Here is a 113,128-nt window from a genome sequence, read left to right on the forward strand (position 1 = left end):
GTGTGGGAAAAGGCGTAGCCGCCGTTGAGGGGATAGGTCTGCCCCGTCACCCAGCCGGCCTGCGGACCGGTCAGGAAGGCCACCAGGGCGGCGGCCTCGCTCGGCCTGCCGGTGCGGCGCACGACGTACCGGCCGAGGGCCCGGGCGCGTTCGGGATCGTCGGCCGGAGCGTCCTCGGGCCCGATCGTCCCGAGGGACACGCAGTTGACGGTGACACCGTGGCGGCCGACCTCGCGGGCGACCGCCCGGCTGAACCCCGCGGCGCCCGCCTTGGCCGCCGAGTAGGCCGCCAGGGTCGGCTCTCCCACCCGCCCGGCATCGGAGATCAGGGTCACGACACGGCCCCATGACGCGTCGATCATGCCGGGCAGGAACGCCCGCACGGCATGCATCACCCCGTACAGGTTCACCCGCAGGAAGCCCTCCCAATCGGCCGGCGCCGTCTCGACGAACGGCGTGAGGTCGTCCCTCGTCATGCCCGACGTCCGGCCGGCGTTGCCGGCGTTGTTGACCAGGATGCCGACCGGGCCGGACGTCTCCGCCGCATGCCGGACCGCCGCCCAGTCCGTGACGTCGAACGCCGCCGCGGTCGCCGTGCCGCCGTCGCCCGCGATCTCGGCGGCCACCCGTTCGGCCCGCTCGGGGGAGAGGTCGTTGACGACGACGTGGGCGCCCCGGCGGGCGAGCTCCGATGCGATGGCCCGGCCCACGCCCTGGCCCGCGCCGGTCACCAACGCGCGCCGGTCGGCATGCGTGCGTTCTCTCGTCATCCGGCCCTCCTGGGGATCGCTGACATGCGCCGGCCGCCGGTCGATCAGGGGACCTCGATGACGACGGCGCCGCCCTGGCCGCCGCCGGCGCACATGGTCGCCAGGCCGAATCCGCCGCCGCGCCGGCGCAGCTCGTGGACGAGCGTGGTCACCATGCGCGCGCCCGTCGCGGCGATCGGGTGGCCGAGGCTGCAGCCGCTGCCGTGGACGTTGACCCGCTCCTCGTCGAGGCCGAGCACCTCGCAGGCCGCCACCGGGACGGACGCGAACGCCTCGTTGATCTCCCACAGGTCGATCTCGGAGGCCCGCAGCCCGGCCCGTTCGAGGACCTTGGTCGCGGCGTCGATCGCGCCGACGCCGGTGTACGCGGGCTGGACCCCGACCGCCGTCCAGGCGCGGACGACCGCGAGCTCCGGCAGGCCCTCCGCGCGCGCGAGGTCGTCGGCGACGATCGCCAGAGCGGCCGCGCCGTCGTTCATCCCGCTGGCGCTCCCCGCGGTGATCGAGAAGCCGTCGATCTCCGGGTGCAGCGGCGCGAGCGACGCGAGCTTCTCGGCCGAGGTGGTGGAGCGGGGGTGCTCGTCCGCCGCGAACTCCACCACGGAGCCGTCCCGGCGGGTCACCTTGATGGGGACGATCTCGTCGGCGAACGCGCCCGACCCGGTGGCGGCGACGGCCCGGCGATGCGAGCGCAGCGCCCAGGCGTCCATCTGCTCGCGGGTGAGCCCGTACCGCTGGGCGACGTTCCAGCCGACGCTCAGCGACACGTCGTCCGTGGCCTCGTCGGTGTGCGGGAACGTCGGGGCGATGCGCTGCTCGGAGCCGTCGCTCCCCGGGATCCGCCAGGTCAGGGACGGGCCGGTGGAGCTCGATTGGACACCGCCGGCCACGACGGCGCGGTCCATGCCCGCCCGGATGCTCGCCGCCGCCAGGCCGATCGCGGCGAGGCCGCTGGCGCAGTGCCGCTGCACCGCGACGCCGGGCACATGGGTCATTCCCGCGGCGACCGCGGCGTAGCGGGCCAGGTCGCCGCCGCCGTACATCACCTCGCCGAAGGCGACGTCGTCGAACCGGCCCGGCGCGAGCCCGGACCGGCGCACGGCCTCCCGCAGGACATGGGTCGCCAGGTCCTCCGCGGGCGTCTCCGAGAGGGTCCCCTTGAAGGCGGTGCCGATGGGCGTCCGCACGGCACTGACGATCACGGCTTCGGGCACGGGACCACCTCACTGTCACGTTCGGTCCCGGCGGCGAAGGGCACCGCCGGAGCGATGATGGGTCCAATCTAATTCTAAAGACCTAAACATGTCGAACTTTAATATCAAAGTGCCGCGCCACGCGATCCGGCGGCCCGGTCTGCCGTACGGTGAGTGGGCCCGGCCCCCGCCCGGGGACACGCCTTCGAGAGAGCGGGAGACGAGAGTGCCCAGGCAAGCGGAGGGCAGGAGCCCGGCCGGCCGGCCGGGCGCCCGGCCGGCGACCAGCGTCGACGTCGCCAAGCTCGCCGGAGTCTCCCGGGCGACGGTGAGCCACGTGCTGAACGGCCAGGTCGAGCGGTTCAACACCGACACCGTCGAGCGCGTCCGCCGCGCCGCCGCCGCGCTCGGCTACGTCCGGTCCGCGGCGGGGCGGGCCCTGGCGCTGGGCCGGAGCGACTTCATCGTCGTGGTCGTCCCGAACGTGACCTTCATCCGCCTCCAGGACGTCGTCGAGACGCTCTCCGTCGACATCGAGAAGCTCGGCTTCACCGCGGTCGTCCACTTCAGCGTGCCCCGGCCGGAGGGGACGGGGACCGACCGGCTGCGGCACCTGCTCGAGACCCTCCGGCCCGCGGGGGTGCTCAACCTCGGCGGGCTCACCCGGGCGGACCTGGAGTTCGCCCGGCAGGCGGGCTGCCCGGTGCTCCCGCCGGAGACGCCGCCCTTCGACGTGAACAAGTGGCTCGGCTTCCTCCAGGCCGACCATCTCCGCTCTCGCGGATACACGCAGATCGCCTACGCCTTCCTGGCGGACGAACGCGATGACTCGTACGCGCGTGCGCGCGCGGCGAGCGTCGCCGAGTTCTGCGCGGCCGAAGGCATGGCTCCCTCCGTCGACCTCCACGTGCCCATCGAGCCCGAGGGGGCGCAGCGAGCGCTGAAGGCCCTCCTCGAGGTGCGCCGGCCGCCGTTCGGGGTCGCCTGCTACAACGACAAGGTGGCGCTCGCCCTGCTGTTCGCCGCCCGCCGGCTCGGGCTCGCGGTACCGGGCGACGTGGGGGTGATCGGCCTGGAGGGCGCCGACGTCGGGCAGGTGGTGTCGCCCCGGCTGACGACGGTCCGGAGCGACGTCCCCGCCGCGATGCGGCCCTTCCGGTACGCGCTCGCACAGGCCTACGGAGGACCGGCATCGCCGGAGGACGGGCCGGTGCTCGAGAAGGAGGCGTTCGCGGTGCTGCTCGGAGAGACGACCTAGCGCCGGCCCGGCAGCGCCGGATCACTGGGCGTCACCGACCGCGGGAACTGTTGACGCGCGTCAACGCGGCTTCTTAGTCTGAGCACGCCGACCAATGCCCTCGGGGACATCCGGCCCCGGGGGAGGGCGCTGCGAGGAGGTTGGCCGATGGGGCCGAGCGGGCGTGTCGATGTGGTGGTGATCGGGTCCGGCATGAGCGGACTCGCCTCCGCGGTCGTGTCGGCGAAGGCCGGGGCCCGCGTCCTGCTCCTCGACCAGGACGTTCCCGTCAGACGCAGGCTGATCTCCTCCCGCGCCGACCGTTCGCGCGAGGCGCTGCGGGCCGGTCTCTGGCGGGCCGTGCACGCGGCCGGGGTCCAGGTGCAGGTGCACTGCCGCGCCCACGAACTCGTGATGGACGGCGGGAAGGTGAGCGGGGTCGGGTACGCGATGCTGCCGTCCCGGGGCGCCGCCTCCACGGGCTACCGCCTGCTGCGGAGGATGAACGCCCGGGTGCCGGAGCGCTTCGGGTCCGTCCTCGACAGGGCCGCCGACTCGGTATGGCGGTCGGCGTTCGACGTCGGCGAGGTCGGCTGCCTCCGGGTCGTCCTCGCCATGGACCCGCGCCACTGGGAGTTCGTCGGTCCCGCGGCGTGGGCGGCGGCGCGCGGCCTCGACGCCGGGGCGCCGGCCCAGCCCGAGAACCTTCGCCGGCTGCGCGCGATCGGGCCGGCGGACGGCGGCGGCCGGCGCACTCCCGAACTGGCCGTCCGCGAATGGTGCGCGTCCCGTGACGCGGCGGCCTCCGCCTCGCTGCTGGAGGAGCTGTCCGTCGACAAGACGACCGGAGCCGTCGTGGTGAGCGAGGGGTGGCGCGTCCGGGGCCTCTACACGGCCGCGCACGTCGACGACGCCGAGGTGATCCACAGCTTCGCGCCCGCCGCGCTGGCGGGGGACGGCGCCGCCCTCCGGCGGGCGGCCTGAGCGCCGGTCCCGGTCACCGGCCGCGGTACCGCGGCGCCCTTTTCTCCTGGAAGGCGGCGATGCCCTCGTGCAGGTCCGAGGTCGTGAGGGTGATCGGCTGGGCGAGCGCCTCCCACTGCAGGGACGCCTCCAGGCCGACCGCCGACCGCTCCAGGCCGTTCTTGGTCAGCCGGGTGGCGATCGGGGCCGCTTCGGCGATGCGCGCGGCGACCGCGAGCGAGTGCTCCAGCCCGTCGTCGGCGACGTCGTTCACGAGCCCCCAGTCCAGCGCCTGGTCCGGGGGGACCTCGCGCCCGGTGTAGAGCATGTCGCGGGCGCGGGTGATCCCGATCGCCTCGGGCAGCAGCCAGGTCGCCGCCATCCCGCCGTGGGTCCCGCGGAAGACGAACGGGGTGCTGAACCGCGCGTCCGGCCCGGCGAACCGCAGGTCGCAGGCCAGGGCCAGGCAGACGCCCGCGCCCACGGCCGGCCCGTTGACGGCGGCGACGACGGGGAACGGGAGGTCGCGCGGCCGCAGCCAGCTCCGGTAGAAGGGCAGCATGCGCTCGCGCAGCCGGTCGATGGTGACGTCCTCGGCCTCGTCCCGGGTGAGCCAGGACAGGTCGGCGCCGGAGGAGAAGCAACCGCCCTGCCCCGTCACGACGAGGACGCGGGTCTCCCGGTCGGCGGCGACCGCGTCGATGGCCCGGTCCCAGTCCCGGGTCATCTCCTCGGTCATCGCGTTGCGCACGCCCGGCCGGTTGAGCGTGATCATGCGCACGCCCGGTCCCGGCTCGGTGAGCAGTACCGCGTCGCTGGAGTCGGCCGCCACCCGTCGATCCCTTCTGCCGCCAGAGCGGACACGTTACCGGAGGCCCGGCCGGACGCAGGTGAGGTCCTACCAGGTGATGAGGGGGGCGCCGGCGTCCGCCTCCGCCGCGGCGGCCGGCTCCTCCCGGTCGGCGGCGGCGCGGCCGCCCGGGGCGCCGGCGGGGCCGGCGGGGGGCGAGCCGGGTGCCAGCGGCCATAGCTGCTCGATCACCTCGCGCAGGATGTCCCGGCGCAGCGAGTAGAAGTAGTTGCGGCCCCGCTTGTGCACCTCGATCAGCCCGGCCTGGGTGAGGATCTTGGTGTGGTAGGAGATCGTGGGCTTGGAGACGGGGAGGGTGTCCTCCAGGACGCTGCAGGGGAACTCCTCCTCCTGCGCCACCTGCTGGATGATGCTCCACCGGATTGGATCGGCCAGCGCTTTGAAGATCTCCGTCGGGGCGATCGGCTCGCGAGGCATCACACCTTCTCCTTGCTCTGCACGGTTCTAGCATTCGCCAACCATGAATGTAGTCGACGGCGACGGTGCTGCCGCGCACGTGCCGGGGCCGCGGCACTATTATTCGATAGATTGACAACCTTTTCAATGTCGTGTTCAGTGAGGTCGTGTCCCGAGCGGCGGTCCACCCGCGCCCCGTCGTGATCCCCGGGGCGCGGGAGGCGTGCGCCGCCGGTCGCCCTGAGGACGATGTGAGAGGGAGTCTCGATGGAACTGGCGCTCTCGCCCGATCAGAAGCTCTTCCGGACCTCGGCCAGAGGGCTCCTGGAGGAGGAGCACTCCCTGGACCGCGTCCGGGAGATGAAGGACGGCGAGCCCCGCTGGAGCCGGGCATGGTGGCGCAGGGGAGCGGAACTCGGCTGGGCGGCGGCGCTGGTCCCCGAGGAGCTCGGGGGCGGCAGCGTGTCCGGCGAGGGAGTGCGCGACCTGGCCCTCCTGGCGGAGGAACTGGGCGCCGACGTCGCCCCCGGGCCGCTCATCCCGGTCAACGTCGTGCTCGCCGGTCTGGTCGAGGCGCACGGGCAGGGGCCCGATCACACCGCCGAGATCGAGGCGCTGGCGGCGGGGGAGAGCATCGCGACCTGGGCGGTCTACGGGCCCGGCCGGGAATGGTCGCCGTCGGAACCGGACGTCACCGCGACGCCCGTGGACGGCGGCTTCGTCCTCGAAGGGGCCAAGGACCGGGTCCAGGACGCCGAACAGGCCGACCTTCTGCTTGTCACCGCCGCGACTCCGGACGGCGTCGCGCAGTTCCTCGTCCCCGCCGAGACCGACGGCGTGTCGATCGCTCCGCAGTGGACGGTCGACCTGTCCCGATCGTTCGGCGAAGTCCGGTTCGACGGCGTGCGCGTCGGCGCCGGCGCCCTGGTCGGCGAGCCGGGGGCCGAGCGGGTCGTCGAGCGGCAGCTCCAGATCGCCGTGGTGATCCAGTGCGCGGAGGTCACCGCCGTTCTGGACCGGGCGTTCGGCATGACCGTGCGGTGGGCCTTCGACCGGCACTCGTTCGGCCGTCCGCTGGCGTCCTACCAGGCGCTCAAGCACCGGTTCGCCGACATGCGCACCTGGCTGGAGGCGTGTCACGCCACGACGCAGGCCGCGGCCGCCGCCGTCCAGGCGGGCGGGCCCGATGCGGCCCGGTCGGTCAGCGTGGCCAAGTCCTTCGTGGGGCAACGATCGCTGCCGATGCTCCAGGAGTGCGTGCAGTTGCACGGCGGACTCGGGGTGACCTGGGAGCACGACCTGCACCTGTTCCTGCGGCGGGCGGTCCTCGACCGGGCCCTGCACGGGACCCCTCGGGACCACCGCCTCCGCCTCGCCGACCTCGCCTCCCTGTGACGCGCCGAAGGGCCGAACCATGACGATCGAGAGCATCGAGTCCTTCCGCGGCCGGGCCCGTACGTGGCTGGCCGGGAACATGCCGCGGACGGCCGGCCGGGAGCCGGCGCCCATCGTCGAGGACGACAGCCACGAATGGCAGTGGGCCCGCGAACTGCAGCAGAAGCTGTACGCCGGCGGCTTCGCGGGCATCTGCTTCCCGAAGGAGTACGGCGGCCTCGGGCTGACGCCGGCGCACCAGCAGGCCTTCAACGAGGAGAGCGAAGGCTACGAGATGCCGTTGCTGCTGAACTCGCCGACGTTCAGCATCTGCGCACCGACGCTCCTGGACATGGGCACCGAGGAGCAGAAGCGGGAGCGGATCGGCGCGGCCATCCGGGGCGAGGAGATCATGTGCCAGTTCCTCTCCGAGCCCAGCGGCGGATCCGACCTGGCCGGGGTGCGCACCCGCCCCGACCGGGACGGCGACCACTTCGTCCTCAACGGCGCGAAGATCTGGAGTACCTCCGCGTACGCGGCCGACTGGGGGCTGTGCCTCGCGCGCACCGACTGGGACGTGCCGAAGCACCACGGGCTGACGATGTTCCTCGTCTCCACAAGGGCCCCGGGCGTCACGATCAACCGCATCCGCATGGTCAACGGCAACCGCGAGTTCTGCGAGGAGTTCTTCGACGACGTGCGGCTTCCGGCATCGGCCGTCGTCGGTGAGGTCGGCGACGGCTGGAGGGTCGCATCCCAGCAGCTCTACCACGAGCGCACCGCCATGGGAGGCGGCTCGCCCTACATGTCCGGCAAGGGGCAGCCGGCGACCATGCCCGGGGCGACCCCGGTCGAGGTCGCGACGGCGCTGGGCCGGACGGGCGATCCGCGGGTTCGCGAGCTGCTCGGCGAGTACCTCGCGCTGAACGAGGTGGCGGAGCAGACGTCCGCCCGTGTGACGCGGGCGATCGAGGCGGGGGACCTCCCGCCCACGGCCGCCTCGATGCTGCGGTTGCTCACCGCCGAGGCGTCCCATCTGAGGCATGACCTCGCCGTCGAGGTCGCGGGGGCGAACGTCGCGACCGGCATCGGCGGCGACGAGGGCATCCAGGGGCGGGCGGCCATCGGGTTCCTCATGCGCCAGGCCGCCAGCCTCGGCGGCGGCAGCGACGAGATGTCCCGCAACATCGTCAGCGAGCGGGTGCTTGGCATGCCGCGCGAGCCCGCCCCGGACCGGGGCGTCCCCTTCAAGCAGGTCAGGAACGGGCGGTGACGCGCATGCGACGGCAGGGGGTGCCGCTTCGATGAACCTCGCGGTGGTCTTGGAGATGGTGGCCGACGGAATGGCCGGCCGCGTCCTGCTCGGGGACCGCACCGCCGGCCTGACCGGCGCGGGCCTGCGGGAGCGGGCGGCGGCCGGTGCCGCCCGGATCCGCGAGGAGGGAGCGGGGCCGCTGGTGTATCTCGGACCGAACGGTCCCGGGTTCCCGGTGGCGTTGTTCGCCGCGGCCCTCGCGGGAGTCCCGGCCCTGCCGGTCAACTACCGGCTCGGTGCCGAGCAGCTGGCCGAGGTGATGGCCCGGCACGCCGACCCGCTCGTGGTGACCGACACCCCCGAACGGGTCCCCGGCGCGCGGACCATCGGGCTGGACGAGTTCATGGCCTTGCCACCCGCCCCCGCCGCGGAGACGGAGCCGGACGCGGACGCGGTGGCGGTGCTCCTGATGACCAGCGGCACCACCGCCGCGCCCAAGAGCGCCGTGCTGCGCCACCGCCACCTGGCGGCGTACCTGTTCGGATCGGTCGAGTTCGGGTCGGTGCCCGACACCGACGCGGCCCTGGTCAGCGTGCCCCCGTACCACATCGCCGCGGTCGCCAACGCGCTGTCGAACCTCTACAGCGGCCGCCGCATCGTCTACCTCGACCGGTTCACGCCGGGCGAATGGCTCGACGTCGTCGAGGACCAGCGGATCACCCACGCCATGGTCGTGCCCACCATGCTCGCCCGCATCGTCACCGAACTCCGCGCCCGCGGAACCGAGGGGCCCGCCTGCCTGAAGTCGCTGTCCTACGGCGGCGCCAAGATCGCTCCGCAGGTCGTCCAGGAGGCGCTGAAGGCCTTCCCGGGCACCGGGTTCGTCAACGCCTACGGGCTGACCGAGACGGCGTCGTCGATCGCCGTGCTCACCCCCGACGACCACCGGGCCGCGGCCGGCGGCTCCGATCCCGGGGTCCGGGCCCGGCTGGGGTCGGTGGGACGGGCGCTGCCGTCGGTGGAGATCCGTGTCGAGGACGACGATGGACGGCCGTGCGCCGCGCACGTCGTCGGGAACATCGTGGTGCGCGGTCCCCAGGTCGCCGGCGAGTACCTGGAGGCCGGCAGCCGCGTCCGCGGCGACGGCTGGTTCCCCACCCGCGACCGCGGCCACCTCGACCGCGACGGCTACCTCTTCGTCCAGGGCCGCGCCGACGACACCATCATCCGCGGCGGCGAGAACATCGCCCCCGCCGAGATCGAGGAGGTCCTCGGCGCGCATCCCGCCGTCGCCGAGTGCGTCGTCGCCGGTGTGCCGGACCTGGAGTGGGGCCAGCGGATCGGCGCGTTCGTCGTGCGCCGCCCGGGAACCGAGGCCGGTCCGGACGAGCTGCGGGCCTGGGTCCGCGAGCGGCTCCGCGGGTCCAGGACGCCCGACCAGGTGGAGTTCGTCGACGAGTTCCCGACGACCGCGACCGGCAAGGTGCTGCGCCGCGAGCTCGTCGCACGTGTCACGAAGCCCGGTTCCGCCGCGGTCTGAGGCGTTCGGGCGGCCGTTCCGACATCTCGTTCAAGAAGGCGTCACAAGGAGAGAGCATGGAACTCGAAGGTGCATCGGCGCTGGTCGTGGGAGGCGCCGGTGGTTTCGGCTCCGCCACCGTGCGGCGGCTGGCGGCCGCGGGCGTCAAGGTCGTGATCGCGGACCTGGCGGAGGACAAGGGCAAGGCGCTCGAATCCGAGCTCGGCGCCGGCCGGGTGCGCTTCTTGGCCACCGACGTCACCAGCGAGGACTCCATGGCCGAGGCGGTCGCCGCCGCCCGCGACCTGGGCGTGCTGCGCGTCGGAGTGGCGGTCCACGGTGGGCCCGCCGCGGCGCGCCGGATCGTCGACCGCAAAGGCGAGTTCTATCCGCTGGAGACGTTCCGCCGCACCACGGACGTCTTCCTGGGCGGCACGTACAACGTGCTCAGCCAGACGGCGGCCGCGATGACCCGGAACGAGCCTCTGGACTCCGGCCAGCGCGGGGTCGTCGTCATGACGTCGTCGATCGCCGGGTACGAGGGGCAGGTCGGCCAGACCGACTACGCCGCGGCGAAGGGCGGCGTCATCAGCCTGACCCTCACCGCCGCCCGCGACCTGGCGCCGACCGGTGTGCGGGTGGTGTCCATCGCGCCCGGCACCTTCTACACGCCCGCCTACGGCGTGACCGAGGAGGTGGCGCAGGAGCAGTGGGGCAAGGGCGTGCCGAACCCCAAGCGGATGGGCCACGCCGACGAGTACGCGCGGCTGGCGATGCACATCGTCGACAACGACTACCTCAACGGAGAGGTCATCCGCATCGACGGCGCGCTGCGCTTCAACGTCTGAGCCGAGGCTCCGGCGGCGCTTGTCGGATGTCAGTTTGATAGTTATAGTTTTGTCGAAACAAAGGGTGTGTCCGGCGTCACATCCCCCGCGGGCCGGACGCGGCTCCGCCGCCCTCCGCCCGTCGGCGCCGGCCCCCGTCGGCCCAGCGACAGGAAACCGAGGTCTCGTCCCGTGGTGAAACCGATGGAGGGCATCCGGGTCCTCGAAGTCGCCCAGTTCACCTTCGTGCCGTCCGCCGGAGCCGTCCTCGCGGACTGGGGCGCCGACGTCATCAAGGTCGAGCACGCCGAGAAGGGCGACGCCCAGCGCGGCATCGTCAAGGTCTTCAGCCAGGGCGTGGGCTCCGACGGCTCGTCCTTCGCGCCGATGATGGACGGCCCCAACCGCGGCAAGCGCAGCGTCGGCCTGGCCCTGGAGAAGCCCGAGGCCAAGCCCGTCCTGGAGGCGCTGATCAGGACCAGCGACGTCTTCCTGACCAACTTCCTGCCGAGGGCCAGGGCCAAGCTCGGCATCGACGCCGACGCCGTCCGCGAGATCAACCCGGACATCGTCTACGCGGTCGGCTCGGGGTTCGGGCACAGCGGCCCGGACGCCGACAAGGGCGGATACGACTCCACGGCCTTCTGGGCGCGGGCCGGCACCGCCGACTCCGCCACCGCGCCCGGCGCCGAGTACCTCGTCAACCAGCCGGGCGGCGCGTTCGGCGACAACATCGGCGGGATGACCATCGCCGGCGGGATCGCGGCGGCGCTGTTCGCCCGGGCCCGGACCGGCGCCGCGCCGACCGTGGACATCTCCCTCCTCGGCGTCGGCGCGTGGGCGAACCAGATGAGCGTGAACCTGGCGGTGGCGAGCGGCGGCCCCCTGCCCAAGGTCGACCCGGTGGCCTCGCGCGCCAGCAACCCGCTGACCGCCGTGTACCGGACGGCCGACGACCGGTGGATCTCGGTGTCCATGCTCCAGCCGGGCCGGTACTTCCCGGAGTTCGCCGAGCGGATCGGCCGTCCGGAACTCGCCGCGGACGAACGGTTCGACTCGGCCGAGAAGCTGATGGCCAACGCGGCCGAGGCGGCGGAGATCATCGCGGCGGCGATCGAGAGCCGCACCAAGGACGAGTGGGTCGCGGCCTTCGACGGCATGGCGGGCCAGTGGGCGGTCGTCCAGAACACCTTCGAGGTCGGCCACGACCCCGCTCTCCGGGCGGTCGGGCAGATCGCCGACGTGGTCGACGCCGAAGGGCTGCCCCGGCAGCTCGTCGGGAGCCCCGTCCAGTTCGACCGGGAGGCCCCGGAGCTCACGCGCGGCCCGCTGTTCGCCGAGCACACCGACGAGGTCCTGCGGGAGCTCGGGCTGAGCGACGAGGAGCTGCTGAACCTCAAGATCGCGGGAGCGGTGACATGACGTCCGGCCGGGGGCCGCGGGTCGGTTTCATCGGCCTCGGCAGCCAGGGCGGCCCCATGGCCCGCCGGATCGCCGGGGCCGGGTTCCCGGTCACGCTGTGGGCCCGCCGGGCCGAGACCCTCGCGCCCTTCGCCGGCACCGGCGCCCGGACCGCCGCCTCTCCCGCGGACCTGGCGGCCGCCAGCGACCTCGCCTGCGTGTGCGTGGTGGACGACGCTGGCGTGGAGCAGGTCGTCGCGGGCCCCGGGGGCCTGCTGGAGGGAATGCGCTCCGGTGGGACGATCGCGGTGCACAGCACCGTCCACCCGGACACGTGCCGGCGGCTCGCCGAGACGGCCGCGGCCCGAGGCGTCGCGCTGGTGGACGCGCCGGTCAGCGGGGGAGGGCCCGCGGCCGAAGCGGGCCGCCTGCTGGTGATGGTCGGAGGCGACGACGCCGCGGCGGAACGCTGCCGGCCGGTCTTCCAGACCTACGGGGACCCGGTCGTCCACCTCGGCCCGGTCGGCTCCGGGCAGCGCGCCAAACTCGTCAACAACCTGCTGCTGGCCGCCAACCTCGCGGTCGCCGAAAGCGCGTTCGCCCTGGCCCGGCGCATCGACGTGGATCCCGTCCGGCTCTCCACCGTGCTGGCGAACGGCTCCGGCGCGAGCTTCGGCGCGGGCCTGCTGCCGGGGGCCGGGTTCTCGCTGGCGGCGCTGGGCGAGCACGCCGGGCCGCTCCTGCAGAAGGACGCGCGGATCGTCGCGGAGCTGGCCGCGGCCGCCGGGACCGACGCGGCGACGGTCTTCGACGCGGCCGACGCGGCGCTGGAATCGATGGGGCGCGCACGGTGAGCGCCCCGCACGGCCCCGAGAACGATCCCCTGGACGCCTCGGCCGCCCCCCTCCACCCCACCTCGAACGGAACGGAAGCCGCGCGGTGAACGCACTCGGCGGGCGCATGCTCGTGAACGGCGAACTGGTGACGGCCGTGGACGGCCGCACCTTCGACAACCTCAACCCGGCCACCGAGGCCGTCATCGGCTCGGTCCCCGAGGCCGGCGCCACCGGCGTCGAAGGCGCGATCGGCGCGGCGCGGCGGGCCTTCGACGGCACCGACTGGTCGACGAACACCGGCCTGCGGCGCCGCTGCCTCGTGCAGCTGCGCGACGCGCTGCGGGCGAACGTCGAGGACCTCCGCTCCCTCCTCGTGGCGGAGGGCGGCATGCCGGTGAGCCAGACCTCCGGGATCGCGCTCGAGGAGGCGATTGGCTACATCGACCACTACATCGGGCTCCTGGACACCTACGAGTGGGAGCGGTCGATCCCCACCAAGACCGTCTTCGGGATGCCGGCGGACCGGATCGTCCGGCGGGAGGCGGCCGGCGTGGTCGCGGCGATCACGCCGTGGAACTATCCCGTCTACCTGAGCCTCTGCAAGGTGAGCGCCGCGCTCGCCGCGGGCTGCACGGTCGTCCTCAAACCGGCGCCCGACACGCCCGCGAGTGTGCTCGCCATCGGGGAGATCGCCGCCGAGCACACTGACATCCCGCCCGGCGTCCTCAACGTGGTGACCACCAATGACAACGACGTCGCGCAGCTGTTGGCGTCGCACCCGGACGTCGACGCCGTCACGCTGACCGGATCCACCGCCACCGGGCGCAAGGTCATGGCCGCGGCAGCCGGCACCGTCAAGCGGGTGACCCTCGAACTCGGCGGCAAGTGCGCCGCCGTGTTCCTCGACGACGCGCCCCTGGAACTGATCGTCCCGGCGATGGCGGGCGCGGTGTGCACCCACGCCGGGCAGGGCTGCACGCAGATGACCCGGCTGCTGGTCCCGCGCGCCGGGCTGGACGCCGCGGTCGACCTCGCCCGGACGGCCATGGAGCAGGTGAAGTGGGGCGACCCGACCGATCCGGAGAACATCATGGGCCCCGTCGTCAACGCCGCACAGCGCGACAGGATCCTCGGCTACTACGAGTCCGCCGCCCGCGACGGCCGCGTCGTCCTCGGCGGCAAGCCCACCGACCGCTTCGACCGCGGCTACTTCGTCGAACCCACGCTCATCACCGACGTGGCGCCCGAGGCTCCCGTCGCGCAGGAGGAGATCTTCGGGCCGGCGCTGGTGATCCTGCCCTACGACGGCGAGGACGACGCCGTCCGCATCGCCGACGGCACGATCTTCGGCCTGTCGACCGCCGTCTTCGGGGCCCCGGACCGGGCGATGGCGCTGGCCCGGCGCTTCCGCACCGGGACGGTCAGCGTGAACGGCGCCCAGTGGTTCGACGTCGAGTCGCCGTTCGGCGGCTACAAGCAGAGCGGGCTCGGACGCGAGTGGGGCACCGCGGGCCTGGAGGACTTCCTCGAGGTCAAGACCATCGCCTTCCCCGCCTCGGGCTGAGCGCCCCCGGCCCGCCGGCGACGCCGGGGGCACGTGCGCATCGCCCCCCGCCCACCACCCCAGGAAGGAAGTCGCGAAATGGGACGAGTCGAGGGCAAGGTCGCCTTCATCACCGGAGCCGGCCGCGGGCAGGGCCGCAGCCACGCGGTCCGGCTGGCCGAGGAGGGCGCCGACATCATCGCGGTCGATCTCTGCCGCGACATCGCGAGCAACACCTACCCGCTCAGCAGCGCCGACGACCTGAAGGAGACGGTCCGGCTGGTCGAGGCCGCCGGACGCAGGATCGTCGCGGCGCAGGCGGACGTCCGCGACCGGGTGCGGCTGGCCGAGGTCGTGGGGCAGGGGGTCGGGGAGCTCGGCCGGCTCGACGTGGTGGTCGCCCAGGCGGGCATCATGCCGCTCTTCGGCGACCCGCCGCTGGAGGCGTGGACGGACGTGGTCGACACCAACCTCGTCGGCGTCATCAACGCGATCCATGTGGCGATCCCGCACCTGGCCGACGGCGCCTCGATCATCGCGACCGGATCGGCCGCGGCGTTCATGGTCGGGCAGCAGGTCGCCGAGCCGGGCAAGGACCCCGGCGGCGCCGGCTACCAGTACTCCAAGTTCGCGGTGGCGCAGTTCGTCCACGAACTGGCGCGCAACCTGGCGCCGAGGATGATCCGCGTCAACGGCGTGCACCCCACCAACTGCGACACCGGCATGCTGAACAGCGACCCGATGTACCGGGTCTTCCGCCCCGACCTGGAGAACCCGACCCGCGAGGACGCGCTGCTGGCGTTCCCGGCGCAGCAGGCGATGCCGATCCCCTACATCGATCCGCTCGACGTCAGCAACGCGGTCCTCTTCCTGGCCTCCGACGAGTCGCGCTACGTCACCGGTCTCCAGCTGCGCGTCGACGCCGGCTCCTACCTGAAGTTCCACGACTTCCACGCCTGACCGAACCCACATCCGACCAGGGAGTTCACCGTGAAGGTACGAGTCGACCCTGAGGTCTGCCAGGGACACACGCTGTGCGCGATGAACGCGCCCGACCTGTTCACCCTCCGGGATGAGGACGGCCACGCGTACGCCGTCGGCGAGGAGGTGCCCGCCGGCAAGGAGGACCTGGCCCGGGACGCCGCCCGCACCTGCCCCGAACAGGCGATCGTCCTGTCCTGACCCGCCTCGACCAGTTGAGGGACCATGAGCAACGACGATCCTCGAGAGACCGAACGCGCCAAGCACACCATCAGCCTGGACCGGCACTCCCCGCGGTACCGCCTCGAGTTCGAGCGCCTCGCGACGGAGTTCCACGCCAAATGCCCCGTCGCCTGGAACGACACCCACGGCGGCTACTGGTTCGCCAACGGCAACAAGGAGCTGTTCGACCTCGCGCGGCGCGCCGACCTGCTGTCCAACGAGAACGACGTCGACGGCACGGGCCGCGGCTACCAGGGGATCAGCATCCCGGGCTCCCTCGATCCGGCGACCCGCACCCGGGGCGGATTCCTGGAGATGGACCCGCCCGACCAGCGCTACTACCGCCAGGCGCTGAACCCCTACCTGTCGCCCGCCGCGATCGAGCGGTGGAAGCCGGTGATCGAGGAGCTGACCCGCGCCTGCCTCGACGAGAGGATCGAGACGGGCCGGATCGACTTCGTCGACGACCTGGCCAACATCGTGCCCGCGGTGTTCACGCTGGCGATGCTCGGCATGCCCCTGAAGGACTGGGACGTCTACTGCGAGCCCGCCCACGCCGCGGTCTACACCCCGCCGGGCTCGCCGGACCACCCCCGCGTGCTCCAGCTCCAGATGCGCATGAGCATGCACATGGCGGAGGTCATGCGGCGGATCCGGGAGGAGCCCCGGCCCGGACTGATCAACGAGCTGGTCACGATGAAGGTGGGGGACCGCGCACCGGACGACGCCGAGATCGTCGGCGTCATCATGCTCATCATCGGCGGCGGGTTCGACACCACCACCGCGCTGACCGCCCACTCCCTGGAGTGGCTGTCGGAGCATCCCGGCGAGCGGGAACGGCTGAGCCGCGAACGGGACGCGCTCCTGGACAGCGCCACCGAGGAGTTCCTGCGGTTCTACACCCCCGCCCAGGGCGACGGGCGCACCGTCACCCAGGACTGCGAGGTCAACGGGACCGAGTTCAGGGAGGGTGAGCGGCTCTGGCTCTCCTGGGCGATGGCCAACCGGGACGCGAAGGTCTTCGAGGACCCGCACACCGTCCGCCTCGACCGGAAGGGGAACCGGCACAGCAGCTTCGGGCTGGGCATCCACCGGTGCATCGGGTCCAACGTGGCGCGCGCGGTGTTCAAGTCCATGCTCACCGCGGTGCTGGACCGGATGCCGGACTTCGTGTGCGACCCCGGCGGCGCCGTCCACTACGACACGACGGGTGTCATCAACGGCATGAAGCACCTCCCGGCGACCTTCACGCCGGGCGAGCGGCTGGGCCCCGGCCTGGCCGAGACGATCGAGCGGATGCAGCGGATCTGCGACGAGCAGCGTCTCGCCGAACCGGTCACCGTCCGCAAGGCGCGGGCGAAGCTGCGGGACTGACCCGGAGCGACCTGAAGGGAGCGTGCGGTGAGGTATTCGGTGGCCGGGGTGCGGAGGGGCGGTCGATGAGCGCGGGAGGACGTCCGCTCCCTCTGGTGACGCCATGGAACGCGTTCTTCTGGACCTCCGGCGCCGACGGTCTCCTGCGGATCCAGGAGTGCGGGTCGTGCTCGGGGCTCGTCCACCCGCCGAAGCCGGTTTGCCCGTACTGCTCGGGCTCCGAGCTGGGGGTCCGGGCGGTGTCGGGCTTCGGCACGCTGTTCGGGTTCACCGTCAGCCACCGGTTCCGCCTCCCGGGCCTGCCCTCCCCGTACATCGTCGCCCAGGTCGCGCTCGACGAGGACCCGCGGGTCCGGCTCACCACCCGGCTGGTGGCCTGCGAGGCGGACGATCCGCGGCTCGGGATGCGGATGGAGGTGACCTTCGAGCAGGTCGAGGACGTCTGGCTGCCCCTCTTCCGGCCGGCGGCGGAGCAGCCGGAGCGACCGGCCCCGCCGCCGCCCGAGGAGACGCCGCCCGAACGCGTGCGCGCCCTCGTCCGCCCCATGCGGGACGTGCGCAAGTTCGAGGACGACGCCGTCCTGTCCGGCATCGGCAGGTCGGAGATCGGCCGCCGGCTGATGCGCGACCCGCTCGCCCTCACCGTCGACGCCTGCCGCGCGGCGGTGGCGGACGCGGGCCTGACGATGGACGACGTCGACGGCCTGTCGACCTACCCCGGCGGAGGGCTGGAGCACGGCATCGGGGAGGGCGGCGTCACGGCGCTCGAAGCGGCGTTGCGCGTGCGCCCGACCTGGTTCAACGGCGGCGGGGAGACGTTCGGTCCCGGCGGCTCGGTGATCGCCGCCATGCTCGCGGTCTCCTCCGGCCTCGCCCGCCACGTCCTGTGCTTCCGCACGGTCTGGGAGGCGACCCATGCCCGGTTGCTGCAGGAGGGACGGCTCGGTATGCCGTCCGGCCGCGTCCCGGGCGACATGGGGTGGGGCATGCCGTTCGGCGCGACCTCGGCCGCGCACGTCCTGGCGCAGACGGCCGGCCGCTACTTCCACCGCTACGGCGCGACCCGGGAGACGCTCGGGTGGATCGCGCTCAACCAGCGCGCCAACGCCGCGCTCGATCCGACCGCCGTCTACCGCGACCCGCTCACGATGGACGACTACCTGAACGCGCGGACGATCACCACGCCGTTCGGCCTGTACGACTGCGACGTCCCCTGCGACGGGGCGGTCGCCGTCGTCGTCTCCGCGGCCGACACGGCCGGCGACCTGCGCGCCCGTCCGGTGCGCGTGGAGGCGGTCGGCACCCAGATCGTCGAGCGGATGGAGTGGGACCAGAGCACGGCGACGCACGAACCGCAGGTCCTGGGGCCGGCGGCGCACCTGTGGACGCGCACCTCGCTGCGGCCGGACGACGTGGACGTGGCCGAGCTGTACGACGGCTTCACGTTCAACTGCCTGTCCTGGATCGAGGCCCTGGGCTTCTGCGGGATCGGGGAGGCCAAGGACTTCCTGGACGGCGGCAAGAACATCGCCCGTGACGGCGTCCTGCCCCTCAACACCCACGGTGGCCAGCTGTCGCACGGCCGGACCCACGGCATGGGGCTGGTGCACGAGGCCGTCACCCAACTGCGCGGCGAAGCGGGACAACGACAGATCGACGGCGCGCGGGTCGCGGTGGTGAGCAGCGGAGGACTCACGCCCAGCGGGGTCATGCTGCTGCGCGCCGACGGCTGAGAAATCGGAGATGGGAGCACACGATGAAGTTGCGAGTGGGACAGACCCTGAAGAGCGTCGTGGACGCGACCTCGGTGGTCGTGATCAAGAGCCCCGGGGGTGACGCCGCCGTGACCTGCGGCGGCCATGAGATGACGGAGCAGCCCGGTGAACCGGTGCCGGCCGCCGACGGGGACGACGGGCCGGGGCTGACGCTGGGCAAGCGCTACACCGTGGAGGGGCTGGAGATCGAGCTGCTGTGCTCCCATGGCGGCCGGCACGCGGTCGCCGTCGACGGTGTGGCGGTCGAGCAGAAGTCGGCCAAGCCCCTCCCCGCGTCGGACTGATGGCGGCCGGGGAACGGGCGGCGTTGCCCGGGCACGTGGTGGTCGTGGGCGCCGGCGTCGGCGGGCTGCGCACGGTCGAGGCGCTGCGTTCGGGCGGGTACGCGGGGCGGCTCACGCTGATCGGCGCCGAGCAGCACCCGCCCTACGACCGGCCGCCGCTGTCGAAGCAGATCCTCGAGGGACGGTGGGAGCCCGAGCGGGCGATCCTTCGCGACCGCGCCGGCCTGGCGGACCTGGACGTCGCGGTACGGCTGGGCACGCGCGCCGTGGCGCTGCGCGGGACGACGGTCGACCTGGACGACGGCGACGGCGTCACCGGCGACGCCGTGGTCGTCGCGACGGGACTCGTCCCGCGCAGGATGCCGCACCAGCCGGACGGCGTGGCGTCCCTGCGGACCCTCGACGACGTCCTCGCCCTGCGCAAGGCGTTCGAGTCCGCCGAGTCGCTGATCATCGTGGGCGGGGGCTTCATTGGGGCGGAGGTCGCCTGCGCCGCCCGCCGCAGGGGCATCGCCGTCACCGTGCTCGAAGCGCTGGGGGCGCCCTGCGAGCGGGTCCTCGGACGCGAGGTCGGCGGGCTCGCGGCCCGGCTCTTCCAGGAGGCGGGGATCGACCTGCGCCTCGGGGCGCGGATCCTGCGGATGCCCGACGGGCGCACGATCGAGTTCGCGGACGGGACGCGGCTGTCGGCCGACGTGGTCCTGGCGAGCGTCGGCGGGATCCCGGACCTCACCTGGCTCGGCGGCGCGGGGCTGCGCATCCGGGACGGGCTCGCCTGCGACGCCCGCGGCCGCGCCATCGGCATGAGCGGCGTCTGGGCCGTGGGGGACGCGGCCGCCTGGTGGGACCCGGTCACCGGCGAGCACCACCGCGCGGAGCACTGGAGCACCGTCACCGACCACGCCAAGCGGGTCGCCCGCGACATCCTCGGAGCCGAGCCGCCGGCTCCCTCCCCGCCCTACGTCTGGTCCGACCAGTTCGATCTCAAGCTCCAGGTCGCCGGCCGGACGGGGAACGCCGACGAGGTGGTCGCCCTGCACGGTTCGGGGCTGGAGGGCGGCGCGGTCAAGGGCACGGTCGCCGGGTACTTCACCGGTGACGTGCTGAGCGGCGTCGTCGCGTTCGGCGCCCCCGCGCCGTTCATGCGATACCGGGCCCTCGTCGCGTCCGGCGCCGGCCGCTCGACGGTCCTCGAGGAGGTCCGGCGATGACGGGCCGTGCCCGGGCGGGCATCTACCTGCCGCAGGCGCGAATGGACCTGGCGACCATCGAAGCGCGCGCACGGGCGGCGGAGGAGGCCGGATTCCACTCCGCCTGGTTCATGGACCACCTGTCGCCCCCGGCCGCCCGCGGCCTGCCCATGCTCGACGCCTGGACGGTCGCCACGGCGATCGCGGTGCGGACCGAGCGGCTGCACGTGGGGCACCTCGTGCTCTGCACGGAGTTCCGCCACCCCGCGATGCTCGCGAAGATGGCCGCGAGCCTCGACGTCGTCTCCGGGGGACGGTTCGAACTCGGGCTGGGCTGGGGATCGGTCGCCCGGGAGCTCACCGACTACGGCTTCACCGATGCGGGCCCCGCGGTGCGCGCCGAACGGCTCGGCGAGACCATCGACATCCTCCGCGCGCTGTGGACGGGGGAGCCGGTCGACTTCGACGGGAAGCACTGGACGCTCCGGGACGCGATCTGCCGTCCGCGCCCCGTCTCCGGCCGGGTGCCCGTGCACATCGGCGGCGCGGGCCGCAAGCTCACGCTGCCGCTGGTCGCCCGCTCGGCCGACTGGTGGAACTGCCCGTCGAGCGCCGCGGACCGGATCGCCGAACTGCGTCCGTCGATCGGCTCGGCGCGCGTCTCGGTGCAGCATCCGATCGGGCTCGCCCCGTCCACGGCCGCCCGGGACGAGGTCGTGGAACTCGCGCGGCGGCGTTTCGGCGCGTGGGGCGGGCTGGTCGCCGGGACGCCGGACGAGGTCGCCGCGGCACTGCGCTCCGAGCGCGAGGCGGGGGCGGAGCTGTTCGTCTGCCAGTTCCACGACTTCGGGCGCCCCGAGTCGTCGCGGCTCTTCGCCGAAGAGGTCCTGCCGGCGCTCGACTGACCCCGCTCGGGGTGCCGGCGAGGCGCGGAACGCCGGCACCCCGAGCGCACGGCCCCGGTGTCACAACCGGGACTCGACCGGCGCCGAAGCCGCGCGCCCGCCGACCGAGAGGGCACGGATCATGGCGTCCTGGGTGAACGAAGCGATGAGGCGCCCGTCCTCGGTGAGCACCTGGCCGCGCACGTGGCTCATGCCCGCGCCCGCATAGGTGCTCTCGTGGTGGTAGCGGATCCAGCCGTCCCAGCCGAGGGGCTCGTGGAACGTCACCCCGATGCCCATGGGGGCGGTCGAGAGGCTGTGGTGCGCCTGGGACGTGCCGACCCCGGTGTGCGGGCGCATCGAGGTGGAGATGGACAGCGGCCCGGTGAACTGGGTCAGCAGCGCGCGGCGGAGGTCGTCGCGCTCGGGCACGGTGTCGTAGCGCAGCCAGGCGTCCACGACGGGCGGCCCGACCTCCTCGGGATCGTTGAGATCGCGGACGCCCTCGAGGCGGACCTCCCTGCCCTGCATCGGCATCCGGGCGGGGTTCGCCGTGCCGGGGCCTCCGACCTGCTCGCCCGTCCACTGGTCGTGCCTGATGACGTCCGGCTGCGGCCGGTCCAGCAGCAGGGTGACGGTCGAGCGGATCCGGTCGTTCTGCGCGACGGCGACGGTGGCGCTGGCGAAGGAGCGGCCGGCCTGGACCGGCGTGACGGTGAAGTCGAGGGGGAGCGCCGGATCGGCCACGGAGACGAACAGGCCGTGCGCGGTGCGGACGGTCCGGCCGGGCAGGGCCTTGCTCACGGCCACGACGGCCTGGGCGAGCATCTGGCTGCCCTCGACCACCTGGCGCCCCTCGTCGAAGCTGTTTCCCCGGAACCGGCGCGGTCCGTCGGGACCGTCGTCGACCGCCTCCACGTCGAAGATGCCGATCATCTGCTGCAGTGTCGCCTCGGTCATGCCCGCACTCCTTCGCCCGCGCCCGGCACGGGCCGTCCACGGCCCCCGGTTGCGATCCGGATCACTGAATCCATAGTATTGCAAATATCAAACTATGTGGGCCGGGTGAAGGAGGACCTCGACGGCCACGAGCGGTCCTGTGAGCATGCAAGGAGACACCTGAGTGAACCCCAGCCTCGCCCCGGCGGACGAGACCCCGCGGCACCTCCTCACCGAACTCGGCTTCTCGACCAGGCAGGTCGGCGAGGAACTGCACGGCGCCGCTTCGCTCACCCCGGAGATGCACGTGCCGGGGGCCGCCCGCCTGCGGACGTCCATTCTCGCGACCTGGGCGGACATGCTGGCCGGCCTGCTCGCGACCCGGGTCATCGCCCCCCGCGTTCCGGTGACGCTCGAACTCGACGTGCACCTGTACCGGCCGGCCCCCGCGGCCGGAGACCTCCTGGGAATCGCCAGGACGGTCAAGGCCGGCCGCTCGACCTTCGTCGCGGACGTCGAGTTCACCGTGGACGGCGAGCCGCTGGCCATCGCGAACGGCCTGTTCATGACGGCACCGGACCCCGGCCTGCGGCTGCCGCCCACGCACAGCCTCGACATGCCCGCGACGGGCGCCGAGCTGACCGTGCCGTTCGCCGAGCGCGCCCGCTGTGAACGCCGCGGCGCGGGAACGGCCGTCCTGCCCCGGAGCGAGGACGGCCTGAACGCCGCCGGCTCCGTCAACGGCGGGCTCATCGCGCTGGCCGCCGAAGAGGCGGTGCTGTCGCTGGCACCCGGTGACACGCTCCGTTCGCTCAGCCTGATCTACCTCCAGGCCGCGCGGGTCGGGCCCGTGGTCGCGACCGCGCGCCTGCGCGGCGGGCTCGCCCGGGCGGAGCTGCGCGACTCCGGCAACGGCGGCCGCCTCACCGGCGTGGTGACCGCCGGCACCTTCCATGACTGACCGGGACGCCCCGGACGCTCCGGCCGCCGGACCCGCTCGCTCAGCCGGCCGGCGCGGCGCCGCCCGCCGCGTCGGGACGGATGCCGACCGCGTTGATCCAGATGCGGGTGAGCTGGTCGGTCGCGGTGGCGAGGTCGAAGCCGAAGGCGTTGTCGGTGTTGAAGAGGTAGTCGGCGAAGGAGGCGACCATGCCGCCGAGCGCCTGCGCGGCGTAGACGGCGTCGACCCCGGGGTCGGCGATCCCGGCCTCCTGCAGCTGGCGGATGCGGCGCTCGATGGCCCGGGCGAAGGCCTCCTGGCGCTGGAGACGGGTCGCGCGGACCTCGGCGTCGATGGTCGACACCTGCTGGATCACCCGCATGAGCTTGGCGTTCGCGCGGTAGGCGGCCAGATAGTGCTCGTTCGCCGCGCGGATGCGCTCGATCGGGTCCGCGTCGTCCGGGGCCGGGCCGAGCGTGAGCAGGTCGACCTCGACCGAGTCGGCGACCTCCTTGAAGATCTCCTCCTTCGACACGAAATAGGTGTAGAAGGAGCCGTGGGAGACCCCCGCGGCATCGCAGATGTCGGCGATGCGCGCGTGGAGGAAGCCGTCGCGCTCGAAGATCTCCTTGGCGGACTCGAGCAGCTGCGCCCGCGTCTGGCGCCCGCGGACGGTGCGCCCGGTGCCGCGGCGCTTCTCCCGTCCCTCGCCGCCGCGCCGTCCCTGGCTGGCATTGGACATCGCGGCACGGCGGTTACTGGTCGCGGTCATTCGTGAACCTTTCCGGTGGCAGGTGACGTGGTGGGCTCCCGAGCGCGCCTCGTTCCCCGGTCGCCGGTGCGGCCTCCGAGGGCTCACAATAACCGAACTCGATGTCGAGGTTGATCGCGCCCGGGGCGTCAGCCCGGGCCCGGCCCTCTCCCGTCCTGCGTCAACCGGTCACCGCCGCGAAGGCGTCGTGATCGGCGGCCGCGGTGCCGAGCCGGTGCTGCAGGACCCGGGTGATGGCCGGGGCGACCTTCTGCGTGATGCCCCACAGGAAGAAGCCGTAGACGATGCCGCGGCGGACGCCGAGCCGTGCCTCGTCCCAGGCCGGTGCCTCGACTCCGCCGGCGCGCAGGCCGTCCAGGTAGTGGCGCAGCAGGTCGTCCTCCGTCCGCCGGCGGTCCTCGACCGTCAGCGCGGAGGCGATGTGGTACCCCACGTCCAGGTACCAGGGGCCGCGCTGCACCAGCTGCCAGTCCACGAACGACGGCCGCCCGTCACTGTCGAGAAGGAGGTTGCCGACGTGGGAGTCGCCGTGGACGACCGACCACGGCGCCGCGGCCGATGACAGGGAGACGAGCGCCCGGTACGCGTCGACCAGCAGCTCCGGGTCGCGGACCTCCGCCGGTACGCCCGCCCCGATGTCGCTTTCGAAGTTGGCCCGGATCTCCTTGACACCGCGCTGCGCGAGGCAGGCCTCCAGGCGAGGCGCCAGCCAGTCCGCGGCGCGGAGCGCCGGGTCGCCCCACGTCGAGGCGTGGAGCTTGGCGAGCTCGCCGAGGCTCTCGGCGGCCAGCGCGGGCGTGTACTCGCTCGTGCCGTCGAGGAAGGTGGCGCCGCGCGCGACGGCGTCCTCGGTGATGACCACGCCGTGCCGGGTCCCGGGATCGATGGCCGCGTACACGCTGCGCAGCGTGCGGACGCCCGTCGGCCCCGCGAGGTCGCGGTAGAAGGCGACCTCGAACGTTCCCGTCTCGCGGGCCGGCCAGCCGGCCTCCGAGAAGTACCCCTTGGCGCACAGGTCCGGCGACAGGCCGCCGGGCACGCCGCCCTCGCACTCGATGTGGAAGCGGGCGTTGGTCGAGATCCGGCTGACGACGGGGCCGGGCGTCACCTTGGTGACGCGAATGCCCGGGTGACGGGCACCGAGCGCCCGGGTGAGCCATTCCGGGGACAGGACGTCGTCGAGGTCGGCGGGGGCCGGCTGCTGGGGGTGGTTCAGCGTCTGCATGTGCGCTCCTCGCGCGTTGCCACGCACCGGGGTGGGGCGGACCGGGTGGCCGCCCACCGGGACGGACGGGGACGTCGGCAATATCGACGTCGACTTCGAGGTTACTGTAGCGTACCGTTCCCGGCCGGCATACGGCCGGATCCGGATCCTCTCCCGGACGTTACCTCAATGTCGACATCGACATCGAGGTTTGTTATCGTCCGGGCACCAGGCCCCGCCAGAGAGGTGGCTGACATGCCGTCACGGGAGCTGCCGTATCCGCTGTTCGACGCGGACAACCACATGTACGAGACCGAGGAGGCGTTCACCCGGCACCTGCCCGAGGAGTACCGGGGCGCCATCGAATACGTGCAGGTCCGGGGGCGGACGAAGATCGCGGTCCGGGGCCGGGTCTCCGACTACATCCCGAACCCGACGTTCGAGGTCGTGGCCCGGCCGGGCGCGCAGGAGGAGTACTTCCGGCACGGCAACCCGGAAGGCAAGTCGTACCGGGAGATCGTCGGCGAGCCGATGCGGTCGGTCGCGGCGTTCCGCGAGCCGAATGAGCGGCTGAAGCTGATGGACGAGCAGGGGATCCAGCGGACGCTGATGTTCCCGACGCTGGCGAGCCTGCTCGAGGAGCGGATGCGCGACGACCCCGAGCTCACCCACGTGGTCGTCCACGCGCTCAATCAGTGGATGGACGAGGTCTGGTCGTTCAACTACAAGGACCGCATCTTCGCCACCCCGGTGATCACTCTCCCGATCGTGGAGAAGGCCGTCGAGGAACTGGAATGGGTTCTTGAGCGCGGTGCGCGCGCCGTGCTGGTACGCCCGGCCCCGGTGTGGGGTTTCCGAGGTCCCCGGTCGTTCGCGCTGGAGGAGTTCGACCCGTTCTGGAAGCTGGTGCAGGCCAGCGGCGTGCTGGTGGCCTTCCACTCGTCCGACAGCGGTTACGAGCGCTACTCGAGCGACTGGGAGGGCGCGCAGCGGGAGTACCTGCCGTTCAAGCCGCAGCCGTTCCGCCAGATCGGGCAGTGGCGGGCGATCGAGGACGCCGTCGCGTCGCTGATCTGCCACGGCTGCCTGTCCCGCTTCCCCGAGTTGAAGCTCGCGACGGTCGAGACCGGTTCGTCGTGGGTGAGGCCGCTGCTGGAGAAGCTGGCCGACGCCTACAAGAAGATGCCGCAGGGCTTCCAGGAGGACCCGGTGGAGCAGATGCGCCGCCTCATCCACGTCAGTCCCTTCATCGAGGACGACATGTCCGCCCTGGCCGACCTGCTCGGCATCGACCGGGTGCTGTTCGGCTCGGACTACCCCCACCCCGAGGGCAAGGCCGACCCGATCACCTACGTCGACGACCTGGGCGCTTTCGGCGAGGACGACAAGGCCAAGGTCATGGGCGGCAACCTGTCGCGGCTCATCCCGGTCTGACCGCGCGGAGGCGAGGGGAGTGAGCGTGGGCTGGTTCGAGGAACGAGGCGGGCTCGGCGGCACCGTCGCGCTGATCACCGGCGGGGCGGGCGGGCTGGGGGAGGGCATCGTCGCGGACCTGGCCGCCAACGGCGTCCGCACGGTCGTGATCGACATCGACGGTGACGCCGTGGAGGGCCTGCGGACGGCGTTCGCCGAGCGGGGACAGGAGGCGATCGTCCACCACGGCGACGCGCGTGACACCGACGCCCTGGCAGCGCTGTTCACCGCCGTGGACCAGCGGTGGGGCCGGCTCGACACGCTCGTCAACGTGGTCGGGGGCACGTTCCGGGCGCCCTTCACGGAGACGACCCCCAAGGGCTGGAACGCGATCATCCGGACCAACCTTCTGCACGTCCTGGACGCCTGCTCGATGGCCGTTCCGCGGATGCGGGCCGGCGGCCGGGGCGGGAGCATCATCAACGTCACGACCATCGAGGCGCACCGGGCCGCGCCCGGCTACGCCGTCTACACCGCCGCCAAGGCCGCGGTGGAGCAGTTCGCCCGCACACTCGCCGTCGAGGTCGCGCCGGACGGCATACGGGTGAACAACATCGCGCCCGACTACGCGCCCACACCCAACCTCCTGAAGGCCGGCGGCGGCGAGACGGCATTCGGGCCGGTCGGGACGCCTATCGCCATTCCCATGGGCCGGACCGGTCAGATCAGCGACATCTCGGGCTGCGCGGTGTTCCTCGCCTCCGGCCTGTCGTCCTACGTCACCGGGACCACGCTCCATCCCGACGGCGGCACGTTCGCGTCGTCCGGCTGGTTCAACTGGCCGGGCACGGGATGGGCCAACCACGCCCCGGCGGATGTGCTGGAGCGGCTTTGAACGTCGGCGCCGGCCAGGAGGCTTCGCGGCACGTCCTCAGGGAACTGCGAGACCACGGCAACGGAGACCGCCTCGTCGCTCTGGCGACGACCAGGACCTTCGGCACATGAGGAACGCGACCGCGCCGAGCACGGGCTCGCCCGGCGTGAAGGTCGGGTTCGTCGTCGGCGGTGACCCCGGACGGGCGGCCCGGCTCGAACAGCAGCCGATCGACTCGCTCTGGACCGGCGGCCACATCGCCTCGCGCAATCCCTCGACCGAAGCGATGATGGCGCTGGCGCGGCTGTCCGCGGCGACCGAGCGGGTGCGACTCGGCACCGCGGTCCTGCTGCTGCCGCTCTACCAGCCGGCGATCATCGCGAAGCAGGTCGCGGACCTCGACCGGGCCACCGGAGGCCGGCTGGTCCTCGGGGTCGGCGCCGGAGGCGAGTACCCGCAGGAGTTCCGCGCCTGCCGGGTTCCGCTGCACGAGCGCGGCCGGCGGCTGGACGAGGCCGTCCCGCTGCTGCGGCGGCTGTGGACGGCAGAGGAGATCACGCACGGCGGTCCCCTCTATCCGATGGAGAACGTGCGGATCCACCCCGCGCCCGCGCAGCCGAGCGGACCGCCCATCGTCATCGGGGGACGCAAGAGGCCGGCGATGCGCCGGGCGGCGCTGATCGGCGACGGGTGGATGCCCTACCTGTATTCACCCGACCGCTATGCCGCGTCGGTGGGGACGATCCGGGCGTTCGCCGCCGAAGCCGGACGCGAGATCGGTGGCTTCGAGTGGTACGCGTTCGTCTTCGTCAACGTCGGCAGGGACGGCGCCGCCGCCCGCCGCGCGGCGGCTCGCGCCCTCGGCGGAACCTATGACCGGGACCTCGGCGCCATGATCGACCGTGTCGCCGCGGCGGGTACGCCGGCGGAGGTGACCCGCAGGTTGCGGGACTTCGCGGCCGCCGGCGTGCGGCACCTCGTCCTCATGCCCGCGGCGGACCCCGGCGGCGCCGACACCATCGTCCGCAGCCTGATCGAGGACGTCCTGCCCGCCGTGCGCGCCGAACCCGTCTCAGGCGGATAGGGCCGGGCAGGGCCCCGGCCACGCGCCGCCTCCGTTCCGTCGGACGTCCGCCGTGTCAGGCGCCGTTGCCATTGCCGGCGGCCTTGCTGGCGCGCCGGGCCGCATCGGCCACCTGCCGCCCGAGGGCGTTCACCTCCCGGCCGGCGAGCCCGTGCTGCGGCCCGAGCAGCATGAGGGAGGCCGCGGCGCGGCCGGTCGCGTCGAAGACGGGCGCGGAGATCTGCGACAGCCGCACGGCCGCGGCGTCGTCGATCTCGTCGGCGAAGTACTCGGTGTGCTGCATGAGGCCGACCAGTTCGTCCCGCTGGCGCAGGGCGTCCTCGGCGTCCGGCGTGGTGAGCAGGGTTTCGAAGTCGGGCCCGTGGTCCCCGGTGCGGTCGCCGATCAGGGAGATGACATGTCCGCGGCGGCGGATGGTGTCGAGGGCCTTGCGCCACTGGTCGCGCTGGGCGTCCTCGAGGTTCTCGTCGGCACGCCCGAGCCACGCCCGCGCCTCGGCGTCGTCCCACGCCACGAAGACGGCGCCGAAGGGAGGGACGAGCGGCATGGACTGCCCCCGGCGAGGCCGGGTTCCGAGCGGCGGGCCCCAGTCGAACACGGCCATCACGCGGGTCTCGTCCGCCACGGGTGCGGAGACCGCGACACAGGCGTTCAGCCTCCGCGCGAGTTCCTCCGCCTCGACGCTCGCCGCGCTGAGGACCGGGTTCGCCTCCCGCGCCGCGTCGCCGAGCGCGACGCAGAACCCTCCCAGCTGGTAGCGGAGTTCGGGCTCGCGGCGGACGACCAGGCCCTGCTCGGCGAGAGCCTGCAGGACGGAATCGCAGGTGGCGCGCGGGATGCCCGCGATGCGGGCGAGTTCGGAGACCGAGTACGCCTCGGACGGCCGCCGGGCCATGTGCCAGAGGAGCTGGCCGGCCCTGAGGACGGCTGGAGACGGATTGACCGGCATTTTTCTCTTTCCGACGTCGACGTCCTCTAGCGAAGCGAGGAGGCGATTGCTATCATTTAATCATTGGTGCTCAAATACTAGCACACCCACCCCACTTCCCCCCCGAAATTCTGGACCACCCGCAAACGGACCGCGGGGGTCGCGCCGCCGGAGCAGCCGCGCATGGAGGCCGAGCGATCCGCCTCGCCGGTGAGCCGGCAAGACCCCGCGCGGCCGCCGATCAGCGGGCCCACGCCATTTCCCATGCTCCGAATCGCCTGAGTGGCCATTGCCGATTCCGGCTCCGGCCGGAAGGTACGGCCCGCCCGGCTCGCCGCCCTGCCGCACGCAACGGAAAGGAAGGTCTCTGGTGGACGAAGGAGCGTTCGAAGGCCTGCGCGTCGTCGAATTGGCGCAGTGGGTGTTCGTTCCCGTCGCAGGCGCGCTGCTGGCCGACTGGGGAGCGGACGTCATCCGGATCGAGCGCATCGAGGGCGACCCCTACCGGGGTCTCGCCACTCAGGGCATCGGAACCGACAGCGGCGGGGTCAACCTCTCGATGGCGCTGGCCAACCGCGGCAAGCGGTCGGTCGCGCTCGATCTGCGGCGGGAGGAAGGACGGGCCGTCCTCGACCGGCTTCTGGAGACGGCGGACGTGTTCCTCACCAATTTCCGGCCGGGAGCGCTGACCCGGCTCGGACTCGACGCCGAGACGCTGACCGAGCGCTTCCCCCGGCTCGTCTACGCCCGCGGCAACGGGTACGGGTCGCGGGGCCCCGACGCCGACCTCCCCGGATACGACTCGTCGGCGTTCTGGGCGCGCGGCGGCATGGCCCACGTCCTGACACCTCCCGACCGCGAGGACCCCATCGGCCAGCGCGGAGCGATGGGCGACCGCAACGGCGCCATGGCGCTGGCGTTCGGCATCTCCGCGGCGCTTCTCCGCCGCGAGCGGATCGGCAAGGGGTCGGTGGTGGACGTCTCGCTGCTGGCGACGGCGATGTGGACGCTGTCGTCCGACCTGCTGTCCGCGCTGCAGGGCCAACGGCCGCGCGCCGCCGCGGGGAAGGAGGCCTCACCCAACCCCCTGGTCGGCACCTACAAGACGAAGGACGGGCGGCACATCCAGCTCGTCTTCCTCCAGGGGGACCGCTACTGGGCCGAGTTCTGCCGGCTGGTCGGCCGCGAGGAACTGATCGACGATCCGCGCTTCGCCGATCTCGCCGCCCGGAGGGAGAACCGGAAGGCATGCGTCGCGGAACTGGAGGCGGAGTTCGGCAGGCGGACCTTCGCGGAGTGGAAGGACCTGCTCGCCGGGATCGACGCGCCCTGGGCTCCCGTCCAGGCCGTGGAGGAGCTGCTCGACGACCCGCAGGTGCTGGCGAACGGCTACCTCGGCCAGGTGGCCGATGGCGAGGTGACGTACTCGCTGCCGACCGTCCCCGTGCAGTTCGACGAGCGGCCGCCCGACCTGCGCCGCGCGCCCGAGCACGGCGAGCACACCGAGACGGTGCTCCTGGAGCTGGGACGGACGTGGGAGGACATCGCCGCGCTGAAGGACGCCGGAGCCATCCCGTGACGACGACGCACCAGGCCACGGGACGTCCGCTCCCGGTACCGGACGAAAGCTCCGCCCCCTTTTGGGCGGCGGCGGCGCGCCACGTCCTCGCCCTCGCCCGCTGTTCCCGATGCGGGTCGCTGACGATCCCGCCCGGCCAGACCTGCCCCCATTGCGGCAGCACCGACCCGGCGTTCGCGTTCGTTCCGGTCAGCGGTCGCGGCGCGGTCAGGTCGTGGACCGTCGTCCGCCAGTCCTTCCTGCCCGGCTTCGAAGCGGACCTTCCGTTCATGCTGGTCGACGTCGAGCTGGCCGAACAGCCGGGGCTGCGGATGATCGGCAGGCTCCTCGACGGCCCGGAGGCGCCCGTGCGGGTCGGGGCTCCCGTGGAAGTTGCCTTCGAGGACGTCGCTCCCGGAGTCGCCGTGCCCGCCTTCCGGCTCGGCGCCGCGCGCGACGCGGAGGCGGACGAATGAGCGGAAGGTTCGCGGCGAGCAACAAGGTCGCCCTCGTCGGCTACGCCCAGAGCCCGGTGCAGAGACATGCCGAGCGGCCGTTGGGCGCCCTGGCCGTCGACACGGCCCGTCAGGCGATCGCCGACGCCGGGCTGGACCTGAAGGACGTGGACGGCATCGTGGCCGCATCGCTGTTCCCCACGGCGGGCTCGCATGCCGTGCAGGACGGGGTCAGCACGGTGACGGCCGGCTGGATGGCCGAACATCTGGGTGCCGACCCGCGCTATGTCGCCGGCTTCCAAGGGATCGGCCAGGTCTCGGGTGCGATGGCCCTGGCGGTCAACACCGTGGCGAGCGGTGCCGCCGATCACGTGCTCTTCTACCGGGCGCTGCACAACCCCCGGGGCAGCTACCACGGCAACTCCACGCAGAGCATCGAAGGGCCGCAGCAGTGGACCGCTCCGGCGGGCTACTTCGGGCCGCTGGCGATGATCGCACTGCCGTACAACGAGTACCTCCAGCGCTACGGGGCCACCCGGGAGTCGATGGCGGCCGTGCTGGTGGAGGCGCGCAAGAACGGGTCCCGGATCCCGTGGTCGTACTGGCATGGAAAGCCGCTGACCGCCGAGGAGTACCTGGCGGCCCCCACCCTCGTCGACCCGGTCTGCCGTTACGACTGCGACATACCCGTCGACGGCGTCGCGGCCTTCGTGCTCACCTCCGCCGAGCGTGCCCGCGATCTGCCGCACAAGCCGGTGTACGTCAGCGGCTACGCGCACAGCGCCCCGCCCGCGCGACGCCTGCCGCTGCACTGGCCGCTCGACGACATCATCGACGGCGGCGCCGAGACCGCCCGCCGGCTGTGGGAGCACGCCGGAGTGGGCCCGGACGACGTGGACCTGCCGCAGCTCTACGACGGCTTCTCGCCGTTCGTCTGGTTCTGGCTGGAGGTCCTCGGGTTCTGCCCGGCGGGGGAGGCCCACCGGTTCGTCCAGGACGGACGGATCGACAGCGACAGCCCGGACGGCCTGCCCGTCCTCTCGGGCGGCGGGGCGCTCGGCAACGGCCGGATGCACGGCATCCCGCAGATGCTCGAGTGCTACCTCCAGCTCGCCGGCCGCGCCGGCGAGCGGCAGCGGCCGAAGGCGACCGTCGGCGTCGCCTGCCAGTCCTCGCCGCACTATGGCGGCGCCGTCGTCTACAGCGCCGAACCGTTCTGACCGTCAGTGGAGAGAGAGGACCAGTCCGTGGCAGCCATTCCTCATTGGTGCTCGTACGTGGCCGGCAAATGGGTCGACGGCGACGACACCTTCACCGTGGAGAACCCGGCGGACGAGTCGCCCGTGGGGGACGTGTCCGCCCTGCCCGCCGACGAGGTCGAGCGGGCGATCACCGAGGCGCGCCGCAGCTTCGACAGCGGGGTCTGGGCGGACATGCCGGCCTGGGAGCGGGCCGACATGCTGCACACGTTCCTCGACCACATCGAGGACACCCGGGAGGCGCTCGTCTCCACGATCGTCGCCGAGGCGGGGCAGCCGGTCTTCTTCGCGGAGGGGACGCAGCTCGGCGCCTCCCTGATGCTCGCGCGGAACACGATCGACCTCTACCTGTCGATGCGGCACGAGGAGTCCAACCCCGTGCCCGTCGACGAACTCGTCCGGAGCGGGGCGACGCTGAGCATCCGCCGCCACGAGCCGGTCGGCGTGGTGGCGGCGATCACGCCGTACAACGCGGCCCTCATCATGGGCGTGCAGAAGATCATTCCGGCGCTGATGGCGGGCAACTCGGTGGTGCTGCGGCCCAGCCCGCTGACGCCGATCTCCTCGCTGATGTTCGGCGCCGCCGCCGAGGTGGCCGGGCTGCCGCAGGGCGTGCTGAGCGTGGTGGTGGAGCCGGGCGCCGCCGGCGCGGAGCTGCTCACCGGCCATCCCGCCGTGGACATGGTGTCCTTCACCGGCTCCACCGCGGTCGGGCGCAGCATCCTCGCCCAGGCCGCGCCGACCGTGAAGCGGGTGGCCCTGGAGCTCGGCGGGAAGTCGGCGCAGATCTACCTGCCCGACGCCGTCGAGCGGGCCGCCGCGGGCGCCATGGCGGTCGTGGCGGCGACGGCGGGCCAGGCGTGCGTCGCCGCGACGCGCATGCTCGTGCCGCAGGACCGCAAGCAGGAGGTCGTCGAGGCGGTGTCGCGGGCCTACGCGGAGATCAAGGTGGGGCCTCCCACCGACCGCACCGCTCTCATGGGGCCGGTCATCAGCGCCGCGCAACGCGAACGCTGCGAGCGGTACGTCGCCCTGGCAGAGGAGAACGGCGGCCGGGTGGCCTTCGGAGGCAAGCGCCCTACGGGCCTCGACCGCGGCTACTTCTTCGAGCCGACGGTCCTCGACCTGCCCGACAACGCCAACCCGGCCGCACGAGAGGAGATCTTCGGGCCGGTCATCGGCGTCATCGGGTACCGCGACGTCGACGACGCCGTGCGCATGGCCAACGACAGCGACTACGGCCTGTCCGGCCAGGTCTACGGCGCCGACGTGGCCGCGGCGACGGCCGTGGCCCGCCGCCTGCGGACCGGAGCCGTCAACGTCAACGCTTCCGTCTTCAGCGCCTACGCGCCGAGCGGCGGCTACAAGCAGAGCGGCCTCGGCCGCGAGCGCGGGCCCGACGGCATCCGCGCCTTCCAGGAAGTGAAGCACCTGGCCATCGGCGGCCTTCGCTGAGACCGCCGCGAACGCGCATCCGCAACACCCCGACGACCTCGCAGGAAGTGCCGCGGACCCGGCCGGGTTCGCTGACGAGAAAGGGACGGAAATGGCCTCTGACCTCAACCTGGACTGGCTGATCTCGGTCGACGACCACGTGCTGGAGCCGCCCCACGTGTGGGTCGACCGCGTCGCGAGCAAGGACCGCGACCGCGCTCCGCACATGGAGACCGACGACAACGGAATGGACTACTGGGTCTACGACGGCAAGCGGATGCCCAGCTCCGGCCTCAGCGCCGTGGTGGGCAAGTCGAAGGAGGAGTTCAGCCCCGACCCGGTGCCCTACAGCGAGATGGCGCCGGGGTGCTACGACTCCAAGGCCCGCCTCAAGGACCTGGACCGGGCCGGCGTCCTGGCCTCGCTGTGCTTCCCGTCCGTCACCCGGTTCTGCGGTCAGCTCTTCTACGAGGCCAGTGACCGCGAGTTCGCGTTCACGTGCCTGCAGGCCTACAACGACTGGATGATCGAGGAGTGGTGCGGGAGCGCGCCCGGCCGCTACATCCCGCTCATCCTCATCCCGCTGTGGGACCCGAACCTGGCCGCCAGGGAGATGGAGCGGTGCGCCGGCAAGGGCGCCACGACCTTCGCGTTCTCCGAGAACCCCGAGCCGCTCGGGCTGCCGACCATCCACGACAAGGACGGCTACTGGGAGCCGGTCATGGCGGCGGCCAACGACCTGGAGATGGTCGTGTCGATGCACGTCGGGTCGTCCTCGCAGCTGCCGCAGATCTGCTCGAACGCGCCGTTCATGGCCAACCTCACCTGGGGCGCGACCCGCACCTCCGGGACGATGCTGTCGTTCCTGTTCAGCGGGCTGTTCCAGCGTTACCCGAAGCTGAAGATCGCGCTGTCGGAGGGGGAGGCGGGCTGGATGCCCTACTTCCTGGAGCGGGCCGAGCAGGTGCTGGACAAGCAGCGCGCCTGGGTCAAGCGCGGCACGACGTTCATGGACCACGCCGGCAGCGGCGACACCGTCGACCTCGACAACCTGGACCTGCGGGCCGACTTCCGCGACCACGTCTTCGGCTGCGTCATCGAGGACGAGCACGCCATCGCCAGCATCGGCCTCGGCGTGATCCCCGAGGACAACATCATGTGCGAGACCGACTACCCCCACTCCGACACCACCTGGCCGGACAGCATCGAGGTCGCGCGGAGGACGATGCGCGGCCTGCCGGAGGAGACGCAGTACAAGATCCTGCGCGGCAACGCCGAGCGGCTCTACCGGTTCACCCCCGCCGAGCCCCCCGCCAAGGCGGAGGCCTGAGGATGGGGGCCCGCGTCGCCGTGGACCGGGGGCTGTGCCTCGGCAGCGGCATGTGCCTGGTCTACGCGCCGGGCACCTTCGCCCACGACGACCAGGCCAAGGCGATCGTCCGCGACCCCGCGGGCGACCCGGCCGACGTGGTCGAGACCGCTGTCGAGGCGTGCCCGACGGGCGCCCTGAGCTTGCTGCCGGACGAGGACGGAGCGTGAAGCGGATGTTGCTTGACGGAAAGAGCGCGGTGGTCACCGGTGCGGGATCGGGCGTCGGCCGCGCCTCGGCCCTGCGCTTCGCCGAGGAGGGCGCGCGTGTGGTCTGCGCCGACATCAGCCTCGAACGGGTCGAGGAGACGGTGAAGCTGATCGCGGAGGCGGGCGGGTCCGCCGTGGCGGTGAAGGCCGACGTCTCCGCGGAGGACGACGTCGTCGCGATGCTCGGCGCCGCGGTGGAGAACTTCGGCCGGCTGGACGTCCTGTTCAACAACGTCGGCATCCCCACGCCCCGCCTGGGCGCCCGGCTGGAGGACCACACGGTGGAGGACTTCGAGCGGTTGACCGCGGTCAACCTGCGCGGGGTCTTCCTCGGATGCAAGCACGCCGTCCTCCGGTTCAAGGAGCAGGCGGACGGCGGCGCCATCCTCAACACGGGTTCCGTGGCGGGCCTCGTCGGCTGGGGCGGCTCGGTGTATGGGGCCACCAAGGGCGCCGTGCACCAGCTGACCCGTGCGGTCGCGATCGAGGGCGCCCCGTTCGGCATCCGGGTGAACGCGATCTGCCCGGCGGGGATGCCGTACACCAACTTCATGGCGGCGGGAGGCCTCCGCAACGGCGACGCCGCCGCACAGGAGGAAGCGGCCCGGCAGGTCGGTGCCTCGCACCCGCTGGGCCGCCCGATCACCGCCGAGGACTGCGCCGAGGCCGCCGTCTATCTGGTCTCGGACCGGGCGGCCAACATCACGGGCGTCCTGCTGCCGGTCGACGGCGGATACGTGGCGAGGTGACGGGATGACCGAGAGCGAGGTCCTGGACCGCGAGCGGATCCGGACGCTGTTCGACCTGCGCAGCAGCTACAACGCCCGCGCGGGCGGCGACTTCACCGCCGACCCGTACCCGGTGTGGCGGAAGCTGCGGGAGAGCGGCTCGGTGCACGACGGCACCGTCCACGAGCTGACGGGCTACCCCGGGTCGGCCTTCTTCCAGGGGCTGCCGGAGCCCGACCGGCCGCACTTCTCGGCCTTCAGCCATGCGGCCCTGGACCAGGCGTACCGCAACCCGGAGGTGTTCGCCTCCTCGCCGGCGGCCGTCGATCCCACCGGCGGCACCGACGTGACCAACAGCATGCTGTCGATGGGCGGCGACCAGCACCGGCGCTACCGCGCGCTGGTGCAGCCCTCCTTCGTGCCCGCCAGGGCCCGCTGGTGGATCACCAACTGGATCGAGCGGACGGTCCACTCGCTGATCGACGGGTTCGCCGGCGAAGGCCGCGCCGAGTTGAACGTCGACTTCTGCGCGGCCATCCCGGTGCTGACGATCACCGGCAGCTTCGGCGTTCCGGTCGAGCAGGCGCTCGACATGCGCGAGGCGCTGGGCCGTCCGATGGAGATCGTGGAGATGCTGCGGCCGGTCGTCGCCGCCCGCCGCGAGGCGCCCCAGGACGACCTGATCAGCGTGCTGGTCGAGGCCGAGGTCAAGGACGAGGACGGCGGCACGCACCGGCTCAGCGACGCGGAGATCTACTCCTTCGCGCTGCTGCTGTTGCTGGCGGGATCCGGCACGACGTGGAAGCAGATGGGCATCACGCTCACCGCCCTGCTCCAGCGCCCGGACCTGCTGCGGCGGATCAGGGACGACCGGTCGAAGCTGCGCCCGGCGATCGAGGAGGCGCTGCGCTGGATGCCGACCGACCCGATGTTCTCGCGGTACGTGACCCGCGACGTCGAACTGGAGGGCACGCGCCTCCCCGAGGGCTCGGTCCTGCACCTGTGCCTGGGCGCGGCGAACCGGGACCCGGCCCGGTGGAACCGGCCGGACGAGTTCGACATCACCCGGCCGATGAGGGCGTCGTTCGCGTTCGGCGGCGGCCCGCACATCTGCCTCGGCATGCACGTGGCCCGAGCCGAGATCAGCACCGGGATCGGGGCCCTGCTCGACCGGCTCCCGGACCTCCGGCTGGATTCGGGGGCCGAGGCGCCCCGTTTCATCGGCATGTACGAACGCGGTGTCACCGAAATCCCCGTGGTCTTCGGATAAGAGAGGTGCTGATGAGCGACAAAGAGCCCGGCTACAAGGCGCCCGACATCGGACTCGTCGGGGCCGAGCACGTCCGCCGTTACCGGGAGACAGATGGCGAGGTCGGTTATCTGTGGAACGGTGTGCCGACCCTTCTGCTGACAACGACGGGGCGTAAGAGCGGTCAGCCCCGGACGTCCGCCCTCATTTTCGGCCGCGACGCCGAGGACTACCTCGTCATCGCGTCCAAGGGCGGTTCTCCGGAGCACCCGGAGTGGTACCGGAATCTGGAAGCGGACCCGAAGGCCGAGATCCAGGTGCGGGCGGAGCGCTTCCAGGTGGCCGCACGTACGGCCACCGCGGAAGAACGACCCCGGCTGTGGGGGATCATGACCGGTCAATGGCCCAACTACGACGTCTACCAGACGCGCACCGACCGCCATATTCCCGTGGTGGTGCTCACTCCGGTATGACCGTGGAAGGCCGTATGTCTTCCGGCATCTGACGCGGCGGCGCGGTCGGGCAGTCTTTCGGAAAGGATCGGGTCATGGAGTTCGAGCTCTCCTCGGACCAGAAACTGTTCCTGGCGACGGCCAGGGACTTCCTGGACAAGGAATATCCGCTCGACCGCATCCGCCGCACAGGTGAGGAGATGGTCGGGTTCGATCGGGACTGGTGGGCGCGGGCCGCGGAGCTGGGCTGGACGGCGCTGCTCGTCCCGGAGGAACTGGGCGGCGGCAGCATCTCCGGGAACGGGGTGCGCGACCTGGCGCTGCTCGCCGAGGAACTGGGCACGGGTCTCGCTCCGGGAGCCCTGCTCGCGACCAACGTGGTGCTGGCCGGCCTGGTGGCGGCGCACGGCACCGGGCCCGACCACAGCGAGGAGATCGAGGCTCTCGTGACGGGGGAGGGCATCGCCTCGTGGGCGGTGTACGAGCCGGGAGGGCAGTGGAATCCGCTCGCTCCGGCGGTGACCGCATCGCCGCTCGACGGCGGCGGCTTCCGGCTGGACGGGACCAAGGACCGCGTCGAGGCGGCGGGGCAGGCGGACCTGCTGCTGGTGACCGCCGCCACGCCCGGCGGCACCGCGCAGTTCCTCGTCCCTGCGGGGGCGGACGGGGTGACCGTCGAACCGCAGTGGAGCCTCGATCTGGCCCGCAAGTTCGGCGCGGTGCGGTTCGACGGTGTTGAGGTCGCTGGGTCCGCGCTGGTCGGGCGGCCCGGAGATGCCCGGGCGGTGGAACGGCAGCTCCAGGTGGCGCTGGTCGTCCAGTGCGCGGAGGTCTGCGGGGGGCTGGTCCGCATGTTCGACGCGACGCTGCGGTGGGCCTTCGACCGGTACGCCTTCGGCCGGCCGATCGCCTCCTACCAGGCACTGAAACACCGCTTCGCGGACATGCGGACGTGGATCGAGGCATGCCAGGCCACGACGTCCGCGGCCGCCGCGGCGGTGCAGGAGGAGACCGCCGAGGCGGCGAAGCTGGTCAGCGTCGCCAAGGCCTTCGTGGGGGACCGGTCGCTGACCGTCCTCCAGGACTGCGTCCAGATCCACGGCGGGATCGGGGTCACCTGGGAGCACGACCTGCATCTGTTCCTGCGCCGTGCGACGGCGGACCACTCGCTGTACGGCACTCCCGACGAGCACCGCCGGCGCGTCGCCGGCCTTGCCGGGCTCTGACGTCGGAAAGGCGGAACCCATGACCGGCACCACCGAGAGCATCGAGTCGTTCCGCGCCCGCGCGCGGGCCTGGCTCGCGGACAACATGCCGCGCCTGGACACGGACGCGGCGCGGCTCAGCGGGGACGACCCCGCCCACTGGGACCGCGCCCGGGAACTGCAGCGCAGGCTCCACGCCGGCGGCTTCGCGGGGATCTGCTTCCCCGAGGAGTACGGCGGGCTCGGTCTACCGCACTCCTACCAGCAGGCCTTCAGCGAGGAGGCCGAGGGCTACGAGATGCCGATCGTGCTGAACATCCCGTCGTTCAGCATCTGCTGCGCGACGCTGCTGGACGTCGGCAGCGAGGAGCAGAAGCGCGAGCACATCGGGGCGGCGATCCGGGGCGAGGAGGTGCTGTGCCAGTTCCTCTCCGAGCCGAGCGGCGGCTCGGATCTCGCCGGCCTGATCACCCGCGCCGAACGGGACGGGGAGAACTGGGTGGTCAACGGCGCCAAGATCTGGAGCACCTTCGCCTACGGCGCCGACTACGGCCTCTGCCTCGCGCGCACCGATCCCGAGAAGCCGAAGCACGACGGGCTCACGATGTTCCTCATGCCGACGCGCGCCCCGGGGCTGACGATGAACCGCATCCGGATGGCGGACGGCACGGACGAGTTCTGCGAGGAGTTCTTCGACAACGTCGTCCTCGGACCGGAGCACGTCGTCGGCCGCGTCAACGACGGCTGGACGGTGGCGTCACGGCAGCTCTACCACGAGCGCACCGCCGTCGGGGGCGGCTCGATCTACACCAGCGGCTACGCCCAGCCGCCGACCAGGCCGCGTCCCGACATCGTCGACCTGGTCAGGCGGACCGGGCGCGCCGCCGATCCCGATGTGCGGCGGACGGTCGGCGAGGCGATCGTGATGTCGACCGTCCACGAGCAGCTGGTCGAGCGCGTCTCCGCGGGGATCGGGGGCGGTCACCTTCCTCCGACGGCGGCGTCGGTGCCGCGGTTGTTCCACGCGGAGGAGAGCGAGGCGCACGCCGACGCCCTGGTGCGGGCCGCCGGCGCGTCGGTGGCCGTGGCTTCCGCGGGGAACGCCTTCCAGGACGTGGGGCTCCACTATCTGTGCCGCCAGGCCGGAAGTCTCGGCGGCGGCAGCTCGGAGATGGCGCGGAACCTCATCAGCGAGCGGTTGCTGGGGATGCCGCGGGAGCAGGCCGCGGACCGCGGGATGCCGTTCAACCAGATCAGGCGGGGGGCGCGGTGAACCTCGCGGTCATCCTGGACATGGTCGCCGACGGTTCCGCCGACCGGGTCCTGATCGGCGACCGGGCGGGAGGCATGACCGCCGCGGCGCTCCGGGAGAGGGCGGCGGCCGGAGCGGCGCGCATCGCCTCGGCCGGCGCCGACCGGCTGCTCTACCTGGGGCCGAACGGCCCTGCCTTCCCCGTGGCGCTGTTCGCCGCCACGCTGGCGGGCGTGCCGTTCCTGCCGCTCAACTACCGCTACGGGGACGGCCAGCTCGCCGACGTGCTGGGCCGCCAGGACGACCCGCTCGTGGTGACCGATGACCCGCAGCGGGTCCAGGACGCCGCGACCATCAGGGTGGACGACTTCCTCTCCCTGCCGGCCGCGAAGGCGACTCCGCGGGACGCGGGGGAGATCGACGCCGAGTCCGTGGCGGTGCTGCTGATGACGAGCGGTACGACCGCCGCGCCGAAGAGCGCCGTGCTCCGCCATGCCAACCTGGCCGCCTATATCTTCGGGTCGGTCGAGTACGGAAGCGCAGGGGAGGACGACGCGACGCTGGTGTGCGTGCCGCCGTACCACATCGCGGCGGTCGCCAACGCGCTGTCGAATCTCTACTGCGGACGCCGGATCGTCTACCTCGACAAATTCACGCCGGACGCGTGGCTCGACCTGGCCGAGCGGGAGCGGGTCACGCACGCCATGGTGGTGCCGACGATGCTGGTGCGGATCATCGCAGAACTGGAGGCCCGGGGCGCCCCGGGGCCGTCCTGCCTGCGGTCGCTCTCCTACGGCGGTGCGAAGGTCTCCGGCGAGGTGGTCGAGAAGGCGTTGCGGCTCTTCCCCGACACCGGTTTCGTCAACGCCTACGGCCTGACGGAGACCGCCTCGTCCATCGCCGTCCTCGGGCCGGAGGACCACCGCGAGGCGGCGTCGAGCGCCGACCCGGGCGTCCGCGCCCGGCTCGGGTCGGTCGGGAGGCCGCTGCCCAACGTGGAGATCGAGATCCACGACGAGGACGGCCGCCCGGTCGGCCCGCAGGTCGTCGGCGACATCGTCGTGCGCGGCGGTCAGGTCGCCGGGGAGTATCTGGAGGCCGGCCGGGCGGTGCGCGCCGACGGCTGGTTCCCTACCCGTGATCGCGGCTACCTCGACGAGGCCGGTTACCTGTTCGTGCGCGGGCGCGCGGACGACACGATCATTCGCGGCGGGGAGAACATCGCCCCCGCCGAGATCGAGGACGTGGTCAACGCCCATCCCGCGGTGCTCGACTGCGTGGTGGCCGGAATCCCGGACGCCGAGTGGGGCCACCGCATCGGCGCGTTCGTCATCGCCCGCCCAGGTCGGACCCTGGACGAGGCCGAGCTGCGCGCCTGGGTCCGCGAACGGCTTCGCGGCTCCAAGACCCCCGACCAGGTGATCACGGTCGACGCGTTCCCGACCTCGCCCACGGGCAAGATCCTCCGCCGGGAACTGGTCGCGCGGGTCGAGAGCGCGACCGTGTGAGGGTCTAGGGCCCGCCGAGCCGCCGCCGAGCCGCCGGCGGGCCCTCCCGTGGCTAGGACAAGGCCTGCAAGGGGGTGAGCACCTCGTCGGCGAAGCGCCGCATCCCGTCGAACGCCTCCCGCGAACTGGTCCACGGCGTCACGATCAGGCGAGTGACCCCGGCCTCGATGTGGCGCTCGACGTCCTCCGGGCTCGAGACCGCGCCCGCAGCGGGAAGGGTGACCTCGATCGGGCTCCGCCTTCCGGCCTGGTCGGCCAGTTCCCGCAAGCGGGCCAGGGATCGGGGCAGGTCCTCCAGGGCATGGTTCATCGGCATCCATCCCGCGCCGACGGTGGCCGCGCGGCGCAGCGCCGCGGCCCCGTCGCCGCCGATGTGCAGGGCGGGGCCGCCCTCCTGTACGGGCTTGGGCTCGAACGCGACCGGCTCGAAGTCGAAGAACTCACCGTGGTGCTCCACGACCTTCTCGCTCCACAGGCGCCGGCACACGGTGATCGTCTCGTCGACCCGCGCCCCGCGCCGGTCGAAGTCCAGGCCGACGGCCTCCCACTCCGCGCGCAGCCAGCTGGCGCCGATGCCGAGCGCCAGCCGTCCCCCCGACAGCACGTCCACGGTCGTCGCTCCGCGCGCCGTCACGAACGGATGCCGCAGCCCGATGTTGTACACGCAGGTACCGAGGCGGATCCGCGTCGTCCTCGCGGCCAGGTGGCCGAGCACCCCGAAGACGTCGAACGCCGGGATATCCGGCGGGATGGGCGGATGGTCGGCACCGTGGTGGGGACTTCCCGCGGCGCTGAGCGGGACGACGAGGTGTTCGGGGATCCACAGCGACTCGAACCCCAGCCGATCGGCCTCCGCGGCGACCTCCGCCCACCAGCGCGGGTTGACGGAGCCGAGATGCAGACCGATGTCCATTGAGGCCTCCATGGCGGTTGCGGGCTCGCGCCCGGTCGGTGGTTCGTCTCGGACGGGGGCGGCCCCTGGCAGGCGAACGCGTGCTCAGAAGCCTCTGGTCGACGCTCAAGTGGTGGCCCGCTGGGTCTTGACGTGGATTCGTCGGCCCAGCAATATCGAAGTCGATATCGAAGTTACCATACGACCGCGAGGAACCGGAGGCCGGGGGACAAGGCCTCCCGGCATCCGGACCGCGCATGACGACCAGGGAACCGAGGTTCTCGCAGCCGCGGCGGACACCGCCGCGTTTCCCGGCCGCAACGCGAATCTCGTTGCGGCGCTCTCCAACGTGACTGCTCCCCAGCGCTCGGGCGACGGGCCGCACCGGTAACCGGTACGGGCCGGACCCGGCGCTGCCCACCCCCGGAAGGCCGCCGCGTTCCCGCGGCGGTCATCTCCCGCAGGAGCGGAGGAAGTTCATGACAGAAGAAATCGCCGCCTCGGAAACGGGCCGCGAACCCGGCCCGCCCTCGGCGGCCGAGGAGGACGCCGGCCGGCTCACCGGTGCCTCGCCGCTGCGCCTGGTCGCGGTCCTCGCCCTGCTCGTCCTGCTGACCGAGATCGTGCCCCTCCAGTCGCTCATGGTCTCGGCGGTCATGCCGAAGATCGGCCAGTCGTTCCCGAACTCCGGTCACAACATCGCCTGGATCCTCACCATCCAGGGCGTCGTCAGCGGCGCCACCATCGCCATCATCGGCAAGACCGCCGACATGTACGGCAAGAAGGTCCTGCTGCTGGCGTGCGCCGTGCTGTTCGTCGCGGGTTCGCTGCTGTGCGCGCTGACGTCCAGCTGGCCCCTCTTCCTGGCCGGGCGCGGCATCGAGGCGGTGTCGTGGGGGATGGTCGCGGTGAACTACGGACTCCTTCGCGACATCATGCCCCGCAAGTGGGTCCCCATCGCCGTGGCCGTCATCGGCAGCGGGGTCGGCGGGGCCGCGATCATCGGCCCGCCCGTGGTCGGCGCGATGACCGACCACTTCAGCTGGCGGTCGGTCTTCTGGTTCCTCACCATCTACACCGCCGTGCTGGCCGTCCTCGTCGCCTTCCTCGTCCCCGAGTCACCGCTGCGCGCACGGCAGCGCTTCGACGTCGTCGGAGCGGTGCTGTTCGGCGTCGGCATCGGCGTGACGCTCATCTACCTGAGCGAGGGGAGCAGCTGGGGCTGGAGCGACGCCGGCTCCCTGGCCTACCTCGCCGCGGGCCTGGTGATCCTCGCCGCCTTCTTCGCCTGGGAGCGCAGGGCCGCCGCGCCGATGCTGGATCTGAGCATCCTCCGCATGCCCGCGGTCTCGATCATCTACGCGGTGGCCTTCCTGCTCGCGTCGGTGCAGGCGCAGATCTCCATCCTGGTCCCGTACATGTTCCAGACGCCGAAGGAGAGCGACCTCAAGCAGCAGATCGTGGAGGGGGCGGCCGCCAAGAGCCACACCCCGGTGCCCGTCATCTCCGACATGATGAGCTTCCGAGGCGACATCAGTTACGGGGCGGGCTACTCGGTCCTCGACATGGCCGTCCACATCACGATCTGGACCGCGGTGTTCTCGATGGTCTTCGGCATGGTGTGCGGCTGGCTCTGCCGGCGGCTCGGCGCCCGGATCCCGCTGATCATCGGTGTCGTCGCCACCGGAGCGGCCTGCGCGCTGTGGATCAACTGGCACTCCACGTGGCAGCTGCAGGTCGCCATCGGCGTCCTGTTCGGCCTGGGAACCGGATTCCACCTGGCCTCGTTCCCGAACATCCTCATCGACTCCGTCTCCGCCCGGCAGACGGGCATCGTCACGGCGATGGCCTCGGTCTTCGGCTCGGTCGGCATCGCCGTCTCCAGCGCCCTGCTGTCCTCCATCCTGGCCGCCCATCCCTTCCAGACGGTCACCACGGTGCCCGGGCGCGGCACGGTCGTCTCCGACGTCCCGCAGGTCTTCACCGATCCCGGCTTCAGCCTGGCGTACCTGCTGCTCGGCGTGGTCCCCTGCGTCGTGGCCGTCTTCATCGCCTTCCCGCTGCGCGCCGGACGCGCGCCCGCGCGAGGCGGCGAGGTGGTCGCCCGGCCGGCCTGAGCCGCCGTCCCCGGTAGGCCGCCAGAACAACGGCCTACCGGGACCACGGCGCCCCAGCCAGGCGAGGCTGGGGCGCCGAGCCCGCTCTCCGGCTACGCCCTCTTGCAGCCTTCCAGGATCGACTCCGCGAAGGCGCGCGTCAGAGCGCGGGTGCGGTGGCGCGTACGAAGTCGGTCAGGGATTGCGGCGTGACCTGCGGGTACCTGGCGTTGTCGAGGTTGTCGAACTTGGCTTTGCCGCTCACCATGCACCACTGGTACTGCAGCGCCACGTAGTCGAACGGGTTGTCGGTGAGGGCCGCCTGACGGGTGATCTCCGCGCGCAGGTCGTCGGCAGCGCCGAGGTGGCGCAGCTGCAAGGTGCGGCCCGAACCGCGCTGGACGGCATCGTGGAACTGGCGCATCGACATGACCTCACCGGCGAAGCGCAGCGTGCCGGACGCGGCCGGGTCGAGGGCGACGGCGGCGGTGTAGGCGGCGGTGTCCGCCACCGAGGTCAGGTCGAGCGGCTGGTCGGGGTCGCCCCAGTGCGACAGGGTGCCCTGCTCCCAGTCGATGAGCCCCATGAAACCGGTCATCACCTCGTAGAAGGCCCCGTTGAGCACGGAGACCACCTCGAGGGCGGTGCCGACGCGCGCGGCGGCGGCCTGCCGGCGCCAGCCCATCATGAAGTTGTCGCCGTCATCGAGCTTGGTCATGTCGACGGCGAAGTCGGACGGGACGAACCGCCGGGCGCCGGCCTTCTCCGCGGCGCGCACGAGGTTGGCCTGCCCGTCCACGATCACTTCGGGGCCGCCCTGGACGGCCGAGATCACGGTCGTGGCGTCGCCGACGGCCTCGGCCAGGTGCTCGACCGGACCGGTGATGTCGCCCTCGACCAGCTCCAAACCGCCGGTCCGCGAGGTGGACAGGGCACTGACCTTCTCCTCGCCGGTGCCGGGCCGCACCAGGGCCCGCACGGGAACGCCCTGGTCGAGAAGGGCTCGGACGATCTGACCGCCGAGCAGTCCGGTGGCACCGGCCACAAAGATCTTGGGGAAAGAGGACATGACGTGTGGACTCCTTACTGGAAATCAACTGGGACGTTCACCCGCGTTCGGGCGTGCGAGGGCCGGGACCGGGCAACCCCGGTCCGGGCGAAGGGAAGTCAGCCGCCGCGGATGGAAGCGCAGCGACGTATCGGGAATGGCGTGCAGCGTCGCGGCAGCACGGGACTTCTACGTCCCGGCGCGGACGGACGTCAGAACCGCGATGGGCTCACGGCCCTTTCTTGATCGCTTCGCTGAGCGCGCCGAGACTCACGGCCAGTTGCTCGACGTCCGCCGCCTCCCAGTCCGCGAGCAGGGCGCCGATGGCGGCCGTGCGCGCCTTCCAGAGTTTGCTGATGGCGAGTTTCCCGGCCCGCGTGACGCTCACCAGCTGTGCCCGGGCATCGGCCGGATCGGGGCGCCGTTCGATGAGGCCGCGCGACTCCAGGCGTTTGGCCGGAGGCGACAGGGTGGACTTGTCCACCTCCATCAGCTCCGCCAGGACCGACAGCCGCACCGGCGCGTGCAGCGACACCTGGGCCAGCAGGGTGTAGTCCCCCAAGGACAGCTCCAGCCCGGACGACGCCATGATCTTGCGCCGCGTGGCCGGAGCGAACATCCAGTTGCCCACCGTGGCCAGGGCCGCCGCCACTCCGTCGACGTCCCGGCGCCGCGGGCGAGACGGGCCGTCCGTGCCGGCCGACACCTCTTCCATCCCTGCGCCCTCCCCGAAAGGTTGGTTGTGTCAAACCAACTATTGCGCAGGAGGGGACTCGATGCAAGCGCATGTAACCAGGGATCCTCGGCGGGATGCCGGGTGTGCGGGCAGCGGCCCGGCTTCCGCGACCGCCGGGCAGGGCGGCGACGATTACGGCGTGAGGAAATCGATGAGGGCGCGGGCGATCTGGTCAGGGGCGTTCTCGGTCGGAATGTGGTCCGCGTCCGGGATCCGCACGAGTGTGGTGTGCGGAATCTCCGAGGCGAACTTCTCTGCGTATTCCACTTTCTCGAAGCCGTCGTCTTCACCCCAGATCAGCAACTTGGGCTTTGCCGACCGCTGTAGCGCGGGAACCAGTTCAAGGGTGTAGCGGCTGTCGGCTGCGCCTGCCATGGCCAGCCAGGAGCGGCGGACCCGCGGATCGGTCCACGGGTCCACATAGTCGGCGATGCGCTGCTCGGTGGCGGCACCGGCCAGCGCCGCCTTCACGGCCTGTCGGCGGGCGGCGAGAAGTTCGCCGGCGGTGGTCGCCACGGCGGCCTTCGGGTCCCGGAACCGGGCCACATGGGGCGCCGGCCAGGAGTCGTAGAGGACCGAGTTGACCAAGGCCAGCCGGGGCACGTCCAGCCGATCGTGGACGAGCAGATGCTGCGCGACCGCGCCGCCGATGTCATGGCCCGCCACGGCGATCGGCCCGGAAAGCTCCAGCGCGGACGCGAATCGCGCCACCCACTCCGCAAGAGCCGGGACCGTGGCCGTCTCCAGGGTGAGTTCGCCTCCGGAGCGCCCCAGTCCGGGAAGATCGACCGCAAGGGGCCGCAGCCCTGCCTCGGCGAGGCGGCCCAACACCGGCAGCCACACCCGGCTCCAATACGTTCCGTGCAGCAGCAGCACGACCGGGCCGTCCTGCCCTGCGGTCAGGTAGCTGGCCGTTTCGCCGTCGACCTGGACCGTGGTTCTCCGCACGCCCGTCTCAGTGGTTTCGCTCATGGGACCACGGTGCCCCGGTGTCCGCCTCCAGGCCGAGAGTCCGAAAAGACATCTATGGGTATGTTCCTGCCATGGACCGTCATCAGGTGGTGGCCCTGCTCAGCCCGCCCCAGTCACCCTTCGAACTCGCCTGTGCCGCCGAGGTCTTCGGCACCGTCCCGCCGGACGCACCGGCCCGCTACGACTTCCGGATCTGCGCCGAACGCCCCGGCCCCCTGCAGACCACCGGCGGCTACCCGATCCTCGTCGGCGCGGACCTGACGGCGTTGCAGGAGGCGGACACCGTGGTCGTCCCCGGCTGGCAGCCGCCCGGCAGACCGGTGCCGCCGGCCGTCACCGAGGCGCTGCGGGCCGCCCACCGGCGCGGGGCGAGGATCGTCTCCATCTGCACGGGGGCGTTCGTCCTCGCCCACGCCGGACTGCTCGACGGCCGCCGCGCCACCACCCACTGGCGCCGCACCGCCCAGTTCGCCGCCGCCTTCCCCGAGGTGGAGGTAGACCCGGACGTGCTGTACGTCGACCACGGCGACGTGGCGACCAGCGCCGGATCGGGTGCGGGCATCGACCTGTGCCTGCACCTGGTACGCCGCGACCACGGCGCGGCGTACGCCGCCCAGATCGCCCGGAACATGGTGCTGCCGCCGCATCGGGAGGGCAGCCAGCTGCAGTACGTCGCCCAGCCCGTCCCGGCCAAGGCGGACGGGTCGTTGGCGCCATTGCTGGAATGGGCCGCCTCCCAGCTCGACACCCGGCTGACCGTCGCCCGGCTCGCCGAACGCGCCGGGCTGTCGAGCCGCACTCTCGCCCGGCAGTTCACCCGGCAGCTCGGCGTCAGCCCTGGACAGTGGCTGCTCGGCCGGCGCCTGGACGCGGCACGGGTACTGCTGGAACGGACCGACCTTCCGGTGGAGGCCATCGCCACCCGGGTCGGCCTCGCCTCGGCGGTCAACCTGCGCCGCCGCTTCCGGGCGCGCCTCGGCACCACCCCCGGCGCCTACCGGCGGACCTTCGGCGAAACCCGATAGGTAAGCAGGCCGATGACGCGGCCCCCGGCCTCTTAACGGACGGCGATGCCGGCGATCTGCGTCCGGACCGGGACGAAGCTGGAACGGAACTGGAACTCGGTGATCTCCACCGAGGCGAACCCGGCCGCGCGGATGGCGGCCGCGGTGTCCCGGTCGGTGTGGCAGCCCTCGAAGGCCCACTGCCACGGCCGGCGTACCAGCCGCTGGACGCGCCGGACGGCGCCGTGCGGCGCGGCGACGTGCTCGATGAACGCCAACCGTCCGCCGGGCCGCAGAACCCGGTGGATCTCCCGGAGCACCTGGGCCGGGTCGTGGACGGTGCAGAGCACCCAGGTGCAGATCACGGTGTCCACACTGGCGTCTTCCAGGTCGATCGCCTCGCCCGGCACCGGATGGATGGTCAGGTCGATGCCGTGGACGGCCGCCGTACGCTCCAACCGCGGATGGAAGTACGGATTGGGCTCAATGGCGTGCACGATCGTCCTCGGCGGCAGGTAGCGCAGATTCGGGCCGTTGCCGGCGCCGATCTCGGCGACGACGCCGCCGGTCCGGGGAAAGATGTCACGCTTGTGGCCGGCGAGCCGCTGGTTGATGTAACCGGCCATGAGCGCGAAGAACACCGAGTTCAGGCGCCCGCGTACGGGATTCGGGCTCAGCGCCGGCAACGTGCTGGTGTCGGACATGTGCCTCTCCTCGATAGGGACACGGTCGTGGTCCCTGAAGGATCCGACGGCGAACGGCGTCCTGTCAGGCGGGGAATTACGCCAGGCTCTACCTGAATCCGCTACCTCAACGGTCGCGCCGGGCCCACCAGGCGGCGATCTGGGTGCGGGAGCGGACGTCGAGCCGTTGGCGGATCCGTTCGACGTGGCCTTCGGCGGAGCGTTCCTCGATCCCCAGGCGCCGGGCGATCTGGCGGTTGCTGAGCCCGTCCGCGACCAGGGCCGCGACCTGGAGCTGCCGGGGAGTGAGCACATCGTCCGTCGACGGCGGGCCGTGCCGTTCCGGCGTGCCCGTGGGCTCGCCCAGGTACTCCAGGACGGCGCGGACCACCGAAGCGGAGTCGCCGGCCCAGGCGAAGTGGCTGCGGCCGGGGAGCGTGACCAGTTGCGCGCCGGGGATCCGCGCGGCCAGGTCGCGGCCGAGCCGGTACGGGATCGCCCGGTCGCCGCGTCGGTGCAGCACCAGCGTCGGCGTGACCACCCTGTCCAGCTGGTCCTCCACGCACGCCTCATAGCACTGCTCCAGCAGCTCGCAGGCGAACTCCGCGGTGGCCGTGCCCCGCTGCAACCGCGCGAAATGCGCCTTGGCGTCGGCGGCGGCGTCGGCCATGAAGATGTCGGCCAGCACGTCCGAGCCGAGCCCCCAGTGCGCGCGCACCATGCCGAGCACGGCCTCCCGGACCTGCGGGGAGGCGACCTGGCGGCCGTCGGCGTAGCCGCCGTAGACGATCAGGCGTCCGACGCGCTCGGGATACCGTGCGGCGAAGGCCAGCGACGCCGCCGCGGCCGTCGAGATGCCCAGCAGGTCGAAACGCTCCTGCCGCAGATGGTCGGCGACCGTCCGCAGCACTTGCACGTTGGTGTCCACCGTCTGGCGGCACGGCCACGGATCGGACAGCCCGCAGCCGGGCTTGTCGTACAGCACCACCGTCCGGTGCGCGGCCAGGGGGACCAGGAACGCGCGGACGGCCGGGTCCTGCCACAGCAATTCCAGATGGCTGATCCAGCCGGGAGGAACGATCAGCGGGGGCCCGTTGCCGACCGTGCCGTACGCGATTCGCACCCCGCCCTCGGCGGCGCAGAAACGGATCTCGAAGCGCGGCTCGCGACCGCCGTCCACCACTCAGGCCCCCACGCCGTCCTCGGTCCGGGTGACTCGCGGTCACCTTATCGGGGCGGGGCTGGCCGGCGGCCGCGCGAGTCGGTCAGCCGTCGGCGAGGCGCTGGATGGTGGTGCTCAGCCAGGCCTGGAGATCGGCGGGGTCGCCGAGTTCGGAGCGCAGGACCCGGCGGCGGGTCGAGACGCCGAGCACGAAGGCGTCGATCGCCGCGGCCCGGCCGCGGGCCTCCGCGTCGTCCAGGCCGCTGTCGCGCAGGTAGCGGTGCAGCGGCTCCAGCGAGTTCGTGTCGAGGAAGGCGGCCAGCGCCTCCGCCGCCTCCGGGCGTTCGCCGGACGCGCGTTGCAGCACGAGCAGCGGGTCCTCTCCGGGGGCGCCGGACCAGCGTTGGACGATGCTCGCCGCGAGGCGCGCCCCCAACGCGGAACGGTCGCCCTCGAAGGAGTCGGACACCGGGATCTCCACCCGGGTCGCCGCCAGGAAGAGACCGTCCTTGCCGCCGAAGTAGCGCGTGATGAGATTGGGCGACACCCCGGCCGCGTCGGCGACGCCTTTGACCGTGACCGTCGTGTACCCGTGCCGGGCGAACTGGCGTTTCGCGTGCTCCAGGATCCGCTGCCGGGTGGCGGCCGCGTTGCGCGAAGTCATGTGTATGAGCATACACATTCATGTGTACGCTCGTACACATGAATGACGAGATGCGGGAACGACTCCGGCGGACGCGGCGCGTCACGACACCGTGGAGTGACGACGGGACGCGCGGCATCAGCGCCGCCCGCCTCGACGAACTGCTCGAGCGCTGGGCGGACGGGTACGACTGGGGCCCGCACGAGCGCCGCATCGGCGAGCTCCCTTGGGCGACCGTGCAGGCGGGCGGCACCGACCTGCGCGTGATCCATCAGCGGTCCGCAGACCCCAGGGCCCCGGTCGCCGTGCTGCTGCACGGCTGGCCGGACTCGGTGCTGCGGTTCGAGCGCGTCCTGCCCTTGCTCGCGGACATGCACGTGGTGGTCCCCGCGCTGCCGGGCTTCCCCTTCGCGGCCCCGCTCACCACGCCCGGTATGTCGGCCAACCGGATCGCCGGGATCGTCGCGGACGCGCTGGGCGGGCTCGGCTACTCGCGGTACACGGTGTCCGGGGGCGACGTGGGCGGTACCGTCGCGGAACTCCTCGCGGCCGAACACCCGGACCGGGTGGCCGCGCTGCACCTCACGAACGTCGCCCCGCAGCGTGCGCTCACGGCGGACCCGGCGAAGCTCGCGCCCGACGCGGCGGCCTACCTCGGCCGGGCGGCGCGGTGGTTCCGGACCGAAGGCGGATACATCGCGGAGCAGTCGACGCGTCCGAACACGCTCGCCATCGCCCTCGGCGACTCGCCCGCGGGCCTCGCGGCCTGGATCGTCGAGAAACTGGACTCCTGGTCCGACGAGTCGGCCTTCACCTCGGACGAGCTTCTCACCTGGGTCAACGCCTACTGGGTCACGGGCACGATCGGCACCTCTTTCGCCACCTACGCCGAACCGGTCGCCCTCCCTGGCCGGATCGACACGCCGACCGTGCTCTCCGTCTTTCCGCGCGATATCAAACCGGAGCCGCGAAGCTATGCCGAGGCGTTCCTGAACATTCGCGAGTACGTGGAACACCCCGCCGGGGGCCACTTCGCGGCCTGGGAACAGCCCGAGGCCTACGTCGGCGACCTACGCCGTGCGGTCGCACTAGGCGGCTGAAACCCCGTCACCGACAGCAGGCCGGACCTTTTGGCGGGGGTTTCTCCCTACTTCGGGGCTTTGGTGGTGACGCGGGTGGTGAGCCAGGCGTCGATCTCGGCGCGCACGGCGGTCAGGTCGTAGGTGCGCTGGTCGACGTTGTCGGCGCGCAGTTCGAACACCGGGATGCCGGCGCGTTCGAGCGCCTCGGTGATGAACCAGCCGCTGCGGGCGTCCTCGCCGACCAGGTGCACGACGCCGTCGACCTGGTGCAGGCGCGCCTCCTTGAGGTACCACTCGGTCGACCACGGCGGCCGGTAGAGCTGGTCGGAGAAGGCGGCGAAGCGGGCGGCGAGGGCGCGCATCGGGTCGTCGCCGTAGCGGATGTAGCCGTCGGCGGCGATCGCCAGGTACATCGACCAGACGAAGACCGCGCCGTGGCGTTCCTCGAAGTGGCGGTAGAAGTCCATGTCGTACCAGAGGCCCCGGCCGATCCACATGAGCCGGACGCGTTCGTCCGGGCACGCGGCCTCGCCGGCGGCGACGCGCTCGGCGACCTCGTCGTGGAAGCGCTTGGCGGCGTCGCGGGCCCAGACGGTGCCGCGGTGCCACTGCGGAATCATCACGCTGGAGATGCTGTCGTCCACGCGCAGCGGGACGGGACGGGTGCGGGCGATGAGGTCGCGGGTGCGGCGGTTCCATTCCTCCTGCTCGTTGACGAGCGCCATCACCTCGCGGAAGCGCGACTCGCGGAAGACCCGGCCGGTCGTGGTCTCCAGGAACCGGACGAGGCCCTCCAGTTCGGAGACCATGAGGTCGAGGCGGGGCGTGCCGACGGCGGCCTCCCACTGCTCGGGCATCAGGTCCCACCAGTTGACGGGGACGGTGTCGGCGGCGGCGCTCTCCAGCGGGTAGTAGGCGATGCCGTCCTGCTCGTCCCAGATGTCGAACACCTTGCGGGACGTGTCGCCGGTGGTCTCGCCGAGGACGATCGAGGGGCGGGGCAGCCCGCCCCACGGCGGGTCGGCGACCTCCGTGAACGCGGACGCCAGGGAGGTGGCGCTGTACTGCTCGGAGTAGTCGGGGTAGCCGTACTCGCGGAGTGTCCGCAGGTATTCGCCCGTTCGCTGTTTGGCGGCGACGACGGACGCCCACCACTGGTTCACCACGTACGGGATGCCCATCGCCCGGAAGATCTCCTGCGGGGCGTCGGCGTTGACCAGGGCGAGGGGTTCGCCGCCTGCCACGGCCTCGCGGAGCTCGGCGAACCATTCCCGCTGGTAGCGGGTCGCCTCTTCGGAGGAGGCCAGAAGCTTCTGCCGGGCCATCAGAGGGCTTCTCCGTTCGGGGGAGCGGCGCGCAGGGCGTCCGCGATGAGGGGCAGGGCGTCGGCGCCCAGTTCGCCGTAGTGGCGGTGCTCGAGGATCACCGCGGGCACGCCGGCCGCCTCGCGCTGGGCGGGGAAGTCCCACGCGGGGGCCTCGTCCATGGCGCGGACGTAGGAGACGAGCAGGTCGGGACGGGAGCGTTCGGCGGTGGCGGCGGTCTGGCGGGCGCGGGCGTGGATCGACGACCGGGCGGAGGTCGGCCCGCGGTACTGGTAGCGCTCGGCGAGCGCGTCGAGGGTGGGCTCGCCGACGAGGGGCTCGGCGAGCGCGTCGCCCCAGTCGTGGTCGTCGGCGACGATCACATGGCCGGCGTCCTCGATCGCCCGGTACACCGCGGGACCGTCGTGGGCGCTGCCGGTGAGGTAGATCCGCCGTCCGCCATGGCGCGGCAGATCGGGCTCGGAGCACAGGAGCCGGTCGAGGAGGACCGCGTGGTCCTCGGCGGGGAGCGCGGCGCCGGCGCCGATCGCGATCAGTGCGTCCTCGCCGCGCAGCGCGGGGCGTTCGGCGGTGCGCAGCCGCCGCAGGGCCCGGATCATGCGCCGGGCCTCGTCATGCCGCTGGACGGCCTCCGACAGGTCGTCCTCACCGATGCGCCGCCCCGACCAGCGTTCGAGCAGTTCCTTGGTCTCGGCGATCCGGACGCGGTTGTATCGGGTGGTGGTGCGGTGCGGCAGGTGCAGGACGTCGACGAGATGCGTGCGCGGCAGAGCCGGTTCGACACCGAGCCGCTGGAGTTCGCGGACGGTGTAGAACAGGCGCAGGGAGCCCGCGCAGTCGTTGGAGATCAGCAGCAGGTCCAGGTCCGGTTCGCCGTGCAGCAGCCCCGCCAGGATGGAGCGCGACGCGGGGTCCAGGCCGGTGCCGAGGTAGCGGTCGGCGAGGGCGCGGTCGCGGCCGGGGTCTCCGGCCAGGCGCACCGGCAGCGCGCCGGCGGCGGTGACGAGCTCGACCGGGACATCGGCGCCCACGCAGCCGACGACGGGCGCTCCGGTCGCGCGCCACCGCCGGATCGCGGCGGGACGGTCGTGGTAGGCGTCGCGGAGTTCCTTGAGCGCTGAGGGCACGGGGCTCACAGGACGCCCTCGTCGGCGAGCGCGGCCAGGCGCCCGGCGGAGTAGCCGAGCAGGTCGCCGAGCACCTCCTCGGTGTGCTGGCCGAGGTGGGGCGCCGGGCGGTCGAGGCCGGTGCCGGAGGCGGAGAACGTGATCGGGATGCCGGGGCCGAGCAGGCCGGTGGGGCCGTGGTCGGGGTGGACGAGCTCCACGACCTCGCGGCGGGCGAGGACCGAGGCGTCCCGGACGGCCTCGGCCGGCTCGCGCACCTCCGCGGCCGGGACGCCGTGGTCGGCGAGCCGCTTGACCACCTCCGCCCGGGCCAGCCCGGACGTCCAGGACCGGATCATCTCGTGCAGCTCCGCGGCGTTGCCGACGCGCCGGTCACGGGTCGCGAAGCGGTCGTCGTCGGCCAGTTCGGCACGTTCCATCGCGGCGAAGACGCCGCGGGCGAACGCGTCGGTCGGGCCGCACAGCGCGATCCAGCCGTCGGCGGCCGGGAACACCCCGAACGGCGCGAGCCGGGGCACCATCGCCCCGGTGCGGGTCGGCAGCCCCATCGCCTCGAAGGCGTCGAACGGCTCGCACGACAGCAGCGAGGTGAGCGCGCCGAGCATCGACACGTCGACGTGCTGGCCCTCGCCGGTGCGGTCGGCGTGCATGACGGCGGCGAGGGTGCCGACGACCGCGTAGAGCGGGGCGAGCAGGTCGCCGACGGGCAGGCCGAACCGCACCGGGGGGTCGCCCGGTTCCCCGGCCGTCATCATCACGCCGCTCAGGGCCTGGATGATGGTGTCCATCGCCTTGCCCGTCCCGGATCCGCCGCCCTGGGCGCCGAACCCGCTGATCGAGGTGTAGACGATCCGCGGGTTGGCCTCGCGCGCGGCCCGGTAGCCGACGCCGAGCCGGTCGGCGGTGCCGGCCGCGTAGTTCTCGACCACCACGTCCGCGTGCCGGACCAGGTCGGCGAAGACCTCGCGGCCTCCCGGCTTCTTGAGGTCGAGGGTGATGCTCTTCTTGTTGCGGCCCCGGGTCAGCATCGACACCGACATGTCCCTGGCGTCGCCGCGTTCGGCGGCCGGGCCGTCCGCGCGGGCGTAGGGGGAGTTGCCGCGCGAGCTGTCCCCGCCGATCGCCGGGTTCTCGATCTTGATGACGGTGGCGCCGAGGCCGGCCAGCAGCAGCGTGGCATAGGGGCCGGCGAGGGCGGTCGTCAGGTCCAGGACGGTCCGGCCGTCCAGCGGTCGTGCCGTCATCGCGCGCCCCCGTTCACGTCGGTCAGTTCGATCTCCGTGTCGCCGCGCCACCGCGTCGCGGTGTTCAGTCCCGCGCGGCGTCCGATGTCGTCGATGTAGCCGGCGACGTCCTCGCCGCCTTCATGGCGCCCGCGCGGTACGGGACGTCCCTGGTCGTCGATCCAGCAGGGCACATAACCCGCACCGGTGATGCCGGACGTGTCGAACCGGACGGTGGCGATGGCGGTGTTCCGGCTCTCCGGATGGAAGGGGTAGAACGGCATGCCCGGATCGGGCGCGAACCCGTAGAGCTCGACGCGGCGGCGTGCCCAGGCCTCGATCTCGGCGCTGTCGCCGCCGGTCGGGGTGAGGGCGCGGGTGACGGTCACGAAGTTGCCGAGGCCGTGGTAGATCGGGCGGCCGCGGTACACCTCGATGCCCCGCATGATGTGCGCGTGGTGGCCGATGACCGCGTCGGCGCCCGCGTCGATCGCGGCGTGCGCGACGGGCCGCTCGTACATGGCGATCGCCGCCGGGGTGTGGCCCACGCCCTTGTGGAAGGCGACCAGGACGGCGTCGGCCTCGGCGCGGGCGGCCCGCACGTCGCCGGCGAGCCGGTCGAGGTCGTCGGGCTCGGCGAAGGTGTAGATGCGCGGCGGTCCGCCGGGGCTCGCGTGGTCCAGCTCGTAGTGGGTCATGACGTGGACGTACGCGCAGCCCGCCTTGGCCGACGTGGCCCACGACTCGCGCGGGCCGACGCAGTTGTAGCTGAGCACGGCCAGCCGCAGCCCGCCGCGTTCGACGATGGCCGGCCGCCGGGCCGCGGGCAGGTTCGCGCCCGCTCCGGTCGTGGCCAGGCCGTTGGCCTCCAGGTGCCGGACCGTGTCGGCGATGCCGGACGCGCCGGCGTCGTAGACGTGGTTCCCGGCGAGGGTCGCGACGCCGAACCCGGCGCCGGGCAGCGCCGCGAGCGCGGCCGGGTCGGCGGGCGGGGCGGGCACGTCGGTGCTGGTCCGCTCGGTGGTGCCGGAGTGCGGCACCTCGATGTGGGCGACCGCGATGTCGGCGCTCAGCAGCGTGTCCCGCGCCGGGTCGAAGAACGAGGGCGCGTCGGGCTCGTCGAGGATGACGTCGCCGACGGCCATGACGGTGATCTCCCCGCTCATGCGCCGATCCCGATCCCGCTCCCCGTCGCGGGCAGTGGCTCCGCGACGCCGTTCAGTTCGTCCACGAACACGCGCACCTCCCGGACGAGCCGCTCCGGGCTCTCGGTGCCGATGAAATGGCCCTCGTCCTCGAACAGCACGGCCTTGGCGCCCTTGACCGAACGCGCCGCGCGCAGTGCCGACTCCGGCGAGATGACCCCGTCCCGCATCGCCGCCAGGATCAGGACGGGGACGCGGATGCCGCGCAGCACCTCCTCCAGCTCCTCGTCGGTTCGTGCGTCTGGAAACGGCTTGCCCTGGTTGATGAGGGTCTCCCGTTCGGGCTGGGCGAGGTAGTGCTCGACCCGGCGGGCGATCTCCTTCTCCCGCGCCGCCTCGCGCGCCGGGTCGTCGGTCGGCCCGTACATGATCCGGAGCTGCTCGGCGATGACCTCGGGGGAGCGGCGGTTCTCGATCATCCGGCGGCGGCCGGCGGACGACCCGGTGCCGCCCGCGCGGTCGTGCGGGGTGCCGACCACCGAGACCAGGGCCTTCAGCCGCTCGGGCCGGCGGGCCGCCACGTGCCAGCCGATCCCGCCGCCGTGCGAGATCCCGGTGTAGACGAACCGGTCGACGCCGAGGCGGTCGGCGAAGGCGCAGACGTCGTCGGCCCACTGGTTCAGCCAGCCCTGCGCGGGCGGCTCGTCCGGATGGCTGGACCCGCCGTAGCCGCGCGCCTGGATCGTGTAGACGTGGTAGCCGGTGGGCGGCGCCGCCAGGCACGCCGGGTAGGCGTGCGGGTCGAACGCCATCGCCGACGACAGGACGATCTCGTCGCCGCTGCCGTACTCGTCGTAGTGGAGCGTGGCGTCCTCTAGGTCCATCAAAGGCATGGGGAGCTCTCCTCGGGGTCGGGCCGGCGATCCGGCGCCGACGTCGATGCGGCATGGGCGAGGAACAGCCGGATCTGGTCGATCAGGGGCTCGGGCTCCTCGTCCAGGAGCGTGGTGTGGCCGTGGTCCTGGAACAGGACGAGGCGGGCGCCGGGAACGGCGCCGGCGGCGCGGAGGTTGTCGTCGGGCCGGCAGAGCCGGTCCTGCATCCCGCCCGCGACCAGGACGGGCAGAGCGATGGTCCGCAGTTCGTCGGTCACCTCCGCGTCCGTGCGCAGATGCGGAAGGGCGATGCCGGCCCGGGGTAGTGCGTCGGGATCGAGCGCCTCCAGGCCTGCCAGGTAGGACTCGCGGGCCTTCGCGCGGCGCCGCAACCGCACCGGGTCGGACGTGGGCGGGCGCATCGAGGCGAAGACCTCTTCCGCCAGCCGCCGGTCCCGGACGGCGGCCTTGCGCTGTTCCCAGCCGGACGGGGCGTCGGGCGAGCCGGTGGGCGAGCCGTCGCGGCCGTGCGGCGCGCCGACGACCGAGACCAGCGCCCGCAATGCTGGGGGCCGGTCGAGCGCCAGATGCCAGCCGACGACCGCGCCGTGCGACGCCCCGGCATAGACGTAGCTCATTTCACCGAGGGCCTCGGCCGCGCGGGCCACGTCCAGGGCCCAGCGCGGATACCAGCGGTCGCCGAGATCCTCGTCCGGGCGCAGCGTGCCGTCGGTCCCGCGCAGTTCCAGCGAAAGCACGTTCCAACCCGGCGTCTCGGCCAGCATCCGCAGCCACGGCGGACGCGACGGGCCGCCCGGTCCCTGGTGCGCCGCGATGACCGTCCGTTCGCCGTCGCCGAGCCGCGCCCAGCGCAGGTCGGCGCCGTCCACCCGCACCGTGCCCCGCACCGTGGGGGTCGTCTCGGGGCGGGTCATGGTGCCAGCTCCTTCATCAGCCGGTCCCGGACGCCCTCGGCCGCGCTGTCGACGGTGGACACGATCCGGCCGAGCTTGAGGACGGCCACGCGGTCGGCGACGCGCAGGCTGAGGTCGACGTTCTGCTCCGCCATGAGCAGGGACGTGCCCCGCCGCTCCCGCTCGGCCCGCAGCACGTCGCCGACGGTGTCGACGACGCTCGGCTGCAGGCCGTCGCTGATCTCGTCGATGATCAGCAGCCGGGGCTCGCGGAGCAGGGCCAGGGCGAGCACGAGCATCTTCTGCTCGCCGCCCGACAGCGTCCCGGCGGCCTGCCAGAGCCGCCCCTCCAGCACCGGGAAGTAGGCGAGCACCTCCTCGCGGCGCTCCGCCTTGCGGCCGCGGCGCGCGTGCATGGTGGCCGCCTGCAGGTTCTCCTCGACGGTCAGGTCGGCGAAGAGGTTGCCCTCCTGGGCGGCGTAGCCGACGCCGAGGCGCACGATCCGGTGCGGGGCGCGGCCGGTGATGTCGCCGCCGCCGACCTGGACCGTTCCGGTCGAGCGCCGGGCATGGCCCATGATCGCCTTGAGCAGGGTGGTCTTCCCCATCCCGTTGCGGCCGACGAGGGCCAGCGACTCGCCGGGGGCGACGTCGAACGACACGCCCTGGATCACGGTCGCCGCGCCGTACCCGGCGTGGAGGTCCCGTACGCGCAGGTCGAGCGTGGTGCTCATCGGACCGCCGTCCCCAGGTAGGCGCTGCGGACGACCTCCGAGCCGCGGACGGCGTCGGGCGGGCCGTCCTCGATGACGCGGCCGCCGTGCAGGACCGCGACGCGGTCGGAGACGCGGACGACGAAGTCGAGGTCGTGTTCGATGAGCACGACCGCGATCCCGATGTCGCGCAGGTGCTCCAGGACCCGGCCGATGTCGTGGCGCTCGTGGGCGGTGAGGCCGGCGGTCGGCTCGTCCAGGATGACCACGCGGGGGCGCGCCGCGACGGCCATCGCCACCTCCAGTCCCTGCCGCAGCCCGTGCGAGAGGTCGGACGACAGGGTGTCGGCCCGCCCGTCCAGCCCGGCGATCCGCACGATGTCGACCACGGACGGGGCGACCGTGACGGTCGCGCTGCGCCGCCAGAGCGACGGCGGCGCGCCGCGGCGGTCCGCCAGCAGCAGCGCCTCGGCGACGGTGAGGCTCGCGAACACCGAGGGGATCTGGAACTTGCGGCCGACGCCGGCGCGGGCGATCTCGTGCGAGGCCGGGCGGTCGCCGAGCCGGTGCCCCGGCAGCAGGAACTCGATCGTTCCCCGCGACCGCAGCCTCCGGTTGGTGACGACGTCGGTCAGGGTCGATTTTCCGGCGCCGTTCGGACCGACGATGCACAGCAGCTCACCGGCGACGACGTCCAGGTCCACGCCGTCCAGGACGCGCAGCGACCCGTAGCCGAAGACCAGGCCGCGGATGCGGACCACCGGCTTGCCCTCGCCGGGTTCCCGGGCGGGACCACCGCTCTCGGCGGAGGCGGAGGCGGAGGCGGAGGCGGCGGTGACGGTGCGGCCGCGCGGCGGGTGGCGGCGGGCGAGCAGCCGCCCGGCGAGCCGGACCGGCGGCCCGAGCAGCCCGCCGGGGACGAACACCACGACGGCGATCAGCAGCGCGCCCTCGATGATCGTCCACTGGGCGGGGAAGTGCTCGTTGAGCTTGGCGCCGGCCAGGCTCATCACGATGGCGCCGATCATCGGCCCGACGACGGTGGCGCGGCCGCCGACGGCGACCCACACGAGCATCGAGGTGGCGAGCGTGAAGCTGAACTGCCCGTCGTTGGCGACGCCGGTCATCATCGCGAACACCGCCCCGGCGAGCGCGGTGACGGCGGCGCCCGCGGTGAACACCCCGATCTTGACGTTGACGTCGTTGTAGCCGAGGTAGCGGGCCCGCGGCGCGTTGTCGCGGACGGCCCGCATCAGCAGCCCGAAGTCGCTGCGCACCACCACCAGCGCCACCGCGACGGTCACCGCCAGCAGCGCGGCCGTGATGTAGTACCAGCCGAGCGGCGTGACGTTCTGCAGGTTGAAGCCGAACAGCCCGTTCTCGCCGCCGCCGAGCGCCGGGGTCTGGTCGTAGACGGTGACGGCGGCCGTCGCCAGCGCGAGCGTCACCACGACGATGTAGAAGTCGTTCGACCGGCGCGACGACAGGCACAGCCGCGCGACGACCGCGGCGAGGACCGTCGCTCCCACCACCCCGGCGATCGTGCCGACCAGGTAGCGGCCGAACGACCCGTGCACCTCGGTGACCAGCCCGACGTCCGACAGCACCGTGGTGGCGTGGCCGACCGACAGCGCGCCGATGCCGAACCACAGCGCGTGACCGAGATCGGGGACGCCCGTGTACCCCCAGACGAAGTCGAGGCTCACCGCCACGATCGCGTACAGGAACGCCTGCGCGAGAAGCTGCTGGTAGTAGGTGCCGGTGAGGTACGGCGCCACCAGCACGACCACGGCGATCGCGGCCGTGGCGATCCCGACCGGCCTAGACATGGACCCTCCTGAACCGCCGCACGTCGATGCCGTCCGGCAGGAAGCCGAGGACGACCACGGCCACGGCGATGACCGCGACCGTCGCGTACGCGGGCTTCGACCAGTAGGCGAACCCGACCTGCACCACCGCCAGGACGACACCGGAGATGACCAGGCCGTGCAGCGTCCGGCCGGACATCATCACCGCGAGGAACGCGGGGACGAGCAGGTTCCCGGCGTAGTTGGGGCTGATCCCCGAGATCGGGCCGAGCAGGACCCCGACGAACCCGGCGAGCGCGCAGCCGAGGACGAACGTCGCCTGCCGCACCAGCAGCGTGTTGATGCCGCTGTCCTCGGCGAGCTCCGGATCGGCCATGCACATCCGCACCCGCAGCCCGACGCGGGTGAAGCGGCTCACCGCCCACATCGCCGCCACCAGCACGATGGCGGCCGCCACCAGCAGCACGCGGTACTTCTGCCAGGTCGTGCCGAAGAGCTGGAACGAGCCGTGCAGCGGCGTGGCCATGACGCGGCTGTCGGGCCCGTACCGCAACTGGATGAGCTGGGTCAGGATCAGCGACAGGCCCCAGGTCGCCAGCATCGTCTCCAGCATCCGCTCCCGGACCCGCCGCAGCAGCAGCGTCTCGGCCGCGGCGCCGACCAGCCCGGCGAGCACCGCGGCGGCGAGCGCGCCCGTCCAGAAGCCCAGGCGCGGGCCGACCTCCAGCCCGGTGTAGACGCCGACGGCCATGAATCCGGTCTGGGCGAGGTTGACGATGTGCATCAGGCCGAGCACGATCGCCAGCCCCATGACGACCAGGAGCGTGGTGGCGCTCGTATTGATCATGCTGATGAGAACGGTCATGTCGCCTCCCGCCCGCTCACTGCTTGCAGCCGACCGACGGATCGGCCGACGGGACGGTGGTCAGGACCGACGAGGAGGAGCCGTCCGAGCCGACCTTGAACATCCGCATCGGCATCGTCACGTAGCGGTTCGCGCCGGCCGTGAGCGTGCCGCTCGGCGTCTCCGCGGAGGCCGCCGACAGGGCCTTCCCGATCGCCGCCGACGTGGGGTGCTCGCCCTTGGGAAGGGAGTCGAGCGCCTTGTCGACGAGCGTCATCCCTTGATAGGGGAGAATGGCGTCACCGGGACTCACGTTCGGCGCCGCCGCCTTCAGCGCGGTGGCGTAGGTGGAATTCACGGCATTCTGAACCGATGGGTCGTAGGGACCGGCATAGATGACGCCCGCCGCCGCCGAGCCGAGCGCCCGGGCCGTCTTGGTGACCATCTGCATGTCGCCCTGGATGAGATTCTTCGTGCCCGCGTTCGCCGCGAACTGCTTGTGGTAAGTGACGTTGTCGCCCGCGACCGCGGCACTGAAGACGGTGTCGGCGCCCGACGACACGATCTTGGAGATGTCCGGCGAGAAGTCGGACGTGCCGAGCGGCTCGTAGCCGGTCCCGACGACCGTCCCGCCCTTGGCCTCGATCTGCGATTTCGCGATGGCGAAGGTCGCCTTGGGCGAGGCGGAGTCGGTGCCCAGGAAATAGAACTTCTTCGACCCGTGGGCGAGCAGGTACCCGATGAGGGGCAGCGCCGCCTGCTTGGGGGAGGGGCCGTAGTTCCACATGTTCGGGAAGCAGAACTCGGCCGCGCCGGTGGCGAACGAGACGTACGGAACCTTGCGGGCGGCGGCGACGGCCCGGCACGCCTGCGCGTTCGCGGCGGGCTGGACGGCCACGATGAGGTCGACATGGTCCTGGTTGACGAACCGCTGGCAGACCTGCGTGGAGGTGGCCGGGTCGCTGGCGTCGTCGCCCTTCTTCAGGTCGAGCTTCCAGCCGCCGGACTTCTCGTGGACCCCGACCGCGCTCTCGATGCCGCCGGTGAAACCGCCCGCATAGAGCGACGCGGTGCCCGACAGCGGTGCGATGTAGCCGATTTTGATGCTCTTTCCGTCTCCGCTCGCCGCACTGGTGCCGCACGCGGCCAGCGGAAGCAGCAGAGCGGCGCCGGCCGCGCCCAGAATCCGTGAACGGTGCCGGCGGGATGATGTGGATGGACGGCTCTCCCCGATGTTGGCGAACATTCGGGTACCTCCTTGGTGACACGACACCGCTTAAGGCGCCGAAGGAGTGCAGGGGGTGGGTGTTCAGTGCCGCTGACGGTCCACCGTCATCACGGCATGCGGGCACGAAGGCGCACGCGAACGGTGCGCCGCGCGGTGTTATGGAGTGAAGAAAAGGCGAAACGATATTCGCCCTGGACGGGGTGTGCGGGGGCCTCAGCGGCCGGTCACCACCAGACGTCCCGGTGGGCGTCCTCGACCACCTCGACGAGCCGGTCGACCGACGGGGCTTCGAGATCGTCGAAGCGCAGCGGCCGGCCGTCGCGCCGGGCGCGGACGGTACCGAGGGCCAGGTCGGCGAACTGGGCGGTGACCGCGTCGAGGCCGAGCGCGCCGCCGGCCTTGTACCACTGGGTCACGAGTGTGGTCGAGCGCATCAGCGCGATCCGCGCCAGCGACGCCGACCCGAAGGTGAAGACGCCCTCCTCCTGCCCGCTGGTCAGGACGCCGGTCCACAGCCGGTTCGTGCGCGCGCGCTGGCCGCTGATCGCCGGATGGTCGGACCAGTCGCGCGCATGCAGTTCCTGCTGCAGCAACTGGCCCATCTGCGGATGCTTGACGGGGATGATGATGTGGACGCCGATGAGGGCGGCGAGCCGTTCCTCCGGACGGTCGACGATGGCGCAGGCGTTCTCCAGCGCCTGGCCGTGCCTGCTGAGCCCTTCCAGCACGAGGTCGCTCAGGGCCTCGTCCTTGGAGCTCAGGTAGTGGTAGAGCATCGAGGTGCTCACGCCGGCGTGCGCGCCGATCTCGCGGATCCCGGTCGCGTGGAACCCCTTCTGCGAGAAGAGCTCCAGCGCCGCCTGTGACAGCCGGACGTTGGCGGGTGCGTCGTCCGCGGCCCGGCGGCCGCGCCGCTCCCGCGCCGACCCGTCGGCGTTCCCGCTCATCCCGGCCTCCTCGATGCGCCATCTCGGACATCAGTCGATCGATCGGTCGATCGTACTGCCCTGCCGCCGACCGTACAGATCGATCGATCGATCGGTCAATACCCGGATCGAAAGCGGTATCCGGGTAACGGCAGGGCCACCCTCACCGACCGCCGTGCCGGGATACTCGATGGCATGGGCGATGGACTCGGAGGCTTCCTGAAGTCGCGGCGGGCGCGCGTGGCACCGGAGAGCGCGGGGTTGCCCGTCGGCACGCGCCGCCGCGTACCGGGGCTGCGGCGCGAGGAACTGGCGCAGCTCGCCGGGATCAGCGTGGAGTACTACCAGCGCCTGGAGCAGGGGCGTTCGCATCGGCCATCGCCGGAGGTGCTCAACGCCCTCGCGCGGGCGCTCTCGCTGGACGACGTCGAACGGGCCCACCTGGAGACCCTCGCCCACCCGCCCCTCGACGGCCCTCCCGGACGGGGCGCCACCGCGGAACCGGCCGGGAACGGGGTGCGGCCCGAAACGGAACGGCTGCTCGCGCTGATGGACCGCGTCCCGGCCATGGTCATCAACGACCGCTTCGACGTGCTGGCCGCCAACCCGCTCGCCGTCCGCCTCTTCGGCGACGTGCTCGCCGGCCGCCCCGCCGGGGGAGGGCGCAACCTCGCCCGCTACCTCTTCCTCGATTCCGCCGCCCGCGACTTCTACGTCGCCTGGGACGAGATCGCCGCGGTCACGGCGGCTCAGCTGAGGCTCGTGTCCGCGCGCCATCCCGGTGACCGCGACCTGGCCGGCCTGATCGGCGAGCTCCGCGAGGGCGGCGCGGAGTTCGAGGGGCTCTGGGCGGCCGGTGACGTGGAGCTGCGGACGTCCGGGGTGAAGGACCTCCGCCACCCGGCGCTCGGCGTCATCACGGTCAACTACGAGAACTTCGAGATGCCGGGCGATCCGCGCTGCCGCATGGTCACGCTGGCCCCGGTTCCGGACGGCGCGAGCGAGATCGCGCTCCAGTTGCTGTCCACCTGGGCGGCCGGGCCGGCGGCGACGGCGTCCCCCGGCGGGGAGCAGGTCATTGCGCCTGAAGCCAGGTGAGGACGGCCAGGACCCGCCGGTTGTCGTCGGGCGCGGGCTCCAGTCCCGGCTTGGCGAACGGCGGCGATGAGGGCGGCAGTTGAGGAAGGCTCTCCGGTCAATCTCCTACTCGTTCTGCGGCCAGGGCGCGGAGGTCGCTGGACTTGATCTTGGCGCTGCCGGTGAGGGCTATTTCGTCCTGGTGGAAGAAGAGGACGTGGCGCGGGACCTTGTAGCTCGCGAGCCGCTCCCGGAGAAAGGCGCGGATCTCCTGGGCCTTCAGGGCGGTGCCGTCATGGGGCACGACGCAGGTGACCACGACCTCGCCGAGCGTGTCGTGCGGTACGCCCACGGTCTGCGCCAGCTTGACGCCGGGATGGGTGGACGCGGCCTCGTCCACCTCGCGCGGTGAGACGTTCGCGCCGCCGGTCTTGATGATGTCGGTGAGCCGGCCCTCCCAGAAGAGGCGGTCGGTGCCGTCCAGGTAGCCGCCGTCGCCGGTGTGGAAGAAGCCCTCCGCGTCGAGGGTCTCGTCCAGCGGGGTGCCGAGGTAGCCGAGCATGAGGGTGGGGCCCTTGACGCAGATCTCGCCGCGCTCGCCGCGCGGCACGACGGTGCCGGTGAGCGGATCGACGACCTTCAGTGTCACGCCGGGCAGCGGCTTGCCGCTGCTGCCGGCGTGCACCTCCGGTGGGGTGTCGGCCTGGTAGCCGGTGCTGATGGTGAAGGTCTCGGTGTTGCCGTAGGCATGGCCGGGTTCGTGCCACTCGGGGGCGGTGACGGTGGGGTGCCGTGCGATCGGGGTGGCCGCGTCCGCGAAACGCATGCCGCTCAGGTCCACGTCGGCCCAGTTGGGGGCCGCTTCCAGCTGCGCCCATTGGTGGGGCCAGGCGAACGGGAAGTTCACCCGCTCCGCCGCCATGAGCTCCAGGGCTTCGGCGGCGGAGAAGGTGGGCTGCAGGACGAGCGCGCCGCCGGCGGCGAGGGTCGTGCCCAGCGCCATGGCGAAGTTGCCGGACCAGAAGAAGCCGTTGGCCGTCCAGCCGCGGACGTCGTCCTCCGGCTCGAACCGGTACATGCGCCGGAAGCGCCACATTTGGATGCAGACGCCGCGGTGCGCGCTCAGAATGCCCTTCGGCTTGCTCGTGGAGCCCGACGAGAAGAACAGCACCGCGGTGTCGCTGGGACGTGTCGCTCTGAACCCGGCCTCCACGGATTCGCGCGGCTCCCGCAGGCCGCGGGCCAGGAACGCGTCCCAGGTGTCGATCGTCTCGTCCGGCGCGGCGTCGCCGACCATGGCCAGGTGGCGCAGGTACGGATAGCGCGTCGACCGCAGAGTGCCCGGCTCCGCTTTGCCGATCTCCGGTTCGAGTTCGGTGAGGACGGCGGCGAAGTCCGTCTTCAGCACGGTGCGTTCGAAGAGCAGCACCGAGACGCACGAGACCCGGAGCAGGTGATCGAGTTCGGGAGGCGTGGAGAAGGTGCTGAGCGTGACGGCGACGCCGCCGGCGAGCGATACGCCGAAGACGGCCGCGACCCATTCGGGGCGGTTCGTCATCAGGACGCCGACGCGGCCGTCCTTGCCCAGGCCGCACGCGTGCAGTGCGCGGGCGACCTCCATCGCGCGTTCCCAGAGGTCGGTATAGGTCCAGCGCGTGGCTTCGCCGCCGGGCGCGTGCAGGACGAGCGCCTCGCGCGCGCTGTACCGCTCCGTCACCTCGCGCAGGAAGCCGGGGAGGGTGAGCGGGCCGAGCCCCGGTTCCCCGCTCAGCGGCGGGCCCGCCGCGATCGAGAGGGACCGCGCGGGTTCGGTGTTCGCCGTGGCGTTCATCGCCTGCCTTCCGGGCCGCGCTAGAACGGCAGTTCGAGTTCGGCGGTGCAGCTCACCAGCACCCCGCCGTCCTGGTTGGTGAGGCGCAGCTTCACTTGGACGAGCGGCACGCCCCATTCCGACTCGGTCCTCTTGTCGACGACCTCGGCGTCGAAATACGTGACGTCGCCTTCGAACGCGGGCCCGCGGAAATCCGCCTTGGAATGGCGGACCATGCCGTCATTGCCGGCCCAGTAGGCGAGGTAGTCGGTGCACCACGCGCCCATCGTGGCGCCGTAGCCGTAGGCGCGCGCCATGCCGACCTCGCTCGCGCGGTCGGCGTCGATGTGGCCGCGGGACGGGCCCAGGTACAGGCCGTCCCGCTTGCGCGGGTCGATCCTGGCGTCCTCCTCGTCGAAGCGGAAGTCCTCGCTCCAGCCCGGGTCCTGGTTGACCCAGGGGTCCTCGACGCCGGGGGGCGCGACCCATTGGAAGGTGCCCCAGATGTTGAAGAGGAAGGCCCGGTACTCGGTGGTGAAGGACGCGATGCTGTGCGGGCCGATGACGCGGCGCGGCAGCCGGTCGCCGACCTCGACCTCCTCGAAACGCGGTGAGACGCCCATCCGGTTCGATTCGAGCCAGGCTCGGCGCACCTTCTCGATCTGGGCGAGCTCGTCGGCCGTCCACCGCCTGATCTCGCCGAGCTGGTTCTCGTACATGCCGCGTTTGCGCGCCTCCTCGTAGAGGTAGCGGATCGCGGTCGACCGTTCGCGCGCCACGAGGGTGCCGTCCTGGTTGGTGTGGACGGTGTCTCCCCGCGAGAACATCGTGGGCCCGGCGAACGTCGTCTCGGTCACCCTGTAGTCGTGGAAGCGCCGCTCCTGGAACAGCTTGTCGCCGGGGCGGACCCGGCAGCCGTAGAACCACCACTCCTCGCCGCCGAAGATGAGGTGGCTGTCCGGGATGCGGCCCACGCACGCCGGCGCCGCGCCGTGCCCGTAGTCCAGGGCCACCGCGATGGACTGCGGTGCGACGATGCCGCCGAACGCGGACGCGCGGGCGAACTCCTCGTCCCAGTGCAGGGGGTTGGGGTAGTCCATCGCCATCACCCAGCGGCGGATGTCGGAGGAACTGCACGGGTCCCACAGCTGGCCCCCGCCCACCGGCAGGCCTACGCGGTGGTCGACGTCGGACAGGTCGAGTGCCGGCTTGCTGGACTCTGTGCTCACTGGTGCTCCCGAGGGGGTAGGCCGGGGTCGGTGGGGCGGGGACGGCGGCGTCAGCGGTTGACGTCCACGACGAGGCGGCCGCGGACCCGGCCTTCGAGGAGCCGGTCGGACGCGGTGATCGCGTCCGCCAGCGCGATCTCTTGCGCGATCGCGTCGATCGCGCCCGGGTCCAGGTCACGGGAGAGGCGCTCCCAGGCGGCCGTGCGCGGCGCGGCCGGCGCCATGACGCTGTCGATGCCGATGAGCGACACGCCGCGCAGGATGAACGGTGCGACGGTGGCGGGGAAGTCCATGCCCTGGGCCAGGCCGCACGCGACGACCGTGCCGCCGTAACGGGTCTGCGCGCACGCGTTCGCCAGCGTGCGGCTGCCGACGGAGTCGATGACGCCGGCCCAGCGCTCCTTCTGCAGCGGCTTGCCGGCTTCGGCCAGTTCGGCGCGGTCCAGAACGCCCGTGGCGCCGAGCCGCTGGAGGTAGTCGCTTTCCGACGGTGTTCCGGTCGCGGCGGCGACGCCGAAGCCGGCCTTGCTCAGCAGGGCGATCGCGACGCTGCCGACGCCGCCGGTCGCTCCGGTGACGAGGATCTCGCCCTGGTCGGGACGCACACCATGGTCCAGGAGGGCGTTCACGCACAGGCCCGCCGTGTAGCCCGCCGTGCCGATGGCCATGGCCTGCCGGGGCGTGAGGTTCGCGGGCAGCGGGACGAGCCAGTCCCCGTTGAGGCGGGCGCGCTGGGCCAGGCCGCCCCAATGGCTCTCGCCCACGCCCCAGCCGTTCAGGACCACGGGGTCGCCCGCCTTCCAGGCGCCGTGGGCGCTCTCGGTGACGACCCCCGCCAGGTCGATGCCGGGGACCATCGGGAACCTGCGCACCACGGGCGACCGGCCGGTGATCGCCAGGGCGTCCTTGTAGTTCAGCGTCGAGTAGGCGACCTCGACGGTGACGTCGCCGTCGGGTAGTTCGGCCTCGTCCAGGGTGGTGAGCGCGGCCGTCCGCCCCGCATCGCCCTGCTCGATGAGAATCGCCGAGAACACTGGTGACCCGCCCTTCCTCGTCCTGCCGGCTCCGAGGGCGCCGCAGCGAAAATGGCCGCGCCTGCCACGGACCGGCCCGGCCCGCATCGTAGGCATCACCTCGTCATCATTACAAGGATTGCAAGACTATTGCGTTCACCCTTCTTCGTCGTTAGATTCGCCACACACGAGAGTCCGGTTCTCGTACTGCGATAAGGCGTGATCCTCGCGTCGCGGCTGCTGGAGGTCGGGTCAGCATGGTGGGTTCAGAGGCGCGGTACACCGGCGCGGCCCCGGTCGGCCTCGCCGAGGGGTGGAGCCTGGACAGGCTCACGCCGCCGAGCCGCCTGTTCGGCGCCAACGGCCTGCGCACCGGCCCGGACGGCCGCGTGTACGTGGCGCAGGTGGCCGGCAGCCAGATCAGCGCGCTCGACGTCGACACCGGCGAGCTGGAGACCGTCAGCGCCCAGGGCGGCGACGTCGTCGCGCCCGACGACGTCGACTTCGGCCCGCTGGGCGACCTCTACATCACCGAGTACTACGACGGGCGCGTGAGCGCACGGGGCGCGGACGGGACCACGCGGGTCGTGCGCGACGACCTGCCGGGCGCGAACGGCATCACCTTCCACCAGGGCCGGCTGTTCGTGAACGAGTGCCGGATCGGCGGGCGCCTGATGGAGCTCGACCTGGACGGCGGCGCGCCGCGGGTGCTGCTGGAGAACCTGCCCATGCCCAACGCCATGGAGGTCGGGCCGGACGGCAAGCTGTACTACCCGACGCTCGGCGGCAACGACATCTGGCGGATCGACCCGGACGGCGGCGAACCCGAGCGTGTGGCCGGAGACCTGGGCGTTCCGGACGCGGTGAAGTTCGACTCCCAGGGACGCATCGTGTCCACGCAGGTGGGCAGCGGGGAGGTCCTGCGGATCGATCCCCGCAGCGGCGAGCGCACCGTCCTGGCCACCATCGCACCCGGCCTGGACAACCTGACCTTCGTGGGGGACCGCCTGTTCGTCTCCGGCTTCACCGGGCAGATCACCGAGATCCTCGGCGGCGGCCGGACCCGGGCGGTGCTGCCGGAGGGGCTGACCTGGCCGCTGGACCTCACCGTCGATGACGACGGCGTCCTGTACGTCGCCGACGGAACCTACTTCCACCGGTACTCGCCCGGCAGCGGCCTGCAGATGCTGGGAATGCTCTTCAGCCCTGGCTGGCCGGGCTACATCCGCGGGGCGACCGCCGTCGGAGACGGCGCGTTCGTCGTCACCACCTCCAACGGCCAGATCGCGCGGTGGACGCCCGGCAGCGGCGAGAACCAAGTGCTGGCAGGGGAGACCGAGCCGTTCGACCGGCTCTACGGCGTGGCGGTCGCGCCCGGCGGCGACGTGGTGGCCGCCGAACTGGGCACCGGCCGCGTGGTGTCGGTGCGGGGCGGCGAGGTGACGACCCTGGCCGCGGGGCTGGACCGGCCCATGGGCGTGGCGTTCGGCGCCGACGGCACCTGCCTGGTCTCCGAGTCCGGCGCCGGGCGGGTGGTCTCGGCCGCCGGCTCCAATGTGGAGACCGTGGTGGACGGGCTGGACACGCCGCAGGGCATCGTGGTCCGCGGCGGGACCCTCTTCGTCCTCGACGCGGGCGCGAAGACGCTGATCGGCGTCGACCTTCGCAGCAGATCCCGGACCACGATCGCGCGCGATCTGCCGGTCGGCCCGCCGCCGGGGGTCGATCCGAAGCCGCTGAAGGGCCTGCCGCCGTTCAGCGGGCCCCAGGGCCTGTTCGCGGGCCTCACCGCCGGGCCGGACGGCACCCTCTACGTCTCCGCCGATGCCGACGGCAGCGTCCTGGCACTGCGCAAGCTCGACAGGGAAGGGTGAGCCCCGCCATGCAGCACGATCTCCTCGGGTTGGACGGACGCGTCGTCATCGTCGCCGGCGCGGGCGGCGGCGGCATCGGCACCGCGGTGGCGGCCGCGGTGGCCCGCGCCGGGGCGACCGTGATCGCGGTGAGCAGGCGGCAGGAGAACCTCGACGAGCACGTCGGGCCCCTTCTGGCGGACGGGCTGCCCGTCGTGCCGGTCGCGGCCGACGTGTCCGCCGACGACGGCGTCGCGGCCGTGATGGAGCATGCCGCGAAGGCCGGCGGCGACCTGCACGGGCTGGTCAACATCGCCGGCGGCGCCGCGCCCGCGACCTGGATGCCGGCGACGCGCGTCACCAGGGACGACTGGCGGGCCCTGTTCCACCAGAACCTGGAGACGATGTTCTTCATGAGCCAGGCGGTCGCCGCCGAGCTGAAGGGGCGGGGCCGTCCGGGCTCGATCGTGTCGCTGTCGTCGATCAGCGGCATGAACACCGCGCCGTTCCACATCGCCTACGGCACGGCCAAGGCCGCGCTGGTGGCGGCGACCCGCACGATGGCCGCCGAACTCGCCCTGGACGGCATCCGGGTGAACGCCGTCGCGCCCGGCGTGACCGAGACCCCGGCCTCGGGCACCTACGTCGACCGGGACGAGGAACGCGACCGCCGCGCCATCGCCATGGGGCGCCGCGGCCGTCCGGAGGAGCAGGCGGGGGCGATCCTGTTCCTGCTGTCGGACCTGTCGTCCTACATCACGGGGCAGACGCTCCTGGTCGACGGCGGCCTCAACCTCAAGTGGACCCATCTGGGCGCCGACAACACGTCCCTGTTCCTCAAGGACGAAGGCTTCCGCGCCGCCATCACGCATTAGACGCCATCACGCATTAGACGCCATCACGCACTAGCCGCCATCACACGCCGACCGCACGCCGTTCGCCTCGGCCACCTGCCCGATCTCCCCGACGCACACCCGACGCGGGTTGGAGAAAGTCATGAGCGAGACCCTCGACAACGTCCCGGCAACCGCCCCGGCCGAGCCCCTGTCGGAGCCGATGACGATCGGCGTGGAGGCGTACATCTCCGAGGAGTACGCCCGCGCCGAGGGGGACCGGCTGTGGAGCAGGGTGTGGCAGCAGGTCGCCCGGGTCGAGGAGCTGCCCGAGGTCGGCGACTGGCTCACCTACGACATCGTCGACGACTCGATCATCGTGGTGCGCACCGCCCGGGACCGGTTCCGCGCCTACCACAACGTCTGCTCGCACCGCGGCCGGCGGCTCGTCGACACCCCGCCCGGCGCGCACGACGCCCGCGGCCACGGCCGCCAGTTCGTCTGCGGCTTCCACGGCTGGCGGTACAGCGTGGACGGCGACTGCACCCACGTCCCCGAGCGCGAGGACTGGCCGTGCGGGCTGACCGACGAGCGGATCGCCCTGAAGCAGGTCGAGGTCGACACCTGGGGCGGCTGGATCTGGATCAACATGGATCCGGACTGCGAGCCCCTGGGCGACTACCTCGAACCCGCGGCGTCCCTGCTCGACCCCTTCCACCTGGAGAACATGCGCTACCGGTGGCGGCGCTGGCTGGTCTTCGACTGCAACTGGAAGGTCGCCTTCGAGGCGTTCATGGAGACCTACCACGTCCCCTACACCCACCCCGAGTTCATGCGGTTCGGCGGGTTCCTCGGCTGGGCGAGGTCGCACGGCCGGCACAGCAACATCGGCTACGACGCCCCCAAGAACATGGACGAGAACCAGGCCAAGCTGCGGCTCGGCACCGGCGACGACCCCCGCGTGTCGACGGCCGAGCTGCAGAACTTCACCTGGGAGAACGCCAACACCAACACCACCTGGACGCTGGTCGAGGCGGCGCAGGAGCTGGTGAAGGACCTGCCCGCGGACACCCCGGCGCACGAGGTGCTCGGGCACTGGCTGGCCACCGCCCGCAGGAGGGACGCCGAGCGCGGCGTGGTCTGGCCGACCGTCCCGCCGGAGATCACCGCCCGGTCCGGGACCGCGTGGCAGATCTTCCCCAACTTCCAGATCGGGCACGCGCCCAACAACATGCTCTGCTACCGGTTCCGGCCGTACGGGCACGACCCCGGCAAGTGCGTCTTCGAGGCGGCGGTCTACGAGCTGTTCCCGCCCGGCGAGGAGCCGGAGACCGAGTGGATCCACACGCCGCAGGACGACCCCGGCTGGCGCACCGTCCTGCCGCAGGACTTCTCCAACATGGCGGCCGTCCAGCAGGGCATGAAGTCGCGCGGCTTCTCCGGGCCCAAGCCCAATCCCTACCGCGAACGCAGCGTGGTGAACCTCCACCACAACCTGGCCGAGTACATGGGCACCGGCGCACCGCGCGGCCTCGCCTGAACCACGGTCCCCCCATCGACGCGACGGCGGACGACCCGGAGTCACCGCCCCCGAACCGAGGAATCCTTGGATGCAGCAAGAGTGCGCGCCGACGCAGACTCCTGAAGTCGACCGCGACGCCCTGAGAGAGAAGTACCTGTACGAGCGCGACAAGCGCCTGCACCCCGAGGGGCGCGGCCAGTACCTGGTGACCGAGGGCGAGTTCGCGGAGTTCTACGAGTCCGACCCGTACCTGCCGGTCCAGCCCAGGGAGCCGATGTCCGAGGACATCGACGTGGTGGTCCTCGGCGGCGGCTTCTCGGGCCTCGTCGCCGCGGCCGAGATCAAGCGGGCCGGCATCACCGACCTGCGGGTCGTCGAATGGGCCGGCGACTTCGGCGGCGCCTGGTACTGGAACCGCTACCCGGGCATCCAGTGCGACACCGACAGCTACTGCTACCTGCCGCTGCTCGAAGAAGTCGGCTACATGCCCAAGCAGAAGTACGCCTTCGGTAGCGAGGTCTACGAGCACTGCCAGCGCATCGGCAAGCATTTCGGCCTCTACGACAACGCGCTTTTCCACACCCTCGTCAAGTCGCTGGAGTGGGACGAGGCGAGCAAGCGCTGGCGGATCGGCACCAACCGCGGCGACGACCTCAGGGCCCGCTTCGTCGTCATGTGCCAGGGGCCGTTCAACCGGCCGAAGCTCCCCGGGATCCCCGGCATCACCGAGTTCCAGGGGCACACCTTCCACACCGCGCGCTGGGACTACGCGTACACCGGCGGCGACATGAGCGGCGGGCTGCACGGACTCGCCGGCAAGAAGGTCGCCGTCATCGGCACCGGGGCGAGCGGCGTCCAGGTGATCCCGCACATCGCCCGTGCCGCCGAGCACCTGTACGTCTTCCAGCGGACGGCGTCGACCATCGACGAGCGCGGCGACGTGCCGACCGACCCCGCGTGGGTGCGGACGCTGGGCCCGGGCTGGCAGGAGGAACGGCGCCGCAACTTCCACACCGCGGCGTTCGAGGCGTTCGGCCCGGGCCAGCCGGACCTGGTCTGCGACGGCTGGACGGAGATCAGCCGCAACCTGGCCGCGCACCTGGACCGGACCGGCGGCTGGGCCGCGATGGCCGACCCCGCGAAGTTCATGGAGCTGCGCGAAGTCGTGGACTACCGGGTGATGGAGCGGCTGCGGCAGCGCGTCGACGCCCTCGTCGAGGACGGGGCGACGGCCGAGGCGCTGAAGCCCTACTACCGCTTCCTGTGCAAGCGGCCGTGCTTCAACGACCAGTACCTGCCGACCTTCAACCGCCCCAACGTCACCCTGGTCGACGTGTCGGCCACCAAGGGCGTCGAGCGCATGACCGCCAAGGGCGTCATCGCCCGGGGCGTCGAGCACGAGGTCGACTGCGTCGTCTTCGCCAGCGGCTTCGAGATCACCACCGACCTCGACCGCCGCTTCGGCATCCGGCCGTTCGCCGGCCGCGACGGCGTGTCGCTGTACGACCGGTGGGCCGACGGCTACCGCACCCTGCACGGCATCACCACCCACGGCTTCCCCAACCTGTTCTTCACCGGGTTCCTGCAGGGCGGCGTCACCGCGAGCACGACGGCGATGTTCGAGCAGCAGGCCAGGCACATCGCCTACCTGGTCGGCGAGACGCTCGCGCGCGGCGCCGCGACCGTGGAACCGGCCGCCGACGCGCAGGCCGGCTGGTGCAGGACCGTCAAGGAGACCGCGATCGACAACAGCAACTTCGAGCGGGAATGCACGCCCGGTTACTACAACGGCGAAGGCGAGAAGAGGATCCGGTCGCACCTGGGGGAGCCCTACTGGCCGGGCTTCTACGCGATGGAGGACCTGCTGCGGGCGTGGCGCGACGCGGGCGACATGGAGGGCATGGTCCATGGCTGACCTCCGGTTCGACGGCCGGGCGGCCGTCATCACCGGCGCCGGGCGCGGGCTGGGACGGGCCTACGCCCTGCTGTTCGGCGCGAAGGGTGCCAAGGTCGTCGTCAACGACCCGGGCGGCGCGATGAGCGGGGACGGCACCGACCCCGGCCCCGCGGACGAGGTCGTCCGGGAGATCAAGGCGGCCGGCGGCGAGGCCGTCGCCAGCCACGCGTCCGTCGCGACGGCCGCGGGCGGGCAGGCGGTCGTCGAGGCGGCGCTCGACCACTTCGGCCGGATCGACGTGCTCGTCCACAACGCCGGGAACCACCGTCCGGCGCCGCTGACGGAGATGACGCACGAAGACCTCGACGCCGTCCTGGACGTCCATCTGCGCGGCGCCTTCCACGTCGTCCGGGCCGCGTTCCCCGTCATGCGCGAGGCGGGATACGGGCGCGTCGTGCTGACCTCATCCATCGGCGGCCTGTACGGCAACCAGCAGGTCGCCAACTACGCCATGGCCAAGGCGGGCGTGATCGGGCTGTCCAACGTGGTCGCGCTGGAAGGCGCGGAACACGGCGTGAAATGCAACGTCATCGTCCCCGCCGCGGTGACGCGGATGGCCGGCGGCATCGACACCTCGGCCTACCCGCCGATGGAGCCCGAACTGGCGGCGCCCGCCGTCGGCTGGCTCGCGCACGAGTCCTGCTCGATCACCGGGGAGATGCTGGTGTCGATCGCCGGACGGGTGGCGCGGGCCTTCATCGGCGAGACCCCGGGCGTGTACCGGCCGTCCTGGACGATCGAGCAGGTCGGCGAGCAGATCGCCGCCATCCGCGACACGCGCGACCCCTGGATCCTGCCGGTCGTCCCCTCGGCCCATGTCGACCACATCAGCAGAAGCTTCGCGATGGCCAATGAGGGGAGCCGGCATGGCGGTTAAAGTCTACGAACGCATTCTCGAGCTTTTCGAAGCCGAGGGCATCAACACCATCTTCGGCATTCCCGACCCGAACTTCGTGCACATGTTCCACCTCGCCGAAGAGCGCGGGTGGAACGTCGTCGCCCCGCACCACGAGGAGTCCGCCGGGTTCATGGCGGAGGCGGTGTCGCGGATGACGGGCAAGGCCGCAGTGTGCGTCGGCACGCTCGGGCCGGGCATGGCCAACCTCGCCGGGGCGATCATGTGCGCCAAGGTCGAGAACTCGCCGGTCGTCTTCCTCGGCGGGCAGCGCGCCCGCATCACCGAGCAGCGCGTCCGGCGCGGGCGGATCCAATTCGTCCAGCAGGCCGGCCTGTTCGAGAACTCGGTGAAGTACTCCGCCAGCATCGAGTACGCCGACCAGACCGACGAGATCGTCCGCGAGGGCCTGCGCAGGGCGCTCAGCGGGACGCCCGGCCCCGTCTACATCGAGTACCCGTCGCACGTGATCCAGGAGGAGCTCGACGTTCCGCCGGCGCTGCCGCCCGAGCGGTACCGGCTGGTCGGCCAGACGGCCGGCGCCGACGCGGTCGCCGCGGCGGTCCGGTTGATCGGCGCCGCCGAGCAGCCGATCCTGCTGGTCGGGCACGGCGTCCACACCGCCCGCGCCGCGGAGCCGGTCAAGGCGCTCGCCGACGCGATGGCCTGCCCCGTCGTCCAGACGTCCGGCGGGACGTCCTACATCAGGGGCCTGGAGGACCGCACCTTCCCCTACGGCTTCTCCCCGTCGGCCGTCGACGCCGTCGTGAAGTCGGACCTGTGCCTCGCCATCGGCACCGAGCTCGGCGAGCCCGTCCACTACGGGCGCGGACGGCACTGGCTCGACAACGAGGCGAACCGCAAGTGGATCCTCGTCGAGCAGGACCCGGCCGCGATCGGCGTGAACCGCCCGATCGACGTGCCGCTGGTCGGCGACCTGCGCGCGATCGTCCCGCAACTGGTCGACGCCCTGAAGGACGCGCCGCGCGAGCCGTCGAAGGAGCTGGAGGGCTGGATCGCCGGCGACGCCGCCCGCCTCGCCGAACTGGCGGAGACCGCCCCGGCCGGCATGTCGCCGGTGCACCCGGCGCGGCTGGTCGTCGAGGCGACCAAGGTGTTCCCGGCCGACGGGATCATGGTGCGCGACGGCGGCGCCACGACCATCTTCCAGTGGACGTACTCGCAGGCCAAGCCGCACGACGTGATGTGGAACCAGAACTTCGGCCACCTCGGCACCGGCCTGCCCTACGCGGTCGGCGCCTCGGTCGCCGACGGCGGGAACCGCCCGGTCATGCTGGTCACCGGCGACTCCTCCTTCCTGTTCCAGATCGCGGAACTGGAGACCGCCGCGCGGCTGAGGCTGCCGCTCGTCTGCGTCGTGGCCGTCGACTACGCCTGGGGCCTGGAGGTGGGCGTCTACAAGCGCACCTTCGGGCAGGGCTCGGCGGAGACGGGCGTGCACTGGAGCACCGACACCCGCCTGGACAAGGTCGCCGAGGGCTTCGGCTGCCACGGCGAGTACGTCGAGCGCGACGAGGACATCGCCCCCGCCATCAAGCGCGCCTTCGCCGCGGGGAGGCCCGGGGTCGTCCACGTGGCGGTCGACCCGAAGGCGAACTCCGAGGAAATGCCGAGCTACGCCGAATTCCGCACCTGGTACGCCGAGGGGATGCAGTGATCCGGCGGTCGGGGAAGTCCGAGAAGGAGATGGGCGAGTCATGCGCGAATACCTGAAGTTCTACATCGGCGGCCGGTGGACGGCCCCGGCGGAGTCGCGGACGTTCGACGTGGTGAACCCCGCGACCGAGGAGGTCGCCGGCAGGGTCGCCCTGGGCTCGGCCGCCGACGTCGACAAGGCCGTCGAGGCCGCCCGAAAGGCGTTCCCGAGCTGGTCGGCGAGCACCCGCCAGGACCGGCTCGACCTCCTCCAGAGCATCCTGGACGCCTACCAGAAGCGCGCCGGCGACCTCGCCGCCGCGCTCACCGAGGAGATGGGCGCGCCCGCCTCGCTCGCCGGCGGCTTCCAGGTCCAGCTCGGGATCGGGCACCTGACCACGGCGATCGAGGTGCTGAAGGACTTCGCGTTCGAGGAGAGGCGCGGCGCCTCGCTCATCGTCAAGGAGCCGATCGGCGTCTGCGGGCTCATCACCCCGTGGAACTGGCCGATGAACCAGATCGCCGTGAAGGTGTTCCCCGCGCTGGCGTCCGGCTGCACCACGGTGCTCAAGCCGTCGGAGCGGTCGCCGTTCACCGGGCAGGTCTTCGCCGAGATCCTGGACGCCGCCGGCGTCCCCGCCGGGGTGTTCAACCTCGTCCAGGGCGACGGCCCGAGCGTCGGCGCGCCGCTGTCGGCGCACCCCGGCGTCGACATGATCTCCTTCACCGGCTCCACCCGCGCCGGCATCGAGATCGCGCGGAACGCGGCGGCCGGCGTCAAGCGGGTGACGCAGGAGCTGGGCGGCAAGAGCCCGAACATCGTGCTGGACGACGCGGACTTCGCCGGGAACGTCGCCAAGGGCGTCACCAGCATGATGGGCAACTCCGGGCAGACCTGCAGCGCGCCCTCGCGCATGCTGGTCCCGAACGCGCGCATGGACGAGGCGATCGAGGCCGCCCGCGAGGCCGCGTCGCAGGCGACCGTCGGCGATCCCGCCGACGACGTCGTGCTCGGCCCGGTCGTCGCCGCGGATCAGTTCGACCGGATCCAGGCGCTGATCCAGAAGGGCATCGACGAGGGCGCCACCCTGGTCGCCGGCGGGACCGGCCGTCCCGACGGGCTGGAGAAGGGCTACTACGTCAGGCCGACGGTGTTCGCCAACGTCACCAACGACATGACCATCGCCCGCGAGGAGATCTTCGGGCCGGTCGCGACCATCCTCGGCTACGACGACGTCGACCAGGCCGTCGAGATCGCCAACGACACCGAGTACGGTCTCGCCGGGTTCGTCGCGGGCGCCGACCTCGACGCGGCCCGCGCCGTGGCCCGGCGCCTGCGGGCCGGGTCGGTCGCCATCAACGACGGCTTCGACTTCGGCGCCCCGTTCGGCGGTTACAAGAAGAGCGGCAACGGGCGCGAGTGGGGCGAGTTCGGCTTCCACGACTACCTGGAGATCAAGGGCATCCTCGGCTACGCCCCCGGCGAGGCCGCCCCGTGACGGACACGATCCGCACAGAGCCGCGCGCGCCGTTCACCGCGGGGCACTGTCACGGCCGCGCCGTCGGTGGCCCTGGCGAAGCCTTCTTCGGCCGATGAGTTCGCTGGCGGGAAAGGTCGCCGTGGTGACGGGCGCCAGCCGCGGGATCGGGAAGGGGATCGCGCTGGCGCTCGGGGCGGAGGGAGCGACCGTCTACGTCACCGGGCGCACGGTCACGCCGGGCACCCACCCCCTTCCGGGCACGGTCGGCGAGACCGCCGCCGCGATCGACCGCAGGGGCGGCGAGGGCGTCGCGGTCCAGGTCGACCATGCCGAGGACGACCAGGTGGAGGCGCTGTTCGCGCGCGTGCGGCGGGAGCGCGGACGGCTCGACGTCCTCGTCAACAACGCCTTCTCGATTCCCGCGGACCTGACCGATCCGGCCCCCTTCTGGGAGAAGCCGCTCTCCGACTGGGAGATGGTGGACGTCGGCGTCCGGTCGCACTACGTCGCCGCCTGGCACGCGGCGAGGATCATGACACCGCGGAAATCCGGCCTCATCGTCGCGGTCTCCGGCTACACCGGTGTGGCCTACACCTACGGCGTCATCTTCGGCATGACCAAGTCCGCCGCCGACCGCATGGCGCGCGACATGGCCATCGAACTGCAGCCGCACGGTGTCGCGTCCGTCTCGCTGTGGCAGGGCCTGACGTTCACCGAACGGGCGGAGCGGAACCTCGCCCGGATCGCCGGCCTGAAGGACGGGGCGGCGACACGGCCGGAGAACGGCTGCTCGCCCGAGTTCCCCGGACGGGTGATCGCGGCGCTCGCCGCCGACCCCGCTGTCATGAAGCGGTCGGGCGGCACGTTCATCACCGCCGAACTGGCCCGGGAGTACGGCGTCACCGATGTCGGCGGCGAGGTCGTCCCCTCGCTGCGGGCGGAGCGGGGCGCGCCACTCTGGCGCCCGATCGCGGAGGAACCCCATGGACACTGACCGCGCGGCCCGCCTGGAACTCCTGCTCGACCGGCAGGACATCCTCGACTGCCTGACCCGGTTCAGCCGGGGGATGGACCGCTTCGACCGCGACCTGTTCCTCTCGGCCTTCCACCCCGACGCCGCGATCGCCGCGGGCGACTTCGTCGGCGGCCCCGCGGACCTCTTCGCGTGGGCGTCCCGGCTGCACGGGCAGGGGCAGTCCGCGACCCACCACAACCTGCTCAACCACACCTGCGACATCGACCGGGACACCGCCCACACCGAGACGTACTACCTGTTCGTCGGCCGTAACCGGGACGAGTCCAACTGGGCCGCGGGCGGACGCTACATCGACCGGCTGGAGCGCCGCGACGGGCAATGGAAGATCGCCCTGCGCACCAATGCGGTCGAATGGTCGGGACTGGTGCCGACCCTGCCCATCCCGTTCGCGGACGTGCCCGGCGTACACGCCAACGGCGCCCCGTCGCGCGACCGCCGCGACCCGTCGTACCTGCGTCCGCTGATCAACGTGCGCGAGCCCAACATCCCCGGCTGACGGGGGTGGGTGATCGCGGTGCGGGCGTGAGCGCGCTCCCGGCGTCGTGTCCGGGCCGTCAGAATCCTCGGTGCTGGATGGCGTGCGCCTCGCGCGCCAGGTCCTCCTGGAAGTCCGGATGGGCGATGGCGACGAGGCGGCGGGCGCGCTCGGCGAGGGACCGCCCCTTGAGCTCGGCCGCGCCGAACTCGGTGACGATGACGTCCGCGTCGCTGCGGGGCGTGGTGACCGGGCCCGACAGTGCGGCGGTGATCCTGCTGACCGTGCCGCGCCGGGCCGTGGCGGGCAGCGCGATGATCGCGTGCCCGCCGGGCGAGCGCGCGCCCGCCCGCACGAAGTCCGCCTGCCCGCCGGTGCCGCCCAGATAGGCCGGGCCGCTCTGCTCGGCGTTCACCTGGCCGGTCAGGTCGACCTCCATCGCCGAGTTGAGGGTCACCAGCTTCTCCAGCCGCGCGAGCACCGCCGGGTCATGGGTGTAGTCCGTGGCGCACATGCGGATCCGCGGGTCGCGGTGGGCGAACTCGTAGAGCCGCCGGGTGCCGATCAGGGCGCCGTTGACCGAGACCCCGCGGTCGATGGGCTTGCGCGCGTTGGTGACGACGCCCGCCTCGACGAGGTCGACCAGGCCGTCGCCGAGCATGCCGGAATGGACGCCGAGATCCGTGCGGTCGCCGAGCAGGCGGAGCAGGGCGTCGGGGACGGCGCCGACGCCGGTCTGGATGACCGAGCCGTCCTCGATGTAGGCGGCGGCGTGCTCGGCGATGGCCTGGTCCGTTTCGCCGATCTTCGCCGGAGGGACCTCGACCGGGGGACGCGAGACGTGCACGGCGCAGTCGATCCGTGCCGCGGGGAGCGCTTCACCATGGGTGAAGGGCACCTGCTCGTTCACCTCAGCGATGACGACGCGTGCCTTGCGGACGGCGGCCAGGACGTGGTCGCTGATGAGGCCGAGGCTGTGGACTCCGCTCGCATCGGCCGGGCTGACCTGGACGAACGCGACGTCGCACGGGATGAGCCCCGCCTCGATCATCGGGCCGACCTGGCCGACATGGCAGGGGATCACGCCGAGCCGGTGCTCCTTGGTCAGCGCGCGCAGCGCGCCGATCGCCCCCATGCTGGACACGGCGAGACCGTCCACCGCGTCCGGGGTGAAGAGGCCGGAGAAGCTCGTGGCGATGAAGACCGACAGCCCGCCGATGTCGCGGCCCTGCGCGATCAGCGCCTCGACCAGAGCGGTCGGCTCGCCGCACGCCTGTCCCATGACGATGTGGTCGCCGGGACGCAGGAACCGGCTCAGGTCCAGGCCCGCGGCATCGGTGCCGGCCGTCATGCGCGTCCGGCCGAGGCCAGCAGGGCCCGCGCGCGGGCGAGATGCGGGCGGTCGAGCATGGCGCCCCGGTGGCCGAGGGCGCCCGCGCCCGGGTGGGCGGCGAACAGGTCGACGATCTCCTGCGCGGCGGCCAGCTCGTCCTCGGTGGGGGTGAAGGCCGCGTTGATCACGTCGACCTGGGCGGGGTGGATGGCGAGCATGCCGCGGTAGCCGTCGCGGCGCACCTTCTCGGCCCGCTTGCGCAGCCCCTCCGGATCGCGGAAGTCGCCGTGGATGGTGTCGACGGGCGCCACTCCGGCGGCGGACGCACCGAGGAGGCACAGGCTCCGGGCCAGTTCGTAGGTGAAGCCGTACTCGCCGTCGGGGGTGCGGTTGGCGCCGGCGCCCACGGCGTCGGCGAGGTCTTCGGCGCCCCAGGTCATGGCGGCCAGCCGCGGAGCCCCCTTGTAGGTGCCGGTGGTGAACATCGCCTCGGCCGTTTCCGTCACCAGGGCGATGACCTTGGTGGAACCCTGCTCGATGCCCGCGGAGACCTCCAGCGCGGAGAGGTAGTGGTCGAGCCGCTCGACGTCCTGGCGGCCGCGTGACTTGGGGAGCATGACGCCACCGGGACGGGCGGGCATCACCGCGGCCAGGTCTGCCAGTGCGTGGGGGCCGTCCAGCGGGTTGATCCGCACCCACAGCCGTTCCTTGCCCTCCTCGAGGCGGCTTCGCAGGAATTCGGCGACCATCGTCCGGGCCGCGGGCTTGCGCTCCTCGGTCACCGCGTCCTCCAGGTCGAGGAGGACGATGTCCGCGGGGGAGGCCGCGGCCTTTTCCGTCTTTCTTTCGCTGTCGCCCGGGGCGAACAGCCAGGAGCGTGCGCTGAAGGCTTCTGCGGTGCCGGTCATTTCGGTTCTCATCTCAGTTCTTCTCGCCGTTGACGAGTCCGCCGAGCCGCCGGGCTTCGTCCACCACCTCCGCCGTGTGGGCGCCGAGCCCGGGCGCGGGACCGGCGATCCGGCCCGGCGTCCGGGAGAACCAGGCCGGCGTGCCGGGAAAGCGCGTCGGCCCGTTCGGGGTGTCCACGGTCTCGAAGAAGCCCACGGCGTTCAGGCGCGGATCGTCGAAGAGTTCATCGAGCGTGCGGACCGGCGCGGCGGGAATGTCCAGCGACCGGAGCAGATCCAGCCATTCCCGGGTCGTTCGGCGCGTGAAGGTCTCCGCCAGCAGGGCATAGACGGTGTCGATCTGCCGTGCCCGCTGTTCGAGGGTGGCGAACCGCTCGTCCGCCCACTCGGGCTTGACGGCGGCCACGAACGCCGACCACTGCTTGTCGTTGTAGACCAGCGCGGATATGTGGCCGTCCTGCGTGCGGTAGGGCTTCCTGTTGCGCGAAATGGCGCGCGGGTACACCGCGGGACCCAGGGGAGGGGTGAACATCGCGCCGTTGGCGTGCTCGACCAGCATGAAGGACGCCATGGTCTCGAACATGGCGACCTCGACCTCCTGGCCCTCGCCGGTCCGCTCGCGGTGGAAGAGCGCCATCATGGTGGCGTACAGCGCCGTCATCCCGGCCACCTTGTCGGCCATGATGGTCCCGACATAGCCGGACTGCCCGGTCAGCTGTTCCTGGACGAATGGCAGCCCGCATTCCGCCTGGATCGTGTCGTCGTAAGCGGTGCGGTCGGCGTCGGGACCGCGGCGGCCGTACCCGTAGCAGTTCGTGTAGACGATCGACGGGTTGAGGGCGGCCACATCGTCATAGCCGAATCCCAGGTCGGCTATCGCCTTAGCGCGCATCGAATGGATGAACACGTCGCCCTGTTCGATGAGCCCGCGAAGGGTGTCCTTGCCTTCGCCGGAACGCAGATCCAGTACAACGCTGCGCTTGCCCCGGTTCACGTTGACGAAGACGCCGCCCATTCCCGGTTCCGGCCCGACGGAGATGTAGCGGGTGTTGTCGCCGGCGGGAGGCTCGACCTTGATCACGTCCGCGCCCATGTCGGCCATGATCTGGGTGCAGTACGCGCCCATGACCATCGCCGTGAGGTCGACTACCCGGACTCCTGACAGCGGTCCCGGATGGCGTTCACGCTCGTCTGGCATCGGCCACTCCCACCGGATCGTCGCGCTTCGCTCGCCGCGATGCTATCAATCCTTGCAAGGATAGTGATATCAAAGGGTCATGAGCAGCAGGGAGACCGCAGCCGACCTCCCCCTTTCCATCGCCGCGGTGCTCGACGCCCCGCTCGCCGCGCGCCCGCACGCGACGGCGGTCGAGGCGGCGTCCGGTGCCTGGTCGTACGCGGAACTGGACGACCGCGCCCGGCGCGCCGCCGGCGCGTTGTGGTCGCTCGGCGTGCGTCCCGGCGACCGGGTCGCCGCGAGCCTGCCCAACGACCTGGACATCGTCGCGGCCTTCCACGGGGCCCAGCGGATCGGTGCCGTCTGGACGGGGATCGGGGAAGCCCTCGTGGCGAGCGAGCAGGAGGAACTGCACGGCATCTGCGATCCAGCGGTCGTCCTGGCCGGACCGCGCTGCCGGCTGGGCGTCCCGGGCCGTATCGACCTCGACCGGTGGGCGGATCTCATGGCCGGGGACGAGCCGGCCCCGCGGGTCGAGCCGGACCTCGACGCCCCCGCCGGGATCGCGTTCACCAGCGGGACGTCGGGGCGTCCCAAGGCGGTCGTGCACAGCCAGCGCAACCTGCTCCTGCCGGGCGCGGTCCTCGTCGGCACCCGCGGGTGGGGGCCGGAACTGCGCAAGGGCGACAGCTTCCCGCTGACGATCCTCAACCTGCTGGTCCTGTCCACCCTGCTCACCGCGCAGGCCGGCGGGTGCGCGGTCGTGATGGACCGGCGTGACGTCGAGGGCGTGGCCGATTGGATCTCCACGCGGCGCGTCACGGTGTGGAACGCCGCCCCCGCTCAGCTGTACGACCTCGCCGCGCGTCCTGAAGTCGACCTCGGCCCGCTGCGGGAGGTGTGGAGCGGCGGCGGTGACACGCCGGACGCGCTGCGCCGGGCGTTCGCCGAAACGCACGGGTCGGTGCCCCGCTCGACGTACGGACTGACCGAGGCGCCGACGGTCGTGTCGATCGACCCGCCGGGGGAGGAGTGGCGACCCGGCGCGAGCGGCCGGGTGCTGCCCCACCTCGACGTCGCCGCCTACGACGACGAGGGCCGCCGCCTCCCCGCGGGCGAGCTCGGTGAACTGCGGCTGAGCCCTGCCGTCGACGGGCCCTGGGCCGGTGCGTGGACGCCGCTGCTCGGGTACTGGGAGCAAGGCCGCGTCCGCCCCCCGGAGCCGGGTCCCGTGCCGACCGGGGACGTCGGTACGGTCGACGGCGACGGATGGCTGACCGTGCTGGACCGCAAGAAACTGGTCATCGTCCGGGGCGGGGCGAACGTCTACCCGCTCGAGGTGGAGCGAGTGATCATGACGCATCCCGGCGTCGTCCGGGTGGCGGTGTGCGGGGTGCCCGACGAGCGCCTCGGGCAGCGGGTGGCCGCCGTGGTGCAGAGCTCCGGTGCGCGGCTCGACGCCGGGGCGCTCACCGAGGCGTGCCGGCGCGAACTCGCCTCCTACAAGGTTCCGGAGATCTGGTCGCAGGTCGACGCGCTGCCGGTGAACGCCATGGGGAAGGTGCAACGCGCCGGGCTTGCCGAGCTCGTCGCACGGCACGCGCCTTCCCGCGACTGAAAGTCCTGTGACGGCCGGCATTCTGCGAGGAAAGGAGGTTCGCGTGGCGCCGGACAGCGACGCGGCCGCACAGAGGATGTTCGGCCTCGACGGCCGGGTGGCGATCGTGACCGGAGCCTCCTCCGGGCTCGGCGCCGCGGTCGCCGGGGCCCTGGCGGAGCTCGGCGCCCGGGTGGCCGTGGTGGCCCGCCGCCGGGACAGGCTCGACGGCCTCGCCGAGGAGATCGACGGCCTCGCCGTCGCGTGCGATCTGTCCGATGCCGGCATGGTCGGGACGGTCGTGCCCGCGGTGGCCGACGGCCTCGGGCCGCCGGAGATCCTCGTCAACGCCGCCGGCGGCATGTTCACCGAAGAGCGCGCCGAATCCGAACCGCTCGACGCCGTCCGCCGGACCCTGGACCTCAACCTGGTGGCACCGTTCCTGCTCGCTCAGGCCGTCTTCCCCCATATGCGCGCCGTCGGACGTGGCTCGATCGTCAACGTCTCGTCCATCAGCGGCCGGGTCGGCATCCCGGGGATCCCGCAAGCGTCCTATGCCGCGAGCAAGGCCGCGCTGTCGGGCCTCACCGCCGAGCTGGCGGTGCAATGGGCTCGGCATTCGATCCGGGTGAACACGGTGGCGCCGGGCTTCTTCCGCAGCGAGATCACCGGCCCGCTCTACGAGAACGAACGCCCGGCCGAGTACCTGCGCCGCAACACGCCGCTGCCGAAGGAGGGTGGCGCCGGCGACATCGTCGGCGCCGTCGTCTGGCTCGCGGGCGACGCCGGGAGCTACGTCACCGGGCAGACGGTCGTCGTCGACGGCGGATGGACCGCCCGGTAGCGGACCGGCCCGCCGTCAGTGCCGCGCCGGGAGGCTGGAGTGGATCGCCCGCCGGGCGGCGGGCGACGCGGCGTTCACGACGCCGTCGTCGAAGTGCTCGAGAAGCAGCGCCTGCGTCGCGTTGAGATGGGCGCAGGCGTGCCGCTCGGCCTCCCCGGCGCGTCCGGCGGCGATGTCGTCGACGATCCGGCGGTGGGTGCGGACGGCCGTCATCGCCTCGTCGCGGGTGGGGTACTCGCCGCGCCGGGTCAGCGCCTCCGCCCACGCCTCCTCCTGCGCCGACCACAGCGCGACGAGGCTGCCGACGACGTGCCGGACGGTCGCGTTCGGCGTGAACGCGACGAGCAGGTCGTGGAACTCCCGCGCGAGCTGCGTGAACGCCACGCCGTCGTCCACCAGCGCGGTGCACTTCTCGATATTGGCGCGCAGGACCGGGACGACCTCCTCCGCGCGGTCCTCCCGCCGGGCGCACTCGGCGGCGCAGATCGGCTCCAGCATCCGCAGCCCGCCCGCGAGGTCCCCGAGCGTGACCCGGCCGCCCTGGAGCGCGAGCCCGAGATGGTAGGCCGCCGACGACCGGTCGGGGCGGTGCACCTCGGCGCCGCCGACCTTGCCGCGGCGGACCGTGACCAGGCCCTCGGTCTCCAGGATGCGGATGGCCTCCCTGATCGAGGGGTAGCTGACGCCGAACTCCCGCACCAGCTGGTCCTGGGTCGGGAGCGTGTAGTCGTCTTCGCCGCCCAGGATGCGCGTGCGCAGCTCGGCGGCGACGGACTCGGCGATGCGGTGCTGGGGGACGCGGGTGCGTCGGGTGGTCGTCACGCAGGCGGCTTCCTGTGCAGGTTCGGGGACCGGACGCCTCAGTGTAACCAGTCAGGACAAGGAAACTCAGTATTGCAATCCTTTCAAGGATTGAAATAACGTCGACGCCATGGACTTCACGATGGGACCGTCCGCCCGGGCCCTGCGCGGTGAGCTGCGCGGGCTGGTGGACGAGCACGTCCCACCCGACTTCCTCGGAGCGTTCACCGACGATCCGGCCGATCTGGAGATCGCCCAGAGCTTCTGCAGGCTGCTCGCCGAACGGGGCCTGCTGTGCCTGGCGTGGCCCGAGCGGTACGGCGGCCGGGGCGCCTCGGTCTGGGAGCAGACGGTCGTCCGCGAGGAGATGTGGGCCCATCACGAACCCAGGGGCGCGCAGTACATGGGGGTCAACTGGGTCGGCCCGACCATCATGCGGCACGGCACGCCGGAGCAGCGGCGCAGGCACCTGCCGCCGATCGCGCGCGGCGAGGTCATCTGGTGCCAGGGCTTCAGCGAGCCCGACGCGGGGTCCGACCTGGCCGCGGTGCGCACCGCCGCGCGGCGCGACGGCGACGGCTGGCGCGTCTCCGGTCAGAAGATCTGGACCTCCTATGCCGCGATGGCCCAGTGGTGCTTCCTGCTCGCCCGGACCTCCACGGGGGACAGGAAGCAGCACGGCCTGACGGTCTTCCTGGTGCCCATGGCGGACCCCGCCGTGGAGGTGCGGCCCATCCCGTCCATGATGGGGCCGCACCACCTCAACGAGGTCTTCTTCAGCGACCTGCGGGTGACCGAGGGCGACGTCCTCGGCACCGTGGACGAGGGCTGGGCGGTCGTGCAGGAGGTGCTGGCGTTCGAGCGCGTGGGCATCGCCCGCTACGCCCGCTGCGAGCGCCTCCTGCGGGCGGCGCCGTCGGTGCTCGGCGACCGGTGGGCCGGCCTGCCCGCGGAGCTGCGCGGACGGTGGGCGCGGATGCTCACGCATTGCCGGCGCGCCCGGCTGCTGGCCTACCAGGTGGTGTCGACGCAGAGCCGGGGCACGGTGCGTCCCGGCGACGCGGCGGCGTACCGGATCGCGGTGACCCGGCTCGACCAGGACAGCGCCGAGGTGCTCATGGAGATCGTCGCGTCGGCCGCGCCGGACGGCGCGGAGGCCCGCCGGTTCCGGCTCCAGGTGGAGGACCACTGGCGCTACTCCCGGGCGTCCACCGTCGCGTCGGGGAGCGTCGAGATGCAGCAGATCCTGCTGTCCCGAGCGCTCCTGGCATCGTGACCGGCCGCATGGACACGGCGAGCATGGACATCGACCTGAGCGAAGAGGCCGCCGAGTACGGACGGCAGGCGCTGCGGGCGTTCGAGGCCGCCGGAGGCGACGAGCTGGTCCGGACGGCCGAAGGGGACGCCAAGCGCAGGGGCGCCCTCGTCGCGCCGGTGCTGGACGGGCTCGGCGCCTGGGACCTCGACCCTCGTGGCGACGCGGGGGAACTGGAGGCGGCGGCCGCGCTGTGCCGCGGCGCGGGGTACTGGGCCGTCCCCTTTCCGGTGGCCGAGCGGCTCGCCCGGCCCGCCGACCTCGACGCCGACGGGCTGCTGGTGGTCGACGACGCCCACCCCGCCGGCGCCGTGGAGGGGCTGGACCTGCGCTGGGTCGCGGTGACGCTGGACGGCCGGCGCAGCGTCGCCGTCGCGCGGTCACCGGACGCCCCGCCCCGCACGTCGGCGTTCGTCACCGGACTCGACCTGCGGCCGGTCGACGGCGGCGGCGCGCTGGACGCGGCGCTCGGCCTGGTCCTGCCCTGCTGGACCCTCCTCGGGATGCTCGACCGGGCGATGAGCCTCACCCGGGAGCACGTGCTGGTCCGCGAGCAGTTCGGGCAGGCGCTCGCGCGGTTCCAGGGCGTACGGTTCCAGCTCGCCGAGGCGGAGGTCGAGCGCAGCGGCGTCGAGGTGCTGGCCAAGTACGCGCTCTGGAGCGTGCAGAGCCGCCGCGACGAGGCGCTCGACGACGCGCTCGCGCTGCGGCTGGCGGCCGTCGAGGCGGCCGAGGTCGTGTTCCGGATCGCCCACCAGTTGCACGGTGCCCTGGGCTTCTGCGACGAGGCGGTCCTGTCGTGGCTGTCCCGCTACAGCCAGCCGCTGCGGCGCCTGCCGCTGGGCCTGTCCGGGACGCGCGAGCGGTTGACGGACCGGCTGGAACGGCGCGGCCTGACCGGACCGTTCGGTGACCTGCCGGCGCGGGCAGCGCCATGACCGGGGCCGTGCAGGCCGGGTCTGCCGCTACGGCGGTGAGGGATCTCGACGAGTTCCGTGCTTCCGTGCGCCAGTGGTGCCACGAGCACGTTCCCGCCGATTGGCGGCGAGCGCAGACGGGCGTTCCGGAGGAGGAGTTCGTCGCGTTCCAGAAGGCGTGGTTCCAGGAACTGCGCCGTGCCGGGTTCGCCGTTCCGCACTGGCCGCGCGAGTGGGGAGGCGGGATGGCGGTCGCTGAGCAGATCGTCCTGCACCAGGAACTCGCTGTGCACGACGCGCCGCGGCTCGTGCTGGCGTTCGTCGCGATCCACCACGCCGCCGCCACGCTGCTCGCCGCGGGCACCGACGAGCAGCGCCGCCGCCATCTCCCCGCGATCCTGGACGGCGAGATCTGGGCCCAGGGCTTCTCCGAACCCGGGGCCGGGTCCGACCTGGCCGCGCTCAGGACCACCGCCCGCAGGCGGGGCGGCTCCTATGTCGTCGACGGTCAGAAGGTGTGGGCGAGCGGCGCGGTGCACGCCGACCGCTGCCTGCTGCTGGCGCGCACCGATCCCGATGCCCCGAAACGGCACGGCATCTCCTATTTCCTCTTGGACATGAGCGCGCCCGGGATCGACGTCCGCCCGATCCGGCAGGCGACCGGCGAGTCGCACTTCTGCGAGATCTTCCTCGACGGCGTCGTTGTCCCCGCGTCCGACCTGGTGGGGCGGGAGAACGACGGCTGGCGGACGGCGCAGGAGACGCTGGGCGCCGAACGCGGCATGACGATGCTGGAGTTGGCCGAGAGGCTCGGCAACGCCGGCTTCCGGTGGCTGGTGGAGACGTGCACCCGCCCGGGCCCCACGGGTGCGCGTCCCATCGACGACTCCCTGGTGGCCGACCGGCTCGCCGCGTTCGAAACCGAGCTCACCGGTCTCCGCGCGCTCTGCCGCGAGCTGGTGGAGCGCCACGACGCCGGCACCGCCCGCCCGGCCGACGCGTCCATCGTCAAGCTGTACTACAGCGAACTGCTGCAGCGGGCGACCGACTTCGGCACCGACGTCGCCGGCCCGGCCGCCCACGCCGAGCTGCGCAAACCCCTGTCCAGCGGATGGGAGTCGGGCGCCTGGGCGCTGGACTTCATCGGCTCGTGGGAGTGGACGATCCCAGGCGGGACGAGCGAGATCCAGCGCACCATCATCGGTGAGCGCGGCCTCGGGCTGCCCCGCGAACCGAGGACGGCCCGATGACCGCGGAGCTCTCCGGCGTCCATGACGAACTGCGCGCCGTGGCGCGCGACCTGCTCGGCGAAGCGGACCCGGGGCGGGAGGTCGCCTGGAAGCGGATCGCCGAATCAGGGTGGACCGGGCTCGAGGTGCCGGAGGCGCTGAACGGCGCGGACGCCACCTTCGCCGAGGTCGCCATCGTCCTTGAGGAGATGGGCCGCGCCGCGGCGTGCACCCCTTACTTGGGGGCGGTGGTCCTGGGAGTCGGAGCCCTCGCGCTGCTGGAACCGGGACCCGGACGGGACGCCCTGCTCCGCGACACCGCGTCCGGGGCCGCCGTGCCAGCCGTCGCGCTGCCGGGGGATACCGGCGCCGCGTGCGCCGAACCGTCGTTCCGGTTGGAGCAGTCGCCACAGGGACTTCTCCTGCATGGCAGTGCGGCGTTCGTGCCCGACGCGGTCGGAGCCGACCGCCTCCTGCTCCCGGCGCTCGCCCCCGGCGGGACCTTCGTTCTCGTCGACGCCGGACCGGATGCCGCCGGGCTCAGCGCGGCGGGACAGCCCCTCCTCGATGCGACCCGGCACTTCGGCCATGTGACCGCTGACGGTGTGCCGGTCGAGGAGGACTCGGTGCGGCGGTTCGCCGGCGACCCCGAGGCGGCCCTCCGCCGCCTGGCCGACCGGGCCGCCGTCGCCCTGGCCTGCGACAGTCTCGGGCTCAGCGAGGCCATGCTGGACGCCACGGTCGCCTACGCCGGTGTACGGGAGCAGTTCGGCCGTCCCATCGGCTCGTTCCAGGCCGTCAAGCACGCGTGCGCCGACATGCTCGTCCAGATCACCGTGGCACGCCGTCTTGTCGAGGCCGCCGCGGGAGCCCTGTCCTGCGGCGACCCCGAATCCGGAGTGTCGGCGTCGATGGCGAAGTCGTACGCCTGCGGTGTGGCGGTGGACGTCACGGGCAAGGCGATGCAGTTGCACGGGGGCATGGGCTACACCTGGGAGAGCGGCATCCACGTCTACCTGAAACGCGCCGCGCTCAACCGCTCCCTGTTCGGTTCCCCCTCGTCCCACCGCCGCCGCATCGCCGCCCGCTACAAGTGATCACTCGGGGCGGCGCCCCCTCAGCGTCCTAGGGGCGTCAAGGTCCTGCTGCGTCCCTGGACAACGCCAATTCACTGCCAAACCGCACACATCGGCCCGTCCGCGGGGAAGCACCGGAGCATGACCACATGGAGCAGCGACGACCTGGACCGCATCGGCGACGCCCAGGAGATCCGGATCGCACCCGAGAACGGCGACGGCACCCTGCGCCCGCCGACCACCATCTGGATCGTCCGCAACGGCGACGACCTGTTCGTCCGGTCGGTCAACGGCCCCGATGGCCACTGGTACCGCACCGCCGGCGGCACCCACCGCGGCCGGATCGAAGCCGCCGGGCTGACCAGGGACGTCGACTTCGCCGCCGCCACCGACCCGGCCGTCAACGACCAGATCGACGCTGCCTACCTGGCCAAGTACGGCACCACCCCGTGGGCGGAGCCCATGACCCGGCCCGGCCCGCGCGACACCACTCTCCAGCTCACCCCCCGCTGACCGGCGCCGGCGGCGGCAGGGGCGTCGGAGCCGGTTGCGCCCCGAACTGCTCGCACCCCGTGTCGCCGCTGCAAGGATGCTAGCATCTTAGTAATTTAGCCATGATGAAGAGGGGGGCCGGATGACGAGCGCCGACCTGCGCAAGGTGATCAGAGGGCGGGTGCTGGGGCCCGGTGACGACGGCTTCGACGTGGCGCGCAGGGCATGGAACCTGACCGTCGACCAGCCCGTGGCGGCCGTGGTGGAGGCCGCGGACGCCGCGGACGTGGCCGCGCTGGTCCGTTACGCGCGGCGGGCGGGCCTCGCGGTGACCGCCCAGGCCGGCGGCCACGACGCCGCGGGCGACGTGGAAGGCGCGATCCTGCTGCGCACCGGCCGGCTGGACGGTCTGCGGGTGTCGGCGCGGGAACGGGCGGCCCAGGTCGGAGCCGGGGTGAACTGGGGGCGGGTGCTGGCGGAGGCAGGGCCCCACGGCCTGACCGGCCTGGCCGGCAGTTCGCCCGTCGTCAACGTGGCCGGGTACACGTTGGGCGGCGGTCTGTCCTGGTTCGGCCGCAGGTACGGGTGGGCCGCCGGCAGCGTGCGCGCCTTCGACATCGTGGACGCCGACGGCGACCGGGCGCGGGTGAGCGCCGCGTCCGACCCGGAGCTGTTCTGGGGGATGAAAGGCGGCGGCGGCGACTTCGCGCTGGTGACGTCGCTGGAGTTCGACCTGCATCCGGCGCCCTCGGTGTACGGCGGACGGGTGGTCTGGCCGCAGGCCCGCGCCGGCGAGGTGTTCGAGGTCTTCCGGAAGCTCACCGACGGGGCGCCGCCCGAGCTGACCGTCTGGTTCAACCGGTTCGCCTTTCCCGGGCCCCCGCCGATGGTGGCGCTGGATCTGACCTACCTGGGCGATCCGCGCGAGGGCGCGGCCCTGGTGCGCGGCATCGAGGAGATCGGCGGCGCCATCAGCGACGGCCGCGGGGTCGTGCCGGTCGCCGACCTCGGCGCAATCGCCGCCGAGCCGACCGCGCCGGCCGCCTCGCTGCCCCGCGCGGAGCTCCTGACCCGCCTGGACGAGGACCTGGCCACCGAGCCGATCGATCCGCTGCTCTCCATCCAGGTCCGGCACCTGGCCGGTGCGCTGGCGGAGCCGGGCTCCGGCGCGAGCGGAGCCCTGCCCGAGCCGTACCTCCTCCAGATGGTCGGCACCGGACCGGACCCGGACCGTGCGCGCGCCGTCCGCGCCGCGCAGGCCCGGATCGTCGAGCGGTTCGGGGCCGTCATCGCGGGCCGCAAGCCGTACACGCTGCTGACCCCGGGGGAGACCGCGGCCGACGCGTTCGCCGGACCGGTCCTCGCCCGGTTGCGCGAGCTGAAGCGCGCACGCGACCCGCACGACGTCTTCCGCGCGAACCACCCCGTCCTCAAGTAGGCGGCCGGCAAGCGCCCCCGTGACGACTGGAGCCCGTCCGTCCGGGGATCCGTCAGTCCCCGGGGCGCGGGTCGTCGTGGCGGTACACCTGGCCGCCCTTCATGACGAACCGGACGTCCTCCAGCACGCCGATGTCGGCGAGCGGGTCGCCGGGAACCGCGATGACGTCGGCGAGCAGGCCTTCCGCCAGGCGCCCGCGGTCGGTGGCGTCGACGAGGTCGGCCGCGACCGTCGTGGCGGCGCGGATCGCCTGGAGCGGCGTCATCCCGCGCTGGACCAGCGCGAGCAGCTCCTTGGCGTTCTTCCCGTGCGGGATGGCGGGGGCGTCGGTGCCGCAGGCGATCTTGACGCCCTTCTCGATGGCCCTGCTGATCGTCGCCCGGGACCGCGGGAAGACGTCGGCGGCCTTCTCCTGGAGTTCGGGCGCCGCCCGCGAGACGTCCATGCCGTCGGTGAGGTAGGTGGTCGCCACCAGGAACGTCCCGCGCTCGATCATGAGGTCGAGGGTGTCGTCGCCCGCGAGGAACCCGTGCTCGATGCAGTCGATGCCCGCCTCGACGGCGTTGCGGACGGCTTCGTCGCCCATGCAGTGGGCGGCGACCTTCAGGCCCGCGCGGTGGGCTTCGTCGGTGATCGCCCGGAGTTCCTCGTTGGAGTACTGCTGGGCGCCGGCGGGACCGGTGTGCGACATGATCCCGTTGGACGCGCAGACCTTGATGACCCGCGCCCCGTGCTTGATCTGGTACCGGACGGCCTTGCGCACCTCGGAGACGCCGTTGGCGATGCCCTCCTCCACCGTCAGCGGCATGATGTGCGGGGCGAACGCCTGGAACATCGTCGGGTCGAGATGGCCGCCCGTCGGCGTGATGGCGTGGCCCGCCGGCACGACCCGCGGCCCGTCGATCCAGCCGTGGTCGACGGCCTTCTTCAGCGCGACGTCGAGGAGCAGGCCGCCGGTCTGCACGAAGAGGCCGAGGTTGCGCACGGTCGTGAACCCGGCCCGGAGCGTGCGGCGGGCGTTCGCCACGGCCCGCAGCGTGCGGACGGCGGGGTCGTCCTGCACGGGGTTCAGCGGGCTGCGGTGGTCGGGCCCGCCGAGCAGCAGGTTGACCTCCATGTCCATGAGGCCCGGCAGCACCGTCACGTCCCCGAGGTCGATCCGGACCGCGTCGTCCGGCACCGAGGACGGTGCCGTCTCGGCGATGCGGTCACCGACGATGAGCAGGGAGCCCGGCTCGACGAGCTCGCCCTTGTCGATGTCGAGCAGCCGCGCGCTCAGCAGGTGGATCGGCGGTTGCGGCTTCCTCGGGCGAGCCATTCGCGCTCCTTCGGCGTCGGGTGACGGATACAGGGAAGAGCCGGGGGACGGCCGGCGGGCCGGGCCGTGGGAGGGGCGTGCTCAGACGGCCGGTTCGAGTACGGAGTCGATGCTGGACGCGCCACTGTCGGGGACCGTCGGCTGGCTCCACGCCTCCACCGGGAAGGCGACGGTCACCAGCGCGCAGAACAGCCACAGCAGATGCTTGTCCGCATCGGAGATGCCGTCGAGTTCGAGCCGCTCGAGGTAGGGCGTGGCGCTTTCCAGGCGGGGGTACGCGGCGTCATAGAAGGCCTGGAGCTCCTCCATGCTGCTCGCAATGCGCTTGGCATAGCGCTCGCGTTCGGTCGGGAGCGCCCAGTCCGCGAACGGTTCCAGGTCGGCGAATTCGGACGGCAGTTTGCTGGCCATTAGGGTGTCTCCTTCGGTCAGGACGAGGCGACCGGCGTCCCGGCGCGCTCTTGCTGGTAGTCGTCTACGTACCGGCCCGCGGTGTTGTGCAGGTGGCGCAGGAGGACCTCCTGGTCGTTGAGCGGGAAGTCCGTCACCGTCCTGGATTCGAGCATCGTCTGCGTGGCCTCCAGCGTGTTGCCGTCCTGCAGCCCGTACTCCTTGAACGAGACGACCGCGAGTTCCTGCTGCAGGCGCTGGAACGCGTTCTTCGGCGGGACGAAGTAGGCCGTCCCCTCGAAGATGTGCGTGTTGTACGAGGTCGGCCAGTAGTGGTAGGTGAGGACCCAGTTCGGCCGCCAGATGAGCAGCATGAAGTTCGGGAAGAACACGAACGAGTCCATGCCCCAGTGGGGGTGCCGGGTCGGGTTCACGCTCGGCGGCCATTCGGCCAGCCCGATGTCGGGGGCGTCCCAGGGGCCGAAGAGCCCGCTGCGCAGCGCCCGCTCGATCGGCTTGACCATCTTCTGGTCGTGCGGCGGCGCGATTCCGCCCCACGACGACACCATTCCGTGCGGGCCGTCGACGTCGTAGGAGATCGCCTCGTAGCCGTACTTCTTGATCTTCTGCGCCTCTTCGGGCATGTACTGGCCCGCGTGCAGGATCGGCGCGTGGTAGAACTCGGCGAACGCGTCGATGAACAGCTTCCAGTTGCTGCCGATCTCGGCCCGGTACTTGTGCACCTGCGTCAGCTTGTCGAAGGGGTATCCCTCGATGCCCTTTCCGAACTTGCCCAGGTATTCGCGCAGCGGCGTCGTGTTCTCGCGGTCGAGGTTCACGAAGATGAACCCCTCCCAGACCTCCGCCCGCATCGGGACCAGCCCGTAGTCGGACTTGTCCAGGTCGAAGAACTCCGACTCCTGCTGGACGTAGGTCAGGTCGCCTTCCAGGTTGTAGCCCCAGGCGTGGTACTTGCAGGTGAACTGGCGGCAGACGCCGCTGGTCTCCTCGCGCGGGAAGTTGTTCCACACGAGCTTGTTGCCGCGGTGCCGGCACACGTTGTGGAAGGCGCGGATCTCGCCGTCCATGCCGCGGACGACGATGGCCGAGGTGCGGGCGGCGTCGAGCTCCTTGGTGAAGTAGCTGCCCTTCCTCGGCAGCTGCTCCACGCGGCCGACGTTCAGCCAGGTACGCCGGAAGATGGCGTCGCGTTCGAGCTCGTAGTGCTCCGGCGTGATCGAGTCCGCGTAGGAGAGCGGCCCCTTGTCGATCTTGTAGTGCTCCGTCCAGCTGCCCTCGGCGGGCTTGGGGAAGTGCGCCATGTGGTCTGCCTCTCCGGTCGGGTCGACGTGCCGATGGTAGCAAGGATCTCTATTTATGAGAAGGTCATTCTCGCACGTGCGACGGCTCGCCGCGCCGGGACCGCTGCCGTAGCATCATGCTCGCTCTTGAGAATCCGATTCTCGGAAGGTAGGTCGTCTCGTGGCTCCTTGTCTCCCACCCCGCCCCAGGACGGAGCGGCCGTGATCCGGCTCAGCCGCAGCGCGGCGGCGCGGTCGCTCGCGCCGATCGCCGCGCTGGTCACCATCGCCGCCCTGGCCCCGTCCGCCGCCGCCCGCCCGGGCCGCGAGCCCGCCGTCGTGATCAGGGAACTGCCGCTGCCGCCGGCCGCGCCCTCGACCGCCGCCGGCGCCTGCACCGCGTCGGTCAACCCGCGCGGGACGGGCTGCCTCGACCCCGGCGCCGAGGGCGTCTCGTCGGGACCGGGCTCGCTGCCCGACGGCCGGTTCGTCCTCGCGGGCGTCACCTTCGCCGGCGCCCCGGCCGCGCCCGACCCGGCGAGCGCCTACTCCGGGCAGCAGACGATCGTCGTCCGGACCGACGGCCGCGCGTTCCCGGGCGGCGACCCGTGGAAGTGCCTGACCTGCGGCGTCCCGGCGGCCAACGCGGTCGGCCTCGACGCCGACCGCAGCTCGTACCCGCAGGGGTTCCCGGACGGGAAGAGGGTCCTCATCGGGGGCAACGTCCTGGACTGCTCGCCCTACCGCGTGACCGACCCGCGCTGCACGCCGGCCAGGACGCACATCTACCCGATCCGCTGGAACGTCACCGCCGACGGCTCGGGAGCCGGCGGAAGCATCCGCGAGCTGCGGATCAACCCCGACGGCGTTCACCTGGGCTGGAACCACGTCGTCCTCACCGGCACCCAGTACGACGAGTTCGCCTTCATGGGACGGCTCGTGTTCGACCCCTCGCCAACGACCGGCACGCCCAAGGCCCCGCGCTACGACCTGACAAAGGTCACCGAACTGTTCAACGCCGCGCCGCAGTACCAGCCCTACCGCGTCGACCCCCGCGACCCGCACCGGCTGAGCTACAACCCGGCAGGCATGATCGGCGAGTTCCGCGGGTGGACCGGCGACGGGCGTTCGGCGATCGGCATCCAGTTGCAGGAGTCGGCGAACATCGACGCGTTCGCCACCGGCAACGCCACCGGCCGGTCGCGTCCGCTGACCCGGCACGCCCAGTACACCGACCCCATCCGGGTCTCGCCCGACGACCGGTGGGCGCTCGCCATGGAAGTCGCCGGGTCGGGACGCCTGGACTTCATCTCGGCGATGCAGGGCATCCCGCCGATCACCGACCAGCTGCCCACCACCGGGCACATCTCGGGGATCCGCAACAACGGAGACCGCCGCTTCTTCCTGCCGTACCTGGTCAGCACGAGTACCGGACGCGGCACGCGCCTCAGCTACGACGGCGACCCGAACTGGAACGGCCGCGCCGACCCGACGTGGCTGGCCGATGGCACGGGCGTCGTCTGGTGGGAGTCGCTGGTCACCGCGCCTGCGTGCGGCGGGGCCAACCCGCTGCCGTGCCCTCCGTCCACCGAACCCGGTGGGCGCCGGAGCCGCCTGCTGATCGCGCGGTTCCCGGATCGCGCGCCGGCGCCCGTGCGCCGCGTCCCGCCCGTCCCCGACACCGTGGCCTGGGGCACGCCGTACACGCCGGGCGAATCCCTGCCCGTCCGGCCGCACCTCCCGGCGGGCACCTACACGATCAAGGGCAAGGCGCGCGGCTCGGCGAAGGTCGTCATCACCGAGAACGCCGGCAGGACGGCCATCGCCTCCATCCAGGCCGCCTACACCGGCTACAGCGATGACGGCGTCCACATCATCAACGGCACGGAAAGCGTCGCCGGCACGGGCCCCGCCATCGCGCAGACCCTCACCTTCCATGAAGACCTGTGGTTGAGCGGGCGTGAGACCGGTCGCAAGGTCACCAGCGAACCGGGCGGCTTCGTGCTGTCCCCGTCCTCTTTGCAGAGCGATTTCCAGGCCACCGGAACCATGACCACCACCATCGACGGCCGGACCTACCGGCAACCGGCCAACGGAACCTGATTCCTGACGCCGGGGGACGAGCACGCCCGTCCCCCGGCGTCAGCCGGGGGATCCGTGTGCGATGGCGAACGCTCATTCTCCGCCCGGGGCGGGGAATCCGGTGATGATGACGGCGTTGGTGTCGGCGGCCGCCTGCCGCAGGGCCCTGGCACTGGTGTAGGCGGCCGAGTCGTACCAGGCGCGCGCCGCCTCGACCGAGGGGAACTCCATGAGGACGGTACGGTCGCCGTGCCAGTCGCCCTCCAGGTTCTGCGGGTCCGGGTCGACCGCCAGGACGCGCGCACCGCTGCCGGCCATCGCGGGGGCGGCGGCCTTGCCGTAGGCCGCCATCGCGGCCTGGTCCTTGATGGCCTCGGTCAGGATGACGTACGCCTTGGGCATGGGGGTCTCCTCGTTGGTCTCACTTGATGGCGACGGGGTTGAGGGGCGAGCCGACGCCGCCCGGGATGTTCAGCGGGGACGCGACGAACATGCATTCGTGGACGCCGTCGGCCGCGCAGTCCTCCGCGAGCTGCTCGAAGTCGAACATCTCGCCCAGCAGGAGGCCCATGTCGCGGATGGCGAGCATGTGGAACGGGATCATCGGGCCGCCGGGGTTCGCGCCGAGCGCCTCGACGGCGAAGTTGTCGGCGCAGACGGCCGCGATCCCGTGGTCGCGGATCCAGCGGGCGCACTCCCAGGTGAGGCCCGGCGATCCGCCCTGGCCGACGTCCGCGCCGCGCCGCTGGCGGGGGTAGGTGCCAGTGCGCAGGAGCAGCACGTCGCCCGGCCGCGGGGCGAGCCGAACCGCGTCGAACGCGGCATCGAGGTCGGCCGGTCCGACCTCGCTTCCGGGCGGGAGATGCTCGACGCCGCGAAGGCGCGGGATGTCGAGCAGCACGCCGCGCGAGACGACGCCCGCCACGAGGTTCTGGATCGAGCAGTGCACCGCGCCCCACGCCGTGACGGCGTCGTCGTGGTGGCGGCCGTTGTAGAGCAGGTCGTCGTACCAGAGATGGGCGAGGGCGTCGAAGTGCGTGGACGAATGCGTTCCGAGGATCAGCATGTCCTCGGACGAGCAGAAGTCCCAGAACTCGCCCTGGGGGTTGTCGCCGCGGTACCGGGTCATCGTGTGGATCGGGTTGAAGCGCCCGCTGTCCGGGGAGCTGTACGGGCCGGTCTCGTCGGCGGGGATCGAGAGGCCGAAGGTGACGCCGCGCCGGACGGTCCCGGCCGCGGCGCTCACGCACTCCGGCGTGATCAGGTTCAGCGTTCCGCGCTGGTCGTCGTCGCCCCAGCGTCCCCAGTTGCTCAGCTCGCGGCCGAGGTCCCGGACCCCGTCCATGTCGATCACCGGCATCGGCCCGGCCTCCGCCCCAGCACGCGTGAGAATGGCATTCTCGGATGATACTGGTTTTGACGTCGAAGTCGAGATAGCATCCGGCGTGGAACGTCCGCCCCGGCGGGCGCGGGCCGGACGGCCGTCACCCTGACTCCCACCAAGGAGGTCGAAGCGTGGACAGCTCGCGCATTGCCGACATCATCGAGATCGAGCAACTGCTCGCGCGCTACGCGGTCGGCATGACGAAGGACGACGTGGACGAGGTCGTGGCCGTGTTCGCGCCGGACGGCACCTACAGCGCCTTCGGCGAGACGTACGGGGTCGGCGACTTCCCCGAACTGGTCGCCGCGGCCCCCAAGGGCCTGTTCTCCGTGGGCACGCCGGCGATCACGTTCGACGGGGACGGATCGGCGAGCGGCGAGCAGCCGCTGTGCTTCGTCGCCCAGCACGACCACTCGATGCGGATCGGCTGGTACACCGACGCCTACACCCGCACCCCGGACGGGTGGCGGTTGCGGACCAGGGCGATGACCTTCCTGCGGCGCAGCGGCGCGCGCGATTCGGGGCGCGCCCATGACCCGCTGCGTCCGGCGCCGAAGCAGAAGTCCGCGAACTGAACGCGCGCCCGATGGATCTGCAGGAGTTCCGCGCCGGCCTGGACGCCTGGCTCGACGAGCACGAGCACGAACTGAGCCCCGCGTCCGGCCCGGACGTCGCCTTCGACCAGGAGGTGGAGCACCTCTCCCTGGTCAAGCGCATGACCTACGACGCGGGCTGGATGCGCCGGGGATGGCCCGAGCGGGTGGGCGGGCTCGGCGGGTCCACGCTGATGCGCGCCTACCTCGGCGAGGCGCTGGCGTCCCGGGACCTGATCGAGCCCGGCATCTACTCGATGACCGAGGTGCTGGCCCCCACCATGATCGAGTTCGCCCGTCCGGAGTTGGCCGCGGAGACGGTGCCGCGGCTGCTGCGCGGCGACGAGACCTGGTGCCAGGGCTTCTCCGAGCCGAGCACCGGCAGCAACCTGGGCTCGCTGGCGTGCCGCGCGCGCCGCGACGGCGACTCCTGGCGCGTCACCGGCCAGAAGGTCTGGACGAGCCTGGCCCAGTACGCCCACCGGTGCGTCCTGCTGACGCGGACCGGCACGCCGGAGTCGGGCAGCCGGGGCATCACCGCCCTGTTCGTCGACATGGACTCGCCCGGCATCACCGTGCGGCCGATCCGCGCGATGCACGGCCGGGACGAGTTCTGCGAGGTGTTCTTCGACGACGTGCGCGTCCCCGTCGACCGCACGCTCGGCGAGGTCGACGGCGGCTGGGCCGTCGCGATGGACCTGCTGCCCTACGAGCGCAGCACCTCGCTCTGGCACCGCAGCGCCTACCTGCGGCAGCGGCTCGGGCACCTGCTCGCGACGGCGCCGGACGGCGCGCTCGACCCGGCCGATCTCGGCGAGGTCGTCCAGATGGCGTTCGCGTTCCACGCCCGGTCGCGCGGGACGCAGCACCGGATGGCGCGCGGCGAGCGGCTGGGGCCGGAGACCTCGATCGACAAGGTGCTGCTCGCCACCACCGAGCAGGCCGTGTTCGACCTGGCGGCGGACGCGGTGCCGGCGGCCGTCGCGGTCGGCGACGACGCGGACGCCGACCGGTGGCGCACCGGGTTCCTGTACTCGCGGGCGGCGACGATCTACGGCGGCAGCGCCGAGATCCAGCGCGACATCATCGCGCGCCGCCTGCTCGACCTCGGGACGGGCCGATGATGGACGCCGAGACCGCCGAACTGCTGGGGGAGAGCCTCGAACGGGCCTTCCGGCACGCCACCGTCGCCGCGGTCGAGGCGTCGCTGGACGAGGTCGGCTGGCGGGAGGCGCTGGCGGAGGAGGGGACCGCGGTCATCCCGCTGCTGTTCACCCGGCAGGGCATGGCGAACGCGGCCTCCGGGGCGCTGGACGACCTGGTGACGACGGCCCTCGGGCTCGCGGCCGATGCGGATACCGCGTTCGTGCTGCCGGAGTTCGGTGGGTACGCCGCGCCCGGCTCCGTCCAGGACGGCGCACTCACCGTGCGGGGCCTCGGCACCGCGCGGATGCCGGGGGCCGCCCGCGCCGTGGTGCTCGCCGCCGGGCGGGACGGCGCGCTGCACGCCTTCACCGTGGAGACGGGCAAGCTCGAGACCCGCCCCATCGGAGGCGTCGACCCCCGGCTCGGGCTGGTCGCGATCGAAGGCCGCGGCCTGCCCGCGTCCGGCGGCGCGGCGATCACGGCCGCCGCGTGGGAGGACGCGCTCGCGTCCGCACGGGCCGCCGTCGCGTACGAGCTGATCGGCGTGAGCCGGACGATGCTCCGCCTGGCGCGCGAGCACGCCGTGACCCGCGTCCAGTTCGGCAGGCCGATCGCCGCGTTCCAGGCCGTCCGGCACCGCCTCGCCGAGTGCCTGGTGGCGATCGAGGCCGCCGAGGCCGCCGCGACCGCCGCCGTCGAGACGGGCGACCGGGTGTCCCCGCTGCTCGCCGGGATCGCCAAGGCCCTCGCCGGGCGGAACGCGCGCACGGTGGCCCGCCACTGCCAGCAGGTGCTGGCCGGGGTGGGTTTCACCGACGAGCACGGCTTCCATCACTGCTTCCGGCGCGTGCTCACCCTCGACGGCCTCTTCGGCGACTCCAGGACGCTGACGCGCGAACTCGGCGAGGACCTGCTCCGCACCCGGCGCCTGCCGGCCGCGCCGCTCCTGTGAAAGACGCCGCCGGTGGCAGGGAACGGCGATCCCCTGCCACCGGCGGACCAGGCCCTGCGGCGGTCAGTCCGGCTTCTTCTGCTTGGACAGCTGCCTGTCCAGGGTCGCCCGCAGCTCGGGCGACAGGAACGACCGGTCCTCCGCGGCGATCGCGAAGTCGAGCGTGGCGAGGACGGCGCGTTCCAGGTGCAGGTTGAGAACGCGCTTGGTGTCCTCCATCGTCCGGCGGGGCAGGGCCGCGAGCCTGCGGGCGCAGGCCAGCGCGGACGCCATCACCTCGCCGTCGGGGCAGACGTGGTTCGCCAGGCCGATCTCGGCGGCCCGGCGGGCGCTGATCCGGTCGCCGGTGAGCGCGTACTCCTTGGCCAGTTGCAGGCTCGTCAGCAGCGGCCAGGTGACCGGGCCGCCGTCCGCCGCGACGAGCCCGACCATGACGTGCGGGTCGGCGAGGTGGGCGCTCTCCGCGATGTACACGATGTCGGAGAGCGCGACCAGGCTGCATCCCAGCCCGACGGCCGGCCCGTTGACCGCCGCGACGATCGGCAGCCGGCACTGCACCATCCCGGTGACGATGCGGCGCGCGTCCGCGAGGGTCTGCCGCCGCAGGCCGTCGTCCTTGGCCAGCTCGTCGATGTAGGAGAAGTCGCCGCCCGCCGAGAACGCGCGGCCCGCGCCGGTGAGGACCACCGCGCGGGCCTCCTCGTCGTCGTCGAGCCGGCCGAACAGCGCGCCGAGCCCCGCGTGCAGGGCGTGGTTGGTCGCGTTCAGCGACTCGGGGCGGTTGAGCGTCACGATCCTGATCGGCCCGTCCGCGGTGACCTCGATCTCCGGGGGCATCCCGTACGCGCCGCTCATGCGACCGGGAGCCCGAGGATCCGGGTCGCGACCAGGTTGCGCTGCACCTGCGACGTCCCGCCCATGATGCTCTGCGCCCGGCTGTAGAGATACGTCTTCAGCCACGTGTCCTCCTCGATGCCGCCGGTCAGATTGCTGATGCCGAGCGCGGCGTGCCCGACGGCCTGTTCGACCCGCGTCATCAGCAGCTTGTCCACCGAGCCCTCGGGCCCGTGCGAGGTGCCGTCCAGCCGGTCGGAGAGCCGCCGGCACACGTGCAGCCGCAGCATCTCGGCCTCGACGACCGCCCACGCCACGTCCCGGACGTTCTCCTCGGTGAACCGGCCGGGCTCGGCGCGCAGCACGTCGGCCAGCTCGTTGACCGCCTTGGTGTAGCGCGCGACGTAGCCGAGCTCGCCCGGTTCCCGTTCGTGGCTGACCACGGTCATGGCCAGCCGCCAGCCCTCGCCCGGCTCCCCGACCATGTCGGACGCCTTCGCGACCGCCCCGTCGAAGCGCACCTCGCCGAACTCCCGGGTCACCCCGTTGATCATCTTGAGCGGGCGCTGCTCGACGGCGGCCTGGTCCATCCGGAGGGCGAACGCCGACAGCCCCCTGTGCTTGGGGACGCCGGGGTCGGTCCGGGCCAGCACCAGGCACCAGTCGGCCTCGTCGGAGTAGCTCGTCCAGACCTTGTGGCCGGTGATGACGTACTCGTCGCCCTGCCGGACCGCCCGGGTGCGCAGCGCCGCCAGGTCCGACCCGGCGTCCGGTTCGCTGAACCCCTGGCACCACCGCTCCCGGCCGCTGACCAGGCCGGGCAGGAAGCGGCGCTGCACGTCCTCGCTCCCGTGCCGCATCATGCCCTGGACCAGGTAGCCCAGGCTGGGCCGCGGCGGCGCGCCGGCCTGCGCCAGTTCCTCGTCGACGATCGCCTCGTACACGCTCGGCAGGCCGTGCCCGCCGACCTCCTCGGGCCACGACAGCCCGAAGAACCCGGCGTCGTACAGCGCCCGGTGCCAGGGCGCCTGGCCGTCCCAGTACGCGTCGTCCGTGGACGAATGGGGGAGCTTCGGGTTGTGCTCGGCGAGCCACGCCCGCAGCCGTGCGCGGAACGCGGCCTCCTGGGGGGAGTCAGCGAAGTCCATCGTGCAGGCCTCCGATCTTGCGGTGCGCGATGACGCGGGCGAGGTTCACGCCCGCGTCGCCGAGCAGCTGGGTGGACAGCAGCGCCCGCCGGAGGTGGACGTGGGCGAGGCACTCCCACGTCATGCCGATGCCGCCGTGCACCTGGACGGCGGTCTCGCACACCTCGCGGGCGGCGCGGGCGCAGTAGGCCTTGGCGACCGCGGCGGCGGCGAACGCCTCCCCGGGCGGGAGGGTGTCGGCCGCCCAGGCCGCGTGCCGGGTGATGCTGCTGGAGCCCTCCGTCGAGACGAACGCGTCCGCCAGCAGGTGCTGGACGCTCTGGAAGGTGCCGATTGCCACGCCGTACTGGTGGCGGAGGCCGGCGTACCCGCGGGCCAGCTCCACCGCGCCGCGCATCGTCCCGACCAGGTCGGCGCAGGTGAGCGCCAGGGCGAACGCCGACCAGGCCTCGACGTCCGCGGCGGTGAGCGGGCCGCGGCTCGTGCCGGGCAGCCGTCCGGCCTCGGCGTCCTGAACCGTCGCGGCGGGGCGGGTGAGGTCGCGTCCCGGCGACGTGCCGGACACCGGGACGCTCGCCAGGTCGTAGCCGTGGCCGGTCCGGACGAGCGCCAGCGCGGCCGTGGCGCCCTGCGCGTCGATCGCGACGCCGGAGCAGCGCGCCTGCCCGTCCTCGACCACGGCCAGGCCGGACAGGTCGGGCCGCAGCAGGACGGTCTCGGGTTCGGCGGCGGGTTCGGTGCCCGCGCGGCGCCGCAGCTCGGCGGCCAGTGTCGGCCCCAGGAAGGACGCGTCGGCCGGGCCGCGGCCGAGCTCCTCGGCCACGATCGCGGTCTCGACGGCCGAGGCGGGCGGCCGGTTCCCGTCGCCGGCGTCGGGGACGCGCAGCTCGCGCCAGCCGGACCCGGCCAGCGCCGCGTCCAGCCGGGCGGCGCGGGGGGCGTCGGCCAGCGCGGCGACGGAGCCGGGCGCGTGGTCGTCGACGAGCCGGGCGGCCGCTTCGCGCAGCGCCCGCTGTTCGGCGGACAGGCGGACGTCCATCAGCGCTCACTCCGCGGCGCGGTGCGGGTCGCGACGGCGGCGGCCGGGAGACGGTCGGACTCGGTGATCATGTGGCGGCCACCTCGGGGGAGGCGCGCCGGGCCCGCGGGGGGTGTGCCGCGCGGGCCGCCGGCGCGGATGCGGAGGAGCTCTTCTCTGCTCCCGATAAAAGTCTATACTGACGTCGATGTCAATCATGGAGGCCGAGATGAGCGACGACGACCCCGGGCCGGACCGGCCGAGCATCGCGGCGATGGCCGCGTCCGCAGCGGAGCGCTTCCCCGACCGGACCGCCGTCGTGGACGGCGGGAGGCGCGTCTCCTACCGGGAGCTCTACGAGGAGGCCCGCCGGTTCGGGGCCGCGCTGGTCGCGAGCGGCGTCGAGCCGGGCGACCGCGTCGGCATCTGGGCGTTCAACAGCCGCGAATGGATCGCCGCGCTGCTCGGGCTGCAGCAGGCGGGCGCCGTCCTCGTCCCGGTCAACACCAGGTTCAAGGGACGGGAGGCCGCCGGCATCCTGCGGCGCGCCGGGGTGAAGGCCCTGGTGACGGTGACCGACTTCCTCGGCAACGACTACGTGGAGATGCTCGCCGGCTCGGGCATCGCCCTGCCGGACCTGCGGACCATCGTCATCGCCCGCGGCCGCCCGTCCGGGACCGGCGTGGCGTGGGACGCCTTCCTGGCGCGCGCCACCGACGAGGCGCTCGCCGAGGTCGACCGGCGGCGCGCCGCCCTGGGGCCCGGCGACGCGTCCGACATCCTCTTCACCTCCGGGACGACCGGGGAGCCCAAGGGCGTCGTCATGACCCACGGCCGGACGATGCGCGTGGCGACCGACTGGGTCGCCATGACCGGGCTCTCCGAGGGCGACCGGTACGTGATGGTGAACCCCTACTTCCACATGTTCGGCTTCAAGGCCGGCATCCTCGCCTGCCTGTCGGCCGGCGCGACCATGTACCCGCAGGCCGTCCTGGACGTCGACACGGTGCTGGGGCTGGTCGCCGAGGAGCGGGCGACCGTCCTGCCGGGCGCCCCGACCATGTACCACGCGATCCTGGAGCACCCCGACCGCGGCCGGTACGACCTGTCGAGCCTGCGCGTCGCGGTGACGGGCGCGGCCGACATCCCGGTCGAGCTGATCCGGCGGATCCGCGACGAGCTGCCGTTCAAGGTGATCGTCGCCGGATACGGCCTGACCGAGGCGGGAACGGCCAGCTCGACCGGGCCCGGCGACGACCCCGAGACCATCGCCACCACCGTCGGGCGCGCCCGGCCCGGCTTCGAGATCCGCGTCGTCGACGGCGCCGGCGAGGACGCCGCGGAGGGCGAGGTAGGCGAGATCGTGCTGCGCGGGCCGACCGTCATGGCCGGGTACCTGGACGACCCGGACGCGACCGCGGAGGTGCTGTCCCCGGACGGCTGGCTGCGCACCGGCGACCTGGGGCGGTTCGACGAGCGCGGCTGCCTGCGCATCGCCGGGCGCTCCAAGGACATGTTCATCGTCGGCGGCTTCAACGCCTACCCGGCCGAGATCGAGGCCATGCTCCTCGAGCATCCGGGCGTCCGGGAGGTCGCCGTCATCGGCGTCCCCGACGCGCGCCTCGGCCAGGTCGGCATGGCGTTCGTCGTGCCCCGCCCGCCCGCGCCGTCCGCCGGCGAGGTCATCGCCTGGTGCCGCGAGCGGATGGCCAACTACAAGGTGCCGCGCTTCGTCGAGCTGATCGAGGAGCTGCCGCTCACCGCGAGCGGGAAGGTGCTCAAGACCGCTCTGCAGGAGCGGGCGTCCACCCGCGCGGCGACCTGAGGCGTCTCGCGCTCGTGTTAATGACTCCGACGTCGAAATAAAGCTCACGGAAGGTGGCTGACCGGTGGCCGACACCCATGACGACGACCTCGAACCGATGCTGGAGGCCGTCCGCGACTTCATCCGCAAGGACGTGATCCCGCGCGAGGCGGAGATCGACGAGAAGGACGAGGTGCCCGCCGAGCTGCGCGAGACCGCGAAGCGGATGGGCCTGTTCGGGTTCACCATCCCGGAGGAGTACGGCGGCCTCGGGCTCGGCGTCGTCGACCAGTGCCGGCTGCTGATCGAGATCGGCTACACCACCCCGGCGCTGCGCTCGATGTTCAGCACGAATGTGGGCATCGCCGGGCAGGTGATCATGGACGCCGGGACCCCGGAGCAGAAGGAGCGCTGGCTGCCCCGGCTCGCCTCCGGGGAGGCGGTCGCCTCGTTCGCGCTCACCGAGCCGGACGCCGGGTCCGACCCGGCCGACCTGCGGACCAGCGCGGTCCGCGACGGCGACCAGTGGGTGCTGAACGGCGTCAAGCGCTACATCACCAACGCCCCGATCGCCGACGTGTTCATGGTCTTCGCCCGCACCGACCCGGACGCGAAATCGTCCCGGGGGATCGCGACCTTCATCGTCCCGGCCGGCACCCCGGGGCTGACCGTGGGGCCGCGCGACCACAAGATGGGGCAGTTCGGAGCCTGGACGGCCGACGTGAACCTGGACGGCGTGCGGGTGCCGTCCGATGCCGTGGTCGGCGGCGAGGCGGCCGCCGGCACCGGGTTCCTGACCGCGATGCGCTGCCTGTCCAACGGGCGCCTGCTGCTGGCCGCCGCCTGCGTCGGGATGTGCCGCCGGCTGGTCGACGAGTCCGTCCGGTTCGCCTCCGACCGCAAGCAGGGCGGCAAGCCGATCGCCTCGCACCAGCTGGTGCAGGCGATGATCGCGGACTCGGTGACCGACACCATGGCGGCCCGCGCCCTCGTCCTGGACGCCGCGCGCGCCTACGCCGACGGCTCAGACCGCCGCACCGGACCGGCCGCCGCCAAGTACTTCTGCAGCGAGGCCGTCGGGCGCGTGGCCGACCGCGCCGTCCAGGTTCACGGCGGCGCCGGGTACATGCGGTCGGTGCCGGTCGAGCGGTTCTACCGCGACGCGCGGCTCTTCCGCATCTACGAGGGGACGAGCCAGATCCAGCAGGTCATCATCGCCCGCCAGGCACTCGGGGCGGCGGCGGGCTGAGAGCGGCGGAGCGGCCCGGGGCGCGCGCCCCCCGGGCCGCTCCGCTTCCGGGGCGCCCCCGCCGGTCAGGTGGACAGGATGGAGACCGCGGCGACGCCCGGCGCGCCGTACAGCTGGGCGAGGCCGACCCGCGGCTCGCCGGCGACCTGCCGCTCGCCCGCCCGGCCGCGCATCTGGAGCACCAGCTCGCGCACCTGCCGCAGGCCCGACGCGCCGACCGGCTCGCCGTTGGCGATCAGGCCGCCGTCGGTGTTGACCGGCAGCCGGCCGCCCGGCGCCGTGGCCCCGGACGCGACCAGCTCGTTCTGCTCGCCGTCCGCGCACAGCCCGACCTCGGCCATGTGGATGACCTCGGCGCCGGCGTCGGTGTCCTGGAGCTGGGCGATCCCGACGTCCTCCGGGCCGACGCCCGCCGCCTCGAACGCGGCCTTCGCGGCGTCCACGGTCGGCGCCGGGACGTGGTCGGCGGCCACGGAGGCGGACGGGGTGTGCACCTCGAACGCGCCGAACCGCCGGGTGCGGGTGACGACGCTGCGCAGGTAGACCGGCTTGTCGGTGTAGCGGTGCGCCACGTCGGCGCTGCACACGACGAGCGCCGCCGCGCCCTCGTTGGGGCTGCAGAACATGTACTGGGTCAGCGGGTAGTTCAGCATCCGCGACTCGAGGATCTGCTCCGGGGACAGCGGCTTGCGCCGGTGCGCGTGCGGGTTGAGCTCGCCGTTGCGGTAGTTCTTCGCGGCGACCTCCGCGAGCGTCCGGTGCGTGATGCCGTGGTCGTGCATGTACCGGTTGATCTTCATGCCGAAGAACTTGGTGGTGAGGAACAGCCCCATCTCGCCGTACCAGGCCGGGCAGCCGTACTCGCGCGGGTCGGCGGTGAACGCGCCGGACTCGTGCTTGTCCATGCCGAGGACGAGGCCGATCTCGTGCTCGCCCAGCCTGATCGTCTGGCTCGCCAGGGCCAGCGCGCTGCCGGCGGTCGCGCAGCCGTTGTAGACGTTGGTGAACTGCACGCCGGTCAGCCCGAGCTCGGCGACGACGGCGTCCGGCTGGTCGACCTCGTAGCTGCCGCCCACCGCGAACTGCACGTCGGACCAGCCCAGGCCCGCGTCGGCCAGCGCGTCCCGGGCCGCCTCGGCGCCCATGGCCAGCGCCGGCTTGCCGGGGAAGCGGCCGAACCGGTGGATCCCCACCCCGATGATCGCGACATCAGGCATGCTCGGCCCCTTCCGGGCTGAAGGCGAACGTGATGATCTCCGCGCCGTCCTCGCCGGTGCGGAAGGGCAGGGTGACCAGCCGCATCGGCATGCCGAACTCCAGGTCGCCCTGCGCGCAGCCGGTGATGAGGCTCTCGACGCGCAGCTGGCCGGGCAGTTCGATCACGCCGACGAGCCACGGCTCGAACGGGTCCGTGCCGGCGAACTCGCCGCGGAACGGCGCCTTCGGCGGGAAGCCCTGGGACGTCCACGTCCACAGCGTCCCGTCGCGGCTCAGCAGCGCGCGCTCCACCGCGGCGGCTCCGCACCGGGCGCAGCCGGCGCGGAGCGGGAACACGTGCGTACCGCACTCCTCGCACCTGCCGCCGATCAGCCGGGGTTCGTCGTCGGGCCAGGTGAACAGGTCGTCGGCGATGGGGACCGGTGCCATCTCATCTCCCTTGCGTCCCCGCGCGCGGGGCGGGGCTACCGTGGCCCATCATTCTATACTGACGTCGATGTCAAATAAAGTGCCGGTGGTCGCGCGGCGGCGGCCGGGCCGGCGCGGCCGTCCCGGGTCAGGTGATCGTGGCCGGGGACGTTGATATTCTCGACGTTGAGGTGTTTCCGACGTCGAATTCATCCGTTTGGAGAGCAGCATGGATCCCGAGCCCCGCTCGGCGAAGGGCCGCCGGACGCGGGCGCGCCTGGTCGCCGCCGGCAAGACCGTGTTCGAACGCGACGGCTTCCTCCAGGCGCGGATCACCGACATCGCCACCGAGGCCGAGGTGTCGCACGGGTCGTTCTACCACTACTTCGATTCCAAGGAATCGCTCTTCCGGGAGATCGCCGAGGAGGTCGAGGTGCGCCTGGTGTCGATGGACGACATCGCGCAGGACCTCGCCGACGACGCCGGGCCGATCGACCGCATCCGCGCCGCCAACAAGGCCTACCTGACCGCCTACCGCAAGGAGGCCCGCATCATGCGGGTCATCGAGGAGGTCAGCCGCTACGACGAGGACGTCCGCCGGGTGCGCTCCAAGCGCGACGACTACCTGGCGGCCCGGCTGGAGTCCGCGATCAAGCGGCTGCAGGCGGAGGGGCTGGCCGACGCGCGCGTCGACGAGCGGTACGCGGCCACCGCGCTCGGCGGCATGGTCGCCAAGTTCGCCGAGATGATGTTCGTCGGCGGCGCCCGGTTCGCCATGAACGAGGCGGTGGAGCAGCTCACGCTGCTGTGGGCCAACGCGCTGGGCCTGAACCCGGACGCCGACGGCAAGACGACCGCCGCGGACGGAAAGGCAGCAGGCGGAAGGGCCGCGGGCGGAAAGGCCAAGAAGGCCGCCCGGACCTGACCCTTCCGCCCCCGGCGGCGGAACGCGCTCAGCCGCGCACCCGCTCGAACACCGCGGCGATGCCCTGACCGCCGCCGATGCACAGCGTCTCCAGGCCGTAGCGCGCGTCCCGCCGTTCCATCTCGCGCAGCAGCGTCGCCACGATCCGCGCCCCGGTGGCCCCGACCGGGTGCCCCAGCGAGATGCCCGAGCCGTTGACGTTGAGCCGCTCGAAGTCGTCGCGCGCGAAGCCCCATTCCCGCGTCACCGCCAGTGCCTGCGCCGCGAACGCCTCGTTCAGCTCGACGAGGTCCACGTCGGCCAGCGTGAGCCCGGCGGCGTCCAGCGCCTTCCGCGTCGCCGGCACCGGCCCGATGCCCATCAGATGCGGCGGGACCCCGGCGATCGCGGTGGACACCACGCGGGCGAGCGGCCGCAGGCCGTGCTCGGCGGCGAACTCGGGCGTCGTCACCAGGCACGCGGCGGCGCCGTCGTTCTGGCCGCTGGCGTTGCCGGCCGTGACCGTCGCCTCGGCGTCGTCCTTCGCCATCACCGGGCGGAGCGCGGCGAGCTTCTCGAGGGAGATGTCGCGGCGCGGGTGCTCGTCCGTGTCGACGACCACGTCGCCCTTGCGGCCGCGCACGGTCACCGGGACGATCTCCTCCGCGAACGCGCCGCGGTCCTGGGCGTCCAGTGCCCGCCGGTGCGAGGTGTGGGACAGCTCGTCCTGCTCCTCGCGGCCGATCTTGTACTCGCGGCGCAGGTTCTCGGCCGTCTCGAGCATGCCGCCCGGCACGGGGTGGTGCCGGCCGCCGGCGGTCGTGCGGCCGCGCGTCAGCGTGTCGGTCAGCGTGATGTCGCCGGCGCGCGACCCCCAGCGCGCGGTCAGCGAGTAGTGCGGGGCCTGCGACATGTTCTCCGCGCCGCCCGCGATGATCGCCCGGGCGGCGCCGGAGCGCACCATCGCGGCCGCGTACACCACGGCCTGGAGGCCGGACCCGCAGCGCCGGTCGATCTGTACGCCGGGCACCGTGGCCGGCAGGCCCGCGTCCAGGGCGATGACCCGTCCGATCGCGGGCGCCTCGGCGGTGCCGTAGCAGTGGCCGAACACGACGTCGTCGATGAGCGCGCCGTCCAGCCCGCCGCCGTCGGATTCCGTGCCGCCGAGCAGCGCCTTGACGACGGTCATGCCCAGGTCCTGGACGGGGACCGTCCGCAGCGCGCCGCCGAACCGGCCGATCG

Annotated in this window: 104 protein-coding genes (1 of these 104 cut by a window edge); 60 read left to right on the forward strand and 44 right to left on the reverse strand. The window is 72.4% G+C overall.

The window, feature by feature from the left end; genetic code table 11:
- A partial coding sequence (locus ACA514_RS18355) for an SDR family NAD(P)-dependent oxidoreductase (protein ID WP_375042371.1) occupies window positions 1–770 on the reverse strand: 770 nt, incomplete at its 3' end.
- Between the two features lie 44 nt (window positions 771–814).
- Entirely contained in the window at window positions 815–1,984 is a 1,170-nt protein-coding gene (locus ACA514_RS18360) for a thiolase family protein (protein WP_375042372.1), read from the reverse strand.
- A 205-nt stretch (window positions 1,985–2,189) separates the two neighbouring features.
- Between ACA514_RS18360 and ACA514_RS18365 the strand changes: the two genes are divergently transcribed.
- Complete coding sequence (locus ACA514_RS18365) at window positions 2,190–3,221, forward strand: LacI family DNA-binding transcriptional regulator (RefSeq protein ID WP_375042373.1); 1,032 nt, start codon at window positions 2,190–2,192, stop codon at window positions 3,219–3,221.
- Between the two features lie 147 nt (window positions 3,222–3,368).
- A complete protein-coding gene (locus tag ACA514_RS18370; RefSeq protein ID WP_375042374.1) occupies window positions 3,369–4,184 on the forward strand; it encodes an FAD-binding protein in 816 nt (271 codons plus the stop codon).
- Between the two features lie 13 nt (window positions 4,185–4,197).
- Here ACA514_RS18370 and ACA514_RS18375 read toward each other — a convergent pair whose 3' ends face one another.
- Complete coding sequence (locus ACA514_RS18375) at window positions 4,198–4,995, reverse strand: enoyl-CoA hydratase/isomerase family protein (protein ID WP_375042375.1); 798 nt, start codon at window positions 4,993–4,995, stop codon at window positions 4,198–4,200.
- Window positions 4,996–5,061: 66 nt separating this feature from the next.
- Complete coding sequence (locus ACA514_RS18380; protein ID WP_375042376.1) at window positions 5,062–5,451, reverse strand: ArsR/SmtB family transcription factor; 390 nt, start codon at window positions 5,449–5,451, stop codon at window positions 5,062–5,064.
- Between the two features lie 246 nt (window positions 5,452–5,697).
- On the opposite strand from ACA514_RS18380, the gene ACA514_RS18385 reads away from it, so the two are divergent.
- The 14 genes from ACA514_RS18385 to ACA514_RS18450 all read left to right on the forward strand — a co-directional run bounded on the left by ACA514_RS18385 (window position 5,698) and on the right by ACA514_RS18450 (window position 20,916).
- The gene (locus ACA514_RS18385; RefSeq protein ID WP_375042377.1) at window positions 5,698–6,825 is read left to right on the forward strand and encodes an acyl-CoA dehydrogenase family protein; all 1,128 of its coding nucleotides are present in this window, start codon (window positions 5,698–5,700) and stop codon (window positions 6,823–6,825) included.
- A 19-nt stretch (window positions 6,826–6,844) separates the two neighbouring features.
- Window positions 6,845–8,077 carry an acyl-CoA dehydrogenase family protein gene (locus ACA514_RS18390; RefSeq protein WP_375042378.1) on the forward strand — a complete coding sequence of 411 codons (1,233 nt, stop codon included), beginning with the start codon at window positions 6,845–6,847 and terminating at the stop codon, window positions 8,075–8,077.
- A 31-nt stretch (window positions 8,078–8,108) separates the two neighbouring features.
- A complete protein-coding gene (locus ACA514_RS18395; protein ID WP_375042379.1) occupies window positions 8,109–9,599 on the forward strand; it encodes a class I adenylate-forming enzyme family protein in 1,491 nt (496 codons plus the stop codon).
- A gap of 56 nt (window positions 9,600–9,655) precedes the next feature.
- On the forward strand, window positions 9,656–10,426 hold the full coding sequence (locus tag ACA514_RS18400) for an SDR family NAD(P)-dependent oxidoreductase (protein ID WP_375042380.1): 771 nt from the start codon (window positions 9,656–9,658) through the stop codon (window positions 10,424–10,426).
- 171 nt (window positions 10,427–10,597) lie between these two features.
- Window positions 10,598–11,827 (forward strand): CaiB/BaiF CoA transferase family protein, encoded by a 1,230-nt coding sequence (locus ACA514_RS18405; protein WP_375042381.1) that lies wholly within the window; start codon window positions 10,598–10,600, stop codon window positions 11,825–11,827.
- Window positions 11,824–12,660 carry an NAD(P)-dependent oxidoreductase gene (locus ACA514_RS18410; protein WP_375042382.1) on the forward strand — a complete coding sequence of 279 codons (837 nt, stop codon included), beginning with the start codon at window positions 11,824–11,826 and terminating at the stop codon, window positions 12,658–12,660. Before ACA514_RS18405 ends, ACA514_RS18410 begins: the two co-directional genes overlap by 4 nt.
- 85 nt (window positions 12,661–12,745) lie before the next feature.
- Complete coding sequence (locus ACA514_RS18415) at window positions 12,746–14,206, forward strand: aldehyde dehydrogenase family protein (protein WP_375042383.1); 1,461 nt, start codon at window positions 12,746–12,748, stop codon at window positions 14,204–14,206.
- Between the two features lie 78 nt (window positions 14,207–14,284).
- Complete coding sequence (locus tag ACA514_RS18420; RefSeq protein ID WP_375042384.1) at window positions 14,285–15,145, forward strand: mycofactocin-coupled SDR family oxidoreductase; 861 nt, start codon at window positions 14,285–14,287, stop codon at window positions 15,143–15,145.
- Window positions 15,146–15,175: 30 nt separating this feature from the next.
- Complete coding sequence (locus ACA514_RS18425) at window positions 15,176–15,367, forward strand: ferredoxin (RefSeq protein ID WP_375042385.1); 192 nt, start codon at window positions 15,176–15,178, stop codon at window positions 15,365–15,367.
- Between the two features lie 24 nt (window positions 15,368–15,391).
- Window positions 15,392–16,762, forward strand: a complete 1,371-nt coding sequence (locus ACA514_RS18430) for a cytochrome P450 (protein ID WP_375042386.1) — start codon at window positions 15,392–15,394, stop codon at window positions 16,760–16,762.
- A gap of 95 nt (window positions 16,763–16,857) precedes the next feature.
- Window positions 16,858–18,495 (forward strand): OB-fold domain-containing protein, encoded by a 1,638-nt coding sequence (locus ACA514_RS18435; RefSeq protein ID WP_375042387.1) that lies wholly within the window; start codon window positions 16,858–16,860, stop codon window positions 18,493–18,495.
- A gap of 23 nt (window positions 18,496–18,518) precedes the next feature.
- Window positions 18,519–18,821: a hypothetical protein gene (locus ACA514_RS18440; RefSeq protein WP_375042388.1), complete on the forward strand. Its 303-nt coding sequence runs from the start codon at window positions 18,519–18,521 to the stop codon at window positions 18,819–18,821.
- Entirely contained in the window at window positions 18,821–20,032 is a 1,212-nt protein-coding gene (locus ACA514_RS18445) for an NAD(P)/FAD-dependent oxidoreductase (RefSeq protein ID WP_375042389.1), read from the forward strand. Before ACA514_RS18440 ends, ACA514_RS18445 begins: the two co-directional genes overlap by 1 nt.
- A complete protein-coding gene (locus ACA514_RS18450) occupies window positions 20,029–20,916 on the forward strand; it encodes an LLM class flavin-dependent oxidoreductase (RefSeq protein WP_375042390.1) in 888 nt (295 codons plus the stop codon). Before ACA514_RS18445 ends, ACA514_RS18450 begins: the two co-directional genes overlap by 4 nt.
- A gap of 60 nt (window positions 20,917–20,976) precedes the next feature.
- Here ACA514_RS18450 and ACA514_RS18455 read toward each other — a convergent pair whose 3' ends face one another.
- Window positions 20,977–21,855 (reverse strand): acyl-CoA thioesterase, encoded by an 879-nt coding sequence (locus tag ACA514_RS18455; protein WP_375042391.1) that lies wholly within the window; start codon window positions 21,853–21,855, stop codon window positions 20,977–20,979.
- 163 nt (window positions 21,856–22,018) lie between these two features.
- Here ACA514_RS18455 and ACA514_RS18460 point away from each other — a divergent pair, with 163 nt between their 5' ends.
- Window positions 22,019–22,795, forward strand: coding sequence for a hotdog domain-containing protein (locus ACA514_RS18460; protein WP_375042392.1), 777 nt, complete (start codon window positions 22,019–22,021; stop codon window positions 22,793–22,795).
- A gap of 40 nt (window positions 22,796–22,835) precedes the next feature.
- Here the strand turns inward: ACA514_RS18460 and ACA514_RS18465 are convergent, their stop codons facing one another.
- Complete coding sequence (locus tag ACA514_RS18465) at window positions 22,836–23,546, reverse strand: TetR/AcrR family transcriptional regulator (protein WP_375042393.1); 711 nt, start codon at window positions 23,544–23,546, stop codon at window positions 22,836–22,838.
- Between the two features lie 160 nt (window positions 23,547–23,706).
- Window positions 23,707–24,771, reverse strand: coding sequence for a phosphotransferase (locus ACA514_RS18470; protein WP_375042394.1), 1,065 nt, complete (start codon window positions 24,769–24,771; stop codon window positions 23,707–23,709).
- A 234-nt stretch (window positions 24,772–25,005) separates the two neighbouring features.
- On the opposite strand from ACA514_RS18470, the gene ACA514_RS18475 reads away from it, so the two are divergent.
- The 3 genes from ACA514_RS18475 to ACA514_RS18485 all read left to right on the forward strand — a co-directional run bounded on the left by ACA514_RS18475 (window position 25,006) and on the right by ACA514_RS18485 (window position 28,121).
- Window positions 25,006–26,184, forward strand: coding sequence for an amidohydrolase family protein (locus ACA514_RS18475; protein ID WP_375042395.1), 1,179 nt, complete (start codon window positions 25,006–25,008; stop codon window positions 26,182–26,184).
- A gap of 25 nt (window positions 26,185–26,209) precedes the next feature.
- Window positions 26,210–27,058 carry an SDR family NAD(P)-dependent oxidoreductase gene (locus tag ACA514_RS18480; protein WP_375042396.1) on the forward strand — a complete coding sequence of 283 codons (849 nt, stop codon included), beginning with the start codon at window positions 26,210–26,212 and terminating at the stop codon, window positions 27,056–27,058.
- Between the two features lie 106 nt (window positions 27,059–27,164).
- Window positions 27,165–28,121: an LLM class flavin-dependent oxidoreductase gene (locus ACA514_RS18485; RefSeq protein ID WP_375042397.1), complete on the forward strand. Its 957-nt coding sequence runs from the start codon at window positions 27,165–27,167 to the stop codon at window positions 28,119–28,121.
- A 55-nt stretch (window positions 28,122–28,176) separates the two neighbouring features.
- Here ACA514_RS18485 and ACA514_RS18490 read toward each other — a convergent pair whose 3' ends face one another.
- The gene (locus ACA514_RS18490) at window positions 28,177–29,070 is read right to left on the reverse strand and encodes a helix-turn-helix domain-containing protein (RefSeq protein ID WP_375042398.1); all 894 of its coding nucleotides are present in this window, start codon (window positions 29,068–29,070) and stop codon (window positions 28,177–28,179) included.
- A 349-nt stretch (window positions 29,071–29,419) separates the two neighbouring features.
- Here ACA514_RS18490 and ACA514_RS18495 point away from each other — a divergent pair, with 349 nt between their 5' ends.
- The 12 genes from ACA514_RS18495 to ACA514_RS18550 all read left to right on the forward strand — a co-directional run bounded on the left by ACA514_RS18495 (window position 29,420) and on the right by ACA514_RS18550 (window position 41,727).
- Entirely contained in the window at window positions 29,420–30,628 is a 1,209-nt protein-coding gene (locus ACA514_RS18495) for a CaiB/BaiF CoA transferase family protein (RefSeq protein ID WP_375042399.1), read from the forward strand.
- On the forward strand, window positions 30,625–31,083 hold the full coding sequence (locus ACA514_RS18500) for a Zn-ribbon domain-containing OB-fold protein (protein ID WP_375042400.1): 459 nt from the start codon (window positions 30,625–30,627) through the stop codon (window positions 31,081–31,083). The genes ACA514_RS18495 and ACA514_RS18500 overlap by 4 nt, the downstream gene beginning before the upstream one ends.
- Window positions 31,080–32,282, forward strand: a complete 1,203-nt coding sequence (locus ACA514_RS18505) for a thiolase family protein (RefSeq protein WP_375042401.1) — start codon at window positions 31,080–31,082, stop codon at window positions 32,280–32,282. Before ACA514_RS18500 ends, ACA514_RS18505 begins: the two co-directional genes overlap by 4 nt.
- A 27-nt stretch (window positions 32,283–32,309) precedes the next feature.
- Entirely contained in the window at window positions 32,310–33,776 is a 1,467-nt protein-coding gene (locus ACA514_RS18510; RefSeq protein ID WP_375042402.1) for an aldehyde dehydrogenase family protein, read from the forward strand.
- A 91-nt stretch (window positions 33,777–33,867) separates the two neighbouring features.
- Window positions 33,868–35,085 (forward strand): amidohydrolase family protein, encoded by a 1,218-nt coding sequence (locus ACA514_RS18515; RefSeq protein WP_375042403.1) that lies wholly within the window; start codon window positions 33,868–33,870, stop codon window positions 35,083–35,085.
- Window positions 35,086–35,087: 2 nt separating this feature from the next.
- Window positions 35,088–35,294 (forward strand): ferredoxin, encoded by a 207-nt coding sequence (locus tag ACA514_RS18520; RefSeq protein WP_375042404.1) that lies wholly within the window; start codon window positions 35,088–35,090, stop codon window positions 35,292–35,294.
- A 5-nt stretch (window positions 35,295–35,299) separates the two neighbouring features.
- The gene (locus ACA514_RS18525; protein WP_375042405.1) at window positions 35,300–36,082 is read left to right on the forward strand and encodes an SDR family NAD(P)-dependent oxidoreductase; all 783 of its coding nucleotides are present in this window, start codon (window positions 35,300–35,302) and stop codon (window positions 36,080–36,082) included.
- 4 nt (window positions 36,083–36,086) lie between these two features.
- Window positions 36,087–37,331, forward strand: coding sequence for a cytochrome P450 (locus ACA514_RS18530; protein ID WP_375042406.1), 1,245 nt, complete (start codon window positions 36,087–36,089; stop codon window positions 37,329–37,331).
- Window positions 37,332–37,342: 11 nt separating this feature from the next.
- Window positions 37,343–37,783: a nitroreductase family deazaflavin-dependent oxidoreductase gene (locus ACA514_RS18535; protein ID WP_375042407.1), complete on the forward strand. Its 441-nt coding sequence runs from the start codon at window positions 37,343–37,345 to the stop codon at window positions 37,781–37,783.
- 74 nt (window positions 37,784–37,857) lie between these two features.
- On the forward strand, window positions 37,858–38,988 hold the full coding sequence (locus ACA514_RS18540) for an acyl-CoA dehydrogenase family protein (RefSeq protein ID WP_375042408.1): 1,131 nt from the start codon (window positions 37,858–37,860) through the stop codon (window positions 38,986–38,988).
- Between the two features lie 19 nt (window positions 38,989–39,007).
- Window positions 39,008–40,240, forward strand: coding sequence for an acyl-CoA dehydrogenase family protein (locus ACA514_RS18545; protein WP_375042409.1), 1,233 nt, complete (start codon window positions 39,008–39,010; stop codon window positions 40,238–40,240).
- Window positions 40,237–41,727, forward strand: a complete 1,491-nt coding sequence (locus ACA514_RS18550; protein WP_375042410.1) for a class I adenylate-forming enzyme family protein — start codon at window positions 40,237–40,239, stop codon at window positions 41,725–41,727. The genes ACA514_RS18545 and ACA514_RS18550 overlap by 4 nt, the downstream gene beginning before the upstream one ends.
- Window positions 41,728–41,779: 52 nt before the next feature.
- Here the strand turns inward: ACA514_RS18550 and ACA514_RS18555 are convergent, their stop codons facing one another.
- Entirely contained in the window at window positions 41,780–42,640 is an 861-nt protein-coding gene (locus ACA514_RS18555) for a TIGR03619 family F420-dependent LLM class oxidoreductase (RefSeq protein ID WP_375042411.1), read from the reverse strand.
- A gap of 458 nt (window positions 42,641–43,098) precedes the next feature.
- On the opposite strand from ACA514_RS18555, the gene ACA514_RS18560 reads away from it, so the two are divergent.
- On the forward strand, window positions 43,099–44,736 hold the full coding sequence (locus tag ACA514_RS18560; protein ID WP_375042412.1) for an MFS transporter: 1,638 nt from the start codon (window positions 43,099–43,101) through the stop codon (window positions 44,734–44,736).
- Window positions 44,737–44,875: 139 nt separating this feature from the next.
- On the opposite strand, the gene ACA514_RS18565 is transcribed toward ACA514_RS18560, so the two are convergent.
- The 3 genes from ACA514_RS18565 to ACA514_RS18575 form a co-directional block, all read right to left on the reverse strand.
- Complete coding sequence (locus tag ACA514_RS18565) at window positions 44,876–45,784, reverse strand: NmrA family NAD(P)-binding protein (protein ID WP_375042413.1); 909 nt, start codon at window positions 45,782–45,784, stop codon at window positions 44,876–44,878.
- 208 nt (window positions 45,785–45,992) lie between these two features.
- Window positions 45,993–46,478 (reverse strand): MarR family winged helix-turn-helix transcriptional regulator, encoded by a 486-nt coding sequence (locus tag ACA514_RS18570; RefSeq protein WP_375042414.1) that lies wholly within the window; start codon window positions 46,476–46,478, stop codon window positions 45,993–45,995.
- Between the two features lie 153 nt (window positions 46,479–46,631).
- Window positions 46,632–47,471, reverse strand: coding sequence for an alpha/beta fold hydrolase (locus tag ACA514_RS18575; protein WP_375042415.1), 840 nt, complete (start codon window positions 47,469–47,471; stop codon window positions 46,632–46,634).
- A 71-nt stretch (window positions 47,472–47,542) separates the two neighbouring features.
- Here ACA514_RS18575 and ACA514_RS18580 point away from each other — a divergent pair, with 71 nt between their 5' ends.
- Window positions 47,543–48,496, forward strand: coding sequence for a helix-turn-helix domain-containing protein (locus ACA514_RS18580; RefSeq protein WP_375042416.1), 954 nt, complete (start codon window positions 47,543–47,545; stop codon window positions 48,494–48,496).
- Between the two features lie 32 nt (window positions 48,497–48,528).
- Here ACA514_RS18580 and ACA514_RS18585 read toward each other — a convergent pair whose 3' ends face one another.
- From ACA514_RS18585 to ACA514_RS18595, 3 genes are all read right to left on the reverse strand, one after another.
- The gene (locus ACA514_RS18585) at window positions 48,529–49,179 is read right to left on the reverse strand and encodes a class I SAM-dependent methyltransferase (protein WP_375042417.1); all 651 of its coding nucleotides are present in this window, start codon (window positions 49,177–49,179) and stop codon (window positions 48,529–48,531) included.
- 106 nt (window positions 49,180–49,285) lie between these two features.
- On the reverse strand, window positions 49,286–50,341 hold the full coding sequence (locus ACA514_RS18590) for an alpha/beta fold hydrolase (RefSeq protein WP_375042418.1): 1,056 nt from the start codon (window positions 50,339–50,341) through the stop codon (window positions 49,286–49,288).
- A gap of 82 nt (window positions 50,342–50,423) precedes the next feature.
- Window positions 50,424–50,984 carry a TetR/AcrR family transcriptional regulator gene (locus tag ACA514_RS18595; protein ID WP_375042419.1) on the reverse strand — a complete coding sequence of 187 codons (561 nt, stop codon included), beginning with the start codon at window positions 50,982–50,984 and terminating at the stop codon, window positions 50,424–50,426.
- 38 nt (window positions 50,985–51,022) lie between these two features.
- Here ACA514_RS18595 and ACA514_RS18600 point away from each other — a divergent pair, with 38 nt between their 5' ends.
- Window positions 51,023–52,063, forward strand: coding sequence for an epoxide hydrolase family protein (locus ACA514_RS18600; RefSeq protein WP_375042420.1), 1,041 nt, complete (start codon window positions 51,023–51,025; stop codon window positions 52,061–52,063).
- Between the two features lie 47 nt (window positions 52,064–52,110).
- Here ACA514_RS18600 and ACA514_RS18605 read toward each other — a convergent pair whose 3' ends face one another.
- The 11 genes from ACA514_RS18605 to ACA514_RS18655 all read right to left on the reverse strand — a co-directional run bounded on the left by ACA514_RS18605 (window position 52,111) and on the right by ACA514_RS18655 (window position 64,194).
- On the reverse strand, window positions 52,111–53,370 hold the full coding sequence (locus tag ACA514_RS18605; RefSeq protein WP_375042421.1) for a 2-hydroxyacyl-CoA dehydratase: 1,260 nt from the start codon (window positions 53,368–53,370) through the stop codon (window positions 52,111–52,113).
- A complete protein-coding gene (locus ACA514_RS18610; RefSeq protein ID WP_375042422.1) occupies window positions 53,370–54,497 on the reverse strand; it encodes a 2-hydroxyacyl-CoA dehydratase in 1,128 nt (375 codons plus the stop codon). Before ACA514_RS18610 ends, ACA514_RS18605 begins: the two co-directional genes overlap by 1 nt.
- Window positions 54,498–54,502: 5 nt before the next feature.
- On the reverse strand, window positions 54,503–55,741 hold the full coding sequence (locus tag ACA514_RS18615; RefSeq protein ID WP_375042423.1) for a CaiB/BaiF CoA transferase family protein: 1,239 nt from the start codon (window positions 55,739–55,741) through the stop codon (window positions 54,503–54,505).
- Window positions 55,738–56,886 carry a CapA family protein gene (locus ACA514_RS18620; protein WP_375042424.1) on the reverse strand — a complete coding sequence of 383 codons (1,149 nt, stop codon included), beginning with the start codon at window positions 56,884–56,886 and terminating at the stop codon, window positions 55,738–55,740. The genes ACA514_RS18615 and ACA514_RS18620 overlap by 4 nt, the downstream gene beginning before the upstream one ends.
- Window positions 56,883–57,758, reverse strand: coding sequence for an alpha/beta fold hydrolase (locus ACA514_RS18625; RefSeq protein WP_375042425.1), 876 nt, complete (start codon window positions 57,756–57,758; stop codon window positions 56,883–56,885). The genes ACA514_RS18620 and ACA514_RS18625 overlap by 4 nt, the downstream gene beginning before the upstream one ends.
- Window positions 57,749–58,675 (reverse strand): alpha/beta fold hydrolase, encoded by a 927-nt coding sequence (locus ACA514_RS18630; RefSeq protein WP_375042426.1) that lies wholly within the window; start codon window positions 58,673–58,675, stop codon window positions 57,749–57,751. The genes ACA514_RS18625 and ACA514_RS18630 overlap by 10 nt, the downstream gene beginning before the upstream one ends.
- Window positions 58,672–59,388, reverse strand: coding sequence for an ABC transporter ATP-binding protein (locus ACA514_RS18635; RefSeq protein ID WP_375042427.1), 717 nt, complete (start codon window positions 59,386–59,388; stop codon window positions 58,672–58,674). The genes ACA514_RS18630 and ACA514_RS18635 overlap by 4 nt, the downstream gene beginning before the upstream one ends.
- Window positions 59,385–61,196, reverse strand: coding sequence for an ATP-binding cassette domain-containing protein (locus tag ACA514_RS18640; RefSeq protein WP_375042428.1), 1,812 nt, complete (start codon window positions 61,194–61,196; stop codon window positions 59,385–59,387). Before ACA514_RS18640 ends, ACA514_RS18635 begins: the two co-directional genes overlap by 4 nt.
- A complete protein-coding gene (locus ACA514_RS18645) occupies window positions 61,189–62,040 on the reverse strand; it encodes a branched-chain amino acid ABC transporter permease (RefSeq protein WP_375042429.1) in 852 nt (283 codons plus the stop codon). Before ACA514_RS18645 ends, ACA514_RS18640 begins: the two co-directional genes overlap by 8 nt.
- A 16-nt stretch (window positions 62,041–62,056) precedes the next feature.
- Window positions 62,057–63,265 carry an ABC transporter substrate-binding protein gene (locus ACA514_RS18650; protein WP_375042430.1) on the reverse strand — a complete coding sequence of 403 codons (1,209 nt, stop codon included), beginning with the start codon at window positions 63,263–63,265 and terminating at the stop codon, window positions 62,057–62,059.
- Between the two features lie 206 nt (window positions 63,266–63,471).
- Window positions 63,472–64,194, reverse strand: a complete 723-nt coding sequence (locus ACA514_RS18655) for a TetR family transcriptional regulator (protein WP_375042431.1) — start codon at window positions 64,192–64,194, stop codon at window positions 63,472–63,474.
- A gap of 174 nt (window positions 64,195–64,368) precedes the next feature.
- On the opposite strand from ACA514_RS18655, the gene ACA514_RS18660 reads away from it, so the two are divergent.
- On the forward strand, window positions 64,369–65,271 hold the full coding sequence (locus ACA514_RS18660) for a helix-turn-helix domain-containing protein (protein ID WP_375042432.1): 903 nt from the start codon (window positions 64,369–64,371) through the stop codon (window positions 65,269–65,271).
- Window positions 65,272–65,368: 97 nt separating this feature from the next.
- Here the strand turns inward: ACA514_RS18660 and ACA514_RS18665 are convergent, their stop codons facing one another.
- Genes ACA514_RS18665 through ACA514_RS18675 form a run of 3 tightly spaced genes read right to left on the reverse strand, consistent with a single transcriptional unit; the run spans window position 65,369 to window position 69,323 of the window.
- Window positions 65,369–67,081, reverse strand: coding sequence for a class I adenylate-forming enzyme family protein (locus ACA514_RS18665; RefSeq protein WP_375042433.1), 1,713 nt, complete (start codon window positions 67,079–67,081; stop codon window positions 65,369–65,371).
- 20 nt (window positions 67,082–67,101) lie between these two features.
- Window positions 67,102–68,289 (reverse strand): MaoC family dehydratase N-terminal domain-containing protein, encoded by a 1,188-nt coding sequence (locus ACA514_RS18670; protein ID WP_375042434.1) that lies wholly within the window; start codon window positions 68,287–68,289, stop codon window positions 67,102–67,104.
- A 50-nt stretch (window positions 68,290–68,339) separates the two neighbouring features.
- Entirely contained in the window at window positions 68,340–69,323 is a 984-nt protein-coding gene (locus ACA514_RS18675) for an MDR family oxidoreductase (RefSeq protein WP_375042435.1), read from the reverse strand.
- Between the two features lie 236 nt (window positions 69,324–69,559).
- Between ACA514_RS18675 and ACA514_RS18680 the strand changes: the two genes are divergently transcribed.
- The 9 genes from ACA514_RS18680 to ACA514_RS18720 all read left to right on the forward strand — a co-directional run bounded on the left by ACA514_RS18680 (window position 69,560) and on the right by ACA514_RS18720 (window position 81,031).
- On the forward strand, window positions 69,560–71,176 hold the full coding sequence (locus ACA514_RS18680; RefSeq protein WP_375042436.1) for an SMP-30/gluconolactonase/LRE family protein: 1,617 nt from the start codon (window positions 69,560–69,562) through the stop codon (window positions 71,174–71,176).
- Between the two features lie 8 nt (window positions 71,177–71,184).
- A complete protein-coding gene (locus ACA514_RS18685; RefSeq protein ID WP_375042437.1) occupies window positions 71,185–72,030 on the forward strand; it encodes an SDR family NAD(P)-dependent oxidoreductase in 846 nt (281 codons plus the stop codon).
- 121 nt (window positions 72,031–72,151) lie between these two features.
- On the forward strand, window positions 72,152–73,528 hold the full coding sequence (locus tag ACA514_RS18690) for an aromatic ring-hydroxylating dioxygenase subunit alpha (RefSeq protein WP_375042438.1): 1,377 nt from the start codon (window positions 72,152–72,154) through the stop codon (window positions 73,526–73,528).
- Window positions 73,529–73,598: 70 nt separating this feature from the next.
- Window positions 73,599–75,425 (forward strand): flavin-containing monooxygenase, encoded by a 1,827-nt coding sequence (locus ACA514_RS18695; protein ID WP_375042439.1) that lies wholly within the window; start codon window positions 73,599–73,601, stop codon window positions 75,423–75,425.
- Complete coding sequence (locus tag ACA514_RS18700; protein ID WP_375042440.1) at window positions 75,418–76,344, forward strand: SDR family NAD(P)-dependent oxidoreductase; 927 nt, start codon at window positions 75,418–75,420, stop codon at window positions 76,342–76,344. Before ACA514_RS18695 ends, ACA514_RS18700 begins: the two co-directional genes overlap by 8 nt.
- On the forward strand, window positions 76,334–78,040 hold the full coding sequence (locus ACA514_RS18705) for a thiamine pyrophosphate-binding protein (RefSeq protein ID WP_375042441.1): 1,707 nt from the start codon (window positions 76,334–76,336) through the stop codon (window positions 78,038–78,040). The genes ACA514_RS18700 and ACA514_RS18705 overlap by 11 nt, the downstream gene beginning before the upstream one ends.
- A gap of 40 nt (window positions 78,041–78,080) precedes the next feature.
- The gene (locus ACA514_RS18710) at window positions 78,081–79,517 is read left to right on the forward strand and encodes an aldehyde dehydrogenase family protein (RefSeq protein WP_375042442.1); all 1,437 of its coding nucleotides are present in this window, start codon (window positions 78,081–78,083) and stop codon (window positions 79,515–79,517) included.
- A 94-nt stretch (window positions 79,518–79,611) separates the two neighbouring features.
- The gene (locus tag ACA514_RS18715; RefSeq protein WP_375042443.1) at window positions 79,612–80,493 is read left to right on the forward strand and encodes an SDR family NAD(P)-dependent oxidoreductase; all 882 of its coding nucleotides are present in this window, start codon (window positions 79,612–79,614) and stop codon (window positions 80,491–80,493) included.
- Complete coding sequence (locus ACA514_RS18720; RefSeq protein WP_375042444.1) at window positions 80,483–81,031, forward strand: nuclear transport factor 2 family protein; 549 nt, start codon at window positions 80,483–80,485, stop codon at window positions 81,029–81,031. Before ACA514_RS18715 ends, ACA514_RS18720 begins: the two co-directional genes overlap by 11 nt.
- Before the next feature lie 58 nt (window positions 81,032–81,089).
- Here the strand turns inward: ACA514_RS18720 and ACA514_RS18725 are convergent, their stop codons facing one another.
- From ACA514_RS18725 to ACA514_RS18735, 3 genes are read right to left on the reverse strand one after another with little or no spacing between them, the layout of a single operon-like run.
- Window positions 81,090–82,361 (reverse strand): acetyl-CoA hydrolase/transferase family protein, encoded by a 1,272-nt coding sequence (locus tag ACA514_RS18725; protein ID WP_375042445.1) that lies wholly within the window; start codon window positions 82,359–82,361, stop codon window positions 81,090–81,092.
- Complete coding sequence (locus ACA514_RS18730) at window positions 82,358–83,263, reverse strand: HpcH/HpaI aldolase/citrate lyase family protein (protein WP_375042446.1); 906 nt, start codon at window positions 83,261–83,263, stop codon at window positions 82,358–82,360. The genes ACA514_RS18725 and ACA514_RS18730 overlap by 4 nt, the downstream gene beginning before the upstream one ends.
- A 1-nt stretch (window position 83,264) precedes the next feature.
- Entirely contained in the window at window positions 83,265–84,449 is a 1,185-nt protein-coding gene (locus ACA514_RS18735) for a CaiB/BaiF CoA transferase family protein (RefSeq protein ID WP_375042447.1), read from the reverse strand.
- A gap of 79 nt (window positions 84,450–84,528) precedes the next feature.
- Between ACA514_RS18735 and ACA514_RS18740 the strand changes: the two genes are divergently transcribed.
- Window positions 84,529–86,046, forward strand: coding sequence for a class I adenylate-forming enzyme family protein (locus ACA514_RS18740; RefSeq protein ID WP_375042448.1), 1,518 nt, complete (start codon window positions 84,529–84,531; stop codon window positions 86,044–86,046).
- 43 nt (window positions 86,047–86,089) lie between these two features.
- Window positions 86,090–86,869, forward strand: a complete 780-nt coding sequence (locus ACA514_RS18745) for an SDR family NAD(P)-dependent oxidoreductase (protein ID WP_375042449.1) — start codon at window positions 86,090–86,092, stop codon at window positions 86,867–86,869.
- A 15-nt stretch (window positions 86,870–86,884) separates the two neighbouring features.
- Here the strand turns inward: ACA514_RS18745 and ACA514_RS18750 are convergent, their stop codons facing one another.
- Entirely contained in the window at window positions 86,885–87,691 is an 807-nt protein-coding gene (locus tag ACA514_RS18750) for a FadR/GntR family transcriptional regulator (protein WP_375042450.1), read from the reverse strand.
- A 109-nt stretch (window positions 87,692–87,800) separates the two neighbouring features.
- Between ACA514_RS18750 and ACA514_RS18755 the strand changes: the two genes are divergently transcribed.
- The 6 genes from ACA514_RS18755 to ACA514_RS18780 all read left to right on the forward strand — a co-directional run bounded on the left by ACA514_RS18755 (window position 87,801) and on the right by ACA514_RS18780 (window position 94,137).
- Complete coding sequence (locus ACA514_RS18755; protein ID WP_375042451.1) at window positions 87,801–88,946, forward strand: acyl-CoA dehydrogenase family protein; 1,146 nt, start codon at window positions 87,801–87,803, stop codon at window positions 88,944–88,946.
- 8 nt (window positions 88,947–88,954) lie between these two features.
- Complete coding sequence (locus ACA514_RS18760; RefSeq protein WP_375042452.1) at window positions 88,955–89,923, forward strand: acyl-CoA dehydrogenase family protein; 969 nt, start codon at window positions 88,955–88,957, stop codon at window positions 89,921–89,923.
- Window positions 89,924–89,958: 35 nt separating this feature from the next.
- Window positions 89,959–91,152, forward strand: coding sequence for an acyl-CoA dehydrogenase family protein (locus ACA514_RS18765; protein ID WP_375042453.1), 1,194 nt, complete (start codon window positions 89,959–89,961; stop codon window positions 91,150–91,152).
- Window positions 91,149–92,228, forward strand: coding sequence for an acyl-CoA dehydrogenase family protein (locus ACA514_RS18770; RefSeq protein ID WP_375042454.1), 1,080 nt, complete (start codon window positions 91,149–91,151; stop codon window positions 92,226–92,228). Before ACA514_RS18765 ends, ACA514_RS18770 begins: the two co-directional genes overlap by 4 nt.
- Window positions 92,229–92,348: 120 nt before the next feature.
- Window positions 92,349–92,720 carry a DUF2255 family protein gene (locus tag ACA514_RS18775; RefSeq protein WP_375042455.1) on the forward strand — a complete coding sequence of 124 codons (372 nt, stop codon included), beginning with the start codon at window positions 92,349–92,351 and terminating at the stop codon, window positions 92,718–92,720.
- Window positions 92,721–92,841: 121 nt separating this feature from the next.
- A complete protein-coding gene (locus ACA514_RS18780; RefSeq protein ID WP_375042456.1) occupies window positions 92,842–94,137 on the forward strand; it encodes an FAD-binding oxidoreductase in 1,296 nt (431 codons plus the stop codon).
- A 52-nt stretch (window positions 94,138–94,189) separates the two neighbouring features.
- Here ACA514_RS18780 and ACA514_RS18785 read toward each other — a convergent pair whose 3' ends face one another.
- From ACA514_RS18785 to ACA514_RS18795, 3 genes are all read right to left on the reverse strand, one after another.
- Window positions 94,190–95,455, reverse strand: coding sequence for an amidohydrolase family protein (locus ACA514_RS18785; protein ID WP_375042457.1), 1,266 nt, complete (start codon window positions 95,453–95,455; stop codon window positions 94,190–94,192).
- 81 nt (window positions 95,456–95,536) lie between these two features.
- Entirely contained in the window at window positions 95,537–95,866 is a 330-nt protein-coding gene (locus ACA514_RS18790) for a hypothetical protein (RefSeq protein WP_375042458.1), read from the reverse strand.
- Between the two features lie 17 nt (window positions 95,867–95,883).
- A complete protein-coding gene (locus ACA514_RS18795) occupies window positions 95,884–97,167 on the reverse strand; it encodes an aromatic ring-hydroxylating dioxygenase subunit alpha (protein ID WP_375042459.1) in 1,284 nt (427 codons plus the stop codon).
- Window positions 97,168–97,368: 201 nt separating this feature from the next.
- Here ACA514_RS18795 and ACA514_RS18800 point away from each other — a divergent pair, with 201 nt between their 5' ends.
- Window positions 97,369–99,249: a hypothetical protein gene (locus ACA514_RS18800; RefSeq protein WP_375042460.1), complete on the forward strand. Its 1,881-nt coding sequence runs from the start codon at window positions 97,369–97,371 to the stop codon at window positions 99,247–99,249.
- Window positions 99,250–99,321: 72 nt separating this feature from the next.
- Here ACA514_RS18800 and ACA514_RS18805 read toward each other — a convergent pair whose 3' ends face one another.
- Complete coding sequence (locus ACA514_RS18805) at window positions 99,322–99,630, reverse strand: DUF1330 domain-containing protein (protein ID WP_375042461.1); 309 nt, start codon at window positions 99,628–99,630, stop codon at window positions 99,322–99,324.
- 19 nt (window positions 99,631–99,649) lie between these two features.
- Entirely contained in the window at window positions 99,650–100,588 is a 939-nt protein-coding gene (locus ACA514_RS18810; RefSeq protein WP_375042462.1) for a cyclase family protein, read from the reverse strand.
- 155 nt (window positions 100,589–100,743) lie between these two features.
- Here ACA514_RS18810 and ACA514_RS18815 point away from each other — a divergent pair, with 155 nt between their 5' ends.
- Genes ACA514_RS18815 through ACA514_RS18825 form a run of 3 tightly spaced genes read left to right on the forward strand, consistent with a single transcriptional unit; the run spans window position 100,744 to window position 103,303 of the window.
- Window positions 100,744–101,187 carry a nuclear transport factor 2 family protein gene (locus ACA514_RS18815; protein ID WP_375042463.1) on the forward strand — a complete coding sequence of 148 codons (444 nt, stop codon included), beginning with the start codon at window positions 100,744–100,746 and terminating at the stop codon, window positions 101,185–101,187.
- An 11-nt stretch (window positions 101,188–101,198) separates the two neighbouring features.
- Window positions 101,199–102,329 (forward strand): acyl-CoA dehydrogenase family protein, encoded by a 1,131-nt coding sequence (locus ACA514_RS18820; RefSeq protein WP_375042464.1) that lies wholly within the window; start codon window positions 101,199–101,201, stop codon window positions 102,327–102,329.
- Window positions 102,326–103,303, forward strand: a complete 978-nt coding sequence (locus tag ACA514_RS18825; RefSeq protein WP_375042465.1) for an acyl-CoA dehydrogenase family protein — start codon at window positions 102,326–102,328, stop codon at window positions 103,301–103,303. Before ACA514_RS18820 ends, ACA514_RS18825 begins: the two co-directional genes overlap by 4 nt.
- A 63-nt stretch (window positions 103,304–103,366) precedes the next feature.
- On the opposite strand, the gene ACA514_RS18830 is transcribed toward ACA514_RS18825, so the two are convergent.
- The 3 genes from ACA514_RS18830 to ACA514_RS18840 are packed head-to-tail and all read right to left on the reverse strand — an operon-like array spanning window position 103,367 to window position 106,324.
- Window positions 103,367–104,158: an enoyl-CoA hydratase/isomerase family protein gene (locus ACA514_RS18830; protein ID WP_375042466.1), complete on the reverse strand. Its 792-nt coding sequence runs from the start codon at window positions 104,156–104,158 to the stop codon at window positions 103,367–103,369.
- Window positions 104,155–105,285, reverse strand: coding sequence for an acyl-CoA dehydrogenase family protein (locus ACA514_RS18835; protein WP_375042467.1), 1,131 nt, complete (start codon window positions 105,283–105,285; stop codon window positions 104,155–104,157). The genes ACA514_RS18830 and ACA514_RS18835 overlap by 4 nt, the downstream gene beginning before the upstream one ends.
- Entirely contained in the window at window positions 105,272–106,324 is a 1,053-nt protein-coding gene (locus ACA514_RS18840) for an acyl-CoA dehydrogenase family protein (RefSeq protein WP_375042468.1), read from the reverse strand. Before ACA514_RS18840 ends, ACA514_RS18835 begins: the two co-directional genes overlap by 14 nt.
- A 187-nt stretch (window positions 106,325–106,511) precedes the next feature.
- Between ACA514_RS18840 and ACA514_RS18845 the strand changes: the two genes are divergently transcribed.
- Window positions 106,512–108,128 carry a FadD3 family acyl-CoA ligase gene (locus ACA514_RS18845; RefSeq protein ID WP_375042469.1) on the forward strand — a complete coding sequence of 539 codons (1,617 nt, stop codon included), beginning with the start codon at window positions 106,512–106,514 and terminating at the stop codon, window positions 108,126–108,128.
- 64 nt (window positions 108,129–108,192) lie between these two features.
- A complete protein-coding gene (locus ACA514_RS18850; RefSeq protein WP_375042470.1) occupies window positions 108,193–109,356 on the forward strand; it encodes an acyl-CoA dehydrogenase family protein in 1,164 nt (387 codons plus the stop codon).
- Between the two features lie 65 nt (window positions 109,357–109,421).
- On the opposite strand, the gene ACA514_RS18855 is transcribed toward ACA514_RS18850, so the two are convergent.
- Together ACA514_RS18855 and ACA514_RS18860 are read right to left on the reverse strand one after the other, a co-directional pair.
- Entirely contained in the window at window positions 109,422–110,573 is a 1,152-nt protein-coding gene (locus ACA514_RS18855) for a thiolase family protein (protein WP_375042471.1), read from the reverse strand.
- Window positions 110,566–111,003 (reverse strand): Zn-ribbon domain-containing OB-fold protein, encoded by a 438-nt coding sequence (locus ACA514_RS18860; protein WP_375042472.1) that lies wholly within the window; start codon window positions 111,001–111,003, stop codon window positions 110,566–110,568. The genes ACA514_RS18855 and ACA514_RS18860 overlap by 8 nt, the downstream gene beginning before the upstream one ends.
- Window positions 111,004–111,211: 208 nt before the next feature.
- Here ACA514_RS18860 and ACA514_RS18865 point away from each other — a divergent pair, with 208 nt between their 5' ends.
- Window positions 111,212–111,907, forward strand: coding sequence for a TetR/AcrR family transcriptional regulator (locus ACA514_RS18865; protein ID WP_375042473.1), 696 nt, complete (start codon window positions 111,212–111,214; stop codon window positions 111,905–111,907).
- A gap of 28 nt (window positions 111,908–111,935) precedes the next feature.
- Here the strand turns inward: ACA514_RS18865 and ACA514_RS18870 are convergent, their stop codons facing one another.
- A protein-coding gene (locus ACA514_RS18870) for an acetyl-CoA C-acetyltransferase (RefSeq protein ID WP_375042474.1) crosses the window boundary here: on the reverse strand, window positions 111,936–113,128 show its 3' portion. 37 nt of this gene lie beyond the right edge of the window; 1,193 of the gene's 1,230 nt are visible here — the last part of the coding sequence; its start codon lies off the right edge, out of view; its stop codon occupies window positions 111,936–111,938.

Origin of the sequence: Actinomadura sp. NTSP31 (assembly GCF_041951385.1) — a bacterium.
Taxonomy (GTDB): domain Bacteria; phylum Actinomycetota; class Actinomycetes; order Streptosporangiales; family Streptosporangiaceae; genus Spirillospora; species Spirillospora napierensis.

Bases quoted from the DNA above. Each gene is read 5' to 3' on its own strand.
- ACA514_RS18820 (WP_375042464.1), top strand. From the start codon at position 101,199: ATGGATCTGCAGGAGTTCCGCGCCGGCCTGGACGCCTGGCTCGACGAG.
- ACA514_RS18525 (WP_375042405.1), top strand. From the start codon at position 35,300: ATGTTGCTTGACGGAAAGAGCGCGGTGGTCACCGGTGCGGGATCGGGC.
- ACA514_RS18760 (WP_375042452.1), top strand. From the start codon at position 88,955: ATGGACACGGCGAGCATGGACATCGACCTGAGCGAAGAGGCCGCCGAG.
- ACA514_RS18835 (WP_375042467.1), bottom strand. From the start codon at position 105,285: ATGGACTTCGCTGACTCCCCCCAGGAGGCCGCGTTCCGCGCACGGCTG.
- ACA514_RS18580 (WP_375042416.1), top strand. From the start codon at position 47,543: ATGGACCGTCATCAGGTGGTGGCCCTGCTCAGCCCGCCCCAGTCACCC.
- ACA514_RS18695 (WP_375042439.1), top strand. From the start codon at position 73,599: ATGCAGCAAGAGTGCGCGCCGACGCAGACTCCTGAAGTCGACCGCGAC.
- ACA514_RS18585 (WP_375042417.1), bottom strand. From the start codon at position 49,179: ATGTCCGACACCAGCACGTTGCCGGCGCTGAGCCCGAATCCCGTACGC.
- ACA514_RS18860 (WP_375042472.1), bottom strand. From the start codon at position 111,003: ATGGCACCGGTCCCCATCGCCGACGACCTGTTCACCTGGCCCGACGAC.
- ACA514_RS18385 (WP_375042377.1), top strand. From the start codon at position 5,698: ATGGAACTGGCGCTCTCGCCCGATCAGAAGCTCTTCCGGACCTCGGCC.
- ACA514_RS18400 (WP_375042380.1), top strand. From the start codon at position 9,656: ATGGAACTCGAAGGTGCATCGGCGCTGGTCGTGGGAGGCGCCGGTGGT.
- ACA514_RS18430 (WP_375042386.1), top strand. From the start codon at position 15,392: ATGAGCAACGACGATCCTCGAGAGACCGAACGCGCCAAGCACACCATC.
- ACA514_RS18595 (WP_375042419.1), bottom strand. From the start codon at position 50,984: ATGACTTCGCGCAACGCGGCCGCCACCCGGCAGCGGATCCTGGAGCAC.
- ACA514_RS18645 (WP_375042429.1), bottom strand. From the start codon at position 62,040: ATGACCGTTCTCATCAGCATGATCAATACGAGCGCCACCACGCTCCTG.
- ACA514_RS18475 (WP_375042395.1), top strand. From the start codon at position 25,006: ATGCCGTCACGGGAGCTGCCGTATCCGCTGTTCGACGCGGACAACCAC.
- ACA514_RS18685 (WP_375042437.1), top strand. From the start codon at position 71,185: ATGCAGCACGATCTCCTCGGGTTGGACGGACGCGTCGTCATCGTCGCC.
- ACA514_RS18490 (WP_375042398.1), bottom strand. From the start codon at position 29,070: ATGCCGGTCAATCCGTCTCCAGCCGTCCTCAGGGCCGGCCAGCTCCTC.
- ACA514_RS18615 (WP_375042423.1), bottom strand. From the start codon at position 55,741: ATGACGGCACGACCGCTGGACGGCCGGACCGTCCTGGACCTGACGACC.
- ACA514_RS18715 (WP_375042443.1), top strand. From the start codon at position 79,612: ATGAGTTCGCTGGCGGGAAAGGTCGCCGTGGTGACGGGCGCCAGCCGC.
- ACA514_RS18710 (WP_375042442.1), top strand. From the start codon at position 78,081: ATGCGCGAATACCTGAAGTTCTACATCGGCGGCCGGTGGACGGCCCCG.
- ACA514_RS18780 (WP_375042456.1), top strand. From the start codon at position 92,842: ATGACGAGCGCCGACCTGCGCAAGGTGATCAGAGGGCGGGTGCTGGGG.
- ACA514_RS18855 (WP_375042471.1), bottom strand. From the start codon at position 110,573: ATGCCTGATGTCGCGATCATCGGGGTGGGGATCCACCGGTTCGGCCGC.
- ACA514_RS18455 (WP_375042391.1), bottom strand. From the start codon at position 21,855: ATGACCGAGGCGACACTGCAGCAGATGATCGGCATCTTCGACGTGGAG.
- ACA514_RS18735 (WP_375042447.1), bottom strand. From the start codon at position 84,449: ATGCCAGACGAGCGTGAACGCCATCCGGGACCGCTGTCAGGAGTCCGG.
- ACA514_RS18625 (WP_375042425.1), bottom strand. From the start codon at position 57,758: ATGCCTTTGATGGACCTAGAGGACGCCACGCTCCACTACGACGAGTAC.
- ACA514_RS18720 (WP_375042444.1), top strand. From the start codon at position 80,483: ATGGACACTGACCGCGCGGCCCGCCTGGAACTCCTGCTCGACCGGCAG.
- ACA514_RS18755 (WP_375042451.1), top strand. From the start codon at position 87,801: ATGGACTTCACGATGGGACCGTCCGCCCGGGCCCTGCGCGGTGAGCTG.
- ACA514_RS18570 (WP_375042414.1), bottom strand. From the start codon at position 46,478: ATGGAAGAGGTGTCGGCCGGCACGGACGGCCCGTCTCGCCCGCGGCGC.
- ACA514_RS18650 (WP_375042430.1), bottom strand. From the start codon at position 63,265: ATGTTCGCCAACATCGGGGAGAGCCGTCCATCCACATCATCCCGCCGG.
- ACA514_RS18600 (WP_375042420.1), top strand. From the start codon at position 51,023: ATGAATGACGAGATGCGGGAACGACTCCGGCGGACGCGGCGCGTCACG.
- ACA514_RS18810 (WP_375042462.1), bottom strand. From the start codon at position 100,588: ATGCCGGTGATCGACATGGACGGGGTCCGGGACCTCGGCCGCGAGCTG.
- ACA514_RS18605 (WP_375042421.1), bottom strand. From the start codon at position 53,370: ATGGCCCGGCAGAAGCTTCTGGCCTCCTCCGAAGAGGCGACCCGCTAC.
- ACA514_RS18505 (WP_375042401.1), top strand. From the start codon at position 31,080: ATGAGCGGAAGGTTCGCGGCGAGCAACAAGGTCGCCCTCGTCGGCTAC.
- ACA514_RS18465 (WP_375042393.1), bottom strand. From the start codon at position 23,546: ATGACCGCGACCAGTAACCGCCGTGCCGCGATGTCCAATGCCAGCCAG.
- ACA514_RS18445 (WP_375042389.1), top strand. From the start codon at position 18,821: ATGGCGGCCGGGGAACGGGCGGCGTTGCCCGGGCACGTGGTGGTCGTG.
- ACA514_RS18640 (WP_375042428.1), bottom strand. From the start codon at position 61,196: ATGTCTAGGCCGGTCGGGATCGCCACGGCCGCGATCGCCGTGGTCGTG.
- ACA514_RS18690 (WP_375042438.1), top strand. From the start codon at position 72,152: ATGAGCGAGACCCTCGACAACGTCCCGGCAACCGCCCCGGCCGAGCCC.
- ACA514_RS18805 (WP_375042461.1), bottom strand. From the start codon at position 99,630: ATGCCCAAGGCGTACGTCATCCTGACCGAGGCCATCAAGGACCAGGCC.
- ACA514_RS18825 (WP_375042465.1), top strand. From the start codon at position 102,326: ATGATGGACGCCGAGACCGCCGAACTGCTGGGGGAGAGCCTCGAACGG.
- ACA514_RS18485 (WP_375042397.1), top strand. From the start codon at position 27,165: ATGAGGAACGCGACCGCGCCGAGCACGGGCTCGCCCGGCGTGAAGGTC.
- ACA514_RS18545 (WP_375042409.1), top strand. From the start codon at position 39,008: ATGACCGGCACCACCGAGAGCATCGAGTCGTTCCGCGCCCGCGCGCGG.
- ACA514_RS18795 (WP_375042459.1), bottom strand. From the start codon at position 97,167: ATGGCGCACTTCCCCAAGCCCGCCGAGGGCAGCTGGACGGAGCACTAC.
- ACA514_RS18410 (WP_375042382.1), top strand. From the start codon at position 11,824: ATGACGTCCGGCCGGGGGCCGCGGGTCGGTTTCATCGGCCTCGGCAGC.
- ACA514_RS18660 (WP_375042432.1), top strand. From the start codon at position 64,369: ATGGGCGATGGACTCGGAGGCTTCCTGAAGTCGCGGCGGGCGCGCGTG.
- ACA514_RS18655 (WP_375042431.1), bottom strand. From the start codon at position 64,194: ATGAGCGGGAACGCCGACGGGTCGGCGCGGGAGCGGCGCGGCCGCCGG.
- ACA514_RS18515 (WP_375042403.1), top strand. From the start codon at position 33,868: ATGGCCTCTGACCTCAACCTGGACTGGCTGATCTCGGTCGACGACCAC.
- ACA514_RS18845 (WP_375042469.1), top strand. From the start codon at position 106,512: ATGTCAATCATGGAGGCCGAGATGAGCGACGACGACCCCGGGCCGGAC.
- ACA514_RS18620 (WP_375042424.1), bottom strand. From the start codon at position 56,886: ATGAGCGGGGAGATCACCGTCATGGCCGTCGGCGACGTCATCCTCGAC.
- ACA514_RS18705 (WP_375042441.1), top strand. From the start codon at position 76,334: ATGGCGGTTAAAGTCTACGAACGCATTCTCGAGCTTTTCGAAGCCGAG.
- ACA514_RS18395 (WP_375042379.1), top strand. From the start codon at position 8,109: ATGAACCTCGCGGTGGTCTTGGAGATGGTGGCCGACGGAATGGCCGGC.
- ACA514_RS18420 (WP_375042384.1), top strand. From the start codon at position 14,285: ATGGGACGAGTCGAGGGCAAGGTCGCCTTCATCACCGGAGCCGGCCGC.
- ACA514_RS18380 (WP_375042376.1), bottom strand. From the start codon at position 5,451: ATGCCTCGCGAGCCGATCGCCCCGACGGAGATCTTCAAAGCGCTGGCC.
- ACA514_RS18775 (WP_375042455.1), top strand. From the start codon at position 92,349: ATGACCACATGGAGCAGCGACGACCTGGACCGCATCGGCGACGCCCAG.
- ACA514_RS18865 (WP_375042473.1), top strand. From the start codon at position 111,212: ATGGATCCCGAGCCCCGCTCGGCGAAGGGCCGCCGGACGCGGGCGCGC.
- ACA514_RS18680 (WP_375042436.1), top strand. From the start codon at position 69,560: ATGGTGGGTTCAGAGGCGCGGTACACCGGCGCGGCCCCGGTCGGCCTC.
- ACA514_RS18830 (WP_375042466.1), bottom strand. From the start codon at position 104,158: ATGAGCGGCGCGTACGGGATGCCCCCGGAGATCGAGGTCACCGCGGAC.
- ACA514_RS18440 (WP_375042388.1), top strand. From the start codon at position 18,519: ATGAAGTTGCGAGTGGGACAGACCCTGAAGAGCGTCGTGGACGCGACC.
- ACA514_RS18785 (WP_375042457.1), bottom strand. From the start codon at position 95,455: ATGGCTCGCCCGAGGAAGCCGCAACCGCCGATCCACCTGCTGAGCGCG.
- ACA514_RS18390 (WP_375042378.1), top strand. From the start codon at position 6,845: ATGACGATCGAGAGCATCGAGTCCTTCCGCGGCCGGGCCCGTACGTGG.
- ACA514_RS18700 (WP_375042440.1), top strand. From the start codon at position 75,418: ATGGCTGACCTCCGGTTCGACGGCCGGGCGGCCGTCATCACCGGCGCC.
- ACA514_RS18565 (WP_375042413.1), bottom strand. From the start codon at position 45,784: ATGTCCTCTTTCCCCAAGATCTTTGTGGCCGGTGCCACCGGACTGCTC.
- ACA514_RS18370 (WP_375042374.1), top strand. From the start codon at position 3,369: ATGGGGCCGAGCGGGCGTGTCGATGTGGTGGTGATCGGGTCCGGCATG.
- ACA514_RS18535 (WP_375042407.1), top strand. From the start codon at position 37,343: ATGAGCGACAAAGAGCCCGGCTACAAGGCGCCCGACATCGGACTCGTC.
- ACA514_RS18730 (WP_375042446.1), bottom strand. From the start codon at position 83,263: ATGAGAACCGAAATGACCGGCACCGCAGAAGCCTTCAGCGCACGCTCC.
- ACA514_RS18450 (WP_375042390.1), top strand. From the start codon at position 20,029: ATGACGGGCCGTGCCCGGGCGGGCATCTACCTGCCGCAGGCGCGAATG.
- ACA514_RS18520 (WP_375042404.1), top strand. From the start codon at position 35,088: ATGGGGGCCCGCGTCGCCGTGGACCGGGGGCTGTGCCTCGGCAGCGGC.
- ACA514_RS18630 (WP_375042426.1), bottom strand. From the start codon at position 58,675: ATGACCCGCCCCGAGACGACCCCCACGGTGCGGGGCACGGTGCGGGTG.
- ACA514_RS18770 (WP_375042454.1), top strand. From the start codon at position 91,149: ATGACCGCGGAGCTCTCCGGCGTCCATGACGAACTGCGCGCCGTGGCG.
- ACA514_RS18555 (WP_375042411.1), bottom strand. From the start codon at position 42,640: ATGGACATCGGTCTGCATCTCGGCTCCGTCAACCCGCGCTGGTGGGCG.
- ACA514_RS18790 (WP_375042458.1), bottom strand. From the start codon at position 95,866: ATGGCCAGCAAACTGCCGTCCGAATTCGCCGACCTGGAACCGTTCGCG.
- ACA514_RS18840 (WP_375042468.1), bottom strand. From the start codon at position 106,324: ATGGACGTCCGCCTGTCCGCCGAACAGCGGGCGCTGCGCGAAGCGGCC.
- ACA514_RS18740 (WP_375042448.1), top strand. From the start codon at position 84,529: ATGAGCAGCAGGGAGACCGCAGCCGACCTCCCCCTTTCCATCGCCGCG.
- ACA514_RS18725 (WP_375042445.1), bottom strand. From the start codon at position 82,361: ATGACGGCCGGCACCGATGCCGCGGGCCTGGACCTGAGCCGGTTCCTG.
- ACA514_RS18560 (WP_375042412.1), top strand. From the start codon at position 43,099: ATGACAGAAGAAATCGCCGCCTCGGAAACGGGCCGCGAACCCGGCCCG.
- ACA514_RS18530 (WP_375042406.1), top strand. From the start codon at position 36,087: ATGACCGAGAGCGAGGTCCTGGACCGCGAGCGGATCCGGACGCTGTTC.
- ACA514_RS18540 (WP_375042408.1), top strand. From the start codon at position 37,858: ATGGAGTTCGAGCTCTCCTCGGACCAGAAACTGTTCCTGGCGACGGCC.
- ACA514_RS18470 (WP_375042394.1), bottom strand. From the start codon at position 24,771: ATGCAGACGCTGAACCACCCCCAGCAGCCGGCCCCCGCCGACCTCGAC.
- ACA514_RS18665 (WP_375042433.1), bottom strand. From the start codon at position 67,081: ATGAACGCCACGGCGAACACCGAACCCGCGCGGTCCCTCTCGATCGCG.
- ACA514_RS18575 (WP_375042415.1), bottom strand. From the start codon at position 47,471: ATGAGCGAAACCACTGAGACGGGCGTGCGGAGAACCACGGTCCAGGTC.
- ACA514_RS18635 (WP_375042427.1), bottom strand. From the start codon at position 59,388: ATGAGCACCACGCTCGACCTGCGCGTACGGGACCTCCACGCCGGGTAC.